Origin of the sequence: Faecalicatena contorta (assembly GCF_022835095.1) — a bacterium.
GTDB lineage: Bacteria > Bacillota > Clostridia > Lachnospirales > Lachnospiraceae > Faecalicatena > Faecalicatena contorta.
The window spans coordinates 3,688,581-3,803,923 of the sequence record NZ_BQNQ01000001.1; the positions used below are offsets into that span (position 1 = coordinate 3,688,581).

At 46.6% G+C, this 115,343-nt stretch carries 94 protein-coding genes, 1 tRNA gene, 4 rRNA genes, 1 pseudogene and 1 other annotated feature (2 of these 101 cut by a window edge); of the genes and pseudogenes, 15 read left to right on the forward strand and 85 right to left on the reverse strand.

Translation table 11 applies throughout. The features are described 5' to 3' along the window. The 4 genes from MWG26_RS16570 to MWG26_RS16585 form a co-directional block, all read right to left on the reverse strand. Positions 1-697, reverse strand: a 16S ribosomal RNA gene (locus MWG26_RS16570); it reaches 931 nt to the left of the window's first position. A gap of 597 nt (positions 698-1,294) precedes the next feature. Continuing rightward, entirely contained in the window at positions 1,295-2,644 is a 1,350-nt protein-coding gene (locus MWG26_RS16575) for a cytochrome c biogenesis protein/redoxin (RefSeq protein ID WP_025656599.1), read from the reverse strand. Positions 2,645-2,718: 74 nt separating this feature from the next. Beyond that, entirely contained in the window at positions 2,719-4,023 is a 1,305-nt protein-coding gene (locus MWG26_RS16580; protein ID WP_240285874.1) for an FAD-dependent oxidoreductase, read from the reverse strand. 219 nt (positions 4,024-4,242) lie between these two features. Beyond that, positions 4,243-5,130 (reverse strand): fructose bisphosphate aldolase, encoded by an 888-nt coding sequence (locus tag MWG26_RS16585; protein WP_025656597.1) that lies wholly within the window; start codon positions 5,128-5,130, stop codon positions 4,243-4,245. A gap of 253 nt (positions 5,131-5,383) precedes the next feature. Between MWG26_RS16585 and MWG26_RS16590 the strand changes: the two genes are divergently transcribed. Continuing rightward, positions 5,384-5,659, forward strand: coding sequence for a GNAT family N-acetyltransferase (locus MWG26_RS16590; protein WP_025656596.1), 276 nt, complete (start codon positions 5,384-5,386; stop codon positions 5,657-5,659). Between the two features lie 155 nt (positions 5,660-5,814). Here MWG26_RS16590 and MWG26_RS16595 read toward each other — a convergent pair whose 3' ends face one another. From MWG26_RS16595 to dapF, 12 genes are all read right to left on the reverse strand, one after another. Beyond that, positions 5,815-7,104 carry a class II aldolase/adducin family protein gene (locus tag MWG26_RS16595; RefSeq protein WP_025656595.1) on the reverse strand — a complete coding sequence of 430 codons (1,290 nt, stop codon included), beginning with the start codon at positions 7,102-7,104 and terminating at the stop codon, positions 5,815-5,817. A 325-nt stretch (positions 7,105-7,429) separates the two neighbouring features. Beyond that, positions 7,430-8,170 carry a peptidylprolyl isomerase gene (locus MWG26_RS16600; RefSeq protein ID WP_025656594.1) on the reverse strand — a complete coding sequence of 247 codons (741 nt, stop codon included), beginning with the start codon at positions 8,168-8,170 and terminating at the stop codon, positions 7,430-7,432. Positions 8,171-8,437: 267 nt separating this feature from the next. Continuing rightward, positions 8,438-11,334 (reverse strand): 23S ribosomal RNA (locus tag MWG26_RS16605). 180 nt (positions 11,335-11,514) lie between these two features. After that, positions 11,515-11,667 (reverse strand): hypothetical protein, encoded by a 153-nt coding sequence (locus tag MWG26_RS16610; protein ID WP_244062677.1) that lies wholly within the window; start codon positions 11,665-11,667, stop codon positions 11,515-11,517. Positions 11,668-11,809: 142 nt separating this feature from the next. After that, a 5S ribosomal RNA gene (gene rrf, locus MWG26_RS16615) occupies positions 11,810-11,927 on the reverse strand. Positions 11,928-12,014: 87 nt separating this feature from the next. Further along, positions 12,015-13,547, reverse strand: a 16S ribosomal RNA gene (locus MWG26_RS16620). The 16S, 23S and 5S rRNA genes sit together here, the layout of an rRNA operon. Before the next feature lie 583 nt (positions 13,548-14,130). Then, positions 14,131-14,718 carry a DUF1349 domain-containing protein gene (locus MWG26_RS16625; RefSeq protein WP_025656593.1) on the reverse strand — a complete coding sequence of 196 codons (588 nt, stop codon included), beginning with the start codon at positions 14,716-14,718 and terminating at the stop codon, positions 14,131-14,133. A 67-nt stretch (positions 14,719-14,785) separates the two neighbouring features. Further along, positions 14,786-16,138 carry a DNA repair protein RadA gene (gene radA / locus MWG26_RS16630; RefSeq protein ID WP_117440854.1) on the reverse strand — a complete coding sequence of 451 codons (1,353 nt, stop codon included), beginning with the start codon at positions 16,136-16,138 and terminating at the stop codon, positions 14,786-14,788. Positions 16,139-16,279: 141 nt separating this feature from the next. Continuing rightward, positions 16,280-16,693, reverse strand: coding sequence for a hypothetical protein (locus MWG26_RS16635; RefSeq protein ID WP_025656591.1), 414 nt, complete (start codon positions 16,691-16,693; stop codon positions 16,280-16,282). A gap of 73 nt (positions 16,694-16,766) precedes the next feature. After that, the gene (locus MWG26_RS16640) at positions 16,767-19,211 is read right to left on the reverse strand and encodes an ATP-dependent Clp protease ATP-binding subunit (RefSeq protein WP_117440855.1); all 2,445 of its coding nucleotides are present in this window, start codon (positions 19,209-19,211) and stop codon (positions 16,767-16,769) included. Between the two features lie 84 nt (positions 19,212-19,295). After that, the gene (locus tag MWG26_RS16645) at positions 19,296-19,673 is read right to left on the reverse strand and encodes a GntR family transcriptional regulator (RefSeq protein ID WP_025656589.1); all 378 of its coding nucleotides are present in this window, start codon (positions 19,671-19,673) and stop codon (positions 19,296-19,298) included. 481 nt (positions 19,674-20,154) lie between these two features. Beyond that, positions 20,155-21,012 (reverse strand): diaminopimelate epimerase, encoded by an 858-nt coding sequence (gene dapF, locus MWG26_RS16650; RefSeq protein WP_117440856.1) that lies wholly within the window; start codon positions 21,010-21,012, stop codon positions 20,155-20,157. A 204-nt stretch (positions 21,013-21,216) separates the two neighbouring features. Here dapF and MWG26_RS16655 point away from each other — a divergent pair, with 204 nt between their 5' ends. Further along, a complete protein-coding gene (locus tag MWG26_RS16655; protein ID WP_025656588.1) occupies positions 21,217-22,056 on the forward strand; it encodes an AraC family transcriptional regulator in 840 nt (279 codons plus the stop codon). Here the strand turns inward: MWG26_RS16655 and MWG26_RS16660 are convergent. From MWG26_RS16660 to MWG26_RS16710, 11 genes are all read right to left on the reverse strand, one after another. Continuing rightward, on the reverse strand, positions 22,008-22,484 hold the full coding sequence (locus tag MWG26_RS16660; RefSeq protein ID WP_025656587.1) for a threonine/serine exporter family protein: 477 nt from the start codon (positions 22,482-22,484) through the stop codon (positions 22,008-22,010). The two genes, MWG26_RS16655 and MWG26_RS16660, sit on opposite strands and share 49 nt — an antisense overlap. Beyond that, entirely contained in the window at positions 22,481-23,413 is a 933-nt protein-coding gene (locus MWG26_RS16665; protein WP_117440857.1) for a threonine/serine exporter family protein, read from the reverse strand. Before MWG26_RS16665 ends, MWG26_RS16660 begins: the two co-directional genes overlap by 4 nt. Positions 23,414-23,622: 209 nt before the next feature. Beyond that, complete coding sequence (locus MWG26_RS16670) at positions 23,623-25,365, reverse strand: carbon starvation CstA family protein (protein ID WP_025656585.1); 1,743 nt, start codon at positions 25,363-25,365, stop codon at positions 23,623-23,625. A 44-nt stretch (positions 25,366-25,409) separates the two neighbouring features. Continuing rightward, on the reverse strand, positions 25,410-25,928 hold the full coding sequence (locus tag MWG26_RS16675) for a DUF8052 family protein (RefSeq protein WP_117440858.1): 519 nt from the start codon (positions 25,926-25,928) through the stop codon (positions 25,410-25,412). Positions 25,929-26,053: 125 nt separating this feature from the next. Further along, on the reverse strand, positions 26,054-27,364 hold the full coding sequence (locus MWG26_RS16680; protein ID WP_025656584.1) for a sensor histidine kinase: 1,311 nt from the start codon (positions 27,362-27,364) through the stop codon (positions 26,054-26,056). Continuing rightward, entirely contained in the window at positions 27,354-28,034 is a 681-nt protein-coding gene (locus tag MWG26_RS16685) for a winged helix-turn-helix domain-containing protein (protein ID WP_025656583.1), read from the reverse strand. The genes MWG26_RS16680 and MWG26_RS16685 overlap by 11 nt, the downstream gene beginning before the upstream one ends. 4 nt (positions 28,035-28,038) lie before the next feature. Further along, complete coding sequence (phoU, locus tag MWG26_RS16690) at positions 28,039-28,716, reverse strand: phosphate signaling complex protein PhoU (RefSeq protein WP_025656582.1); 678 nt, start codon at positions 28,714-28,716, stop codon at positions 28,039-28,041. A gap of 3 nt (positions 28,717-28,719) precedes the next feature. Next, positions 28,720-29,469 (reverse strand): phosphate ABC transporter ATP-binding protein PstB, encoded by a 750-nt coding sequence (gene pstB / locus MWG26_RS16695; protein WP_025656581.1) that lies wholly within the window; start codon positions 29,467-29,469, stop codon positions 28,720-28,722. A gap of 15 nt (positions 29,470-29,484) precedes the next feature. Further along, positions 29,485-30,315, reverse strand: coding sequence for a phosphate ABC transporter permease PstA (gene pstA / locus MWG26_RS16700; protein ID WP_153921342.1), 831 nt, complete (start codon positions 30,313-30,315; stop codon positions 29,485-29,487). Positions 30,316-30,337: 22 nt separating this feature from the next. Further along, the gene (gene pstC, locus MWG26_RS16705) at positions 30,338-31,231 is read right to left on the reverse strand and encodes a phosphate ABC transporter permease subunit PstC (protein ID WP_117440873.1); all 894 of its coding nucleotides are present in this window, start codon (positions 31,229-31,231) and stop codon (positions 30,338-30,340) included. Positions 31,232-31,268: 37 nt separating this feature from the next. Then, positions 31,269-32,201, reverse strand: coding sequence for a substrate-binding domain-containing protein (locus tag MWG26_RS16710; RefSeq protein WP_025656578.1), 933 nt, complete (start codon positions 32,199-32,201; stop codon positions 31,269-31,271). Positions 32,202-32,507: 306 nt separating this feature from the next. Between MWG26_RS16710 and MWG26_RS16715 the strand changes: the two genes are divergently transcribed. Beyond that, on the forward strand, positions 32,508-32,921 hold the full coding sequence (locus tag MWG26_RS16715) for a hypothetical protein (protein ID WP_025656577.1): 414 nt from the start codon (positions 32,508-32,510) through the stop codon (positions 32,919-32,921). Positions 32,922-33,247: 326 nt separating this feature from the next. Here the strand turns inward: MWG26_RS16715 and MWG26_RS16720 are convergent, their stop codons facing one another. Then, a complete protein-coding gene (locus tag MWG26_RS16720; RefSeq protein WP_025656576.1) occupies positions 33,248-34,153 on the reverse strand; it encodes an AraC family transcriptional regulator in 906 nt (301 codons plus the stop codon). Positions 34,154-34,351: 198 nt separating this feature from the next. Between MWG26_RS16720 and MWG26_RS16725 the strand changes: the two genes are divergently transcribed. Next, positions 34,352-35,389, forward strand: a complete 1,038-nt coding sequence (locus MWG26_RS16725) for a uroporphyrinogen decarboxylase family protein (RefSeq protein ID WP_025656575.1) — start codon at positions 34,352-34,354, stop codon at positions 35,387-35,389. Between the two features lie 265 nt (positions 35,390-35,654). Here the strand turns inward: MWG26_RS16725 and MWG26_RS16730 are convergent, their stop codons facing one another. From MWG26_RS16730 to MWG26_RS16740, 3 genes are all read right to left on the reverse strand, one after another. Continuing rightward, positions 35,655-37,295: a Na/Pi cotransporter family protein gene (locus tag MWG26_RS16730; protein ID WP_117440859.1), complete on the reverse strand. Its 1,641-nt coding sequence runs from the start codon at positions 37,293-37,295 to the stop codon at positions 35,655-35,657. A 107-nt stretch (positions 37,296-37,402) separates the two neighbouring features. Then, the gene (spoVAE, locus tag MWG26_RS16735) at positions 37,403-37,759 is read right to left on the reverse strand and encodes a stage V sporulation protein AE (protein ID WP_025656574.1); all 357 of its coding nucleotides are present in this window, start codon (positions 37,757-37,759) and stop codon (positions 37,403-37,405) included. A gap of 54 nt (positions 37,760-37,813) precedes the next feature. Next, the gene (locus MWG26_RS16740) at positions 37,814-38,824 is read right to left on the reverse strand and encodes a stage V sporulation protein AD (protein ID WP_025656573.1); all 1,011 of its coding nucleotides are present in this window, start codon (positions 38,822-38,824) and stop codon (positions 37,814-37,816) included. A gap of 614 nt (positions 38,825-39,438) precedes the next feature. Between MWG26_RS16740 and MWG26_RS16745 the strand changes: the two genes are divergently transcribed. From MWG26_RS16745 to spoVAC, 4 genes are all read left to right on the forward strand, one after another. Next, positions 39,439-39,813, forward strand: a complete 375-nt coding sequence (locus tag MWG26_RS16745; RefSeq protein ID WP_025656572.1) for a GntR family transcriptional regulator — start codon at positions 39,439-39,441, stop codon at positions 39,811-39,813. Between the two features lie 3 nt (positions 39,814-39,816). After that, positions 39,817-40,698 carry an ABC transporter ATP-binding protein gene (locus tag MWG26_RS16750; RefSeq protein WP_025656571.1) on the forward strand — a complete coding sequence of 294 codons (882 nt, stop codon included), beginning with the start codon at positions 39,817-39,819 and terminating at the stop codon, positions 40,696-40,698. Beyond that, the gene (locus tag MWG26_RS16755; RefSeq protein WP_025656570.1) at positions 40,686-41,348 is read left to right on the forward strand and encodes an ABC-2 transporter permease; all 663 of its coding nucleotides are present in this window, start codon (positions 40,686-40,688) and stop codon (positions 41,346-41,348) included. Before MWG26_RS16750 ends, MWG26_RS16755 begins: the two co-directional genes overlap by 13 nt. Before the next feature lie 169 nt (positions 41,349-41,517). Further along, entirely contained in the window at positions 41,518-41,976 is a 459-nt protein-coding gene (gene spoVAC / locus MWG26_RS16760; RefSeq protein ID WP_025656569.1) for a stage V sporulation protein AC, read from the forward strand. A 273-nt stretch (positions 41,977-42,249) separates the two neighbouring features. On the opposite strand, the gene rbsK is transcribed toward spoVAC, so the two are convergent. From rbsK to MWG26_RS16870, 22 genes and pseudogenes are all read right to left on the reverse strand, one after another. Continuing rightward, positions 42,250-43,182 carry a ribokinase gene (gene rbsK, locus MWG26_RS16765; RefSeq protein WP_025656568.1) on the reverse strand — a complete coding sequence of 311 codons (933 nt, stop codon included), beginning with the start codon at positions 43,180-43,182 and terminating at the stop codon, positions 42,250-42,252. Positions 43,183-43,324: 142 nt separating this feature from the next. After that, on the reverse strand, positions 43,325-44,308 hold the full coding sequence (locus MWG26_RS16770; protein ID WP_025656567.1) for a nucleoside hydrolase: 984 nt from the start codon (positions 44,306-44,308) through the stop codon (positions 43,325-43,327). Positions 44,309-44,409: 101 nt separating this feature from the next. Continuing rightward, entirely contained in the window at positions 44,410-45,252 is an 843-nt protein-coding gene (locus MWG26_RS16775) for a carbohydrate ABC transporter permease (protein WP_025656566.1), read from the reverse strand. A gap of 3 nt (positions 45,253-45,255) precedes the next feature. Then, on the reverse strand, positions 45,256-46,119 hold the full coding sequence (locus tag MWG26_RS16780) for a carbohydrate ABC transporter permease (protein ID WP_025656565.1): 864 nt from the start codon (positions 46,117-46,119) through the stop codon (positions 45,256-45,258). Positions 46,120-46,195: 76 nt separating this feature from the next. Next, the gene (locus MWG26_RS16785; RefSeq protein WP_025656564.1) at positions 46,196-47,527 is read right to left on the reverse strand and encodes an ABC transporter substrate-binding protein; all 1,332 of its coding nucleotides are present in this window, start codon (positions 47,525-47,527) and stop codon (positions 46,196-46,198) included. Between the two features lie 74 nt (positions 47,528-47,601). Beyond that, positions 47,602-48,648 (reverse strand): uroporphyrinogen decarboxylase family protein, encoded by a 1,047-nt coding sequence (locus tag MWG26_RS16790; protein WP_025656563.1) that lies wholly within the window; start codon positions 48,646-48,648, stop codon positions 47,602-47,604. A gap of 4 nt (positions 48,649-48,652) precedes the next feature. Continuing rightward, positions 48,653-50,631, reverse strand: a pseudogene (locus MWG26_RS16800) (PfkB family carbohydrate kinase). A gap of 255 nt (positions 50,632-50,886) precedes the next feature. Then, a complete protein-coding gene (locus tag MWG26_RS16805; RefSeq protein ID WP_025656562.1) occupies positions 50,887-51,879 on the reverse strand; it encodes an ABC transporter permease in 993 nt (330 codons plus the stop codon). Further along, positions 51,872-52,969, reverse strand: coding sequence for an ABC transporter permease (locus MWG26_RS16810; RefSeq protein WP_025656561.1), 1,098 nt, complete (start codon positions 52,967-52,969; stop codon positions 51,872-51,874). The genes MWG26_RS16805 and MWG26_RS16810 overlap by 8 nt, the downstream gene beginning before the upstream one ends. Beyond that, a complete protein-coding gene (locus tag MWG26_RS16815; RefSeq protein WP_049915745.1) occupies positions 52,966-54,567 on the reverse strand; it encodes an ABC transporter ATP-binding protein in 1,602 nt (533 codons plus the stop codon). Before MWG26_RS16815 ends, MWG26_RS16810 begins: the two co-directional genes overlap by 4 nt. A 255-nt stretch (positions 54,568-54,822) precedes the next feature. Then, positions 54,823-55,998: a BMP family ABC transporter substrate-binding protein gene (locus tag MWG26_RS16820; RefSeq protein ID WP_025656559.1), complete on the reverse strand. Its 1,176-nt coding sequence runs from the start codon at positions 55,996-55,998 to the stop codon at positions 54,823-54,825. A gap of 184 nt (positions 55,999-56,182) precedes the next feature. Continuing rightward, positions 56,183-56,599 carry a stage V sporulation protein AB gene (locus tag MWG26_RS16825; protein ID WP_025656558.1) on the reverse strand — a complete coding sequence of 139 codons (417 nt, stop codon included), beginning with the start codon at positions 56,597-56,599 and terminating at the stop codon, positions 56,183-56,185. Beyond that, positions 56,559-57,224, reverse strand: a complete 666-nt coding sequence (locus MWG26_RS16830) for a stage V sporulation protein AA (protein ID WP_025656557.1) — start codon at positions 57,222-57,224, stop codon at positions 56,559-56,561. Before MWG26_RS16830 ends, MWG26_RS16825 begins: the two co-directional genes overlap by 41 nt. Next, entirely contained in the window at positions 57,214-57,375 is a 162-nt protein-coding gene (locus MWG26_RS16835; RefSeq protein ID WP_167702493.1) for a hypothetical protein, read from the reverse strand. The genes MWG26_RS16830 and MWG26_RS16835 overlap by 11 nt, the downstream gene beginning before the upstream one ends. An 853-nt stretch (positions 57,376-58,228) precedes the next feature. Further along, positions 58,229-58,945, reverse strand: coding sequence for an RNA polymerase sporulation sigma factor SigF (gene sigF, locus MWG26_RS16840; protein WP_025656556.1), 717 nt, complete (start codon positions 58,943-58,945; stop codon positions 58,229-58,231). Continuing rightward, a complete protein-coding gene (gene spoIIAB / locus MWG26_RS16845; RefSeq protein ID WP_025656555.1) occupies positions 58,924-59,379 on the reverse strand; it encodes an anti-sigma F factor in 456 nt (151 codons plus the stop codon). Before spoIIAB ends, sigF begins: the two co-directional genes overlap by 22 nt. Further along, positions 59,376-59,690 carry an STAS domain-containing protein gene (locus MWG26_RS16850; protein WP_025656554.1) on the reverse strand — a complete coding sequence of 105 codons (315 nt, stop codon included), beginning with the start codon at positions 59,688-59,690 and terminating at the stop codon, positions 59,376-59,378. Before MWG26_RS16850 ends, spoIIAB begins: the two co-directional genes overlap by 4 nt. A gap of 270 nt (positions 59,691-59,960) precedes the next feature. After that, positions 59,961-61,397, reverse strand: coding sequence for a tetratricopeptide repeat protein (locus MWG26_RS16855; RefSeq protein WP_025656553.1), 1,437 nt, complete (start codon positions 61,395-61,397; stop codon positions 59,961-59,963). A gap of 21 nt (positions 61,398-61,418) precedes the next feature. Further along, positions 61,419-61,553 carry a hypothetical protein gene (locus MWG26_RS22745; protein ID WP_255350410.1) on the reverse strand — a complete coding sequence of 45 codons (135 nt, stop codon included), beginning with the start codon at positions 61,551-61,553 and terminating at the stop codon, positions 61,419-61,421. A gap of 17 nt (positions 61,554-61,570) precedes the next feature. Next, entirely contained in the window at positions 61,571-62,890 is a 1,320-nt protein-coding gene (locus MWG26_RS16860) for a bifunctional folylpolyglutamate synthase/dihydrofolate synthase (RefSeq protein WP_025656552.1), read from the reverse strand. After that, the gene (locus MWG26_RS16865; RefSeq protein ID WP_025656551.1) at positions 62,887-65,106 is read right to left on the reverse strand and encodes an LTA synthase family protein; all 2,220 of its coding nucleotides are present in this window, start codon (positions 65,104-65,106) and stop codon (positions 62,887-62,889) included. The genes MWG26_RS16860 and MWG26_RS16865 overlap by 4 nt, the downstream gene beginning before the upstream one ends. Positions 65,107-65,121: 15 nt before the next feature. Continuing rightward, positions 65,122-67,770: a valine--tRNA ligase gene (locus MWG26_RS16870; protein WP_025656550.1), complete on the reverse strand. Its 2,649-nt coding sequence runs from the start codon at positions 67,768-67,770 to the stop codon at positions 65,122-65,124. A 209-nt stretch (positions 67,771-67,979) separates the two neighbouring features. Beyond that, positions 67,980-68,260: a binding site (T-box leader), on the reverse strand. A gap of 167 nt (positions 68,261-68,427) precedes the next feature. On the opposite strand from MWG26_RS16870, the gene MWG26_RS16875 reads away from it, so the two are divergent. Continuing rightward, a tRNA-Ala gene (locus tag MWG26_RS16875) sits at positions 68,428-68,500 on the forward strand. A 222-nt stretch (positions 68,501-68,722) separates the two neighbouring features. Continuing rightward, positions 68,723-68,926 (forward strand): cold-shock protein, encoded by a 204-nt coding sequence (locus MWG26_RS16880; RefSeq protein WP_025656549.1) that lies wholly within the window; start codon positions 68,723-68,725, stop codon positions 68,924-68,926. Between the two features lie 257 nt (positions 68,927-69,183). Here the strand turns inward: MWG26_RS16880 and MWG26_RS16885 are convergent, their stop codons facing one another. The 7 genes from MWG26_RS16885 to MWG26_RS16915 form a co-directional block, all read right to left on the reverse strand. Beyond that, positions 69,184-70,038, reverse strand: a complete 855-nt coding sequence (locus MWG26_RS16885) for a glucosaminidase domain-containing protein (RefSeq protein ID WP_330588103.1) — start codon at positions 70,036-70,038, stop codon at positions 69,184-69,186. Between the two features lie 348 nt (positions 70,039-70,386). After that, on the reverse strand, positions 70,387-71,790 hold the full coding sequence (locus MWG26_RS16890; protein WP_025656547.1) for a glycoside hydrolase family 32 protein: 1,404 nt from the start codon (positions 71,788-71,790) through the stop codon (positions 70,387-70,389). 19 nt (positions 71,791-71,809) lie between these two features. Further along, a complete protein-coding gene (locus MWG26_RS16895) occupies positions 71,810-73,681 on the reverse strand; it encodes a PTS sucrose transporter subunit IIABC (RefSeq protein ID WP_025656546.1) in 1,872 nt (623 codons plus the stop codon). Positions 73,682-74,533: 852 nt separating this feature from the next. Beyond that, positions 74,534-75,529, reverse strand: coding sequence for a LacI family DNA-binding transcriptional regulator (locus MWG26_RS16900; protein ID WP_240285815.1), 996 nt, complete (start codon positions 75,527-75,529; stop codon positions 74,534-74,536). A 524-nt stretch (positions 75,530-76,053) separates the two neighbouring features. Further along, positions 76,054-76,494, reverse strand: a complete 441-nt coding sequence (locus tag MWG26_RS16905; protein WP_025656544.1) for an RbsD/FucU family protein — start codon at positions 76,492-76,494, stop codon at positions 76,054-76,056. Between the two features lie 281 nt (positions 76,495-76,775). Beyond that, positions 76,776-78,581 carry an L-fucose isomerase gene (locus MWG26_RS16910; protein ID WP_025656543.1) on the reverse strand — a complete coding sequence of 602 codons (1,806 nt, stop codon included), beginning with the start codon at positions 78,579-78,581 and terminating at the stop codon, positions 76,776-76,778. Positions 78,582-78,769: 188 nt separating this feature from the next. Further along, positions 78,770-80,257, reverse strand: coding sequence for a rhamnulokinase (locus MWG26_RS16915; protein WP_025656542.1), 1,488 nt, complete (start codon positions 80,255-80,257; stop codon positions 78,770-78,772). 151 nt (positions 80,258-80,408) lie between these two features. Between MWG26_RS16915 and MWG26_RS16920 the strand changes: the two genes are divergently transcribed. Continuing rightward, positions 80,409-81,254, forward strand: coding sequence for an AraC family transcriptional regulator (locus MWG26_RS16920; protein ID WP_025656541.1), 846 nt, complete (start codon positions 80,409-80,411; stop codon positions 81,252-81,254). A gap of 701 nt (positions 81,255-81,955) precedes the next feature. Here MWG26_RS16920 and MWG26_RS16925 read toward each other — a convergent pair. From MWG26_RS16925 to MWG26_RS16945, 5 genes are read right to left on the reverse strand one after another with little or no spacing between them, the layout of a single operon-like run. Beyond that, on the reverse strand, positions 81,956-82,303 hold the full coding sequence (locus MWG26_RS16925; RefSeq protein ID WP_173005721.1) for an L-rhamnose mutarotase: 348 nt from the start codon (positions 82,301-82,303) through the stop codon (positions 81,956-81,958). Positions 82,304-82,316: 13 nt separating this feature from the next. Beyond that, positions 82,317-83,420, reverse strand: coding sequence for a uroporphyrinogen decarboxylase family protein (locus tag MWG26_RS16930; protein WP_025656539.1), 1,104 nt, complete (start codon positions 83,418-83,420; stop codon positions 82,317-82,319). Positions 83,421-83,442: 22 nt separating this feature from the next. Continuing rightward, positions 83,443-84,393, reverse strand: coding sequence for an ABC transporter permease (locus MWG26_RS16935; protein WP_025656538.1), 951 nt, complete (start codon positions 84,391-84,393; stop codon positions 83,443-83,445). Between the two features lie 4 nt (positions 84,394-84,397). Beyond that, positions 84,398-85,891, reverse strand: a complete 1,494-nt coding sequence (locus tag MWG26_RS16940; protein ID WP_025656537.1) for a sugar ABC transporter ATP-binding protein — start codon at positions 85,889-85,891, stop codon at positions 84,398-84,400. A gap of 18 nt (positions 85,892-85,909) precedes the next feature. Beyond that, on the reverse strand, positions 85,910-86,902 hold the full coding sequence (locus MWG26_RS16945) for a sugar ABC transporter substrate-binding protein (RefSeq protein WP_117440862.1): 993 nt from the start codon (positions 86,900-86,902) through the stop codon (positions 85,910-85,912). A 227-nt stretch (positions 86,903-87,129) separates the two neighbouring features. On the opposite strand from MWG26_RS16945, the gene MWG26_RS16950 reads away from it, so the two are divergent. Then, positions 87,130-87,999: an AraC family transcriptional regulator gene (locus MWG26_RS16950; protein WP_025656534.1), complete on the forward strand. Its 870-nt coding sequence runs from the start codon at positions 87,130-87,132 to the stop codon at positions 87,997-87,999. 148 nt (positions 88,000-88,147) lie between these two features. Here MWG26_RS16950 and MWG26_RS16955 read toward each other — a convergent pair whose 3' ends face one another. The 5 genes from MWG26_RS16955 to MWG26_RS16975 all read right to left on the reverse strand — a co-directional run bounded on the left by MWG26_RS16955 (position 88,148) and on the right by MWG26_RS16975 (position 93,579). Continuing rightward, positions 88,148-88,588: a hypothetical protein gene (locus MWG26_RS16955; protein ID WP_025656533.1), complete on the reverse strand. Its 441-nt coding sequence runs from the start codon at positions 88,586-88,588 to the stop codon at positions 88,148-88,150. A 139-nt stretch (positions 88,589-88,727) separates the two neighbouring features. Continuing rightward, on the reverse strand, positions 88,728-89,873 hold the full coding sequence (locus tag MWG26_RS16960; protein WP_025656532.1) for a substrate-binding domain-containing protein: 1,146 nt from the start codon (positions 89,871-89,873) through the stop codon (positions 88,728-88,730). 163 nt (positions 89,874-90,036) lie between these two features. After that, positions 90,037-91,041, reverse strand: coding sequence for an ABC transporter permease (locus MWG26_RS16965; protein ID WP_025656531.1), 1,005 nt, complete (start codon positions 91,039-91,041; stop codon positions 90,037-90,039). 13 nt (positions 91,042-91,054) lie between these two features. Further along, positions 91,055-92,551 carry a sugar ABC transporter ATP-binding protein gene (locus MWG26_RS16970; RefSeq protein WP_025656530.1) on the reverse strand — a complete coding sequence of 499 codons (1,497 nt, stop codon included), beginning with the start codon at positions 92,549-92,551 and terminating at the stop codon, positions 91,055-91,057. A 53-nt stretch (positions 92,552-92,604) separates the two neighbouring features. After that, on the reverse strand, positions 92,605-93,579 hold the full coding sequence (locus MWG26_RS16975; RefSeq protein ID WP_025656529.1) for an ABC transporter permease: 975 nt from the start codon (positions 93,577-93,579) through the stop codon (positions 92,605-92,607). 215 nt (positions 93,580-93,794) lie between these two features. Between MWG26_RS16975 and MWG26_RS16980 the strand changes: the two genes are divergently transcribed. After that, positions 93,795-94,316, forward strand: a complete 522-nt coding sequence (locus MWG26_RS16980) for a hypothetical protein (protein WP_025656528.1) — start codon at positions 93,795-93,797, stop codon at positions 94,314-94,316. A 259-nt stretch (positions 94,317-94,575) separates the two neighbouring features. Here the strand turns inward: MWG26_RS16980 and MWG26_RS16985 are convergent, their stop codons facing one another. The 15 genes from MWG26_RS16985 to MWG26_RS17050 all read right to left on the reverse strand — a co-directional run bounded on the left by MWG26_RS16985 (position 94,576) and on the right by MWG26_RS17050 (position 111,532). Then, complete coding sequence (locus MWG26_RS16985) at positions 94,576-95,574, reverse strand: substrate-binding domain-containing protein (RefSeq protein ID WP_025656527.1); 999 nt, start codon at positions 95,572-95,574, stop codon at positions 94,576-94,578. Further along, positions 95,555-97,360 carry a cache domain-containing sensor histidine kinase gene (locus MWG26_RS16990; RefSeq protein WP_025656526.1) on the reverse strand — a complete coding sequence of 602 codons (1,806 nt, stop codon included), beginning with the start codon at positions 97,358-97,360 and terminating at the stop codon, positions 95,555-95,557. Before MWG26_RS16990 ends, MWG26_RS16985 begins: the two co-directional genes overlap by 20 nt. Before the next feature lie 3 nt (positions 97,361-97,363). Then, the gene (locus tag MWG26_RS16995; protein ID WP_025656525.1) at positions 97,364-98,968 is read right to left on the reverse strand and encodes a response regulator; all 1,605 of its coding nucleotides are present in this window, start codon (positions 98,966-98,968) and stop codon (positions 97,364-97,366) included. A gap of 256 nt (positions 98,969-99,224) precedes the next feature. Continuing rightward, positions 99,225-99,359, reverse strand: a complete 135-nt coding sequence (locus tag MWG26_RS22750; protein WP_276519062.1) for a hypothetical protein — start codon at positions 99,357-99,359, stop codon at positions 99,225-99,227. A gap of 99 nt (positions 99,360-99,458) precedes the next feature. Beyond that, on the reverse strand, positions 99,459-100,469 hold the full coding sequence (locus MWG26_RS17000) for an aldo/keto reductase (protein ID WP_025656524.1): 1,011 nt from the start codon (positions 100,467-100,469) through the stop codon (positions 99,459-99,461). A gap of 57 nt (positions 100,470-100,526) precedes the next feature. Then, on the reverse strand, positions 100,527-101,459 hold the full coding sequence (gene pfkB, locus MWG26_RS17005) for a 1-phosphofructokinase (protein ID WP_025656523.1): 933 nt from the start codon (positions 101,457-101,459) through the stop codon (positions 100,527-100,529). 28 nt (positions 101,460-101,487) lie between these two features. Then, positions 101,488-102,558 (reverse strand): galactitol-1-phosphate 5-dehydrogenase, encoded by a 1,071-nt coding sequence (locus MWG26_RS17010; protein ID WP_025656522.1) that lies wholly within the window; start codon positions 102,556-102,558, stop codon positions 101,488-101,490. 1 nt (position 102,559) lies between these two features. Next, a complete protein-coding gene (gene xylB, locus MWG26_RS17015) occupies positions 102,560-104,080 on the reverse strand; it encodes a xylulokinase (RefSeq protein WP_025656521.1) in 1,521 nt (506 codons plus the stop codon). 93 nt (positions 104,081-104,173) lie between these two features. Further along, positions 104,174-105,172: a LacI family DNA-binding transcriptional regulator gene (locus MWG26_RS17020; RefSeq protein ID WP_025656520.1), complete on the reverse strand. Its 999-nt coding sequence runs from the start codon at positions 105,170-105,172 to the stop codon at positions 104,174-104,176. Positions 105,173-105,272: 100 nt separating this feature from the next. After that, positions 105,273-106,124, reverse strand: a complete 852-nt coding sequence (locus MWG26_RS17025) for a class II fructose-bisphosphate aldolase (protein ID WP_117440863.1) — start codon at positions 106,122-106,124, stop codon at positions 105,273-105,275. A 230-nt stretch (positions 106,125-106,354) separates the two neighbouring features. Next, on the reverse strand, positions 106,355-106,669 hold the full coding sequence (gene rhaM, locus MWG26_RS17030; RefSeq protein WP_025656518.1) for an L-rhamnose mutarotase: 315 nt from the start codon (positions 106,667-106,669) through the stop codon (positions 106,355-106,357). A gap of 172 nt (positions 106,670-106,841) precedes the next feature. After that, entirely contained in the window at positions 106,842-107,927 is a 1,086-nt protein-coding gene (locus MWG26_RS17035) for a rhamnose ABC transporter substrate-binding protein (protein ID WP_025656517.1), read from the reverse strand. A gap of 93 nt (positions 107,928-108,020) precedes the next feature. Beyond that, positions 108,021-109,031, reverse strand: coding sequence for an ABC transporter permease (locus tag MWG26_RS17040; protein WP_025656516.1), 1,011 nt, complete (start codon positions 109,029-109,031; stop codon positions 108,021-108,023). Between the two features lie 2 nt (positions 109,032-109,033). Continuing rightward, complete coding sequence (locus tag MWG26_RS17045; RefSeq protein WP_025656515.1) at positions 109,034-110,026, reverse strand: ABC transporter permease; 993 nt, start codon at positions 110,024-110,026, stop codon at positions 109,034-109,036. A gap of 15 nt (positions 110,027-110,041) precedes the next feature. Next, complete coding sequence (locus MWG26_RS17050) at positions 110,042-111,532, reverse strand: sugar ABC transporter ATP-binding protein (RefSeq protein ID WP_025656514.1); 1,491 nt, start codon at positions 111,530-111,532, stop codon at positions 110,042-110,044. Positions 111,533-111,906: 374 nt separating this feature from the next. Here MWG26_RS17050 and MWG26_RS17055 point away from each other — a divergent pair, with 374 nt between their 5' ends. Both MWG26_RS17055 and MWG26_RS17060 read left to right on the forward strand, forming a co-directional pair. Then, complete coding sequence (locus MWG26_RS17055; RefSeq protein ID WP_244062758.1) at positions 111,907-113,478, forward strand: response regulator transcription factor; 1,572 nt, start codon at positions 111,907-111,909, stop codon at positions 113,476-113,478. Continuing rightward, positions 113,475-115,343: the 5' portion of a histidine kinase gene (locus MWG26_RS17060; protein WP_117440864.1), read on the forward strand. 162 nt of this gene lie beyond the right edge of the window; 1,869 of the gene's 2,031 nt are visible here — the first part of the coding sequence; it begins with the start codon at positions 113,475-113,477; the stop codon falls past the right edge of the window. Before MWG26_RS17055 ends, MWG26_RS17060 begins: the two co-directional genes overlap by 4 nt.

Consider the following 115,343-nt stretch of genomic DNA (forward strand, 5'->3'; position numbering starts at 1 on the left):
TATCTACGCATTTCACCGCTACACTAGGAATTCCACTTACCTCTCCGACACTCTAGTTACATAGTTTCCAATGCAGTCCCGGGGTTGAGCCCCGGGTTTTCACATCAGACTTACATAACCGTCTACGCTCCCTTTACACCCAGTAAATCCGGATAACGCTTGCCCCCTACGTATTACCGCGGCTGCTGGCACGTAGTTAGCCGGGGCTTCTTAGTCAGGTACCGTCATTTTCTTCCCTGCTGATAGAAGTTTACATACCGAAATACTTCATCCTTCACGCGGCGTCGCTGCATCAGGGTTTCCCCCATTGTGCAATATTCCCCACTGCTGCCTCCCGTAGGAGTTTGGGCCGTGTCTCAGTCCCAATGTGGCCGGTCACCCTCTCAGGTCGGCTACTGATCGTCGCCTTGGTAAGCCGTTACCTTACCAACTAGCTAATCAGACGCGGGTCCATCTCATACCACCGGAGTTTTTCCCACTGTACCATGCGGTACTGTGGTCTTATGCGGTATTAGCAGTCATTTCTAACTGTTATCCCCCTGTATGAGGCAGGTTACCCACGCGTTACTCACCCGTCCGCCGCTCAGTCACAAAACCTTTCATTCCGAAGAAATCAAAGTAAAGTGCTTCGCTCGACTTGCATGTGTTAAGCACGCCGCCAGCGTTCATCCTGAGCCAGGATCAAACTCTCGTTAAAAGTGTTTGTATCCGGGTCAGAATTAACTACTAGCTAATTCTATCCCTTTTTACTGTTCTTACCACCGAGATTAATCTCAGTGATGGGTGCATCATTATGATGCTGTTCTTAAAAATTTTCTCTATAAGAAATTTTCAAGGGTTTGTTGTCTATTGTTTAATTATCAAGGTGCTTTGTTGTTTTTGCTGTCGTTCTTTGTCGTCAGCGGCAACTTTTATAGAATATCATATCCATTGTCGTCTGTCAAGAACTATTTTATTTTTCTTTTGCTCTTCAGAACTCATTTCTTTCTGTTTCTTCAAGCGACAGCTTTAATATATTACCACACTGCCTTACTTTTTGTCAACAACTTTTTTCAACTAATTTTCAACTGACTTCATAAATTAGAATTCCCAAATTCATCTCATCTCAATCAACTGTTTTATAGAAAAAGTGGCTGTTTGAAACGACAGCTTAGTTAGATTATCACATTTTTATGTCATTTGTCAACAGCCTTTTTCACTTTCCCCTATTTTCCCCGATAATTTTCATATATTAATTTAAGAATATTCTGAAAACGGTGAGCAAAGGGGTCTGACCCCTCTGCTGCTCCCTCTACTAATTCGTTTCTCTCTTTCCGCTGATTGTCTGAGCGATAATGTTTCTCATAATATCCTCGCTCAATTGTCCGCTCAGATAACCAAATACCTTTCCTTCCTTTGTAAACATAAATGTAGTGGGATAAGACTGAATACCGTATTGGTCGAATATGCTTCCGCCTTCATCCATCAGAACCGGATAGGTATACCCGTTCTCCTCCAGAAATTGCTTCACACCATCTACAGACTGTTCCTGACCATATCCCGGAGCAGCAATTCCCTGTATCACAACCTCAGGATCTTCTTCCTTTTGGTATTCTTCATAGAGCTTTTGTATTTCCGGCATCTCTGCACGGCACGGTGGGCACCATGTCGCCCAGAAATTCAGGAAGACGGTCTTCCCTTTATAGTCAGAAAGCTTATGCACGTTCCCATACTGATCCTTTAATTCAAAATCTATGGCATCCGGAAGTTCCGCCGCCCTGTCCTGTTCTGAATCGTCATTTTTATCTGCACTATCCTTTGTATTACTATCATTATTTTGCGCTTTATCATCTTTCTCTGCAGTATCACCCGCTGATTTTTGTTCATTTTCAGATACCTGCTTTTCTGTCTTCGTATTATCCTGCTGCGCAGTCTGTACTTCTGATAGATATCCCGTAATTGCATTCATTTTTCCAGTGAACATCATAAGACCCATTAATATCATGAGTACTCCGCCCACCTTCACTGTATATTTGACAACATTATTATGTTTTTTAAATAAATCCAGTAAAGTTGTACTGAAGATGCCTACTGCTAAAAACGGAAGTACGAATCCAAGGGTATATACGCCAATCAACGCAAATCCCCACACCTTCGTGCTTGCAGACGCTGACATCAGCAGGACACTGGACAGAGCCGGGCCGACACAGGGTGTCCACGCAAAACTAAAAGTAAATCCCATAATCAGTGCGGTCCAAGGTGACATAGCCAGTTTATCCAAATGGAACGGCAGCCTGTGTTCCTGACTCAAAGTCTTGGACTTTCCGAATACTCCCAGCTGATAGAATCCAAATACAACTATCAGAATGCCTCCGATCCGTGCAAACATACTCTGGCTGCCTTTGAAGAAGCTTCCAAGCACCGAGGCGCCAAATCCCAGCAGGAAGAAAGTGAAACTGACTCCAACCACAAAGAACAACGTATTTACCATAACTTTTTTTCTGCTGAAATATACTCTGCCGTCCTCGCCGACCTTCCGGGTGCCTCCCGCTAGATATCCGATATAAAGCGGAATCAGCGGAAGCACACATGGCGAGAAGAAACTCAATAATCCCTGAACAAATACCGTAAGAATTGGCACGCTTATGTCTAATGAAAATCCCATATCTTAATCTCCCTATTTTAAGTATTTTTTATAGTGCAACATCCAGGATCTGATGACATCGAAATATTACATCTTTAGACACTGAATAAATCATTCAATGCTTCCCCCATCGTCGGATGTGTAAATATCATATTTTTCAGAACCGTATAGTCAAGTCCGGCATCCATAGCCACTTTTATAAGATTTATCAATTCATGTGACTCCTCGCAGAAAAGATGTGCGCCAAGTATTTTATTCGTGTCAGCATCAAGAACGGCTTTCAGCAGTCCGTCCGGCTGTTCCAGTACCTGCGCCTTTGGAATTGCCGCTGCGGGAAGCTTTGCTGTCTTTACATGATAGCCTGCCTCAACAGCTTCCTTTTCACTCATCCCAACTCTTGAGAAAGGCGGGTTTAAAAATACACTGTACGGTACCGCGCCTCGTTTGTCAAGTGTGTAGCTGCCATCCCCAAGAATTTTAGAAGCCACAATCCGATAATCATCAAGTGAGATATAGGTAAACTGCAGTCCGCCGGTTACATCTCCCATTGCAAAAATATTCGGTGCTGTTGTTGTCCTTGAATTGTCAGTTATGATGCCGCCCCTTTCATTGACATGTACGCCCGCAGCTTCCAGATTCAGTTCTTTTGTATTAGGCCTGCGCCCGGTTGCTACAAGAACCGCCTCTGCCGGAAGTATGTCTATGTCGTCTTTAGTTTTGATAACAACTTCTGCAAAACCTTCTTTTTGCTTAATTTCCTGAACCAGAACCTCCGTGAGTACCCTGGCGCCTCTATTTTCTAGATTCTGTTTTACCATATCTGCGATCTCTGTATCTTCTCTCGGCAAAAATACCGGACCATCCTGCAAAATCGTCACATCTACTCCAAAATCCGCATAAATCGAAGCAAATTCAACACCTATGTAACCACCGCCTATGATTACCAGGCGTTCGGGAAGCGTCTCCTTATCCAGAAGATTTTCGCTGATATAGACATACGGATTTCCCTGGATCCCCTGAATAGGTGGAATAAATGGTGAAGATCCTGTATTGATAAAAAATCGCTCGCTTTCCAGTACCAGGACACCATCTACTCTTTGTACCTCCACTTTATGATCAGAAATAAAACGGGCCGTTCCATCAATAATTGTTATATTGGGATTCGTATCCAACTTCTTATAATTCTTCAATCTCAGCCTCTCTACAAGCTGTGTTTTTCTAGCCACAGCATTCACATAAGCAATACTTTTTTCTATGCATCTACTAGCTGCATTCCCAGCACTGTGAACCAGTGACTTCGTAGGTATGCATCCTACATTAATACAGGTTCCCCCGTACATCTTTGCCGACTTTTCGATCAGCGCCACCTTTCTTCCTGATTTCTCTAATGCACCCGCAATCGTTTTTCCACCTTATCCAAATCCAATAATTATATCATCATATTTCGTATTCATAGTTCCCTCCCGGAATCTGTATCTTTTATTGTTTCAGTTATTACTGTAACAATAGCAGATACAGTTAGATCTGTCAATAGATTTCCAAAAAAAATCACAGCCCTTTTTAAGTTTTATAATAAAACTTAAAAAGGGCTGTGAGATTCACTATAAGACCATATTTTGTTATGTTATTGAGGCATCGTATATTTCCTGAATCGATTCCGCAAGCATACTGTCAAATTCTGCCTGTGTCTGGTCGGCCCGCAGTCCCTGTGTCAACGCACGTGAGAAACTCGCCACCACTCCCGGATTATCTGCTAGCAGTGTATTTGCCTCTTTTCTGCTGTATCCTCCGGAAAGAGCAACCACACGCACTACTTTCGGATCTTCCAGAAGATCGCTGTAATAGCCGTTTTGACTTGGAAGCGTCAGTTTAAACATGAGCCTGGTATCTTCCGGTACCCTATCCAGATGACGAAGCAGTTCTCTTTTCAGGATCTTCTCTGCTTGTTCTTTTTCCGGACTGTTGATATCGACTTCCGGCTCCAGAATCGGTACCAGTCCCCTCTTGACAATCAACATGCCGACAGCAAACTGCTGTTCTACAATCTCACGTATACCATCCTCATTCGCGAGCTTGATCACGGAGCGCATCTTGGTCCCAAAGATATGTCTCTCTTTCGCCCTGCTCAGGAGTTCTTTCAGATTCGGAATCTGTTTCATGATCTGAACACCGGCCTCTTCCTTTTCCAGGCCTTTGTCTACCTTCAGAATCGGCAGAATCCCTTTTTCCTCCAGCAGATAATCTGCGGTATACTTTCCTTCCATTTTTCTGTCCATCGTATTCTCAAATAGAATAGCTGCCAGTATGTGTTCAGAAGTAAAGGCATTACTCGTAATAATTCTAGTCCGCATCTTATGTATCAGTTCGAACATCTCATCATCATTGTGATACTGCGACTCATCAATTCCATATAGCCTCAGAGCTTTTGGAGTGCTTCCGCCGCTCTGATCCAACGCCGCAATGAATCCATTACCTTCGTGCATCCTTTTTAATTGTACTTCGTTCATCTTTCATACCTCCCATCTAACGAAGCCTTCACCTGAAACACATTAGTGTGTTTTCATTGTACCACGTTTTCTCACAATTCTCACCTTTTTTTATATATTTCTGAATATTTTGTTTGCAATAGTTACTATTCACGACCGTAAGCCGCACATAGAAACTTGCAATATTACTCATGTTCCGCTAATATTAATTAAGAGCTGCTACAGAAACAGTTCGTATTTCAATCTATAACGACAAATGAGAGGAGAATTCTAGATGGAGTTTGTGCATAATAAAAATCAAATCGCCGTATATACTCCGGATTATCTGGTAGTGGCTGAGGTCACCTTTCCTGAGATCGATGCCGACACGGTTAATGTTAATCACACATATGTGGACGCTGTGCTGCAGGGGCAGGGTGTTGCAGGTAAACTCATGGAGGAACTGGTCTCTGAACTCCGTCAAAGCGGGCAAAAGGCTGTTCTCACCTGCTCTTACGCAGTAAATTGGTTTGATAAACATCCGGAGTATATGGATGTTCTGAAAAAATAACCCGGACTCCCCGCCTGCTTTAAATGTAAAATGTCCGCCGGAGCACATCAATTCTAATCCATGAATCTCCGCCGGACATTTTTACTTTTCTATCTTCAGTTTTTATATTTTGTTATTACCGTTTGTTGAATTCTTTTAAAACTCATTTTATATCTCTATTTTAAATGAAATGCATTTTTGATTTCTTCAATCTGTTCTTCACTGATTGGAACCATTTCTCCCAGATTCTTAGCAAATACAAGCGCCTTTGCACTGTATTCCGCTACCTCCAGACGGTCAAATGCATTGAGCAGGCTATCTCCCGTTACAGCTAAGCAGTCATTGCTAACCATGACAATCGGAGTACTTTCATCAAACTGCTGAGCAGCCTTATCCGGATTCTGATAGAATTCTGAGTATTCCACTTTAGGTATATCCCTCATTAGTATATAACTTTCCGGTATAGATTTTGAATCTAAAGTTTCATCCGTTACGGCGTATGCCATGATATACGGTGGATGCGCAATGATAACGGAATTGATTTCCGGATGCTGCTTATAGATTTCATCATGTATCTTGATGGATCGGCTCGGAACCTTACCCGCTTCCCTCATGTCTCTTTTGATGCAGACAATATCTTCTACATCAATATATTTCCTGTCTACATTATAAGGAGATATCAAAAATCGTTCTTCATCCAGCCTCACAGAAAAAGATCCCTGAGTGGAGTTCACCAGCCCCTGGTCGTATGCACGGTGAATGATGTTGCACATATCCCTTCTTGCGGCCTTCTCGCCGCTTGTGATATTATTTCTCACGAATTCATCCATATTCAAATGATTCTTCGTATACTTAAGCTGAATCTCTTCTGCCATTAAATATCTTGGCGTTCCGATAATAGCTGCGTTGATCTGAAGCCGGGCACAAAAGTCCAGGTTCTCAAATGCTTTAAATGCATTAAATAGGCTGTCACTTCCAACTACTACACCATGGTTTTCTAAAACGGCAATGTCACATCCTTTGGCAAATTCCTTAGCAATCTTATCCCCGAGATCCTGACTTCCTGGCAGTCCATATTCTGCCATAGCGATCCGGCCGCATCCCACAAAGGAGTTCGGACTCAGCAATGTATTCGGTATCCCTCTGACAATGCTGAAGGCAACCAATGCCGGTGGATGTGCATGCAGAACTGATTTTATATCACTTCTTGTTTTATAGATTTGCAAATGAAATGGGTATTCACTGGATGGTTTATGATTTCCTATAATAGTACCGTCATTTTTAATGCATACGATATCATTTCTTGTCAAACTTCCTTTATCCACACTGCCTGGTGTAATCCACACATCTCCATTATCATCCAGAATGGACAGATTACCTCCTGATGTTGTGGTCATCCCATAATGATAGATACGATCCATCATCATGACCAGCTGGTCTGCAGGATGTAATAAATTTATATTCATATAATCACTCCTTCTTCATTGAAATGTTTTTTCTTGACTGTTTATGTATTTATTATATTGGTTTTATGTGGTTTTGTCAATATATTTATGTGGTTTTTATTTGTTTTTATTCAATTCAAATTAGATAACAGTGTAGGCGTGCCAGCTGCACCCCTTCTTTCCCTCATGCTAACGAGGCTGCACACTTTGCGCTCCGCCTGGATACTATTTTTTTACGGCTAGTAGATCGTAAAATAAACATTTCACAAAAAATGGCAGATAGTCCCGCTTGACCATCTGCCATTTACATTCTTTCGTGATTCATCCCCCACCTATAGAGGTCTGATTATTCCTGCATGTATTTTGCTTTTAATTCGTTAACCATTTCTGCATAAGCGCTGCTCTGCATCTGCTGAAGCATACTCGTCTTAATGGACTCCTTCACCTCGCTTAAAGGAGCTATTGACGCATCTTCTTTCCCTTCCACTTTAATCAGATGATAGCCAAACTGACTCTCTACCGGTCCGACTATATGCCCTGCCTCAGCAGCAAACGCTGCATCCTCAAATTCTTTTACCATCTGGCCTCTGCCGAATTTGCCCAGATCTCCGCCGTTCTCTTTTGATGGGCAGATGGAATTCTCTCTGGCCGCATCCTCAAAACTCTTTTCTCCGCTTGTTATAGACTCTAATATAGAGCTACACTTTTCCTCTGAATCTGTGAGGATATGTTTTGCACTTACCATCTCTCCCTTGGTAAACTGCTGCATATTCGCTTCATAATATGCGGACACTTCCTCATCAGATATAGTAATGTCTTTCATAATTTCTTCCATTGCCATCTGCGCAAGGATATCTCTCTTTGCATTCACCAGAAACTTCTCATATTTCTCGGTCTGATCCAGCTTCAGGTCGCCACCCATTTTCGCAAACAAATGCAGTGCAATCAACTGCTCCAAACACTGCTGTCTGAACTGAGGATTAGATATGTAAGCCTGGCGGTCTCTCGGAACGTTAAGCAAAAATGCATCAAACTCTTCCTGTGTGATCTCTTCTCCTGCAACAACTGCTAATACTTCCTGACTCATATGTATATTCTCCTTTTTATATAATATGTCCATTATAGTTTGATTTCATGAAACATGCAAGGGGGTCAGACCCTTTTGCTCATCGTTTTCAGAATATTCTAAAATTAACAAATTTTAAGACAACAACTACTGTCAGCACAAGTTGGGGGTTATGATTTATGTAACTAAAAAAACGATACCTTCCGGTACCGTCTCCTCATTCCATATGTATATACCCTCAAAACTGCATACAAAGAATTAAATCCATCCATTATCCTATCACCCTGCTTGGTTATGCCCTCGACCTATTAGTAACAGTCAGCTCCATGTGTTGCCACACTTCCACCTCTGCCCTATCTACCTCGTCGTCTTCAAGGGGTCTTACTAACTTGACGTTATGGGATATCTCATCTTGAGGGGGGCTTCACGCTTAGATGCCTTCAGCGTTTATCCCTTCCCGGCTTGGCTACTCTGCTATGCTCTTGGCAGAACAACAGATACACCAGCGGCCAGTCCAACCCGGTCCTCTCGTACTAAGGTCAGCTCCTCTCAAATATCCTACGCCCACGCCGGATAGGGACCGAACTGTCTCACGACGTTCTGAACCCAGCTCGCGTACCGCTTTAATGGGCGAACAGCCCAACCCTTGGGACCTACTTCAGCCCCAGGATGCGATGAGCCGACATCGAGGTGCCAAACCACTCCGTCGATGTGAACTCTTGGGAGTGATAAGCCTGTTATCCCCAGGGTAGCTTTTATCCGTTGAGCGATGGCAATCCCACTTTATACCACCGGATCACTAAGTCCTACTTTCGTACCTGCTCCACCCGTCGGTGTCGCAGTCAAGCCTTCTTCTGCCTTTGCACTCTGCGAATGGTTTCCAACCATTCTGAGAAGACCTTTGAGCGCCTCCGATACCCTTTCGGAGGCGACCGCCCCAGTCAAACTCCCCACCTGACATTGTCCCCCAGCCGGATCACGGCTGATGGTTAGAAACCCAATACTGCAAGGGTGGTATCCCAACAGCGGCTCCCTTACGACTGGCGTCATAAGTTCTCAGCCTCCCACCTATCCTGTACATGCAATACCGAATCCCAGTATCAAGCTGGAGTAAAGCTCCATGGGGTCTTTCCGTCCTGGCGCAGGTAACCAGCATCTTCACTGGTACTTCAATTTCACCGGGTGCATTGTTGAGACAGTGCCCAAATCATTACGCCTTTCGTGCGGGTCGGAACTTACCCGACAAGGAATTTCGCTACCTTAGGACCGTTATAGTTACGGCCGCCGTTTACTGGGGCTTAAGTTCAAAGCTTCGCTTGCGCTAACCTCTCCCCTTAACCTTCCAGCACCGGGCAGGCGTCAGCCCATATACCTCACCTTTCGGTTTTGCATAGACCTGTGTTTTTGCTAAACAGTTGCTTGGGCCAATTCTCTGCGGCCTCTCGCGAGGCACCCCTTCTCCCGAAGTTACGGGGTCATTTTGCCGAGTTCCTTAACAATGCTTCTCCCGTCGGCCTTAGGATTCTCTCCTCATCCACCTGTGTCGGTTTACGGTACGGGTTTTAACTGAACAATAGCGGCTTTTCTTGGCAGCTAGCTCACGCACTTCGCTACTTTAGTTCGCTCCGCATCACGTCTTCGGATTGCATACCGGATTTGCCTGATATGCTCCTACCACGCTTGCACCGGATTTTCCACTTCCGGCTTGCGCTTTCTCTCTGCGTCCCCACAGTTCTGTCAGTTAAAAGTACAGGAATTTCAACCTGTTGTCCATCGACTACGTCTTTCGACCTCGCCTTAGGCCCCGACTTACCCAGAGCAGATCAGCTTTACTCTGGAAACCTTAGATATTCGGCCGGAAGGATTCCCACCTTCCTCTCGCTACTCATTCCGGCATTCTCTCTTCTTAACACTCCACTGCTCCTTACGGTACAGCTTCGCCGCAGTTAAGAATGCTCCTCTACCAATTGACATTCATCAATTCCTAAGCTTCGGCAGTGTGTTTCAGCCCCGGACATTTTCGGCGCAGGACCTCTCGACTAGTGAGCTATTACGCACTCTTTCAATGGATGGCTGCTTCTGAGCCAACATCCTAGTTGTCTTCGAAATCCCACATCCTTTTCCACTTAACACACATTTTGGGACCTTAGCTGTAGGTCTGGGCTCTTTCCCTTTTGACCATCCAACTTATCTCGGACAGTCTGACTCCCATACATCATCTACACGGCATTCGGAGTTTGATATTCTTTGGTAAGCTTTGACGCCCCCTAGGAAATTCAGTGCTCTACCTCCGCAAGACTTGAGTATGAGGCTAGCCCTAAAGCTATTTCGAGGAGAACCAGCTATCTCCGGGTTCGATTGGAATTTCTCCCCTATCCACACCTCATCCCCACCCTTTTCAACGGATGTGGGTTCGGTCCTCCATTGCCTTTTACGGCAACTTCAACCTGGACATGGATAGATCACCCGGTTTCGGGTCTACTCCGACTGACTATATTCGCCCTATTCAGACTTGGTTTCCCTTCGGCTCCGGGCCTTCGGCCCTTAACCTCGCCAGCCAGCGTAACTCGCCGGACCGTTCTACAAAAAGTACGCGGTTGCACATATAAAGTGCTCCCACAGTTTGTAAACATATGGTTTCAGGTTCTCTTTCACTCCCCTCCCGGGGTCCTTTTCACCTTTCCTTCACAGTACTATGCGCTATCGGTCACTAAGGAGTATTTAGCCTTACGGGGTGGTCCCCGCTTCTTCCCACAAGGTTTCTCGTGTCTCGTGGTACTCTGGATACCGCCATGTCATGTTGGATTTTGCTTACGGGGCTTTCACCCTCTCTGGCCAGCTTTCCCAAAACTGTTCTGCTATCTTCCATGAATCAATTATGCGGTCCGAACCCCAGGGTGCACGCACCCTGGTTTGGGCTCTTCCGGTTTCGCTCGCCGCTACTTCCGGAATCACATGTTGTTTTCTCTTCCTCCGGCTACTTAGATGTTTCAGTTCACCGGGTTCCCTTCCTTAACTTATGGATTGGGTTAAGGATACTGGAGGTCTGCTCCAGTGGGTTTCCCCATTCAGAAATCTCCGGATCGATGGGTATTTGCCCCTCCCCGAAGCTTATCGCAGCTTATCACGTCTTTCATCGGCTCTTAGTGCCAAGGCATCCACCATACGCTCTTATTAGCATAACCAACTTGCCTTCTCTCACGGGTTGGAGATCGGGCGACACATATCTAGCGTGATATGCGTTGGCAATAGGTTCCTCTTATTGAACTGCTAATGTTCAATAAAATTCAATTTTTTCCGTTCGTTTTTTTCGAACTAGTTAATGTTGTTAACATTACCTCGGATGTCTTGATTAAATAAGATATTTAATCTGTCGTATTATCGCTTATCAGTAATAATACAACTTCTCTTTGTATGCAATTTTCAAGGTACATATCCAGATGTTCCGCTTCCGCTTCCCACCTGCTGACTGCTTTATCAGTCATTACATACACGAATTGTTTCGTATATCTAATCACTGGTAAAACCAGCTATCATAACAGCACTGCCCTGCTGATTGGGTTGGCGTTGATAAGTTGTTGCTTATCCTTGCCGGTATCTATATAATCAACATTTATATAATACTGACGGCGCATCCGTCATCCTGTTATTCTTTTTTAGATTTGGCGGCCACCTACTCTCCCACATCGTCTCCAATGCAGTACCATCGGCCGTCTGGGTCTTAACCATCGTGTTCGGGATGGGAACGGGTGTTTCCCCCAGGCGCATCGCCACCAAAATATTTTGTTATGTGAGCATGCCCTTTCAGGCACTCTCTTGATAACTAAACAATAGACAACATACTCTTTACTTCTTTCTTCCTTAGAAAGGAGGTGATCCAGCCGCACCTTCCGATACGGCTACCTTGTTACGACTTCACCCCAGTTATCGGTCCCACCTTCGGCAGCTCCCTCCTTACGGTTGGGTCACTGACTTCGGGCGTTACCAACTCCCATGGTGTGACGGGCGGTGTGTACAAGACCCGGGAACGTATTCACCGCGACATTCTGATTCGCGATTACTAGCGATTCCAGCTTCATGTAGTCGAGTTGCAGACTACAATCCGAACTGAGACGTTATTTTTGGGATTTGCTCCACCTCGCGGCTTCGCCTCCCTTTGTTTACGCCATTGTAGCACGTGTGTAGCCCTGCTCATAAGGGGCATGATGATTTGACGTCATCCCCACCTTCCTCCAGGTTATCCCTGGCAGTCTCTCTAGAGTGCCCGGCCAAACCGCTGGCTACTAAAGATAAGGGTTGCGCTCGTTGCGGGACTTAACCCAACATCTCACGACACGAGCTGACGACAACCATGCACCACCTGTCTCCCCTGTCCCGAAGGAAAGGCACCATTACGCGCCGGTCAGGGGGATGTCAAGAGCAGGTAAGGTTCTTCGCGTTGCTTCGAATTAAACCACATGCTCCACCGCTTGTGCGGGTCCCCGTCAATTCCTTTGAGTTTCATTCTTGCGAACGTACTCCCCAGGTGGCATACTTATTGCGTTTGCTGCGGCACCGAATGGCTTTGCCACCCGACACCTAGTATGCATCGTTTACGGCGTGGACTACCAGGGTATCTAATCCTGTTTGCTCCCCACGCTTTCGAGCCTCAACGTCAGTCATCGTCCAGTAAGCCGCCTTCGCCACTGGTGTTCCTCCTAATATCTACGCATTTCACCGCTACACTAGGAATTCCACTTACCTCTCCGACACTCTAGTTACATAGTTTCCAATGCAGTCCCGGGGTTGAGCCCCGGGTTTTCACATCAGACTTACATAACCGTCTACGCTCCCTTTACACCCAGTAAATCCGGATAACGCTTGCCCCCTACGTATTACCGCGGCTGCTGGCACGTAGTTAGCCGGGGCTTCTTAGTCAGGTACCGTCATTTTCTTCCCTGCTGATAGAAGTTTACATACCGAAATACTTCATCCTTCACGCGGCGTCGCTGCATCAGGGTTTCCCCCATTGTGCAATATTCCCCACTGCTGCCTCCCGTAGGAGTTTGGGCCGTGTCTCAGTCCCAATGTGGCCGGTCACCCTCTCAGGTCGGCTACTGATCGTCGCCTTGGTAAGCCGTTACCTTACCAACTAGCTAATCAGACGCGGGTCCATCTCATACCACCGGAGTTTTTCCCACTGTACCATGCGGTACTGTGGTCTTATGCGGTATTAGCAGTCATTTCTAACTGTTATCCCCCTGTATGAGGCAGGTTACCCACGCGTTACTCACCCGTCCGCCGCTCAGTCGCAAAACTTTTCAATCCGAAGAAATCTAAGTAAAGCGCTTCGCTCGACTTGCATGTGTTAAGCACGCCGCCAGCGTTCATCCTGAGCCAGGATCAAACTCTCGTTAAAAGTGTTTGTATCCGGGTCAGAATTAACTACTAGCTAATTCTATCCCTTTTTACTGTTCTTACCACCGAGATTAATCTCAGTGATGGGTGCATCATTATGATGCTGTTCTTAAAAATTTTCTCTATAAGAAATTTTCAAGGGTTTGTTGTCTATTGTTTAATTATCAAGGTTCTTAGTTGTTTTTGCTGTCGTTCTTTGTCGTCAGCAGCAACTTTTATAGAATACCATGTTCGTTGCAGTCTGTCAAGAACTTTTTTATTTTTCTTTTCCGCATCGGGCTCCCAGTTATTTCCAGTCACTCATACGACAGCTTTAATAGCTTACCACATCACGCTGCTATTTGTCAAGCATTTTTCGACATTTTTCAACTTGATCTGCCAGTTGATTGAACCTCTGCATAACTCCTGTCTGGCTCAGAAGCTTCCGCTCTGCCAGTCTCGCTTGCAGCAGGTTTGTCATCCGCGATGGAACTTAATATTATCATTCCAGTTCGTAATTGTCAATAATTTTCTTGTTTTTTATTTTATTCATACATTTCAGACAATTTATTGTTAGTTTTGACAGCGCTGTTATGCAATTTTTTTTACTGATGCGGTTCCCAATGACATTCAGAAAATATTGCTTCTGAAAACACCGCTTGGAATGAAGATTTTTCAGGGCTGCATGCGTATACCCCAACATTAACATGCCCTTCCCCTTGGAAAAGATGTGCAATTCTCATCTGCTTAAAATGAATTCCGTCGTAGGAGTTTTCCACAAGATAATCACTCTTACGCCTGCTCAGTCTGTAAAACATGCTCTTCTGATCCGCCGGAATATCCGTAGTCGCCCAGTCTGAATATCCACAATTGGTGACTACGCTTCCCAGGCGCTGAAAATACTCATTCTCGTATTCTATAGATGCTTTCAGCCAGTTATCGCTATCCTGATATACCATAATGCCACACTGATCAAATCTGTGGGTACTGTCAAATTCGGTTTTAATTGTAAATGAAAAGTAGGGCTCGTCAGTTTTTATCAGCAGCGCAGGTGCATTGTCATTGCGGAATCCATAATAGGTACGCTGCCAAAAGTCCGTTTCCGGTTCTGTTATGATAGCTAGCTTCCCCTCTTCAAAGTGATACAGGGTGGGTTCATGTATCCAGAATGTATTATTTTTTGTAAACTCCATTACCATTTCTCCTTTTCTTGGACTGATATCATTACTCTTCTTCCTTCTACACTTAATATACAACGTTTTATAAAAGATTCATTGCATCATTAATCGTTTTAACACCTACTATTTTAATTCCTTTTATATCTTTCACCATATCTCTTGATACAGCTGGCAGTACACAGGTCTCAAACCCCAGTTTTTTTGCTTCTGACACTCTCTGCTCCGGCATATTGACTGCCCGGACCTCACCGCTCAGCCCTACTTCCCCAAATACGATCATTTTCTCATCAATTGGCCGGTTCTTATAGCTGGAAACCAACGCCATAATAATTCCCAAGTCGATTGCAGGCTCATTCATCTTGATCCCTCCTGCTATATTTACATAGGCATCATAATTGGAAAGCGGCAGCCCGATTCTTTTTTCCAGTACAGCCATCAGCAGATTAACTCTGTTATAATCTGTGCCTGCTGCCGTTCTTCTTGGAAGCCCAAAATTACTCTGGCAGACAAGCGCCTGTATTTCAATCAGAATCGGCCTTGTGCCCTCCATCGAACATGCTACTACAGAACCGGACGCATTTTCCGGTTTACCGCTTAGCATATATTCAGAAGGATTTTCCACTTCTGTGAGCCCTGTCTGTCTCATCTCAAACACACCAATCTCATTGGTAGAGCCAAAACGATTCTTTACACCCCTCAAGATCCGGTAGGACGCATGCCTGTCCCCCTCAAAATATAACACAGTATCCACCATATGCTCCAGAACTCTTGGCCCTGCAACTGTTCCTTCTTTTGTCACATGTCCCACGATAAATATAGAAATTCCCAGGCCTTTTGCAAGCTGCATAAAAACATTCGTTGATTCCCTCACCTGGGATACACTGCCCGGTGCAGAAGATACCTCTTCACTGTACATCGTTTGAATAGAATCGATGATCACCAGTTGGGGGTGCCGGCCCTCGATAATATTCTTAATTGTCTCCAGGTTTGTTTCGCACAATAGCTTGAGATTTTCCTTAAATTCCCCCATACGGTTCGCCCGAAGCTTGATTTGTGCCAGAGATTCTTCACCTGATATATATAGAATGTTCTTTTCTTGTGACAGCCGCTGACATACCTGAAGCAGAAGTGTTGATTTTCCGATTCCGGGATCGCCGCCCACCAGTACCAGGGAACCCGGAACAATACCGCCCCCTAGTACCCGGTCCAATTCCTGTATCCCCGTCAGAATCCTTGTGTGATCGTCCGCACTGACCTCCGAGAGCGATACAACCTCCGCCTCCCTTACAGTCTTAACCACTGCTGTCTTCGCGGTACTTACCTTCTCCTCAACAAAAGTATTCCATTCCTTGCAGGCAGGGCACTGCCCCAGCCATTTTGACTCCTCATGCCCGCAGTTCTGGCAGAAAAATACACTTTTTTTTGCCTTCGCCATAATGCTCCTTCCTCCCAGGCACCTCATAGGGGGCTGCTCTTTTGGAAAAAGGATCAGACCCCTATGAGGTACCTATGAAAAAGAGACAGGCTTATGTTTCCCTGTCTCCTTTTTTATTGCTTTATGCAGATAATTCCAGTACTAGCACTTTGATACACTGACAGTCACGCTGTCTCCTTCGCTTACTTCTGTGCTGACGCTTAACTTGCCGCTTAAGTTTGTCATCATCTTGCCAGCTGTTGTACCATTGATAAATACTTCATACTCACTGTCTGGTTCCAGCTCTAATGTGAACTGTACGTCTTCAGGTGCGGATACTGTGAAAGTCACTTCTGCATCAGTAGCCTTGAAGTTCTCTACTGTGCTGCCCGGTACGGATTCGTATACGAACATTCCGTTCTTCTCCAGCTTCGTGATCTCTTTAAATGTCTTCACTTTATAGATATCGCCTTCAAATTCGAAATTGTCCATTTTTGTCTTGGTTGCTAATGTATAGTCTCCAAAACTGAGTGTTCCGTCATCTTCTGCGCGTAGTAGTTCTTTTACTGTTGCCATTTTTATTATCCTCCTAGGTATTTCAGATTGATGGTTATCCTGTTTGTATTATATAATACTTCGTTTTTATTTTCTACTCATTTATGGACTTTGGGTAAAATTTAATTTCTTTTTTAGATACTCCTGCCTCCACACGGTCCCCTTCTTTTACTTCACCGCTTAAGATCGCCTCAGCCAGCTTATCCTCCAGTTCTGTCTGCATGGCTCTCCTGAGGGGACGGGCACCATATTTTGCATCGGTCCCTTTCTCGACAATGAATTTCTTCGCAGATTCCCTGATCGTCAGTTTTATACTCATCTGTTCTTTCACGCGTTTTGTAAATTCTCTGCACATCAGAGTTACAATCTGCTTCATATGGGTATTGTTCAGCGCATGGAATACTATAATTTCATCAATCCGATTCAGAAATTCCGGACGGAAGATCGTTTTCACCTCATCCATCACGTTCTGCTTCATCCGCTTATAATCCCCTGCCGGATCTTCTTTGGCAGCAAATCCCAGTTTCTTAGGCTCTACGATTGCTTTTGCACCCGCATTGGATGTCATAATGATTACCGTATTGCAGAAATCTACTTTCCGCCCCTGGGAATCTGTGATATGGCCGTCATCTAGCACCTGGAGAAGTATATTAAATACATCCGGATGTGCTTTCTCCACTTCATCAAATAAAATAACCGAATAAGGATGCGTACGCACCTGATCACTGAGCTGTCCGCCTTCTTCGTGGCCCACATACCCCGGAGGAGACCCTATCATCTTAGATACAGAGTGCTTCTCCATATACTCTGACATATCGACCCGGATCATAGAATCTTCGTTTCCGAACATCGCCTCCGCAAGCGCTTTTGATAGTTCCGTCTTTCCTACACCCGTGGGGCCAAGGAACAGAAAAGAACCAATCGGACGTTTTGGGTCTTTTAATCCAACACGCCCCCTCTTGACGGCTCTGGCCACCGCACTGACTGCTTCCTCCTGGCCCACGACCCTTTTATGAAGAACCTGTTCCAGCTTTTTCAGTCTGTCCGTATCGCTCTCAGCAAGCTTCTGCACCGGCACTTTTGTCCACGCAGATACCACGTCAGCAATATCGTCTTCTTTCACTTCCGGATGGTGGGATGCCGTCTTTTTCTGAAAACGCTTTTTCAAGTTTTCCAGCTTATCCTCAACCGCTTTCTGTTCAGTGTGAACAAGAGATGCCTTCGTAAAGTCGCCGGATTTAATGCACTCCTCTTTCTGCTTGAGCAGTTCTTTCAGGGAATCTTCCAGACTTTTAAGATTCTCCGGCACTTTATAACCTCGCATACTGACCCTGGAACATGCTTCGTCCAGGACATCAATTGCTTTATCCGGAAGATTTCTGTCTGTAATATATCTTTCCGAAAGCTGTACCGCTGCTTCAAGGGCCTCTTCCCGTACAGACACCTTGTGGTGGGCCTCATATTTACCGCTCAGTCCATGCAGGATCTCAAGACATTGCTCTTTGGTCGGCTCCTCTACTGTAATCGGCTGAAACCGGCGCTCCAGAGCCGCATCTTTTTCGATATATTTTCGATACTCCGCTATCGTCGTTGCACCGATCAGCTGCATCTCACCGCGGGCAAGGGATGGTTTCAGAATACTGGAAGCGTCAATCGCGCCTTCCGCTCCGCCTGCTCCAATCATCGTATGCAGTTCATCCAGAAAGAGAATAATATTGCCGCTGGCCTTCACATCGCCAATCAGCCCTTTCATACGCTCCTCAAACTCCCCGCGGTACTTGGAACCCGCAATCAGCCCCGGCAGATCCAGGGTGTAAATCTTTTTGTCTTTCATATTTTCCGGCACCACACCCATAGCAATCCTGGAAGCAAGCCCCTCTATAATGGCAGTTTTTCCAACACCGGGTTCACCTACCAGACAAGGATTGTTCTTTGTCCTTCTGCTCAGTACCTGCATCAGACGGTAGATCTCCTTTTCCCGTCCTACGACAGGGTCCAGACGGCCCTCTGCCGCCTCGGCAGTCAGATCTGTACAAAACTGCTCCACCACGGCGCTTTTTCCGTGAGTTTCATCCTGCAGTTCCTCCTGATATTCTTTGGGATCAACACCTGCCGCATTCAATACGTCCTGTAAAATCTTCTGCAGACTGATATTAAGCGTAGTCAATATCCTGGTTGCAACACAGTCCACATCGTGGATCATTGCCAGAAGCAGATGCTCTGTACCTATGCTTTTCGTGTGAAGGCACCGTGCCTCCCTGCCGCTATTCTCCAGCAGATACTGCAGCCGCGGGCTCTCCTTCGGATGCTCTACACTCAGCACATCCCCTGCCGGTGTAATCAGCTCATCCATCAGATGGCGGATGCGCTCTTCATCCACGCTGTTTGACGCCAGAATCTGTCCGGCCACCCCTGTAAACTCCTTGCGCAGCCCCAGCAGCAAATGCTCCGTACCAATATACGGATGCTTCAGCTTTTTTGCCATCGATGCCGCATATTTTATGGCGCATTCGGCCTGATTTGTATAATTTATCTGCATATTTTCCTCCTGTCACTAATCAATCCAATTTAAAATTATTTCGCTTTCATACCAGCATAAAGTGAGACTCCGTCTAAGAGTCTCTTAAAAGGCCCCATCATACACATCAAATATTTCATCCACCAGATGATGCACTTCTTCCCTTGAAATATTCTTACAACAGCCCTTTGCCAGTAAAATTGTAAGCTGCTCCCTCATCTCGTCCAGTGCCTTCATCTTATCCACGTCGAGGGCAATGACAGCTCCCCGCCTCCTGTCGAGCTGAATAAACCCTTCCTGCTTCAGAACGCTGTATGCTTTATTTACCGTATGCATATTCACGCCCACTGTGTCCGCAAGCTGACGCACAGATGGAAGCGAGTCCCCTTCATGAATCGTAGAAGTAGCAATTCCCATAATAATCTGATTACGCAGCTGAATATAAATTGCCTCTTCACTGTTAAAATCTATCTCAATCAGCATATCATCACCTGCCTTTTTTTGTTATACCTATGTTAGCACAAACACCCTAGTCCCCGCAAGTGAAAATTGTGGGTGATTATTCATATACCGGAGCTATGCTGTGCCACCAAACATATCAATACGCTGCCTCCGTTAAGAGGCCTCCCCGGTTGACGACCTTACCTACCGATTGGATGCACTTAGCGAAAGGAAGGGATGGCCGCAAGCCGTTCAGGTGCACCTATGCCGCCTCGAAATGCTAAAGCGGGCCTTAGAAATTCTTGGAAGCCGACAGCCGGGAAAGTGGAGGGATTTTGTGATCTCCGAATCACAAAATCGGATGACCCAGCGCGAGAAATCATCAGATTTCTCGTGATGTGTCATCCGTACCCCACTTTCTCGGCTGTCAGATTCCTAGAATTTCTTAGGTTCGCGTCCGCATTTCGAGGCGGCATAGGTGCACTTGGGCGGCTTACGGCCATCCCTTCCTTTTGCGGCCCCGTCAAACCGCCCGCAGTTTCTCCACAAACTCATTAGAAAGAGAAATTTTTGCCACATAGAATACTTCCCCGGTCATGTAAACTTCCCAGTTATCATCGATCTCTACCTGCAGTTTCCCTCCCGGCATGTGTACGATTACTTTATTTCCGGTCAGGCCCAGTTTGTGGGCCACTCCTGCCGCTGCACACGCTCCTGTGCCTGTTGCCATCGTGTAACCGGCCCCTCTTTCATATGTTTCTATGGCAATATTATTGTTGTCGATCACTTTCATAATCTCTGTGTTTATTCTGTCTGGAAAATACCTTGCAACCTCGGAATAATTACCGATCTTGCATACAAGCGGCTGTGAGATCTCACGCATTGGGATAACGCAGTGAGGATTGCCTACGGATACACAGGTTACCGGATACAATGTCCTGCCGAATACCATGTCTTCATTGATGACCTCGCGGCGCTCTCCTGTCACCGGAATCTCATCGCTCCAGAAGGACAGCCGCCCCATGGAAATACGCAGCCTGCTGCCATCCTCGTTCAGATACGTAATTTCCACTAGTCCTCCGTCTGTCACAAGTTTGTAATTTTTCTTCTGTACATAGCCGGCATCCTTCAGGTATTTGGCAAAAATACGCACTCCATTTCCGCTCTTTTCGGCAACGCTTCCATCCGGATTCCATATGCGAAGAGACATGTGCTTTTCCCCGATAAACGGACCTTCCAGTATCCCGTCAGAGCCCAGCCCCATATTGCGGTTGCAGAGCATCTCCACATTTGCTTTATTTAATTCTAATTCATTCTTATTCGGATCATAAACCAGATAATCATTTCCAAGACCATGATAACGTTCCAATGTAATTTTCATAATAACGCACCTCCTGTTTCTATCATTATATCAGGCATTTTTTTCATATAATACTTATTAAATGCTTTTCACATTGCAGATAATGCTCTATACTATATTTGACAGGTATTTACGCGGGGCAGTCTGGCCCTTGCAGGGAATGCCTGGAGGCACACGGATCCATGTGTCTTTATCCCTTGCAATCATAACGGAAAGGAGACGCTTATGCAGCAGTACAATAAAAGAGGATATCTGAACAGCGATTTCCGTATATTCCATCTAAAGGACAGTATCTCCAAAGAGTTTGAATTTCACTACCATGACTTTCATAAAATTACTATATTTATAAAGGGTAAAGTACAATACATCATAGAAGGCAAATCTTATGAACTTGAACCTTACGACATTGTACTGGTGAACCGCAACGATATCCACCGCGTGCAGGTGGACAATTCTCTGCCCTATGAGAGAATCATCGTCTATATTTCTCCCGGTTTTATGGAGGATTATCAGACGCCGGAATATGATCTGAATTACTGCTTCGAGAAAGCAAAAAAGGAACGCTCCAGTGTACTTCGAATCCATTCACTAGAGAAAAGTTCTCTTTTTCGGATTACGAACCGCCTGGAGCGTTCCTTTGAGGATCAGGAGTATGCCAGCTCTCTCTACCGCCAATTGCTGTTTCTGGAATTCATGATACACCTGAACCGCGCCGCCATCAAAAACCGCGTGAAGTTTCTGGACACAGAATTGTATAATTCTAAGATTGTTGATATCATGCATTATATTAACGGACATCTTACGGATCATCTGGACATCGATACTCTTGCGGGCATCTTCTACATCAGTAAATACTATATGATGCGGCTTTTCAAGGCAGAGACCGGATATACCATCGGCAGCTATATTACCTACCGGCGCCTGCTCTTTGCCCGGGAGCTGATCCTGGACGGCACGCCCATTACAGAAGCCTGTTTTGCCAGCGGATTCCGGGATTATTCCACGTTTTCCAGAGCCTACAAATCAGAATTTTCTGAGGCGCCGCGCAGCCTCCTTCGCCAGTAGCTGAGGCTGAACCACTGCTTCGGTATGGTGACAATAAACACAATGCCAAGCACAATCGCAAAAGCAATCTTCAGCGCTTCAATACCTCTGACTGCAGCCTCCCGCAGGCTGCCCTGCACGAGGTTATATACCGTATAGTAGACTCCCGCCCCGGGAATCAACGGAAATATACCCGGTACAAGGAATACTGTAATCGGACATTTCATCCACACAGCAAGCATCCGGGACATCAGCACCACCAGCGCAGTACCCAGAAATGTAGAAGTTGCTATAGAAGCGATATTCTCACTTGCCAGATAGCAGAGCCATCCCGCCATCCCCGTCAGCCCGCAGCAGAAGTAAAATCTCCGCGGCACATTAAATAAAACAGAGAATGCGATTGTCCCGAGAAAAGAGCAGAACATATTTACCAGCACAAACCCTGTCATAGTATCATACCTCCCGTCAGCTTATTGAAGCATCCCAGCACGAACCCGACTCCGATAGCGATATAGACAAAGACGAGAAGGGCATCCACAATCCTTACGATCCCTGAGATAAAATCGCTGTTTGCAATATCCCGGATAGAATTGACAAATGCCAGCCCCGGAACCAACGGCAGTATGGAGCCTATGATCAGCTTGTCTATCCTCACCGGGAAGGGCCACGGCATCTGAAGGGCAAACAGCGCCATAATCGTAATAAGCCCTCCGCCCACAATATGAATAATAATCTTTGACAGCCTGTGGTTCTCCGCAAAAATCACAAATATATACAGAAGGCACCCAATCACGACTGCCAGCATGCTCTCCCATAGGTTGGCCTGCAGCAGATAGCAAAAACAGCCGCTTCCAATGCCTGCGGCAAATACCCGGAACCGTCCCCTCTTGGGCGGCATCGCCTCGATCCGACGCAGCCGCTCCTTTGCCTCCTCCAGCCCCACCTTTCCAGCCGAGATCTCTCTTGACAGATCATTCACCTCGGTAACAATCCCTAAATGGAAGCCGGAAATCGGAATATGCTTCACCTTGGCATACACTTCCTGCGTCTCATCCCTGGCAGTCATAAAAATACCGTTGCTCATGACAAAAGATTCCACATCCTTAATGTGAAATCTCCTGCAGACATGTTCAATGGTCTCCTCCACCCGGAAAATCTCCGCCCCGTTCTTCAGCAGTACCCGTCCCATATTCATGGCCAGATCCAGCACATCCCGCATAGCCTCCTGTTCCCTGCCCGGCATGCCCGCTGGACTGCAGACTGCCCCGTCTCCGCCCATTCTTTCTCCATCATCCCTGTCAGAACCGGAATTCGCTGCGTTTATATTTTTTATCACGATCTGTTCTGCATCTTTTCTCATGCTTACCTTTTCATCCATGCAAAAACCCCCAAAACATCTATGGGATAGTATTTACAAATTGCCGAAACAATTGCAGATATCCCTGTTAAATTACTTTTCGACTCTAAGTAATTTATTTTAGCATGCTTTGAGGGTAAAGTCATCTCACTTTATGTAGTTATTCATTTAGCAAAAAGTCAAAAAGTAACCGTTCAGGAAACCCTGAATTGTTTGCGGAAATCCTTCTGTTATGCCTTTGCTTTTTTCTTCGACTGGCCTGTCAGAGTCTTGATTCCGTCCACGGCTAGCACTGCTGCCAGCACAATCAGAAGTACGCTGATCACGAGCCGGATATAGCACCAGACAACGCCGTCCACACCGGCAAGAATTCCGGCGAAGTTGGACTTGATCGTGAGGCACAGAGAAGTAATGGTTACAATCAGCATAAAGGCCATCGGAATCAGGAACATCTTATTGTTCTTGCCCACCTTGCCAAGCCAGGTCGCAACCGCGAGCAGGCCCAGGGCAGCCAGCAGCTGGTTTGCAGCTCCGAACAGAGGCCATACATTTGCATATCCGGTCATACCAAGCGCAATGCCAAGAACAACGGTAATAATAGTTGCCACGTATGGATTTGTCAGAACCTTCTTATAACCTGTCACCGATTTGACCTCTTCGCCAGGTTCCAGCCAGAATTCCTGGAACATATAGCGCGCAAGGCGTGTAGCCGTATCCAGGGAGGTCAGGCAGAATGCAGAAACTGCCAGCACCAGCATAGAGAATATAACATTTTCAGCTCCCTTTAAAAACGGGATCGTGGACGTCATCTTGGAAATGCCGGTTGCAAATACATTCGTAGGCACTACAAGTTCCCCTGCGGAGTAAAACTTCCATACATATCCGACAGCACATAGAGAAATGATTGCCAGCGCACACTCGATCAGCATACCGCCGTATGCGATCGGGCGGGCATCTTTCTCACTGTTCAGCTGTTTGGCAGTGGTACCGGAACCAACCAGTGAATGAAAACCGGAAATCGCGCCGCAGGCGATGGTGATAAACAATGCGGGAAACATATATCCCAAAGAAGTTCCTGTGGGCATCAGTGTATCTTTAAATCCGGTAAACGCAGGAATATCCAGACTTGCATTTCCCGTTATTCCCGCCCCGATCACGCCTACAACCGCAACTGCCATCATGAAGTAAAGCAGAAAAGAGCTCAGGTAGTCACGCGGCTGCAACAGGATCCAAACCGGTGTTACCGATGCTATTAAAATATAGACTCCCACAATAATCATCCATGTCTTATTATTCAGGTACAGCGGATGCCAGTTCAGTCCGATTACCATACAGATAATAATGGCAATCACCCCAATGACGGTAGAAACGCCCAGTGATGCATTTTTGCGGTAAACCAGGAATCCAAAAATCACAGAGATCACGATAAACAGAATCGAAATCATTGCCGTAGATGAATTTGCTGCGGAAGCGGCGTAATCCACCGCTCCGGACTCCGTATAAGTTGCCATAAATGTATTTGCAACAATAGATGCAAATGCGGCAACAACAAGGAGTAGTGTCAGGTAAGAGAAGATAATGAATATCTTCTTAGCCTTTGTCCCCATAGAGTCAGCAATTACTTCCCCGATGGACTGCCCTCTGTGGCGGATCGATGCAAATAATGCACCGAAATCATGGACTGCACCGAAGAAAATGCCTCCGATCAATACCCATAACAATACCGGCACCCATCCGAAAACGGCCGCCTGTATCGGGCCGTTAATCGGGCCCGCTCCTGCAATTGATGAGAAATGATGCCCCATCAGTACAGGCGCTTTTGCCGGACAATAATCCATCCCGTCTTCAAGCTCATGTGCCGGAGTCTTTCTTCCCGGATCCACACCCCACTGTCCTGCAAGCCATTTGCCGTAAGTAACGTATGCAATGATCAGAATCAAAATACCTGCAAGTAAAATTACTACTGCGTTCATTGTTCACACTCCTTTTTTCATAATAATAGCTTTATATAAAAAGGTCAGAAGACCTTCTCATATCCTTTGATTAGCTCCCTCGCCGCGCGGTTGCCGGACACCCTTCTGTTCTCCATGTCAAACACGAGCAACCTGGCCTCTGCATATCCCCGCAGGCCAAATCGGTAATTCTTAAAAAACTTAAAGTCCCTGACGGCCTTTTCCGCCTCCTTTGTCAAACCTCTCTCACTGATAAACACTGCCGTTATATATGTATACATATGATTCTCGCAGGTACAGGCTTCTCCATTCCTCACCAGTTCAGGCTCAATGAATGAAACAATGTGCCCGCGGAAGCGCTGGATATCCTCTGCTACCAGTCTGTCTATGCACGAAAAAAACGTATGCTCAAAACAATCTGCCCGCCACAATTCGGCCTTCTTCACAAGGACATACTTTGCGCTTGTCACATTAAAAGCCGCATACGCTTCGTATCTGTCCCCTTCTATATCATATGGACGGGTAATATCAAAAGCCGCTTGATAAGACTGCAGCAGTTTTTCTAAAAGTTCATGCCCTTTCATTGTCTATTACTCCTTTAGGCTTTTTTGCTTTGATGCTCTAAAGCGGCAAAAAACCGCATGGTCTAGTTTACACCAGCCCAAGCGGTTTTACAATGATATATTTTATACTTTTTTAATAAATTATATTAAAATTTAATATCTATGCGTGTACCCTTTCCCGGCTCACTGTCCACGGCCACCCTGGCTCCGTGCAGAAGCGCCCCGTGTTTTACAATAGAAAGACCCAGCCCGGTGCCGCCGCTCTCTTTGGAGTGGCTTTTGTCCACACGGTAAAAACGTTCAAATATCCGTTCATGGTGCTCTTTCGGTATACCGATCCCGGTATCCGTAACACATACCTTTGGGCCCTGAAGCGTGTTGCCGGCCCAGACTGACACCTGACCATCCGCTGTATTGTATTTGATTGCATTTTCACAGACATTATAGATCATTTCATCTAAAATCTGGCGGATACCATGATACACCACAGGCTCTCCCTCCACCACGATGTGCACCTTTTTCGCGTTTGCCTGTGGGGAAAGACGGCTTACGATCTCCCGGCAGAGGGCATAGAGGTCCACGTCCTCTTTCTCAAGCTCCACAGACTCCTCATCCAGCTTGGAGAGCTTGATAATATCTTCTACAAGCGTAATCAGGCGCCGTGCCTCTTTGTATATCCTGTCAGAAAATTTGGGGACGTCCTCTGACCTCACCATTCCATTTTTCATGATCTCCGCATACCCCGATATAGAGGTCAGCGGTGTCTTTAGTTCATGGGAGACATTGGCGGAAAACTCCTTGCGCATATTGGAAACGGCATCCTTCTCCTTATTCTGCCGGTCCATCGCCTCCAAAAGAGGGGTCATCTCCTCGTACACAGCATTGTCCAGCGGATGCTCCAGATCCAGTTCATTGATGGGCTTGATCAGCCGGGCGGTCTGCCATTTTGCCATCAGCCAGGCCAGAACCAGCATGACGGCGGCCAGAATGCATATCACCGGCAGCATTCTCAGAGCCGTACTCACCAGTCCGTCCATCAGCTTAGATACGCGCAATACTGTGCCGTCATCCAGAAGAAGAGCGTAATAATACATCTCTTTTCCCAGCGTGCCGGATACCCGGATATCCTCACCGCTGCCGCTCTCCAGGGCGCTTGCCACCTCCTGCCTGGATCCGTGGTTGTCCAACGTGGATTCGTCCCGTCTGGAATCATACGCCACGGTTCCGTCTGTATCAATCCGGGTCACCCGGGTCCTCACATCCACTTCATCCATCTGTTCCAGGTAGGCCGGGCCCGAAATATTAATCGCAGTCTTGATATATCTGGCCTCCTGCCGCACCTCTGTCTTCAATAAAGTCAGGTTCTGCCGGTATATCACAACCGTCAGAACCAAATAAGAGATCAGCAGCGTTATGGATAGCACAAACACCATGCTCCTCTGGATTTTAGCTCTCATTCGCTCCTCCTACGCGGTATCCTACGCCCCTCACAGTCTCGATAATCTCGCCCTTCTCTCCCAGTTTCTGCCGCAGCGTCCGTACATGTACATCTACCGTTCTGGTCTCACCGTCAAAATCATAGCCCCATATATCCTCCAGCAGCTGATCCCTCGTGAGTACAATATTCTGATTCCTCATCAGTCTTTCCAGCAGTTCGAACTCCTTAAGTGTCAGTGTAACGGCTTTTCCGTCCACGGTCACCTCGTGCTTTTTTACATTCACACAGACACCGCCCACGCTCATATCATCTTTGTCCGGCGCCCTACCCGTGCGCCGCATGACGGCTTTTACCCTGGACACGAGTTCCATCATTCCAAATGGCTTTGTCACATAGTCATCCGCCCCTGAATCCAGGCCGATGACCTTATCATACTCCGCACCCTTGGCTGTTACCATAATCACCGGGATATCCTTTGTCTTGGACGAGCTCTTCAGCTTACGGAGCAGGGAAAGCCCGTCTTCTCCCGGCAGCATAATATCAAGCAAAATAAGCTCTGGCGTATCGAACGCCAAAGCCTCCATAAAAGAGCCGCCTTCCGCGAAGCCCTGTGCCTTGAGCCCTGTTGTCTCCAGTGTATAAATCACCAGCTCCCGGATGTTGTCGTCATCTTCTACGCAATATATCATGTTGTCACTCCTTTATCAATTTTTCTCCCAGAGCCGTTCCATTTCTGTGGACCCCTGTGATAGAAAATTCGACCCATTCGGCGATATTGGTGGCATGGTCGCCAATACGCTCCAGATACTTTGTCACCATAATCAGGTCAAAGATTCTCTTTCCATTTTCGCCTCTTTCTTTCCGGATATAGTCCACAAGTTCGTCACGGATCGTGTCAAACAAATGGTCTACGGCATCGTCGGCCTCCACAACGTTCTTGGCCAGTTCCAGATCCTTTGTTACATAAGCCGTTACGCTGTCCCGCACCATCTTGCTCGCTGCCGCCGCCATAATGCCAATTTCCTCGATATCGGCCGCGGTATTATGCCTGGAGGATATCACAATCTCCGCAATATCTGCCGTTTGGTCGCCGATGCGCTCCATATCCGTGATCATCTTCAGCGCCGCCGAGATCCTGCGCAGATCCTTTGCCACAGGCTGCTGCTGTAAAAGAAGTTTCAGACACAGTCTTTCAATATCCTTCTCCATCTGGTCGATCTCTTCATCGGCCTCCATGATCGCTCTGGCCTGTTCCATATCGCATTCCTCCAGCGCTTTTGTCGCCTTTGCAATGGCAGTCTCGCACAGCTCTCCCATATGAGTGAGCTGCTCATCCAGTAACTGTAGCTGCATGTCAAATCTATTCCGCATTTTTTAACCAAACCTCCCTGTAATATAGTCTTCTGTCCGCTTATCCGCGGGTATGGAGAACAATCTCTCCGTATCATTGTATTCTACCACCTCGCCAAGAAGGAAAAATGCCGTATTGTCCGACACACGCACCGCCTGCTGCATGTTATGCGTTACCATGACAATAGTATAATCTTTTTTCAGTTCCATCGCAAGGTCTTCTATTTTTGATGTGGAAATCGGATCCAGCGCGGATGTGGGTTCATCCATCAGAAGAACCTCCGGCTCCACCGCCAGCGCCCTGGCTATACATAGACGCTGCTGCTGCCCGCCGGACATCCCCAGTGCACTTTTCTTCAGCCGGTCTTTGCATTCTTCCCAGATCGCCGCGCTGCGCAGGGATTTTTCCACGATATCATCCAGCCGGGACTTGGAATGAATCCCGTGGGTCCTCGGCCCAAATGCAATGTTGTCGTAAATGCTCATCGGAAACGGATTTGGCTTCTGGAACACCATTCCCACACGTTTGCGAAGCAGGTTCACATCCATTCCCCGGAATATATTTTCACCGTCCAGCAGGATCTCCCCTTCGATACGGCAGCCCTCCACCAGATCGTTCATCCGGTTAATGGACTTTAACAAAGTCGATTTACCGCAGCCGCTGGGCCCGATAAATGCTGTGATTTTATTTGCTTCTATCTCCAGATTTACATCCTTCAGGGCTTTGAAATCTTCGTAATACAAATCCAGATTTTTGATACTAATTTTTCCCATGTCTGATTCCTCTCTTTATGCTTTTGTTAAACGCCTGGCTATCACACTGGATAATGCATTGATTCCCACGACGAGAATCAACAGAACCACTGCTGTGGCGTAAGCCTGATCCATATAAAGCCCCTCGCTTGCCAGGTTATACATATGCACGGCCAGAGTCCTTCCGGAGCCCATCACGCTGGATGGTATATTTGCCACGGTTCCTGCCGTATACATCAGCGCCGCTGTCTCTCCGACGATTCTGCCGATTGCAAGAATCACACCTGCAAGGATGCCCGGTACGGCGGACGGAAGCACGATACGGAACACGGTCCTGAGCTTCCCTGCCCCAAGGCCGAAGCTCCCTTCCCGGAAAGTATCCGGCACCGCTTTCAGGGCTTCTTCCGTCGTGCGCATGATCAGCGGGAGAATCATAATAGCCAGTGTAAATGCGCCTGCCAACAGGGAGAATCCCCAGTCCAGTGTATTTACAAAGAACAGCATTCCGAACAGTCCGTATACGATTGACGGTATGCCGGATAAAGTCTCTGTTGTGAGGCGGATGATCCCCATAAATCTGTTGCCTCTTTTCGCATACTCTACCAGGAAGATTGCAGCGAAAATCCCCAGGGGCACGGCAACGACCAGCGACAGCAGCGTCATGGTCACCGTATTCACCAGCGCCGGCATCAAAGATGCATTGTCTGAAGTGTAGGTAAAAGAGAATAAAGAAGGCTTAATATAGGGGACACCGTGCACCAATATATAAATAATCAGAAAAATAAGTACTGTAAAAGTAACGACAGCGCCCAGCAGAACCAGAAGCATCATGAGAAAGGAACCCGGATGATGCAGATAAGTTTTCATTTTTTGACGGAATGTTGTTTGATTACTCACGGCCGGACCTCCTATTTAATAGTGCCACACTGAAGTTGATAATCAGGATAAATACAAACAGAACCACACCCGTTGCAATCAGCGCTTCTCTGTGTAACTCTGCGGCATACCCCATCTCAATCACGATATTAGCTGTCAGAGTCCTGACACCCTTCAGGAGGCCTGCAGGCATTCTGGCCTGATTACCGGCCACCATGATAACGGCCATCGTCTCTCCGATTGCACGGCCAACTCCCAGGACAATCCCTGCAATTACCCCGGATTTTGCCGCCGGCATGATCACCCGGAATATGCTTCTTTCATGGGTGGCCCCCAGCGCCAGCGCGCCTTCATAATACTGCTGCGGCACTGAACGGATGGCAGACTCTGTCACACCGATAATCGTAGGCAGAATCATCATTCCCAGAAGGATAGAAGCTGTTAAAATACCGCTGCCGTTTCCGCTGCTTTTTGTCAGTCCCATTTCCCGCCATGTTCTTCCAAGTTCTCTTACCCAGGGAACCAGGACAACCAGTCCGAAAAATCCATATACAACAGAAGGGATGCCGGCCAGAAGTTCTGTGGCCGCCTTCAGCGGCCGGTAAATCTTTTTCGGACAGTACATTGCCATAAATACGGAGGTCAGAATCCCTATGGGCACGCCCACAATGATTGCTCCTGCCGTCACATAAATACTCCCCACGATCATGGGAAGGATGCCGTATATATCATTATTCGGCTTCCACATTTCCCCGGTGATAAATTTTACAAATCCGATCTCTTTCATTGCAGGGACTCCATTTGCAAATAAAAAGACACAAATGAGAGCTACCGCCAGCACCGAAGCACAGGCGGCAATGAAGAATACTCCCTGCATGAATTTCTCATTCCATGCTTTTGATTTCATCGATTCAATTCCCTCTTCCTGGTCAGGTTTCTGAGCTTTATTCAATCACTTCATCCCAGGTGGCTGCCTCGCCGGTATAGATTGCTTTTACCTGGTCACTGCTCAGCTCATCTACTGTGCTGTTTTTGTTTACAATCACTGCAATTCCGTCTGTTGCAATCACAGTCGCCTGAAGCCCCTCTGCCAGTTCCGTATCTTTCAGCTCTCTGGATGCCATTCCGATATCATAGCTTCCGTCAATCGCAGACGTCATACCTGTCGTAGAATCCGTTGTCTGAAGTTCGATCTCCGCATTTGCATTGACAGCCTTGTATGCCTCGATCAGCTTTTCCATTACCGGAGAGATGGAAGATGAACCGCCGACTACCGCTTTTCCTGACGGACTTGTACCCTCAAAAGGTTTCACATCATCCACTGCAATATAGTGATTTTCTTCTACAACGGCCTGCCCTTCCTCGCTCATAATGAAGTTCATAAAGTCTTTTGCCACTTCATTGTCCAGGTTTTCCTTGGTTGCAATGTTAAACGGTCTGGATACCTTATATGTACCGGATTTTACATTTTCAGCGGTTGCCTCTGCACCGTCGATTTTTAAGGCCTTCACACTGTCGTCCAGTGATCCGAGTGAAATATATCCGATCGCGTACTCGTCGCCTGCTACTGTCGTCATCATAACGGAAGTGCTGTTTGTAATCTGCGCCTCCTCCGTTGTCATATCAACCTTTTCATCGCCATTTTTTTCCTCGATTCCGAACAGCTCGATAAACGCACCCCTTGTACCAGAACCATCCTCACGGGATACAATTGTAATATCATAGGAGCTGTCCCAGGAAGCACTTTCCTGCTCTGTTTTTGTATCTGCATTTGCATCGGCAGTATCTCCCGCCTTACTGTCGCTGCCGCATCCTGTTGCCGCAACTGCCAGCATACTAACCATAGATAAAACTGCAATAAACTTTTTCATTCTCATTTCACAATTCTCCTTTACATTTTAAAATAATCTTCGGGCAAATACCCGACATTTACTTGAACCATTTTCTTCACAATGCAATCATATAAAATCAATGTAAAGTTTGAAATCATCATAATGTTAAATCCTTGTTAAGTGCATGACAGCAAAAAATATTTATTCAGTGAACGAATTTCGCTGACATTTAGCGCGTTGTATTATATAATAAAGGATAGTAATAAACAAAACATCTGAGAAATAACAATTGAAGATACTCAAATAACAGACAGCAGTCTTTCTCAATTTAACTTTAAGGAGAAAAGTATTATGGGATTATTCAGCAGCAGCAATAAAGATCCAGAGGCAGATCTTATTATGTTAGATGGAATACCGTCCGTCAGCAGGGGAACAACAGTGACACTGGGTATATCCGGACAAGTTCTGACAGTAAAAGACAGGGGCAGTGATACATCATTATATACTCTGCCAGCGAGCAGAATTAAAAATATCTACATGGGTTCGGAAAACCAGATTGTAAATAAAAAAATAAATGTTCACGGTGAAATAGTGGTTCATGGGATAGTAATAGAAGCTCTCCGGGATCTGATTGGTGATGGTGATAAACACCGTTACTTTATGATAATCTTTTACGATTTCAAACAGACACTTCTTTTCGAGATTACAAACGAAGCCAAGACCTTAAGGCTGTATAACAAATTAAATCCCATGATATCCAAATAAGCCATACAATAGCAAAATATAACAAACAGCCTTGTCTTCAAAGGGATTAATAGTAAAATAAAAGAAGTGTGCGGACATGCAACTTCTGTCTTCTCCCCCTTTGTCAGCTGGGCAGAGCACTGGAAAACACGGAGTTGTTAATCCGATGTTTTTAATCACTCCCAGCTGAATATAAAGGGACAATATTTTAGAGTTTAACAAATATTTTATCCACTGCGCCATAGTCTTTCGATTTATGGGAACAATACACAATAAAAAAGATACTTATCCCCACTCCTGCGAATCCTCTCACTGAAGAGCCTTCCCGGTTCTCATCGTCCACGATACTACAGCCCCTGTTCAATCCGATAAGCACCCCTGTACTGCGCCGGAGTCATTTTTTCTTTTTCTCTGAAGCGGCGTATGAAATGGCTTGTATTGCAAAAGCCCAGCATTTCCGAGATTTCGTCGACCGGCAGTCCTGTCTGCATCAGCATCTGCCTGCCTTTCCTCAGTCTTCTGTTCATTACGAATTCCTGGGGCGTCATCCGGTAAATGGCCTTGAACTGTTTGATAAAATAGGGAAGGCTGATCCCGCAGACGTCAGCCAGCTGGCTGTTTGTAATCCTATCCCTTAGATGGGCATCTATGTAGGCCTCTACGCGGGAAAAATTTGCTTTTACATCCTGGGAAATCTCGGCCATTGCGTAACGCCTCTCATTTTTTAAAATCTCCAGAAGCAGGCGGTAGATCTCCAGGGAGACATTCTGGCGCTCATCAATCATTAGTTTCTGCTGTAATATTCCCAATGCTGCAGATGCATCTGAAAATATCATTCCTTCGATCACAGGGCCCTGTGTGTCTACAATGTGGCGCGTCAGCCTTCTGCTGTCACCCCCGTAGAATTCTACCCACGACATTCCCAATGGCTCCGCCTCATCGCTTCCATATGAATGTTCTTCCCCTGCAGGAAGTACAATTACTTGGTTTTTACCCAGCTCGTAAGTATTGCCCCTGAAAGTCAGCCTTCCCTTTCCCGAAAAAATGCAGAACACCTCGCAGTAGCTCATAGTACTGTCCCGTTCTACAAAGAACAGGCTGGGTACTCGGGATTCAATTCCCGTTCTGTTGACACAATAATAAATACTGTCCTCGATCTCCTTGAACGGCGATATATAATAATAGTCATGAAAATCTATATCGCCGTTACATACAAATATATTTGCAAAAGGGGCGTCTTTTATATATTCCACAGCCTCATCTCCTGTCTTTGGCTCATTTTAATTTTTGTACTATCTTATTATAAATAATAATGAAAATCACGTCAATTTTTTACTGAGAAATAATACTCTCATACTATTTCAATATTTTCCGGTGCCTTGTATACCGCCTGGATTTTTTTTAATATTAGTTTAAAGGAGTTCCGTACTCTAACGAAAGGAGATTTAAAAATGACAGGAAAAGAACGTTTTCTTGCTGCCGCAGCAAGGCAGCCTTTAGACAGACCACCCATATGGATGAGTGCGCCAATCGGAGAGGAAATGAATATCCTCTGCCGGTATTTCGGCGTATCCAACTGGCACGAACTGCAGGTCAAAGCAGGCGATGATGTGTATGCTTTTGACATTCCTTATGATTCCGGCTATGCCACCAGCATAGCAGCCGCATTCGACTGGTATAGAAATGGCTCGAATGTAGATCCGGACCACCGGACCCTGACGGCCGACGGCTGTTTTAAAGCTGCGCAGGAGATATCGGATCTGGATTTTTTCGACTGGCCGGACCCAAGAAAGTATATTGATGCGGAGGAAGTAAAGCGCCGCTGTGCAATGGCGCCGGAAGGACGCGCCACCCTTGCACAGGTATGGAGCGCACATTTCCAGGATACATGCGCCGCATTCGGCATGGAGACCGCGCTGATGAATATGGTCTGCAATCCGGAGATTTATATGGCTGTAGACGATAAAATTGTGGATTTCTACTTGAAAGCCAATGAAGTGGTTTATGAGTCCACAAAGGGAATGCTGGATGCCATTATAATTGCCAATGACTTTGGGAGCCAGCAAGGGCTTATGCTGTCCCGGGAAATGATTCATGATTTTGTTATGCCGGGAGCGAAAAAGATTATTGAGCAGGCTCACAGCTATGGAGTCAAGGTCATCTATCACTCCTGCGGAGCCATATTCGACGCTATGCCGGAACTCATTGAAGCGGGAGCCGATTTTATCCATCCGCTTCAGGCTACGGCCGTCGGAATGGATCCGCGCCGGATTAAAGATGCCTATGGGGAAAGCGTCTCTTTCTGCGGTGGAATAGATATACAGGAATTGCTTCCAAACGGCACCCCTGAGGAAGTAAGGGCTAAGGTACGACAACTTCGTGAAATCTTTCCAACCGGACTGGTTCTCTCACCGAGCCAGGGAACGATTCTCGATGATGTTCCGCCGGAAAATATAGCGGCAATGCTGGACGAAGCACTGAAACCTTAAACATAGATAACAGAAGGCCCGGCGTAGTTTTACCGGGCCTTTTTGAGGAAAAAAGCGGGCAAGCCCACATGGGCTTCCCACCCCCTCACTCATGAGGGGCTTGCACACACCGCTTTGCGGCTATATACCTTATCGCGGCGTGTGCATCCTCCCAGAGGAATTTCCTATATCATAAAAAGAGTAACAGGTCAGACATGCCTGAACTGTTACTTTAAAGGACTGCCGGCTCACCGCATTCAGCGGTTCGCGCAGCAGTCCCTGTGGATTAATTAGCTACTGTAAGTACTTCTTCTGCAATATTTCTGGAATGGTCAGAGATACGTTCCAGACACACAAGTGCGTCCAGATATACAATTCCCGCATCCGTATTGCACTGGTTCGTGGCAAGACGTTTCATATGCTCGCTGCGCAGGCGGATCTCCAGATCATCTGCCTGACTCTCCTTCTCTATCACCTTCATTGCCTTCTCTTTGCTGTTTTCCTCAAATGCCTCAATTGCATATACATAGCTATCGATACAGACATTGATCATCTCTCTGAGCTCAGCAGTGCCGATTTCGGAAAATTCTGCCTTTCTTTCCTGCAGTGTCTCAGCAAATTCTGAAATATTTTCGCAGTAATCACTGATACGCTCAATATCTGACAGGGTCTGCAGGATACTCGCAATGTGCTGGTGCTCTTTCTCATTAATGGACAGCGCGCTGATCTTGATGACATAATCCGTGATGCCGCTGCACAGCCTGTCCACCACATTTTCTTCCTCTTTAATATCCAGAATCTCCTGGTAGTCTTTTGTAAACATAACATTCCTGGACTTTTCCAATGTCCCCTTTACGATGGTTCCCATACGGACAACCTCGCTGACTGCTGACTGCAGTGCAATCCCTGGTGTCTCCAGGATTCTGTCGTCCAAAAGTACACGGCTCTCGTCCACCTCTCTGTCGTCTTCCTTTTCCATCTTCTTGGCCAGTTTAATGATCCAGTCCGAAACCGGGAAGAGAAGGACAGTTGTTCCAATATTAAAGATGGTATGCACCGTACTGATCTCTGTCTGTGTAATAATGCCGCCTCCCGCATTCGGGTAGATCACCTTGAAAAATATGATCGCAACAACACTGAAGAGCACGGTTCCTATAATATTAAATAAAAGGTGCATAACCGCCGCTGTCTTCGCCGTCTTTTTGGCACCGATACTGGACATGATAGCTGTGACACAGGTACCGATGTTCTGTCCCATGATAATGTAAACCGCAGCATTGAACGGAACCAGCCCCGCCGCCGCGAGACTCTGCAGAATACCAACAGAGGCGGAAGAACTTTGGATAATCGCCGTAACCACCGCTCCTGCAATAATTCCAAGAAACGGATTATGTCCAAGCGTTACAAAGATATTACGGAATCCCTCTGATTCCTGAAGCGGAGATACTGCCGATGACATCGTCGTGATGCCGACAAACAACAGACCAAATCCTATGATAATGCTGGAGACATCTTTTGTCGAACGCCTTGTCCCTGTCAGCATCACGATCACACCAAGCATGATTGCGATCGGCGCCAGATTTCCCGGACTTAAAAACTTCGCCCACTCCACACTGGATACAAGCCAGCCGGTAACGGTCGTACCGATATTGGCACCCATAATCACTCCCATTGCCTGGGTCAGATTCATAATCCCCGCATTCACAAAACCGACAACCATGACCGTTGTCGCTGAAGAGCTCTGAATAACGGCCGTAATAAAAGCACCGAGCAGAACACCAAAAAACTTATTCTTTGTCAGTGCTTCCAATAATGTCTTCATCTTACTGCCGGCGGCATTCTCAAGCCCCTGGGCCATAATCTGCATTCCATATATAAACATGCCAAGGCCCCCGACAAAAGGGATAATAATGCTTACGTAATTCATACGTTTCCTCCTAAAAATATACTGCTATTCTAAATTTTCCCGCATTATTACGATAACATTATCATTTACAAAAAACAACATAATTTTACATATATTTTATATGGATTTTATTTTTTCATCCGCGGCTCAAAAATAAAGGATGCAATATACCCAAAAATCAAAGCTGCAGAGATTCCAACGGCGCTTGCCTTGAAACCTCCCATAAATACTCCCAGAAACCCATTTTTATCTACCGCTTCTTTCACACCCTGCCAGAGAACGTTTCCAAAACCAAGCAGCGGAACGCTTGCCCCTGCCCCCGCAAACTTCTGGAACGGCTCATAAATGTTTAAGAAGCCCAGAACAGCACCGGTACAGACGAGAAGAACCATAATCCTTCCGGGCATAAGTTTTGTGCGGTCCAGCAGAATCTGCACCACTGCACAAATAATACCGCCTATTAAAAATGCTTTTAAATAATCCATAAGAACCTCCTTTGAGGGCGAAATTTCTTATGTTACGCCCCTGCTACTTTTAAACTAACAGTGTTCCAGCACAATGGCATGGGCAATGCCGGGCACGCTGGCTCCCTCGTTAAAACTGACGGTGGACATCAGAGCTCCCGTAGGAACAAACAGAATCCTCTTCCACTCTCCTTTTTTCACCTTTGGCAGTATATAGGCCGCCAGAGTGACTGCCGCACAGCCGCAGCCGCTTCCCCCCGCATGGGTGTCCTGGGCCTGCTGGTCATAGATTGTCATGCCGCAGTCCATATGTTTTGTCTTAATATCATAACCTTTTCCCTGCATCAGGTCGAACAGAATATCCTGCCCCACGTAACCCAGATCTCCGGTTATGATTCTGTCGTAATCTTCCACTTTTCTGCCAAAATCCTGCAGGTTCTGTGCAATGGTGTCTGCCGCAGCCGGCGCCATACATGCACCCATATTCTGGGAATCCTTTAGCCCATAATCCACAATTTTACCTACGGTTACCCCGCTGATGCGGATATGGCTTTTTTCGGTGCCCACCAGAAATGCGCCGCTCCCTGTCACAGTCCAATGCGCGGATAATGGCCGTTGGTTCGCATACCCCAGAGGAAAACGGAATTCCTTTTCCGCGCTCCCGAAATGGCTGGATGTGACAGCCAGCATATAGTCCCCATACCCTGCTGCGACGCTCATCGCGCTGAGTGCCAGCGCTTCTCCTGAAGTGGAACAAGCTCCGTACAGTCCGAACATGGGAATCTGTAGCGCCTCAACCCCCATAGAAGTCGCAATTCCCTGTCGCAGAAGGTCGCCTCCAAACAGATAGCGCACATTTTCCGGCGGTACATGTGCTTTACCCAACGCAAGTACGCACGCCTCTTTCTGCATATTGCTCTCTGCTTCTTCCCAGGTCTTTGCTCCGAAAAGATCATCCTGGTTTGTCATATCAAATAATTTTGCAAGCGGCCCTTCCGCTTCCTTACTTCCGACTACGGAGCCGCTGCTGATAAGATAAGGAGATTCTCCAAAGCCGATGCTCTGGCTGCCTTTTACCTGATTCATCTCTTTCCCTCGTTTCCATTTATAATTTGCTTGGATTTTTATGATTAGTATGCCAGGGTTTTTCCATATTATTCATTCGGACGCTTACCATGAGCCGGGAGATGCTGCGGGAAGTGCCTGTCCTGTTGGAAATGCATATGAGCGAGCTAAGCAGCAGTAAGAGGAAATCCGCAGAATCAGCCGGAACCAAACACATTCACCGCTTAATCTGATGATTAAGCGCCTCAGGTGTTTTAAAAAGCTGCTTTGAAAGCAGCTTTTTTCCGGCTGATTCTGCGGATTTCCTCTAACTGCTGCTAAGCTCGCTCATATGCATTTCCAACAGGACAGGCACTTCCCGCAGCATCTCCCGGCTCACGGTAAGCTGGTGCATCCGGTCGGAAGGGATGGGCTCGGATTTTGGCGGCACTGACCGGAGCTGCGGATGGGATAGGAATGGGGGCTTTTCTAGCTGCGGTTAGTTTTTTAAATATTTTATTGACAAAAGTATACTTTTTGTATATAGTGTACTTATACAATAAGTACAGTTAAGTACGTGTTTGGCTGCACTGTAATTCTAAACTAAATAAGTGGTTAATGATTAGATAATGTTCTATGGGAAGGAGGGATTACATTTGGATATTATTCTCAGCAGCAGCGGGGGGAAGCCTATCTATGAGCAGATTACATCCCAGATTAAAGGGATGATTATGAGCGGCCAGCTGAAGGCCGGGGATGCCCTGCCTTCTATGCGTATGCTTGCTAAGAGCCTGCACATCAGCGTTATCACCGCACAGCATGCTTACGAAGATCTCCAGAGGGATGGATTTATAGAAACTATCCCCGGGAAAGGCACTTTCGTCTCTGCCCGGAACAAAGACTTTATTAGAGAAGAACAGCTGCGGATTGCGGAAGAAAAGCTCAAAGAAGCTGCCGGGATAGCAAGGTGCAACGGTATCCCGCTGTCACAGCTCATTAATATTCTTGAATTATTTTACAAGGAGGACTGATTTATGGAATATTTTACGGATCATATATTAAGCGTAAGCCATTTAACGAAAACATATAAGGATTTCAAACTGGATGATGTGTCTTTTACGATTCCCAGAGGGATGATCGTCGGTCTGATCGGGGAGAACGGTGCCGGCAAATCAACTACAATCTCCGCCGTCCTGAATATGATCTCCATTGACAGCGGTGATATACGTGTATTAGATATGGATTTTAGAAAACAGGAGCGTGAGATCAAGCAGAAAGTCGGAGCCGTTCTGGATGAACTGCACCAGGTTCCGCACCTATACTGCCGCGATATTGACTCCATTATGAAACGTTCTTATACACACTGGGACAGCAGTCTTTTTAAAGAATATTTGGATAGATTCCACCTTCCCGCAGACAAACAAATAAAGGAATTATCAAAGGGTATGAACGTTAAGCTGAACTTCGCAATTGCTTTATCACACAATCCCGAGTTTTTGATTCTGGATGAGGCAACATCCGGACTGGATCCGGTGATGAGAGATGAAATCCTGGATCTTCTTCAGGACTTTGTGCTGGATGAAAATCATTCCGTCCTGATCTCATCACATATCACGAGTGACCTGGATAAAATAGCGGATTACATCATCTTCATGCATGAAGGCAGAATTCGATTCATGAAGTCAAAAGAAGAAATTGACAACCAATACGGGGTGTTGAACTGCAGCAGCAGCTTTTTCGAAGCGCTTTCGCCGGATGATTATCAGGCTTATATAAAAGGCGATTATTCCGTACAGGTTCTGGTCCGCAGCAAGCAGGAGCTGCTGTCCCATTTTTCGGATCTGGTCATCGAACGCGCAACCGTTGAAGATATTATGCTTTTTTATATTAAGGGGGTTATCACATGTCAGGATTAGTTTACAGAGATCTGCTTACGTTTTATAGAAAGAATACAAAAGTAACCTATATTATGGAAGCCGTATACTTTTTATTTTTCCTGCTCGTGCTGAGAAATATTTACGGTGCCATTACTTTCCTGGTGATTGCCTCTCCAATCAGCATGTCAGGGTTACCGGCAACGATGAAGGATCTGGATACCAATTACAAGGGAATGATGTCTGCAAGGCTCATGCCTTATACACAGAGGGATATCGTTACAGCGCGGTTTCAGGCCGCATTTTCCTGCCATCTCCTGTACCTGGCCGAAATGCTCCTGTTCTGTATCCTGCATCACGCTATCACAGGCAGCATCTCCTGGAAGACTTACGCTCTTTTATTTTTAGGCGGCTGGCTGAGCGCCGTATTTATCACCAGTGTCAATCTATTATCCAGCTTCATCACTGGCCTGAACGCAGCCTCCATCATTTATCTGCTCACGGTAATTCTGCCCGTCGGACTTTTTCTGCTCATCATGCTGACCGATCTGTATGATATTATAATACCGTTTTTTACAGGACAGCATCCATTAATCTTCTGGATTCTTGCCGTTTTGCTGGATATCATTATGGTTACTGTAAGTTATCTGGTTTCCGTAAAAAGATTTACAAAACAAAGAGAAAAACTATAAAAAATAGTAAGGCGCGAAATAACCTTGCCAACTATTTTTTATGCATCGCACGTAAGCGGCCGAAATACGGCCACTTACGTGCTCGCAGCTACAAAAACCATTTTGCTGGTATATTCTATCTTATTTTCCAAATACTAATCCCAATCTAGTGTTTAAAGGAGAAACAGATATGGATAAAGTAGAAAAAATGAAGCAGGAAAAGCAGTACCAGGATTATGTTAAACAAAAAACTCCTGTTCATAATGTTTATGTTAATATGGCAAAAGCCTTTGTCACGGGAGGAATCATCTGCACGGTCGGGCAGTTCATCTACAATTACTGTGAACTTCAGAGCTTATCCAAGGACGAGTGCGGCAGCTGGACTTCCCTGCTGCTGGTTCTGCTCAGCGTTATACTTACCGGAATCAATATCTATCCCAAAATCGCAAAATGGGGCGGAGCCGGAGCCCTGGTTCCTATCACAGGATTCGCCAACTCTGTTGCATCACCTGCTATTGAATATAAAAAAGAAGGGCAGGTCTTTGGGATTGGGTGTAAGATCTTTACCATCGCGGGGCCAGTGATACTTTATGGGATATTCACGAGCTGGGCTTTGGGGATTATTTATTGGCTGTTTAAGGTTATTTAGAGTGTTGGACGCCTGTGCGGAGGGTAGAGAGACGGGGCAGGGGCGGGAAACTTATGGGGGAGTTCCGGAGACGGGCCGTTTGCCTAGTCTCACTAGATAAAAACCACATCGGATTGGGAGGCACCAGCGGCATTCACCGCGCAATTCTGATGAATTGCACGGCTCAGGCTGCTTTAAACTCTGCTTCGGAAGCAGAGTTTAGCCTCCCAATTCGATGTGGTTTTTATCTAGTGAGCCTACGGTACACTCAACAGAGGATGTGTTTAAAATCCGTTAATTACTGGCGATTGCTTGTGTTTCTTGCTTCGAAAGTGAACTGGTCAGTAATATTTTTTCTACTTCTGTTATGTCTGGCATTCCGATCTGGGCTCCGCATTTTTGTACGGAGAGGCCTGCCGCTATGTTGGCGAATTCTAATGCCTGGAGTTCTTGCATTTTTTTGGACAGGCCTACGCAGAAGGCTCCGTTTAAGGTGTCTCCCGCTCCAGTTGTGTCTTTTACTTCTACTTTTATGGCGGGGAGGGTTATGATTCCTTTTTCATTTGTGTTGATGCTGACTCCTTTTTCTCCCCGGGTGATGATCAGTTTGCCGGGATAACGGGGCAGCAGGTTTGCCATGTCTGCCGCTTCTTCCCCCCATATTACTTGCGCTTCGTGCTCGTTTGGGGTCAGGTATGTGGCCATTTCCAGGAGTTCCGGGTTTAGTTTTCTGGCCGGGGCTGGATTCCAGACTATGGTTTTGTTGTGCTTGTGGCATAGGCGTATTACATAATCTATGGTTTCTTCGGGTATTTCGTTTTGAAGGACGATAATGTCTGCTTTTAGTATTTCCCTGTGGTTGTTTTTGGCATACTCTTTGCTGACATAATTGTTCGCCCCGGCTATGATGATGATTGTGTTGTCTTTTTCTCCGACCGTTATGAATGCCTGGCCTGTGGGGATTTCTTCTAATATATTTATGTGTTCTGTGTTTACGCCATATTGAGCCATGTTTTTGATGAGTTTTTTCCCGGCCGTATCATTTCCCACGCAACCGAACATGGTGACGCGCGCTCCCAGCTTCGCCATTGCAACAGCCTGGTTTGCGCCTTTTCCTCCCGGCTGGTATTCGATGCTGCTGCCGGGAATCGTTTCTCCTTTCAGTGGGATCCGGTCCGCATGTATAATCATATCCATATTCATGGTTCCAACTACAGCTATTTCCATATTTTTATCTTCTCCCGTTTCGTTATATTCATGGTTCTGCTTTAACTTTTTTTGCGCCTCAATCTTTTTAAGTTCTGTGCCTAAGTATTTTAAAATAGGTTCCTTACTTTGTCACAGTTTTGGCTAATCTGAACTGTTACTTTTATTTTGTCAGTTTTTCCACTAAATCCGCTAACAGCTTGTCGCGGTTGATATGGTATACGTATTTGTAAAAATGCCCTTCTCTGCAAATGGAATATCTGTGGTCATATTCGGGAATGGGCGCGTATTCGAGCCTGTCGTACATCAATTCTTTTCCAAGCAGCCATCCTACGGCTGTCACATCCCATATCGGGCGGCTCCATACCGCCCCGGCTCCGCATGCTGCGGCTTCCTTCGCCGTATAGTCTGCCAAGTAGTTGCACAGCCCGTTTTTTCCTTTGATATATGCTTCCAGTTCCGGTCCGCTGACGGTAAAAGCGGAGACGACTCCCATGCAGGGGAGCTGTACCAGGGGAACCCCGCAACCAAATACAAGCCTTGCCCCCGCGATGTCCTGATATAGATTAAATTCCTTGTTATCCGGCCACTCCAGGGCATTGCCCCCCAGCCATACGATGACAATGCGGTTGACAATTTCCGGGTTCATCAAAATGGCGGAGGCGATATTGGTTATGGCGGCTATGGCGATCACATACAGCGGATTGTCTTCCGAATATTCCATGGCGCGCTTTGCCAGGTCTTTCGCCGCATCTGAGATAACCGGCGTTTTCTCATCCGGCAGATAGGCTTCTGAACCTTTGTAAATGCTGCCGAACATCTTTTCTTGTCCCATCAGTTGCAAAATATGCCGGATCTCCTCATAGCTTTTCTCCATACCATCTTTTGGGCTCTTCGATTTGCTATTGGTAAATGGGGCCGAATAGATTGCCTTTACACGAATCTTATCATCCGATTTCAGCATGTAAGCCAGTGCGTACTGGTCGTCGATTTCATTATAGGTATCCGTATCCAGCACTGTATCAACTATTCCGTCCGGTCTTTCCAGCCTTTTTATGATTCGGATCTTCTGTGCGCTCTGATCCTCACTTTTTTTCGAATGCCCCACAAATTCCAGCCATTCTTCTCTCAATTTTTCATCAGTCATTTCTTATCCTCCAATTTATGGTTGTACGCAGCCCAACATAATAACGCTGCTGCTTTCCGGCATTAACGCATTTCTCCTTATTCTTTATGCCACATTTCTCCTTATCCCTTAATACCGCCGGAGGTGATCCCCTGGACATAGTATTTCTGGAAAGGCAGGAACAATACAAGCGGAATCAAAGCTGATACGACGGATGCCGCGTACAGGCAGGACCACAGCGTGACGTGTTCCGCAGTGAAGTCGGAGAGTGCAACCTGTATCAAACGGATTTCTTTTCTGTGCGCGACCAGCAGCGGCCACAAAAATGAATTCCACTGGTTAATAAAAGCCATAAGCGCCGCTGTTACAAGAACAGGCTTAGACAGCGGAAGTATAATCCGCGCATAAATCTGCATCCAGCTTGCGCCATCTATTCTGGCAGCCTCAAGAAATCCGGCTGAAATATTCTTAAAAAACTGTACAAATAAAAATAATACGAATCCGTCAATTACCGTGGGAATGATCAGGCCCTTATATGTATCAACCCAATGAAACTGATCTACTACTTTGTAAAGCGGAATTGCAATCGACTCAAAAGGTATCATAAAGGAAAGCAGTACAAGCCCATAAAACAATTTTTTCCCTTTAAACTGAAAGAAGGCAAATCCATATGCCGCCAGAGAGTTCAGCAGGCAGCCCAGGAACATGATTGCACCGGAAACAATTAAAGTATTTAAAATAGGACGCCAAAATTGAAATTGTGTGAAAATTTCTTTATACGCATCTAATGTAAATTCAACCGGCACGAATGTATGCCATTGAAATGGAAATGCATACTGGTAGATTTCCGTATCAGAACGAAATGAGGATGAAAATGTCCAGACTAGCGGAAAAACTGCCACAAAAGCCAATAGTATTAATAAAATAATACTCACCGCCCGGCCTGCCCTGTGCTTATTCTTCATAGATCATTCCTCCTTGTTTAAGAATTTGAACTGCACCGCTACAATGATTCCCACGATCAACAGCAGTACGGACATGGATGCCGCCGCCCTCGCCGAATCCCCGTAAATAAATGCAGATTTATAGACTTCATACATAAGCACATTGGTCGAATTCTGCGGGCCGCCCTTTGTAATCATGTACATAGGAGCAAACAGCAATAAGTTGGAGGTTGTATCATTGATCACAACAAATGCCATTGTGCGCTTCAGCATTGGAAGCATAATGTGAAATACAGATTGCCAGTAGGACGCCCCGTCGATCTTCGCGGATTCATATACAGTCTCGTCAATGTCTTTGATCCCGGCCAGAAGAAACATCATCAGGTATCCGCAGCCTTTCCAGATACACAGCATCATAATGCTGGCAAGGGCCTGCTTATTACTTGTAAAAAACTGCTGCGGCTCCATCCCCAATTTCATCAGTATGCTGTTTACAACGCCATTTGTGGGATTCAGCATCATATTCCACATAATACAGGCCACTGTGATTGAAACTGTAACAGGCAGATAATAGATTGTCCGAAAGGCCCCTATCCCCCGAAGTCTCTGGCTGACCAGCAGCGCCATGCCGAAGGAAATCACGATCTGCACAGGGATGAGGATGATGCAGAATTTAAAGGTAGTCAGAATGGAATTCCAGAAATTCCGGTCTCCGAAAATCCGCGCATAATTCCCGGTAGAGAAACCGTCATTGCCCTGAAAGCTAGACCATATATTCAGAACAATAGGGTATAGTTTAAATATGAGAATCAGAATAATTGCGGGTGCAATGACCAGGTAAGGAAAGATCATGGTTCTCTTCCTTGGTAGATGTCTTTTTGGATGCATAGTTCCTCCTTCTTCTCAGCCAGGCCTGTCCGGTTCCGACCGTCCAGGCCCGGCATGAATGTCTGATCCGTAAGTCCTATTTATAAGCCTCCATCAGGTAATTCGCCTGTTCAATACAGCTTCCCAGGGCTTCCACCGGATCCGCGCCATTTTCAATATCGACCAGTGTCGCGTTTAATACGGAATTATACTCGGAGTATGCAGGAGTGATCGGACGCGCAACCGCCGTATTAGCTGCCTCGTATGCCGCAATACGCTGAACGCTCTTCGGAAATTCTTCATACTTGGGATCGCTGATCACCTGATCCACAGCAGCAGTCCGGGCAGGAACATCCCCGTTTGCCTCCAGCCACATATCGTTTCCCTCTCCAAGGCTCATATACTTGATAAATTCCGCTGCCGCTTCCGTCTGTTTACTATAAGCAGATACGCCAAAGTGCCAGGAGCCCGTAGGCGTCGCTACCTTATCCTCATATCCCTCAAATGCCGGACAGTATGTATACCCCCACTCAAATCCATCCGCAAATTCACTGTTTGCAACCCAGCTTCCGCCAATCAGGAAGATCGTTTTCCCGGAAGTAAACGTAGACTGGTTTTCTGTAGATGTAAGACCTCGTGGAGCCAGGCCGCTCTCGTATAAATCATGGACAAAAGTCATTGCTTTAATCCAGCCCTCCGTATTGATGATGCCGTCAACGGAAAGCCCGTCGTCGCCAATCGCTTTTTCGCCGAGACTGTTGGGCAGCGCCAGCATCTGATAGCCCTCATTCGCCTGCTCAAAGACAATGCCGTTAATCCCCTTTGCGCCGTCCGGATCGACTTTCCCGACCACTGACTCCGCTGTTTTTACGAGTTCTTCCCATGTCAAACGGTTATTGGGATCCATTTCAGGTATTGCGATCCCCGCTTCCTCAAGAAATGTTTTATTATAGTATAGAATCTGTGAAGAAGTATTCATCGGCGGGCTGTAAAACTTGCCGTCCCAGGAACCGGAGTTGACTGACGCCGGAACAAATTCGTTTATTTCTTCTTCTGAGAAATAATCATTCAGAGGCACAATGTAGCCTTTTGCCGCATATGCGGCTGTCATAGGATCATCCACGCCGATAATATCTACGGTATCGCTCTTGGCATTCATCTTCGCTTCCATTGCTGGAAAATAGTTATTATGCTCATAGCACTCAAATTCAACTTTGACTCCGGTCTCTTCGTAATACTTGTCTACAATGGGCTGTAATTTGTCCTCCCATTGTCCTCCGCCGGTAAGCATCATATTGAGTACAACGCCTCCTTCTTTTTCTCCTTCGGCTTTGGAACTACTGTCCCCGTCCCCCTCTCTTTTAGAAGAACAAGCCGTTAAGGTACATACCATAACAAGTGCAATAATTGACATGATTCGTTTTTTCATTCTAATTCCTCCTCTAATTTACTGCTTTTTGGTTGATTCTGCGCTGCCAGGCTAAATCTCAATGCGGCGGTATGCTAACGCAGCGATACATCATACAGGGCCATGATATTTTCTATGGGCGTGTCATTCTGAAGATAATGTGCGGAAGCCATAATATACCCACCATTTTTTCCCAAAACTGAATTTACGCGCCTGATTTCTTCTTTCACCTCCTCCACACTTCCTGCCGGCAATATCTTCTGCGTATCTATCGCTCCGTGAAAACATAAGGTATCTCCCCATTTCTCTTTTATGAGCTGAAGATCCATTCCTTTGGCGCTGGTTTGAATCGGATTGAGTATGTCAATCGGAAGCCTGCTCAGACTGCCGATCTGCGTAATCACCGAACCGCATGAATGATATAATATTTTTTTCCCATAACCTTTGATTAACGCATTGAGCTTGCGATGGTAAGGGTATATAAATTCTTCCAGCATTTCCGATGATACAATCAGGGAATCCTGCGCGGCAATATCGTCATAAGTATAGACAATATCAATTTTGTCCCCTGCATATTCCATAGCATATTTGATATAGTCACACCAATAGCAGCAGAAGCGGTCCATGATATAATGGACAATTTCGGGGGTGAGTATCATGTCCATCAGAAGCTGCTCAAATCCGCGCAACGCCCAGACATATTCAAAAATCCCCCCTGCATGCAGTTTTATCACCCGTTTTTCATGCAGATCTCCAATCTTTTCTGAAAATCCGCGCCAGTCAAAGGCCCCGGGATCCGGCCATTTATCATATCTCTCCAAATCTTCTGCGGATGCTGCAAGGCCTAATGGGCTGGATGCGTACTCTTCGTACGAACAATAATCGTTTTTTACCACACGGCGGTGAACCCCCATATGGTCATACCAGCTTCCGTCAGCCAGGATTTTTGGCTTAGGGAGCGTGGAATCCGGAAATACAAACTGCAGATCCACCTGAAGCAGATCGTAGAGTTCCTGCTCCCTGGCTGCACCAAAATACCGGAGCAGCTTTTGCAACGTATCCGGCTCAGCCCAGAAATCCACAGGACATCTGTCGGGCTGTTGGTGTGCCAGAGCGGCAAATACACGTTCTCTGCTTGTCAAACTATCACCTCCTCATATATTTCGAATAGATTTCATCTTCATAGATGTCCACGGACTTACGGTCAGGAAGCGCCGGCTGGACTCCGTATCTGGTTACGCTCAGTCCCGATGCATAAACGGCGCATCCTATGGACTGAATGATATTTTTCCCCTCGCTTAGATAAACCGCCAGTGCGCTGATAAAAGAATCTGCTCCTCCTGTCGTATCCACCGCTTCAAACCCGGTTCCCTCAAAATACATGGAGTACTCCAAATTCCTGAAATAACATCCTCTGGTCCCAATGTGACGATTACATTACCAACGCCTTTTCTCAGTAAAATCTCCGCCTTCTCCTCCAGGCTCTCTCCTCGGGGCACAAAAACATTTAACTCATGTTCGTTCGGAACAAAATAGGAAATATCCGGGAGCAGCTCGTCCTTAATTTTCTCCACGGCAGAAGGCTTTAAAATAACCTGTGTGTCATTTCGTCTGCAGAATTTGATCGTGTATTCCGCTATGTCTCCGGGAATTTCAAGAGACAACAGACAGTACGCAGCGCTATCGAACAGGTATTTAAACCGGTTGATATGGAGGATGCTCAGATTTCTGTTGGCTCCCGGATATACCACGATCGTACTTTCGCCGCTGCGCTCCACATTGATGTATGCCTTACCGCTGGGAAGGGAATGATCGAAAAGCACGCCATCCATGTGCACATGGTTTTCCGTAAGGCTCGTGTAGAGCTGTTTCCCGTCCATATCATTTCCCAGGCAGCCGATCATATAGGCCTGTCCGCCCAGCTTTCCGACTCCCACAGCCTGATTGCCTCCTTTCCCCCCGGGAAATACATACACCCTCTCCGCAATCTGCGTTTCACCATTCACGGGAATTCTGGAGACTTCAATCGTAACATCCATATTCATGCTTCCCACTACCACAATCTTTTCTCCCAGCTTAGCCTGTGCGGGCTCCGCAATGCTCCCGCGCTCTGTTATGGCGGGCGGAAATCTTTTCATCACCTCAATCTGCTTTTCACTCTGAATCATTTCTATCAGACACGCGGCAGCTTCCCCCGCCACATTGTTACTCGGAAGCTTCACCGCTGTTATTCCATATCCAAGCATCTCTAGCATCCTTCCATCCCCGATGGAGATTATTGATAATTCTTCCGGAATCGCAGTTCTGCCCCGCTCTAATACTTTACAGACAGAGAAAGTGATCTCCTGGGAGCCGCAGATAATCGCAGTCACATTCTCACTCAGGCATTGGCTTACTCCATACTTTTCGATGTCCTCAATCGTATCGCTTTCATAAGACCAGATCGGCTGCACGGGAAAATTGTTATTCTGCATAGCCAGCTTATAACCATCCCATATGCTTTTGTCTTGTTTTAACACAATACAGGCTATTTTCTGGTGTCCGGCTTTTATAAGCCTGTCTGCCGCAATTCTTCCTGCCTCCGAGAGCCGGTAATAGAATGTCGCTTTCTGCCTTTCATCAAACCCCTTTGTCTGGCAGATATACACGGAAGCATTCTCAAATTTTGTTTCTGTAAAACACTGATTCGTATCCAGCAGAATTCCCGCTATTTTTCTCCGGGCCATCTCAGCTATCCTCTGTTTCATCTCCTTTGATTCATCTACATAGCTGACAACCAGACTATAGCCCATATCGCGCGCCGTCTTTTCTGCGCTCATGATCAGTTCTTCCCGTTCCCGATTATTCTTTCTGACCAGAAAACCAATCAGATGATTTTTCAGCCCTTCCTTTTCCCGATATTTTGAATACGGGATATAATTTTCTTCTTCAATTACCTTTAACACTTTCTTCTTCGTCTCTTCACCGATATCTTTGTCCTTGCCATTCATCACTTTCGATACTGTAGATGCTGAAACCCCGGCAAGTTTTGCAATATCATTTATATTCATTTCCCTCCCTCCTCTATTTCGTTTACTTTCAAGAAATTTTTTTACTAAAATGTTTTTGTTACTTAACTTTAACATTTTGTTCTTTTTATTTCAATATTCCATCTTTACGAAAGTATTTTCCGACATTTTCAACAAAATGTATAGGTTTCGAAAATTCTTTCGTACAATAGTTTCTGGTAAAATTGACATGAAAAAAGGAGGGAAAACCAGGCCGCCCTGGTTTCTCTCCTTTTTTCTGTTCCGGCTTACTGCCGTTTACTTTTTTATCCCCCTGTATCAGTTTCCTGCTATCGCTTCTCCCGTTATCTCATTTACGCGCACCGCCCGCCGCTACCGCTCCTCGCGGAAATAGTTTAGGCCGCAGCTCTTTGGCTGTGCATGCTCTTTGCTCTGGCGCATGCTTGTGACTACCAGAACCACGATTGTTGCCACATATGGCAGCATGTCATAAATCTGTGCCGGGAGTCCCGGGATGTTTACATACATACGCATGATTGTCAGGCCTCCGAATATCAGTGCAACTAATATTCCTTTTGCAGGTCTCCATGTTGCGAAAATTACAAGAGCAACAGCGAGCCAGCCGTAGCCGCTGACACATCCGTGTACCCAGACGCCGGATGTGGTGACCATACTCATGTACATACCGCCGATCCCACATATTCCACCGCCCACTACGGTTGCAATATACTTGTATTTTGTAATATTGATTCCCGCCGCATCGGCAGTAGCCGGATCTTCCCCGATTGCCCTAAGGTTCAAGCCCACACGGGATTTGTTAAAGAACCATGCCATAAATATGGCGAGGATCACTGCAAAATATACCAGCCAGTTATATTCGAATAACAGCTTGCCTATAATCGGGATATCAGACAGCACCGGTATATGCAGCCTTGAAAAAGCTGCTTTTGTGGTACCGCTTACCGCTACATATCCACCGGCCTTTTGTCCGATATATTCCCCGAAAAAGTTGCCGAAACCTGTCCCGAAGATGGTCAGCGTCAGACCGGTTACGTTCTGGTTCGCACGCAGAGAAATGGTGAGGAACGCGTAGATCAGCGCTCCAAAGGCTCCCGCTACAAATGACACCAGAAGCGCAATCAATGCAGATACCGTCCCGCTGACACTGCCGCCGGATTTTGCCACGGCCTGTTCGTAATAATAAGAGCCTGCCAGACCCGTGATCGCCCCCATGAACATCATGCCTTCCACACCAAGGTTCATATTTCCTGATTTTTCAGTCAGGATTTCCCCCAGCGCCCCCAGCAGCAGCGGTGTACCTGCCAGTACTGCCGCAATGAATAAACTGTTTAATGTACTAAGCATGCTGTTCCTCCTTTCCTCTGAAAATCAGACGGTATGTAATAAAGAACTCGCAACCAAGCATGAAGAAAAGGATGATTCCAATCAACAGGTCTGAAGCCGAAGCCGGTATCTTAAAATTCGTCTGAATGGTATTGGATCCCCTCTCAAGCATGGCGATAAATACGGAAACCACCAGCATTCCAAAGGGGTTCATCTTTGCCAGCCATGCTACCGTGATCGCAGTAAAGCCGACACCGCCTGCAGTTCCTTCCGTTATCGTATAATCTGCGCCCGCAAACTGGAGCATTCCTACGAGGCCGCACATTGCACCGGATAAAAACATGGTGCGGATAAAAACTTTGCTGACGTTGATTCCCGCATATCTCGCCGTGTTATTGCTCTGTCCCACAACAGCAATCTCATAGCCCTGCTTCGTCTTATTGAAATAGATGAATGCAAGTACAACCAGAACCAGCGCCAGAATCCAGCCCCAGTGGACGCCCAGTACCTTTTTCAGCCTTGCGCCCTGTACCAGCATGGCAATCTTCGGGAAACTGCTTCCCGGCGCTTTCCACGGACCATTCATCAGATATTTGATAAATGCAAGTGCGATATAGTTCAGCATCAGGGTAAACAGTGTCTCATTGGTTCCCCATTTTGCCTTACAGACTGCCGGAAGCAGACCATACAGGCCGCCAGCCGCCATACCTGCCAAAAGCATCAGGATTACAAGCGGAATCTTTGGGAAGATATGCGCGGTGAATAATCCAAACGCACCCGCTGCAACTGCCCCCACAAGGATCTGCCCCTCTGCCCCGATATTCCAGAACTTCATTTTAAACGCAAAGGAGATACCGATCGCCGTGATCAAAAGCGGAACCGCGAGTTTTACGGTCTCATGGATTACGGTTCTGGAACCCCAGGATCCGATTACCATAGCCTTATATACAGCCAGCGGGTTATGTCCGAGAACTAGGATTAAAAGCCCCCCGGTCACAAGCGACAGAAGAAAAGCGGCCGCACGGATTCCCCAGGCCTTCTGCTGTGAAATAGAACCTCTTTTCACCATACGGATCAGTGGTTCTTTTACCTGTGTCTGCTTACTGCTCATACCCCTGCCTCCTCTTTTGTAGTCTCATCCTTATTTTCACCGGCGGCATGTCCGACGGCATTTTCCTGGTCACTGCTCTTCGGGCCGTTTTTCTCATCCCCCACATGGATCATCATCAGGCCGATATCTTCCTTCGTCACCGTGCGCGGATCTACAATACCGCTCACCTTTCCTCCGCAGAGAACCATGATGCGGTCGGAGAGTTCCATCAGCACATCCAGGTCTTCTCCGATAAATATAACAGCCACCCCCTTTTTCTTCTGTTCGTTCAGCAGGTCATAGATCCGATAGGAAGAGTTGATGTCCAGCCCCCGCACCGGATATGCCACAATCAATACGGACGGGCTCAGGGCAATCTCCCTGCCCAGCAGTACCTTCTGGACGTTTCCTCCCGAAAGCCTTCCCACAGGCGTCTCTACTCCGGGCGTTACAATCTCCAGCTCCTCAATGAGCTGTTCAGCCACTGCCTTTGGTGTTTTCCGATCCACAAAAAGGCCTTTTTTATCTTTGTAGCTTCGAAGCATTACGTTGTCTGTCATATCCATACCCGCAACCAGCCCCATACCGAGCCTGTCTTCAGGAACGAAGGCCATCGAAATGCCTTTTTTTACAATCTCGTCGGGCTTGAGTCCCAGAATCCGCTCTTTGATCGGCTCTCCGTTATGTTCGCCTGCGTAGAGCACCGAGCCGCCGATGGCAGGATACAGGCCTGCGATCGCCTCACAGAGTTCTTTTTGGCCGCTTCCTGCAATCCCGGCAACCCCCAGTATCTCACCTCCATACGCCGAGAAAGAGACATTGTCCAGCGCCTTGACACCCTCACCATTCAGGCAGGTCAGGTCAATGACCTGAAGACGCTCAATGCTCCGCTCCTGCTTTGGCCTGTCAATCTCCAGACTGACCGGCCGCCCCACCATCATCTCCGTCAGCTCTGCCTGGTTTGTCTTTGCTGTCTCAACAGCACCTATGTATTCCCCCTTGCGAAGTATCGCCACACGGTCGGATATCGCCAGTACCTCATGCAGCTTATGCGTAATAATGATGATGGATTTGCCATCCTTTTTCATATTACGCAGCACCGCGAAAAGCTTCTCCGTCTCCTGCGGCGTCAGTACTGCCGTAGGTTCATCCAGAATCAGGATATCTGCCCCTCTGTACAAAACCTTCAGGATTTCAACCGTCTGTTTCTCTGAGACGGCCATGTTGTAAATCTTCTTGCCAGGATCGATCTCAAACCCATATCTGGATGCAATCTCCGCTACCTTTTTATTTACTTCTTTCCGGTTCAGCACCGCCTTCCCGTCAAGTCCCAGCACGATGTTTTCCGCGGCCGTCAGAACATCTACCAGTTTAAAATGCTGGTGGATCATTCCGATTCCCAGTCCAAACGCATCCCTCGGCGAACGGATTGTCACCGGTGTGCCGTGGATGCTGATTTCCCCGTGGTCCGGGAAATAAATGCCCGAAAGCATATTCATCAGCGTCGTCTTACCGCTCCCATTTTCACCAAGGAGCGCCAGTATCTCTCCGTTTTTCAGCTCCAGGTCAACATCCTTGTTGGCAACGACCTTTCCAAATGTTTTGGTGACATGATGCATTTTCACAGCATATTCTGTAGTCTCGCCCAAGTCTTCACCCTCCTTTTACTCTTCCTGTCTTTCTTCTCTTCCTTTTCAGTCTCCTGTTCGGGTACACCGCAATACACGTCCCTGCAATGACATGCATTACGGAATGCCCGAAAAGGCCTCTCTCCAAAAACAGAGCCGTCATACAACGGCTCTGTCAATGAACTTATCCCTGAATGAATCGATAATGCTGCTTTTCACACCATTCGGGTGCTCTTAGTAACTCGATTATTCAACCACATTGCATCCTTCGACGATATAACACCAGGATGGTGCAGAAGCTTCTTCCTGCTCGTGATAGTAATCCCCTTCAGCAACTTCTATTGTTTCACCATCCGGGCTTGTCCCTTTCAGAGGACCATCGAATACATGGATCTCTCCAGCCTCAAGTGCCTTAGTCGCCTTGTCGATTGCTTCCTGAGTTCCCTCTGCTGCAATATCAGTATTCAGTGGTGACAAATAAACTGCGCCATCTTTCAGACCTTTACACCAGTCAACCGGGATCTCCTTGCCGTCGATCACAGCCTGTACTGCATCTGTTACATAGATGCCCCAGTCAATACGTGCGGAAATCAGGGAAGCCTTCGGTGCTGCTTCAATCATATCATTGTTATATCCAACCTGGAATGCACCGTACTCCTCAGCCGTCGTTGCCGGTGCTGTAGAGTCTGAATGCTGGGAAACCACATCGCAGCCTCTCTCAATCAGAGCTTTTGCAACCTGTGATTCTACAGTTGGGTCGTTCCATGAATTTGTGTACATAATATCCATGGTTACATCCGGATTCACGCTCTTAGCCCCAAGGTAGAATGCGGTATATCCGCTGATAACCTCTGCAAATGGGAACGCCGCCACATACCCCAGCTTGTTGGACTCTGTCTTCATACCTGCTGCAATTCCTGCCAGGTAACGCGCTTCATAGATGGATGCAAAATAGTTATGCATGTTACTCAACCCGGAATCCTTTGCCTGGAATCCTGTAGCATGGCAGAACTGAATATCAGGATACTCCGCTGCCACTTCTTTTACATAGTCCTCAAATCCGAAGCTTGTTGCAAAAATAATGTTGCATCCGGCATCAACCAGTTCTCTCAGCGCGGTATCACATTCAGCACCCTCAGGAACATTGAACTTGTTGATAATCTGATCATCGCTTAATCCCAATGCTTCCTGCATCTCCTTGGTTCCCAGATCATGGTTGTATGTATACCCCATATCACTGGCATCAGAAACATGTACAAAGCCGACTTTCAGATCTTCTTTTGCAATGCCTGATGTACTCTCTGTCTTCTTGTCGTCTGAATCTGAAGTGTCTGCCTCTGCAGCCGGTTTGGCACCGCAGCCTGAAACCAGGCCGATAACCAACGTTGCGCACAGCAGTGCGCTCAAGATTTTCTTTTTCATACCTTCTCCTCCTAAATAAAAACTGGCTACCCTAATTAAGAAACATATTCCTTGATTGGATAGCCTTATACTACTTCTAAATTTTACACCGGCATAAGAAATAAGTCAAGTTTTCTGACTCGTTCTTTGAAAACTTCTTAACAAACTTTTAGGCTTACGGCTGTCTCTTCATTTTACCTTCCTGCTACCACCGCTGCAAAAAGAACACAAAAGACCCGATACCTTTTCCAAGCGCCATGCTGATGATAAACGCAGATATATACCGCACGATTTTCAACCTGCGTACAAAAATGGGGAATACATTCAATATCTCAGCCAGAGCCATTGACCAGCAGCCCACAAAGATACCGGCCAGAATCCCAAATACCGGGATCAGCCAGTTTCCGTGAGAGATATGGATCTCAAATACTGAGAAAAGATTACCTGCAATTCCGCCCAGGGCGACACAGTCTTCATAAAGCAGAATTCTGTCGCCGGTATGTGTCCGGTCTGCAAAATCTGCTACCACCCCCAGCTCTATAATAAAAGAAAACAGTCCGCCCGCGACGACAAGCCCGCCACTAAGTCCGATGACTGCTAATATGATTTGATTTACCCACATCCAGCTCCTGCTCCCTTCTTGATGCATCCTCGACCAGCGTTGTCTGGATGTCATTTTCGTAAAGACGCATCTGCACCTCCATAGGCGTCGGATCTACTGTAAAACGCTTCTTCCCGAAGTGATTGAAAAATACCAGGATACCTACCGTAATACCTACGGAATAAGAAACCTCCAGAATCGTAAATCCGTCGGAAACATCTCCCGTAACAAACTCATAAATCTGAGAAAACAATTTTGACGTGGAAACGTCATTATTAAAAGCCATAATTGAAAAAGCAGCGCCACAGAAAGTAATCAGCACTACAATGACCGTTTTTATTACATGCCATACCATCCCGGGCGTCTTCTGTTCTTCATAAGTGATAATTATATCCTGCTCTCCCATATTTTGTACTTCAAGTCCAGGATATTTCTCATGGATGCAGGCAATAATTTTTAAGATAGAGATTACCATACGCTGTTTTTTCTTATCCGGTATCTTCAGGATTTTCAAGGTTTTCAGTTTGGGAATCATCTCCTTATTGCTGCACTCCATAGCAACAATATCACCTAAGGTGACATCTTTTTTCTGTACCTCAACGTTCCTGTCACCCTTGAGATAAACTGTATCATGATTAACAGCCATAGTATTCCACCTTCGGTCCCTGAATCAGAGTTCCCTCACTGGCAGAGGGCTGCCCGCTTCCATTAAAATAATAATAAAAAATACCCACAACCACCGCCGCAAGCACAATGCCAAAGAGGCAGATACGGATTTTCCTTCTTCCATTTTCCATAGAGGCCACCTAACCTTTCCAAAAATATAGTAGTGATAGTATTTGAAAAAAGGGGCGAAAGTATGCGTCCGCGTCGTAAAAGGTGAGGCGGCTTCCGGCGGACGGTGTATGCCATTTCCGGGGCCTCAAAGTGCGCGGGTTAGAATCCGTAAGAGAAAAAACAGGAAATATTGAGGGTGCTTGCCGCAGTTGGCCCGAATGCCGATGCATTCGCGCCGCCGGCGGCAACAGAATTTGTTTTTGTAAAACAAATTCTGCCCTCAATATTTCCTGTTTTTTCTCTAACGGATTCTAACCCGCGCACTTTGAGGCCCCGGAAATGGCATACACCGTCCGCCGGAAACGGCCTCACCTTTTACGACGCTGGGTGCATCTGGGCGGGAGGCTTATTTTCAGGGGGGGGAACTATGGCGGGGGCAGCGGATGGTGGATGCTGCGCCCCATTCTCTCATTCTGCCCCACCAATCCACTCGCCATCCGCTGCCCCCGCTCAGATTCCCCTATAGGAATCTGCTCTACCGGTTTGATGAAGCCCAGCCGGCCTGGAGCGGGACTTCTGCGGCGGGCCGGGAAACTTTCGTGCCCCTTTTATCCCGCATAGAGTGCGCTTTAGTGCCACTTGATAAAAACCACATCGGATTGGAAGGCTGAATGCTGCTTCCGAAGCAGCATTCAAGGCGGCCTGAGCCGTGCAATTCATCAGAATTGCGCGGTGAATGCCGCTGGTGCCTTCCAATCCGATGTGGTTTTTATCTAGTGGCACTTAGCAAACGGACAGCAGAATAAAAGGGGCACGAAAGTTTCCCGGACTGCCGCAGAAGTCCCGCTCCGGGCCGGCGTCCCCCTCCCTCATCTAACTCCCCAACCGCCGCAGATTCTCAATAATCCGCTTCTCCATACGTGAGACCTGTACTTGGGAGATTCCAAGTTTTTTCCCCACCTGGGACTGTGTTTCATCTGCAAAGTACCGCAGATATATAAGCTGTCTTTCTTCTTTATCCAAAGTCTCCAGCAGTTGTGCCAGGAGCATATGGTCCAGGATTTTTTCCTCCTTTCTTTCTTTTTCTTCCAGCTTGTCCACAAGACGGATCTCGTTTCCTTCCTTCTGGTGGATCGGTTTATACAGTGACTCTACTTCTCCGCCGGCTTCCATGGCCTGTACTATTTCTTCTTTGTCTACATCCATTGTAACAGCCAGCTCCTCGAGCGTCGGCTCGCGGCCCAGGCTTGCGGTCAGTGCTTCCCTTGCCTGAAAGATCTTGTAAGACAGCTCTTTTAAGGAACGGCTTACCTTTATCATACCGTCATCCCGCAGGAAACGTTTTATTTCTCCGGATATCATTGGGACTGCATAGGTAGAGAATTTTACTTCATAGGACAGGTCGAATTTGTCAATGGCTTTTAATAGCCCGATACTGCCGATCTGGAACAGATCCTCCGCATCCGTCCCCCGTCCATAGAAGCGCTTTACTACACACCATACCAGCCCCACATTTTCTTCGACTAATCGTTCTCTCGCTTCTTTATCTCCATCGTGTGATTTTTTGATTAAAGCGATTGTGTGGTCCATAGCTCCCTTCCTTTTCCGATGGTTTTCTTCATCCGAACCGTAGTTCCTTCACCTGGCTCGGATTCCACTTCTACATGATCCATAAAGGCTTCCATGAAAGCAAATCCCATCCCGGAACGTTCCAGCTCTGGTTTGCTGGTATACAGAGGAGTCATGGCCTGTTCTATATTTTCAATCCCGACTCCATGATCTCTTACTTCCACGGTCATCTGCTGCCCTTCAATCCTGCAGCGGATGGAAACTTTATGTATCTCGTTCTCATATCCATGGATAATGGCGTTGGTTACCGCCTCAGATATAGCTGTCTTCACATCCGAGACTTCTTCTACTGTCGGGTTCAGCTGCGTCAGAAATGATGCCACCGCCACTCTCGCAAATCCCTCGTTCGATGAATGGCTGTCAAAAATTATCTCCATTTCATTTGTGTTTTTCATGCCTCGTCCTCCTCATATATCTGCATTATTTTTGTCATTCCCGACATCGTCAGGATCTTTTTTATTCTCGCATTGGCGTGTACCGCCCAGACTTCGCCTCCCACCAGGCGGATAATCTTATACCTTCCCATTATAACTCCAATTCCTGAACTGTCCATAAAATCCGTCATCTCAAAGTCGAAAATAACAAACTTAATATGGTTCCTCTCAATCAATGCATCTGCATTTTTCCGCATTTCCTCCGCATTGTGATGATCCACCTCGCTGGGCAGGTAAATTGTCAGGCAGTTCTCCTGCACCTGATACTTCATAGTACTCCTCCTCTATGCTATTCATATTCTTCCGGACTTTTTTATGCGCTCCCCGCAGTCCTGTTCTCTCTTTCATGTATCCTGCGCTTCTTTTCTTTCCCGCTGCCGTTTTTTCGTTACTGTGCACGCCCCAAAGGTGTGGGCAGCAACGTTTTTCCCATCAGAAAAAGGATATGCAGCTTTCTACATATCCTTATCTTTCGTGTATCAGAACCGCCTGAGCCGCGTATCGCCGCGCTGCAGTCCTCTTATGTATCTCTTCTTCTGCCTCTATTGTCCGTCTGTATTCTGTCCGTCGTTGTCTGCACTGCCGGTCTGATCCGCATTACCTTCCTGCTGGTCCGTACTCTGCTGATCGGCATCCTGCCCGCCGTCAGACTGTGTATCTCCGCCCTGTGAAATACTGTCTAGGCTGTTCTTGGCCTCCTGGGCACGTTCCGTATCCGGATACAGCTCGGTCACGCGCTTCAGATACTTCACCGCGTTATCGTTATCGCCGTTGCGCATATAGGCAACTCCCAGATTCAGAAGTGCTCCTCCACTGTCATAGCCCTCGTCCATTCGCACTACCTTGCTGAGGGAATCAATCGCCGTATCGTAGTTGGCCACTTCGAGGGATGCTGTCCCTCCGGAATACAAAGACTGGCAGGCAGACGGGAAAATGCTTTGCGCCAGTTCATCATACATTGCCTTACCGCCTTCTCCCAGTGCATCCTTATTAACATTCAGCAGTGTCTCCGCCATGGCATCATCTGTATAACTGTTGGAGTAGAATTGGTTGGACACTGTCATCAGATTTTCATAACTCTCCGCCGTGCTGGCCGCATTCTGCGCAGCCTGCTCGGAATTCTCGTCGTTTTCCCGGTATTGGTTCAGCGTCCTTGTCTGGGCGCTGATCTGTGCTTCCATTGCATTGATACGCTCGCTGTACTCGATAATCTGCTTATTGACGCTGTCGGCTTTCGCCTCATTCACTGCCGGTACGATCAGAAACCACACAATGGCTGCCCCGATCACCGCCCCTACGACAATATTCATCACCGTAAACTTACTGGCCAGCACCTTGAGTCCGGCGTGCCTTGGCTGGATGATCGTCTCATTCCCCAGGCTGTATTCTACCGTTTCCTCTTTGCCTTTTTTACCATCTTTTACCTTCTTGCCGCGCAGATTAGCCATCTCATGCATATAGCGCAAAGTCATGTCATTCGTCGTATCCAGCTTTCTGGCAATACGAAGAATCTGCCTCGCCTTGGCATACTGCTCGGTTCGCAGGTATAAGAGCGCCAGGAGCTGATAGGCCTTCAAAAATGTGGGATGAGACGCAACCACCTTCTTCAGCTGGATGATTGCCAGATCCTCGCCATTCTGGCTGCAATACACAAGACACTGATTGTAGCGCTTCACGGCCTGGTTGATTATTTCCAGCTCACTGGCCGATTCCTGCACTTCACTGATAAAATAATCAGCCACATTATCCCTGGGCTTCAGATTCTTACTGATAATCCATTCGACCAGGCCTTCTGCCACTTCTCCGCGGCCATAGTATACAAGGCCTAAAAGATTTCTGGCGGCAATATTTTCTCTATTATATTGTAAACTCCGCCGAAGTGAGGTAACCGCACCGGACATGTCACGTATCTGCGCTTTCCTCAGGCCATCATTATACCAATAATTGGACTGGTATAAGATTTTCTTCGTATAGTCCATCTATGCTCACCATTATCTTTCTTATTTCGTCTGATCCATTACTTCTCTCAGAAGGTCCGTCATATCTGACAAATCTTCCTGATATACTGCATCTTCAATGTCTTCTACTTCCAAGCTAGGTTTAAACTTCTTCAGTTCTTCTTCAAAATCCAGCATTACACGGCCTCCTTTTCTCAGGTATTCTTGTCACCTTGTTTTCTCACAGCATTCTCCCCTCTGTCCGGAATGAGCGCTTTTATCATTCCTGTCAGATAAAGAGACCCCAGACAGTATATCGTCCTGTCCTGCTGATGTCCCATCACATAACGGAGCGCTTCTTCTAAAGACTCCCGCGCAAAAACAGGTTTCTCCGTATATTTTTCAAAAATACGCTGCAGCTCTTCTATACGTGCTGCACGCCCGTCATCAATCAAGGTGATCATGTAGAAATCCGTATCCAGATTTCTGCACAGACAGGCAATCATCTCTTCATAATCTTTATCCCGTACCGCAGAGAACAGAATAATATTCCCTTTTTCCTTATCCTGAACGCTCTGTACAAAGCTCTCAACTGCACTGACATTATGTGCACCGTCTACATAGACATCCGGAAGTATCTCTTCCATACGGCCTTCCCATCTTACACCAGCAAGGGCTTCCCGCCACCGGCTGATCTTCCCTTCATTTCCAAAGATATGCCTCATAGCCTCCAGGGCCAGAATGGCATTGCCCGGCTGATAAAGCCCAATGTTATCAAGAGTCCATGTAGTATCTCCATAATACGCATTTACGCAGGAAAATGCAATATGTTTGTCCCGGATTCCCAGAATTTCGTACGCGTCTTTCCCTATTTTTTTACAGGGCGCCCCAATTTCTGCGGCTCTCTTCTCGATTACGCGGCTGCTGGCCTCTTGGGCGTCTGCATAGAGCACCGGCACTCCCTTTTTGATAATCCCCGCTTTCTCAAATGCAATTTTTTCCAGAGTGTCCCCAAGAATCGCCGTATGGTCCAGTCCGATAGAAGTAATTACGGATATCAGCGGCCTCCCGATCGCATTCGTGGCGTCCAGACGTCCCCCCAGTCCGGTTTCAAGTACAATGTACTCCACACCGGCTCTGTCAAAGGCTGTCATCGCCATCCCGAAGAGAAATTCAAAAAAGGTCGGATGAGGCAGATTCTCTGCCTCCATCTCCTCTACTTTTTCCATAACGTACCCGAAGATATCCAGAAAATCATCGTCTGTAATCTGACTGCCGTTAATCACAATGCGTTCATTCATCTTTACCAGATGGGGGGAAACAAACATCCCTGCCGTCTTTCCCTGGGCAAGCAGCATGGCATTCAAATATGCACACACCGAACCTTTTCCGTTCGTACCTGCCACGTGGATCACCCTGCGGCCCTCCTGGGGATTTCCCAGAAACTGAAGAAACCGGATCGTATGCCCCGTCTTATTTTTTGCCGTAAACTTCGGAATATTTAAAATATACTCTGCTGCCTCTGTGTACGTCACTTCTCTTCACCTGTTTCCTGCTCTGCAAATGCTTCGCGGCCCGGTTCCACACCGCCGATGGTCAGCGGCAGCTCCGTCAGCTTTCCGCCTTCATACTTATATTCCCTGGATGAGCGGAATATGGTATTGCTGGAACCTACCTGGCACACTTGCAGGATATCCCCGTCCTCAAGCGACGCTTCTTTTAAATCGATTCTGGTATTATTCAGGAATGTACTGCTCTGTTTTTCACCATTTATATAGACTTTACTCTGTTTGGTAAAATTTTCTCCATAGATACTATAGGTTCCGTCCAACTGGGAAACCAGTTCGGTTACCGCAGCATCATTCACTCCCATCACCATATGGCCTTCTGTAATCGGCAGTCCGCTGTCTTTGTAAACATACTGCTTCCCATATAAAATGTCGTACTGCAGAAGTTCCAGGTCCGCCAGGTAATTCTTAGTCTGCCGCCTCTGCTGATGGTAATTGAATATCGTGCCGGAATGGATATCCAGACGCTCAAATACATCCGCCATAATCTGGTATGCCGGGATATTTCTATCCTCTTTCTCAAGCCCAATGTTATCCCAGATTACATAATTCGTATTATACAGGTATCTGCTCTTGAGATCCTTTGCTTCCAGTCCCATCGTAGGCAGATGGTCTCCGTAAAATACAATAACCGACGGCTCGTTCCGCTGTTCCACCGCTTTCACAAGATCACCGGCAAACTTATCCATTTCATACACTTCGTTCACATAATACTCCCAGGAATTGCGTTTTCCCTCGTCTTCCACTCCGCTCACCACAATCTCCGGGTTCTCAATCATCTTCTCCGTCGGATAATCCCCATGGCCCTGCACACTGATGGTAAACACAAAGTCCTGCTGTTCTGTCGTATCCATGGAATCCATGATATTCGGGATCAGGATATCGTCCGTAGCCCATCCCTTGGGCGTAGTCTGGAGAATATTCATAAACTCTTTGCTCGTATAATGGTCAAACCCCATGTGGTTGAACACCTGGGCGCGGCTGTAGAAGTTACCGCCGTTATTGTGCAGCGCCTCTGCACCATATCCAAACTTACCCAGCGCGGTAGCTGCGCTTTCCAGTACTTTGGTCTTTGCGTATGTTTTATAGGGATATTCCCCCGGGCCGAAGAAACGCATGCTCATCCCCGTCAGCACCTCAAACTCTGTATTCGCCGTTCCTGCGCCAACGGAAGGAACCTTAAAGTAACCGGTCGAATGCTCCTGATACATCTTTCTCAGATTCGGGATCGGATCTTCCGAAAATTGGAGCCACTCTACCTCTGTAGGGTCAAAGTAGGATTCCAGCTGCACAAATATAATATTAGGAAGCGATTCTTCATTCCTCCCGGTGGTACTCTTTGTAATACTGCCGTTGTTGCTTATCTTAGCCATGGTCTCTTCGCTGTAGCCTGCAGGCTCTGAGATACCGGTGTTAAATATACTTGCCGTAAAACAGTACGGGAAACCATAGTCCTCATAGGCAAATGCAATGTTTCCAAAATAGTTGGAGACAACCCGCTTGTCAATCGCCACATCCGTCAGAAAAACATAGGCTCCAAGCCAGAATACAACTCCTGCAAGCGCAAGAATGCGATGCATTTTCCCCGCGTACTGTCCGCCCCTGCGCCACATGGAGATCACCCAGAGAATCACTGCGGCGATACCTACAATCAGCAGGATCAGTTCAAATGTATTGAAATAATTGCCTGTCAGGGCCAGCGCGTCAGAAAGCACCTTCAGGTCCTGGGCATTAAAAGGCGTTACCCTTTTCAGAAGCAGATACCCGTTGCAGGTTCCCAGAAACAGCCAGAATACACTGAGCAGTATTCTTGCAAAAAGTCTCCGCCTGACAAGATAGACAACGGAAAATGTGGCAAATATCAGGAAAGCATTGAACAAAAATACTTTTGGCGATCCCACCATATAGTCCCATGCCTCAAACAGAGAATGCCGGGAGATCACCTCAATCAGCAGGTTCAGCACACATGCCAGCAGGAAATGCAGAATCAGTGAGATCCTGTCCATAAACCTGTATACCGGCTGCATCTTCTTCGCAAACTTACTGTTGCGGCGCTGTTCCAGAATCTGCTGCCGCCGCTCCCTTCTCTCTTTCCAGTGTGCTTTGACATCTTCCTTTTTTAAGTTTTTTATTTTATGAAAAAAGCCTTTTATATCAGGTTTCCTGATTTGAATGTGTTTCATTTATGACCTCTCTTACTATTTCTTCAAGCCTTCCATTCTCTCCTGTACCTGTTTTAACATCTGCGTGTATTTCTCCAACTTTTCACGCTCTTCCTGAACCTTTGCCTCCGGAGCTTTGCTGATAAACTTTTCGTTTGACAGCATCCCTTTGGCTCTCGCGATCTCTTTTGTCAGTTTCTGTTCTTCCTTCATCAGGCGCTCCATCTCCTGTTCAAAATCAACCAGATCTTCCAATGGAAGATAAACAGATGCGCCGGGTACTACAATGGATACTGCATCTTCCCCAACACCCTGCTTTTTTGCACTGATATGGATCTCTGCGGCATTCATCAGTGGCTTTACAGAATCGGACAAAGCGGTGAAACCATCGCACAGTGCTTTATCCCCGCTTACGATAAAGACCTTTGTTTTTCGGCTGTTCTCCACGTTCATCTCCGCACGGATATTGCGGATTCCCCGGATTACCTCTTTCATATGGTCCAGAACATTCTCGGATGCATCAAAACTCCACTCTTCCTTATAAACAGGCCAGTCAGACATCATCAGAGATTCCTCTTCCGGCACAAGTGCTTTATAGATCTCCTCCGTCACGAACGGCATAAAAGGATGCAGCATCTTAAGTGCCTGCCCGAGAACGGTCTTTAACGTCCACAGTGCACAATTGGCAGCCTGCGGATTCTCCTCCTTGTGGTAAATGCGGAATTTTGCCATCTCGATATACCAGTCACAGAATTCATCCCATACAAAATCATAAACTTTCTGTACGGCAATTCCAAGCTCGAATTTATCCATATTTTCTGTCACATCTTTTGCCAGGGTGTTGACTTTGGACAAGATCCATTTGTCCTCCTCTGCCAATTCCGCAGTCTTCGGCTGTGTCAGCGTTTCATTTTCAATGTTCATCAGAATAAAGCGGGAAGCGTTCCATACCTTATTGGCAAAGTTTCTGCTTGCCTCCACTCTTTCATTATAAAATCTCATGTCATTCCCAGGCGCATTACCGGTTACCAGTGTCAGGCGGAGTGCGTCCGCGCCGTACTGGTCGATGATCTCCAGCGGGTCAATCCCATTGCCCAGTGATTTACTCATCTTACGCCCCTGAGAATCTCTCACAAGACCGTGGATCAGCACTGTATGGAAGGGGGACCGGCCTGTATGCTCGAATCCGGAAAATACCATACGTATTACCCAGAAGAATATGATGTCGTATCCTGTTACCAGTACGTCTGTCGGATAAAAGTAGTCCAGATCCTCTGTCTTCTCGGGCCACCCCAGTGTGGAGAACGGCCACAGCGCTGAACTGAACCATGTATCCAGGGTATCTTCATCCTGCGTAAAATGGCTGCAGCCGCAATGCGGACAGGTCTGCGGAACTTCTTTTGCAACAACGAACTCTCCGCATTGATCACAGTAATAAGCCGGAATTCTATGGCCCCACCATATCTGTCTGGAGATACACCAGTCCTTGATGTTCTCAAGCCAATGCAGGTAGATCTTATCAAAACGTTCCGGTACAAACTTCAGCTCGCCCGTCTTCAAGGCATTGATCGCCGGTTTTGCCAGTTCTTCCATCTTAACGAACCACTGCTGTTTGATCAGCGGTTCTACCGTTGTACTGCATCTGTCATGGGTTCCTACATTATGGGAGTGAGGCTCAATCTTTACAAGATACCCCTGTGCTTCCAGATCAGCAACGATGGCCTTTCTCGCCTCATAGCGCTCCATCCCCGCGTATTTTCCGCCTTTTTCATTGATCGTGGCATCATCATTCATGATATTAATTTCTTCCAGATTATGACGCTTCCCTACCTCAAAGTCATTCGGGTCATGAGCCGGTGTAATCTTTACCGCACCGGTACCAAATTCCTTGTCAACGTAGTAGTCGGCCACTATTGGTATCTCCCGGTTTACAAGCGGAAGCACTGCCGTCTTTCCGACAATATCGCTGTACCGCTCATCATCCGGATGTACCGCAATCGCAGTATCTCCAAGCATAGTCTCAGGGCGTGTCGTCGCGATCTCCAGAAATCTGTCCGTTCCTGCAATGGGATACTTGATATGCCAGAAGAAACCGTCCTGCTCCTCATGCTCTACTTCCGCATCAGACAGAGAAGTCTTGCATACCGGACACCAGTTGATGATCCTGGATCCTTTATAGATATATCCCTTTTCATACAGCTTGATAAAGACGTCCTCAACAGCCCTGGAACAACCTTCATCCATGGTGAAACGCTCTCTGTCCCAGTCACAGGAAATCCCCAGCTTTTTCAGCTGGTTTTCGATCGTTCCGGCATACTCTTCCTTCCACTGCCAGGTTCTCTCAAGAAAGCCTTCCCTTCCCAGCTCTTTCTTGTCGATTCCCTCTTCTTTCAGCTGATTCGTTACCTTGACTTCCGTAGAGATCGCCGCATGGTCTGTTCCCGGAATCCACAAGGCATTGTAGCCCTCCATCCTTTTATAGCGGATCAGGATATCCTGCAGCGTATTATCCAGTGCGTGTCCCATGTGGAGTTTTCCGGTAATATTCGGAGGCGGCATCACCGTAGTAAACGGCTTTCTGCTCCTGTCAATTTCAGCATGAAAATACTTGTTTTCGCACCATTTTTCGTAAGTCTTGTCTTCAATTTCTTTCGGATTATAAGTCTTTGCCAATTCCTTGCTCATAGTTTCCTCCTTGTTCTCCCTCATAAATATCGTACTCTTATCTCTGTACCAGCCAAAAGTCTTATGTACAGCTTTCTCTGATCAGGTGTCCGCCCCATCACTTTAGTGGCTCGGATGCCATGCAGCGTGGTGCACGGCCCCGTGAGTAGCAACCCGCTTTTTCACGGATTTTTCACAGTTTTTTGAATTTAAAACGCCCTTTACTTATAGTAAAGGGCGTTATATACGCGGTACCACCTTAATTTTATGTCCTTTTTGTTCTGCGGACCTGCTTCTTCTGCCTGCAGTCTGTCACTGGCAAAACAGTATAAGGACATCTCTAAAGTCCTGTAACGCGGACAACTCCGGGATACCCTACTGAATGTGCTCTTGTTCAGATATCCGGTTCAGAAGCTACCTTCCACGATCCTCACCTGAAACCACCTTACAGCCAACGGATGATTCTCTCTGCCAGAAGCGATCATGTACTCCTCTTCTTCAACACCTTTGTATATTGCTACCGGACGTCTGTTACGGCCGATAAGATATTAATAAAATGTTAACTTTATATTAACTACAAACTATCATATCTTTCGGACGTTGATTTGTCAAGGTTGTTTAAAGAATATTAAGAATTCTGTATTGCCATTTCTTCAGAAAGTGCTATAATTCTCATATGGGGTATTAGCGCAGTTGGGAGCGCGCAACATTCGCATTGTTGAGGCCACGGGTTCGAATCCCGTATACTCCATATCATAAGGCATAACTTCTATAATTCTTAATATTCATTAAACACAGAAAATATAAAACTTTTCGCTTGACTTTTGAGATTTTTAATGTTATGATACAAAAAGTATTTTAAATAAAGTCTTGATTTCGCATATATTCGGTAGTCATTTTTTTATTGATGATTACGTATATATGCTTTTTTAGTTTTATAGAAAATGCATAAAAAAATTAGGAGGTACCTACTATGAATAACGGTACAGTAAAATGGTTTAACGCACAAAAAGGATTTGGATTTATCACAAACAACGAAAACGGAGAGGACGTATTCGTACATTTCTCAGGGCTGGCTATGGACGGCTTTAAGTCTTTAGAAGACGGACAGAACGTTACATTTGACATTGCTCAGGGCAATCGCGGCCTTCAGGCTGTCAATGTCTGTGTTGCATAACCCAGGTTTAACCGAACGGACGCATTACAGATCAGGCCTGCCTGAACTGTTACACGGAATTATAATTTCCGGCTAAAATGCCAGGAGAGCTGAGTTGCTGACCGCACCTCGCTTTCCTGGCATTTTTTGTTGATTGATCCGATTCAGGATCATTAACATACGCAAAGGGGATCACGTATGCAGGGCCCTGAATGGCAGCACGGTAATATAACTTCAGAACAACGTATCGGATTCCAAAAAGTCAATTGCCGGGGAGATTACTCTCCCAGCTGTTTCAATTTAGAAATCATATCCACAATGGAATAGCCATAGTTATCTGCCGTGGCCCAGCCATACCCTTCCGGGTTCTCCTGCTGCCCCAGCCATTCCACATAAGGCGCTGATCCCTTAGTCACATATTCATAACGTTCATCTACGCACTCCTGAGTCAGGGCATCTGCGGTGGCATAAGCTTTCAGGTGCTGGATCTGCGCACGTATTCCGGTCCGTACATCGGGATAAGAATTTCCTGCAACACCGCCTCCGGTAGTACCCAGCCCTGCAAAATTAAACTGTTCAATGGACGCATCCCCTCCATACTGCAGCCACCCGGTTTCTTTCATGGTCTGCACAAAAGGCACCTCCGGCCTGATTCCTTCAGCGACCGCCTCATCGTAATACATCTGGCAGAATGTCTCTATGCTGTCTGCGCCGCCCTTACTCAACTCCTCCGCCGGATACTTTTCCTGGCTGGATTTAAAATATTCTACCATCTGCTCCACGGTAACCGTACTCTTTCCCATAATTGGATACTGCCCCTCGGCAATAACCTCCTCCGTCTCCTTGCTTTCTTCCTTATTCTGCTCGGGCTGATCCTGCGCTGTTTTGTTCGTATCCTTTTTTTCGTCTGCCTCTGAGGCGCCGCCATTCTTCCCGGACTTAGCCGCCTCATTTTCCTTCACTGCCTTATTCAGCGTTTCTTCCTTCGTACTCTTTTCCTGCCCTGCCTTTGCCTCTTTCTTAGTAAATGCCCCATTGTGCCCGGCTACCCCAATCACAATAACAAGCAAAAGCGCCAATCCTGCTTCAAGCCAGATTTTTATCTTATTCTTATTCAAGCCTTTCCAATCCATTATCATCACCCTTGTCCCAAAACTGTGTTGCTTATACTTTACAATATATGCACAGTAAAATGCAATATGCAAAAACAATTATATGAATATACCTGTAACCGTTCAGACAGATCTGCACATTTATGCGAAGACCGCAAGAAAACATGGTGGCTGCAGACATACCGCCGCAGGCGAATTTAAATGTTCTGGATGCGGAACAGTTCAGGCATGCCTGAACTGTTACATATATCTATCAACACTTATCAAGGCGGGAGTCTTATCTGCTTCCGTGAGAAAACAACTGGCCAGAAGACGTCCATGCACCATAGCCGTCTTCTGGCCAGCGTCTCATCACTCGCTGTACCGCCTTCACAATTTAACCTTCATTGGTTCCATCACCCAATATTTTATCTCCATGTCTCCCTTTTCTGCCCGGAAACTGCTCATACCATCTTCCGTATAAAATCTTGTGGTAAATACTTCTTCTCCCCCATTTAAATATACCTCCAGACAGGTTGTATCCGCCAGGATCCGGACAGACCGGCACTCATCCAGATACACGGCCCTGCTTTTTCTTCCATACCCCAGATTCTGTTCCTGAAGAAAAGTAATGGTAAACATTTTGTCACTTCTGCTATAGCATAAAGTAATTCCATCACTAATTACAAGGGTCAGGTCCGTGTCTTCAAGCATTGTAATTTCTATATCATAATACTGCATCTTGTCTGAGGTCTTGCCAGGCTCCAGAATCTGCTCCTCTTTCCGAAGTGACAGCAGTTCCTCTGCCGGATACTGCATCACCTTTTCATCCTTCAGAAACACCTCTCTGGGAACAGTAAGTGCATTCTGCCAACCGTCGTTTACTGTCGGGTTGCACTGTTCCTGGTCATCCGGCATACCGATCCATCCGATCAGGAGCCGCCTGCCCTGTTCATCCAGAAATGTCTGCGGGGCATAAAAATCAAAACCTCTGTCCCATTCCCGGAAGTTCTTCAACCGATACTCTCCGTCAAAGCTTCCATCCAGTTCAAAATATCCGGACTGATAGACATTCTGATAGTCAATTCCTCTCGTTTCTACCCCCTGGGGAGAAACACTCAGTATCTTTTTCTCCCCCAGCATAAATGCATCAGGACACTCCCACATGTATCCGAATCTTTTTTCTCCTGTCAGTATATTCGTATGCTCCCAGCTTTCCAGATCAGGGCTTTTATACACAAGAACCTCTCCCCTGTCATCCTTGGTCCTTGCTCCCAGAAACATATAATAGTTGTCATCCTCTATTCCAATGCTTTTTCCCGTTACAACTTTCGGATCCCGTATATGGCAGGTCAGATGATCCGGATAGTCGTCATTTGTCATCAGGCATTTCTTTCCGTCAAAGTTAAGGCCGTCCTCACTGCTGGAGAGAACCGTATTGCTCTGCCGCCCATCCGTAATATAGTTATAGTCCCCCTCAAGCTTTACATTACCTGTGTAAAATAGATGCATTACTCCTTCCGAAGCAAGGGCAGAACCCGAATAGACACCATTACGATCGAATTCGGCCTCCGGTGACAGTGCAATCCCTGCATACTGCCACTCCAGAAGGTCCGTGCTGGTATAATGCCCCCAGCACTTGCTCCCCCCCTCCGGATTATCCGGAGAATACTGAAAAAACACATGATATACTCCCTGAAACTGACACAGCCCGTTAGGATCATTGAGCCAGCCCGTGGGCGGCATCAGGTGCAGCCCCAGCCGCCATTTGTCGCTCCAATTCATTTCTAACATATACATCCCCCTTTGTCATTTATGATTGTCTGCCGGTGATTTTGATGCTCTTATACTTCCCTGGATTTGTAACGATAACCGGTGTTACCGTATCAAGTCCTGCAGCTTTGATCTTATCCATATCAAATGCCGCAAGGAGTCCGCCGGCCTTTACCGTCTCTCCAGCCTCCACATATACCGTAAATGGTTCCCCGTTCAGCTTAACAGTATCCATACCAATATGGATAAGCAGTTCCACTCCATCCGGTGTTTCCAATCCGATCGCATGCTTCGTGTCAAACACTGCCGCCACGGTACAGTCAAACGGCGCATATACTTTACCTTCTGCCGGCTGTATACCGACACCGTCCCCAAGCACGCCGGACGCAAATGTCTCATCAGGCACCTCAGAAAGAGGGATAACCCGGCCTTTTAAAGGGCTGACCAATATCAATTCCCCGTTATTTCCGTCTTCCGTTTCCTGCTCTTCTTTAATAACAGCTTCCACTTGACCGCTTGTTACAGACGCCGTTTCCTCTTTGAAGCCCAGAACTCCTGTCAATACAAATGCAACACCAAATGCAATTGCCATCGCTATGACATAGTGCAGCGGACTGTGCAGATGCAGAAGGATTCCAAAGATTCCTGTCACGCCTGTACCTGTTGCCCCCAAATGGACAAGGGACGCATACAAAGCCCCGCACGCACCACCAATAGATGCCGCGATAAATGGCTTTCCGAGGCGTAGGTTTACACCAAAAATCGCCGGTTCCGTGATTCCCATACAGGCGCTCAGTGCCGAAGGCAGTGCCACAGATTTCATTTTCTTATTTTTACTCTTTAATGCTACTGCAAATGCAGCCCCGCCCTGTGCCACGTTTGCGGCTGATGCCAAAGGCAGCCAGAATGTTAGCCCGTACTGTGCCAGCTGGCCGATATCAATCACCGTGTACATATGATGTATTCCCGATACTACCGTTGTCGCGTATGCCCCGCCCATGATAAAGCTTCCGATTCCAAAGGGAAGGGTCAGAAGACTCTGAATCCCATTCAGCAGCCCATTTTCAACAAATACAAAGACCGGGCCGATCGCCGCCAGTGTCAGATAGCCCGTCACAAAGACGCTGACAAGAGGTGTTACAAATAAATCAAACATCGGTGGAACGATCTTATGAAGTCTCTTTTCTATTATGCTGAGAACAAAAACAGCTATAATAACTGGAATGACATGCCCCTGATATCCCACCATATCTATCCGCCATAGTCCAAAGAACACCTCCTGCGTTTTCTGTACACCTTCTGTTGCAACCGTCCACGCATTCTGCAGATCGGGATGGATCATGATCATACCGATCACCGCACCCAGAAATGGATTGGCCCCAAACACCTTTGCCGCGCTAAACGCAATTAGAATAGGCAGGAAAACATATGCAACATTGCTAAACAGCACCGCAAACTGATAAATTGAGCCATCCGTATTAATATTCACGTACCCGTTATTTACCATAAAGTTCAGGGCTTCCATGATTCCCATCAGAAATCCGCTTGCCACGATAGCCGGGATAATCGGTACAAAAATATCACCGATCGTCTTAATCAGCCGTTTAAATGGATTCTGCCTCTTTGCAGCTTCTCTTTTCACATCGTCTTTGCTGGCCTCGCTGATTCCCGCAATCTTAATAAATTCATCATAGACCTTATTAACAGTTCCTGTCCCCAGGATAATCTGCATCTGCCCTGATGCGAAGAATACCCCCTTTACAGCATCCACATTCTCAACAGCCGCACTGTCACACTTATCATTATCCGCAATCACAAGCCGAAGCCTGGTTGCACAGTGTGCAGCAGAGATCAGGTTTTCTTTTTCCCCGGTATACTTCAGTATCTGTTCCGCTATCGCATGATAATCCATAACGCCCTCCTTCATGATATCGTTATCACTTTTTTTGTTTGATATCACGTTAATCCTCATATTTTATGTGATTTTTAATATGATATCGTTTTCATATTTAATATATATTTTATCACCTTTTCAAGATCTGTAAATAGGTAGATAGAACAAAAATGCATGCCATTTTTTGTCTATATTTCACAATTCTAGTATAAGACAATTTAAATGCCTTGCTGGTTCGGTGAGAATGATTTTCCGAAAGTGCAGACGAAAAACGCAGGCGTAGCGGGGATACACTGAGGCTTTTGCGTCTGTGCTATCGGAAAATCAGGCCGGCGAAACAGTAAGGTATTTAGATTTTCTTATACTAGTACGCCTTGGCGTACTTGCGGCGAGGTGCGTCATGTTCCTCCTGACATTATACCTCTGCGAGCCTCTGTCATCCGCTGCCAGCTTTATCCCGGAAAAAGATTTGTGTTACTGTGCACGGCACGGTCTGAACAGTAACAGATTTGTCTCCCATTAAGACGAACTTGTTACTTATTTACACTTATAGGGTAGGTGTCTTATCTGCTTTCAAGATAAACATTATTCCCTGAAAATACCACAATTATGTAAAAACACATAATGAGCGCCCGTTCTTAAAAAATTGCGCATTGACACAAAAATGACCGGAGTTTATGGATGACTTTTGATTCACAATATCAAATGTCATGAAAGGATGTGCTGCGTTGCCGTCGGACAACACAGCGAATCCTTCTTTTACCATACAATCCGGTCATTTATTATTTAACTGCACTTAGGAATGGACAACCAGCACAGCCATAAACACTTTCCACTCCAGCTCCTTACTCCAGAATTCTTCTCTCACTCTTATACACTCTCTGCCTTAACCACCTCATACCCGAGCTTTGTCTGCCTGTATATGTTCGCTTCATTCTCGATCAGCTCAAGCAGCATATTTGCGGCCTCTATTCCGCTGGTTCTATAGAACAGATGAGCTGTTGTTATTCTGGGTGTCACCACCCTGGACAAGCGATTATGCCCGATCCCCGCCACAGCTGTTTCCTCAGGTATCTTTCTGCCCATATCCTTGAGACATGTTACAGCTCCTACTGCCAGTGTATCTGTGGCACAAAATACAGCATCCAGTTCCGGGCATCTGTTCACCAGTCTTTTCATACTTTCATAACCCGCCTCCATGTTGAAGCCTGCCGTTATTATCATCTTTTCCGGTACTTCCAGTCCATACTCTTTCATTGCGTCTTTATAACCTTCGGTCCGGCTCTTCCCCGCGGCCTCATCCTTCTGTGACACAGCTATATGTGCAACCTTCTTTTTCCCGCTCTCCAAAAGCAGCTCTGTCATCGCTCTGGCAGCGCCGTAATCGTCATGATAGACACAGGCGCAATCGTCAAACCTCTGACTGATAATAACAATTGGGATCCCCAGTTTCTTCAATGCTTCCTGATGCGCCCGGTCATAAACAGAAGCCGAAAACAAGATTCCGTCGACCGGGTTATTCTTCAACAGATTGAGATATTCAATTTCCTTTTTGGGATTATTCTCTGTACTGGCCAGCAGCATCTGATAACCTTTTTCCGAAAGAACAGAACTGATACCGTCAGCCACCCTTGCTATAGATTCCGAACTGATCTTAGGCAGTATCACCCCAATCACCTTTGACCTCTTTGTCCTGAGAATCTGCGCCTGCTTGGACGGTCTGTAGCCGGTTTTATCAATGACAGCCTTAATCTTCCGCCTCTTCTCCTCGCTGATATATCCATCATTCAAATATCTCGAAACAGCAGATACCGAGACCCCTGCCATCTTCGCGATTTCTGTAATCGTCATTGTCGTTCCTCTCAATCCATGCCCCCCTGAAACGGAGCAATTTATACTCATAAAATTATGCAGTCCTCGCTTCCTCAAAAGGAAGCAGCTATACCCATAGAATAATTGTAGCATCCTACTTAGGGCAATTCAAGCTGGATTTTAGCAATTATGTATTTAAGCAATTCAGTGTATTGGCAATTTCATTTCCTATCCCCGCCCCCAATCCCATCCGCCTCTCTCCAAAGTCTTCCCAGAGTATTGCGTCTCCCGCCCTATAGCGCCAGCCGCAGGAACCGGACATAGAGGCCGCCGGAAGGGTCAGCACGGCTGTTAGCCGGAGTTAAGGAAAAAAGAAGGAAAGCAGGGGTAAAAATTGTAATAACCAAATTACAATTTTTCCTGCCCCCAGCGCGTGAAGTCATCAAGACCTCACGTGATGTGGGCAGGCTGCCCCTGCTTTCCTTCTTTTTTGCTTTACTCCGGCTTACAGCCGTAACCCGTTTCCGGCGGCCTCTATGTCCGGTTCCTGCGGCGTCCCCATACCAGGTCCAACAGCTTTACTCCACAACGACCCCTTTTTGAAGCATAATATTCGCATAAAGCGCCTTCTCACTTGTAGCGATGATTGCATAAGCTGTCTTTGCCTCATCATAAAATGCGAAACGCTCAATATTCCCCACTGCGTCCCCGCCTCTTTCATCATGTTTTGCAATGATTTCTTTATATGTATCCCAGATCGGTGTCTCTACATCGTCACCATCCATAACCTGCATCAGGTTTACCGGCTTTTCTACATATGTATCCAGAGGGAATACCTGAAGGATAGCATCCAGGATCTCCGGAACCCCGTGTCCGTCACAGCGGATCACGATTGCGTCCTTTCCCATGGATTCTGCCGGAAAGTTACCGTCAGAGATAACCAGTCTGTCGCTGTGTCCCATTTCACATAATACTTTTAATAATTCTGGTGATAAAATCTGTGGAATTCCTTTTAACATTGTTCATGTCCTCCTGAGTCTTAGTCGGGCCGGTGCCTCCTGGTATTACATTTCGTATGATTCGGTGCAGACAGCAGGTACTGTCAGCACTGAAACTTATATCATGAAATACGCAGGCATATGCGCCCATAAATGCCAATACAAAGAGCACCTGGTTGGCACAGGCACTCTTTGTTTGGTTAGTTAGGTATTGGTTTTCGGTGTTTCACAATAGTACAGACAATTCTGAACTATCGCGGTATTTCCGCAAAATATATTTGGTTATAATCACTTGGCGGCAATTATCGAATGGACTTGTACATTGGTCCATAAGCCTGGCATGCTCTGAAATCCTGGCCCTCTTTGTCCTGTCCGAATGCATTCCATGATGCAGGTCTGAAGATCTTCTCTTCAGGAACGTTGTGCATTGCTACCGGAATTCTCAGGATTGAGCAGAGTGTGATCAGGTCAGCACCAATGTGTCCATAGCTGATTGCGCCGTGGTTAGCTCCCCAGTTGTTCATTACATCGTATGCGGATGTGAATGCGCCTTCTCCTGTTACTCTTGGTGCAAACCATGTACATGGCCATGTATAGTCTGTTCTCTTCCACAGCACGTCTGTTACTTCATCCGGAAGTTTTACTGTCCATCCCTCAGCGATCTGAAGCATTGGCCCTAAATTCTTCACAAGGTTCAGACGGATCATGGTTACAGGCATCTCTGCTTCTGTTACGAATCTGGATGAGAATCCGCCGCCTCTGAAGTATCCGAAGTCAGCATAGTTCCAGGTCGTTGCATTGAGCATTGCTTCCTGGTCTTCCTCTGTTACATCATACCATGGCTTCATACATCCGTTTCCATCAGCGTCTTTAGACTGTCCGTTCGCATCCAGGCATGCTGCACCTGAGTTAATCAGATGGATAAATCCGCCTGCTTCTTTTGCATGTCCTTCCAGTTCATATCCGTCCGTAGCTCTCTTAACAGCCTCAGGGCTCCAATAGGTACGTACATCTGCAAAAATCTGTGCTGAGTTTGTAAGCAATTTGCTGAACAGCATTCCAAGTCCGTTCAGTACGTCGTTTTCTGTTGCAAGGATGTATGGTTCTCTTGCTCCGTTCCAGTCGAAGGAGGAATTCAGCATAGCTTCCGGGAAGTCACAGTTCGGATAGAAGTCTGTCCACTGTCTCTGTCCCTGGAATCCAGCTGCCAGAGCGTTGTGTCCAACCATCTCTTCTTCTCTTCCTTCCGGCAGATTTTCGTTGCCGTTCATCAGGTCTTTGATGATGCACATCATTTTTACAACGAATTCCCAATCAGCTTCCTTTTCCTCGCTGTTTCTCTGGAGGTCTTCACGGTTCTTATCAAAACCTTCTTTGCATTTCTCCTTTGTCCATGCAAGAGCTTTCTGGAATTCAGCTTCATCATAGATACCCTCTGTCATGCGGCGGATGATTTCCACCTCATCCACAGATTCAACACGCATGCCAAGGTATTCCTCGATAAATGCCGGATCAATGATTGATCCGCCGATTCCCATACAGATAGAACCGATCTGAAGATAAGATTTGCCTCTCATGGTTGCTGCAGCAACGGAAGCGCGTCCGAATCTCAGTAATTTTTCTTTTACATCGCATGGAATCTCAGTATCATCAGCTTCCTGAACATCATGTCCATAGATTCCGAATGCCGGAAGACCTTTCTGCGCATGTGTAGCCAGTACAGATGCAAGATAAACAGCTCCTGGTCTCTCTGTTCCGTTAAATCCCCATACAGCCTTGATTGTCTGTGGATCCATATCCATTGTCTCTGCACCGTAGCACCAGCAAGGTGTTACCGTCAGTGTAATGTCAACGCCTTCTTTTTTGAATTTATCTGCACATGCAGCAGCCTCTGCCACACGTCCGATTGTGGTGTCAGCGATTACAACCTTAACCGGCTCGCCGTTTGAATACTTCAGATTCTCTGTGAACAGTTTAGCTGCTGATTTCGCCATATTCATTGTCTGTTCTTCCAGAGATTCACGTACCTTCAGAACCCCTCTTCTTCCATCGATCGTAGGTCTGATACCAATTACTGGGTAGTCTCCGATAAGTCTTGATTTTGCCATGATTTGTTTCCTCCTTATTCTTGTTTCAATCCATGCTCGGTAATTTCACAGAGTACGACTACATCTTGTACAGATGCACAGCTTGACCTCATGTCAGTGTGGGATACCGAGTCCTCTCTGCCCGACACTGCCATTAATCTTGCTTTTATTGATTTATCGCTCCACCTATACAGGCGGGAAAATCCTTCTTAATCTTGTTGAATTAAAGTTTTAAATTTCTCATATGCCGCATTCCACTTTTCTTCATCCTGCGGAATGTACTCATATGTTTCTTCTGAATCTGCAATAATCTGTCTTGCCTCATTCACGTCTTTGATCTCGCCAAGGGACATAAACTGTACGGCAATGTTACCAAGCGCCGTAGCCTCTACCGGTCCCGCAATCACCTTGCGGCCGTTCGCCCCGGCAGTCATCTGGCAGAGCAGTTTGCTCTGGATCCCACCGCCGATCATATGGATGGTCGGATAGTGCTTTCCTGTACATGATTCAATCTGCTCCAGAGCATATCTGTATTTCAGCGCAAGGCTCTGGTTAATGCAGCACATGATCTCACCGATTGTCTCCGGCACCTTCTGTCCCGTCTTACGGCAGAACTCACGGATACGTTCCGGGATGTTGCCGGCCGGAACAAATTCCGGCGCATCGGGATCAATGAAGCTCTGGAACGGCTCTGCTTCCCTGGCCATCTGTTCCAGCTCCCCGAAGGAGTATTCCTGGCCTTCGCGGATCCACTGTCTTCTGCTCTCCTGAGCAAGCCACAGTCCGATAATATTCTTCAGCAGTGTGGTGGTATCGCCGTAACCACCCTCATTACTTACATTGCATGCACGGGATTTTTCTCCGATAACCGGAGCTTTCAGTTCGGTTCCAAACAGGCTCCAGGTTCCACAGCTGATAAACATGAAGTCCTCTTCCTGTGTCGGTACAGCTACCACGGCGCTCTGTGTATCATGGCTGGCAACCGCGATTACCTTTGCCGGCTGGATTCCAAGCTCTTCGCAGATGTCACCGCTCAGAGTCCCTACGACCGTCCCGCTTGGCACAATCTCCGGGAAAATATCCTTCGGAATACGGAGTGCATCCATAATCTTATCCGACCACGCCTTGTTCCTTGCATCCATGAGCTGTGTAGTTGTAGCCATCGTATACTCCGCTTTTGTCTCCCCGGTCAGGAAGTAGTTAAAAAGATCCGGAGTCAGTAACAGCTTGTCTGCCCTTTCCAGAATCCAGGGCCTCTTTTCCACTAAGGAATAGAGCTGGAATACAGTATTAAAGTTTTCAAACTGATTACCTGTCATATCATAAAGTTCGTCTTTTGGAATTGCCTTAAACACTTCCTCCTGCATGCCAAGTGTCCTGTCATCTCTGTAATGCACAGCACTCTCAAGCAGTACCCCATGCTCGTCCAGAAGGCCAAAATCAACCCCCCACGTATCAATTCCGATACTGTCAAAGCCGCCTTTTTGTTTTGCTTTGATAATACCCTGTTTTATCTCGAAAAATTGTCTCAATGTGTCCCAGTACATTGTCTTGCCTATGATAACGGGATCATTGGAAAAACGGTATACTTCTTCCATATGTATCTTCCCGTCCTCCAGGGTCCCAAGGATTGCACGTCCGCTGGACGCCCCGAAGTCAAACGCAAGAACCTGCTTCTTTTCACTGCTCACACACATTCCTCCTTTCAAAGATCATTAACCGTAACAGTTTCGACAAGTCTGAACTGTCACCATGAACCTGTCATTAGCTACATTTTAACATTGTCCATGACAAGATACTTGTGCTATAATGGTAAAAAATATAACAATATTCACATAAAGGAGTATCATGCAGTATATCAATTACCGTGAAAGCTGGCAGAGGGGTACTGTCGACTTTCCCGTAGAATACCACCATATTACCCCCGCGCATCCCCAATATATCATGTCGCTCCACTGGCATGTGGAATTTGAAATTATGCGTATAATAAAAGGCACTTTCCTGTTGTCCATCGATGAAGAGGAATTCACAGTCCACGCGGGTTCTTCCATCATCGTCCCGGCAGGCGCCCTGCACGCTGGAACTCCCCAGAATTGCACCTATGAGTGTATTGTTTTTGACATGAACATGCTGATGAATAAAAACGATTCCTGCCGCAAACTCATCAGAAAGATCATTGATCATGAGGTGGAGCTTACTTATGTATATCCGGATTCCTGTAACGATATCCACCAGATCGTCTGGTCCATGTTCGACGCAATGGCTTCCAAAAAAGAAGGTTATCAGCTGATCGTTCTGGGAGCCCTTTATCAGCTGACAGGCTCTGTTTTCTCTGAAAAATATTATAACCCTACGCCCGCGCAGCCTCCCAGAAACCATCGGCGTATCGTTCAGCTCAAGACGGCACTGGAGTTTATGGAATCGGCCTACAATACCCCGCTCACTCTGGAGGAGATGTCCAGCAGTGTCAATATGTCGCCCAAATATTTCTGCCGCTTTTTCCAGGAGATGACACACCGCACGCCAGTCGATTATCTCAACTACTACCGTATAGAACGCGCCTGCTATCAGCTGCTTACCACCGATCAGTCCATCACCGAGGTTGCTTATAATTCGGGCTTCAATGATCTGAGCTACTTTATCAAAACTTTTAAAAAATATAAGGGAACTACACCGAAAAAGTATCTCTGCTAATGGGGTCGAATGGGGGGACACGGATGTGGGCTGGCTATGAATTGCGGTTTAGTCGGCTAGCTTTAGCCTAGTCGACGGACGGGGACGCTTCATGACAGGGAGGCCGGGGAGGTGCTGGGGCTGTATATGCCGTTGCACCTCCCCGGCCTCCCTGTCATAAAGCTGGCTCATCCAATCGGCAGGAAAGCTCGCCAACCGGGTGGGATCCCGGACCAGGGCAGCGGATGTGGATTGGCTATGCGTATCTTTTCATCTTCAAAATGTGTATTGAATTATTTTGATACTGGAACCGTATCCCATCGCTTATGTACACCTACTGGGGACATAGAAGTCCCGCCAATTCAATACCATACGCTGCTCCCGCTTGAGGCATCTCCTTAGAAACGAGCTTTTTCCTGCCGGTTGGATGCGCCAGCTCCATGAAGGGATAGCTGAAAGCCTCCCGGAGAACATCCATGTCCTTTCAAAAACGCTCAAAGCGGACCTTAGAAATTCTTGGTGGGAAACAGCCCGGAAAATGGAGAGATTTTTGGATTCCGAATCCAAAAATCAGCTGACCCAGCGCGAGAAATCATCGGATTTCTCGTGATGTGTCAGTGGTGCTCCATTTTCAGGGCTGTTTCCCGCCTAGAATTTCTTAGATCCGCGGCCGCGTTTTTGAAAGGACATGGATGTTCTCCGGGAGGTTTTCGGCTATCCCTTTATGGAGCGCCCCCATCCGCGCCGGGACTAAAGCCCGTTGCTAAATCCCGATTTAATTCAAAGATCTTCTCAGGCATTACCCCCTCAGCTGCAAACCACGGCCCTACCGTCAGATCCCACTTTTTACACACTTCCGTAGCCCTCAGCCTCTCATTTGCCGCCTCATAATCTCCGTCCTCACATTCAAAGTAGATAATCGACTGATCCTCAAAATACCAGATCAGTTCATTGATAAATCCTGCAGCCCTGATTGCCTCCAGCATTTCAGGCCATGGATTTTGGTGGATTGCAATATATTCATTTCGCATCTCAGGTTTCACCTTTATAACCATCAGCAGCCGTTCCATACTTTGTTCCTCCTTATTCATATCTGCCATATTGTTTTGCTTTTTCTATAAAAAACTTCACCCGCTCAGGCGTGACATCGACCTGTATAATATGGGCCGGCGAGATGACATAACCTCCGTTTCGTCCCAACACTTCACACTTTTCTTTGATATCTGCCTCAACCTCTTCATCTGTACCGTTTGGCAATAGATACTGCTGGTCAATTGCCCCCCAGAAGCAGAGTAGATCTTCAAATTCATCTTTCAGCTCTTTCGGGGAATGTCCCGGTACTCCGGGCTGTACCGGATTAAATACATCGAATCCAATTTCCTTGATATCATGCAGAAGCAGTTTTACAGCACCGTCACAGTGAAGTATGCAGAGGATATCTTCTCTCTCTTTTTTCAATTCTTTTATCATCTGCACATAATATGGTTTCAGCATCTTTCTGAACATATCCGGGGAAAACAGAAGACTGGTCTGGGAACCAAAGTCATCTCCCACCCAGATAGCATCGACTCCACGGCGTATCAGTTCTTTTCCTATTTCGGTCTGGAACTCTGCACATTTTCCAAACAGGTATTCCACATATTCCTCTTCCATGGCCATATCCACAAGAAGCTTCTCCATGCCGACTAACTGCTGTGCCAGGGACAGGATTGTGACCTCAATATCCCCGATCACCAAATACTCGTCTTTATATCTCTTCACATAGTATTCCGCATCAATATATCTGCTTGGGTCGTGTGGATCAGGCCACTCAAATGCGTCGATGTCCTCTCTTGTCTCGGCTTCCGCAAGGGGAAATTCTACCGTTTCTACGTAAAGAGGGCCCTGCTTCAACTTTTGGTGGTATTCATTGTACCAGGTTCCGTCTGCTTCAATTACTTTTGTGAACTCTGCGGCCTCACTCGCTCCGACAATCACCAGGTCGCTTCCCATGGCCAGCCGCACTTCATTGCCGCTGATCCGATAGGTCACGTCTTCAAATATGTTGTCCGTATACCTGGACTCCACCCCCAGCTCCTGTGCAAAATGATCCTGAAGGCTCCTGCATAAATCAAATTGTATCGGAATCCTGTCCGGCATTCCTTCCTTCAGCTTCCATGCGCGCATTACTCTTTCTCTTGAATTCATATTTTTTCCTCACCTTCTTCTATTAGTCTTTCTTCCGTTCCTTCATCATGTCAAAAATCACTGCCATAATCAGTACAACACCTCTGATTACCTCCTGGTAGAAGGATGGCACGGAGAGCAGGTTCAGGCCATTTGATAATATGGCCAGTATTAATACTCCCATCACGGTTCCGATCAGTTTGCCTTTTCCTCCCGACAGGCTGGTCCCCCCCAGTATGACGGCTGATATGGTCTCCATGTTGATCTCTGCCGCGGCGCTGGGAATTCCTGCGCCCGACTGTGCAGACAGCATTATTCCTGATATACCTGCACAAAATCCCATGATAATATAGATCCACAGGTAGGTAGGAACTACTTTAATTCCGGACAGATATGCCGATTTTTCATTTCCACCTATGGAATAGACCTGACGGCCGAACTTTGTATATTTCAGAATAAACCAAAACAGCATAAATACCACAATCATAATCAATACGGGCAGCGGCAGAATTCCCAATATATACTTTCTGCCAATTGCATTGTACGCAGTATTCTGGATCAGGATTGTCTTTCCTCCCGAAAATATCTGTGCCAGACCGCGTATGATTGTCATCGTGCCCAATGTCGTTATAAACGCATTCACATGTCCTTTTGTGATAATCATCCCGTTCGCCAGCCCGCAGACACCTCCCGCAAGAATCCCGGCTGCCACTGCAAGGAACGTATTGCCTCCCGACTGCATAATGAGGCCCGCTATGATTCCGACCAGCGCCATCACCGACCCTACGGATACGTCGATCCCGCCTGAGAGCAGAACCAGCGTCATCCCTCCTGCCATAACTCCCATCTGGGCCGTATAAAGACCTACCTTCATGAAGTTGGACAGAGAAAAGAAATAGGGGGACAATATACTGAACACAATAAGCATAATTACCAGGACAATTAAGAGGGCTACCTCTGTCGTCAATTTCTTTTTAACTTTCGTCTGTTTCAACACCCTATTTCCCTCCTACTACTAATTCCATTAATTTTTCCTGTGTTACTTCCTGCCTGGACAGCTCCCCGCAGATTCTTCCTTCCGACATAGCCGCCACCCGGTCTGACATGGACAGTAATTCCGACATGTCCGAAGAGATCATAATGATTGCGGTTCCTGCCCTGCACAGCTCGTCAATGATTTTATAAATCTCGGATTTGGCTCCCACATCTACGCCCCGTGTGGGGTCATTCAGAATCAGAAGCCGGGGGTTAATTTCCATCCACCGCCCCATGACCACCTTCTGCTGGTTGCCTCCGCTTAAGTTTTCTATGACGGTCTCCCCTGTAGGCGTCTTGATCCCAAACTTTTCAATCCATTTCTTTGTAATCCGGCTTTCTTCTGACCGGCTGATGATTCCATTTTTCGTAATCTTGTCCAGTGATGCCATTGTCGTATTCTCACGAACCGTCTGTATCAGAATCAGAGAGCCGCTCTTTCTTTCTGCCGGCACATAGGCGATTCCATGCGCAATTGCTTCTCTGGGATGATCCACTTTAATTTGGTTTCCTTTCATAAACAGGCTCCCTGATGTAATATGGTGCAGGCCGAAAAATTTTTCCGCCATCTCTTCTCTTCCCGCGCCCATCAGTCCATAGATTCCAAGGATTTCTCCTGATTTCACCTGCAGGGTAATATCTGTGACTGCTTTTGTTGTAATTCCCTTCGCCTCAAAGACAATTTCTCCCGGTTTGGCCGCTTCCTTTACAAACATATCCTTCATTTCCCGGCCCACCATCATCCGGATCAGCTGCTCTCTTGAAACACTTTTCATATCCTCTGTGCCTATGTACTGGCCGTCTCTCATAATGGTGATCCTGTCCGCCACCAGATACAGTTCTTCCAGTCTGTGGGATATAAAGATTACGCCGATCCCTTTTGCCGCAATCTCCCTGACCAGCTTCACAAGACTGGTTACTTCCTTTTCATTCAGAGAAGAAGTAGGTTCGTCCATGATCAGAATTTTCATTTCCGTACTGAGTGCCTTTGCCACTTCGATCAACTGCTTTTCCATAACCGACAGCTCCCCGATGGGGCGGGTCACATCGATATGCAGCCCCACTTTTTCCAGTAGTTTCCCGGCCTCTGCATTTGTTTTCTTCCAATCCACTAAATGGAACTTATTATAATAAAGATTTCCCTGGAAAATGTTCTCTGCCACGGAAAGGTCCGGAATATAGTTTAATTCCTGATAAATAATCCGGATTCCCAGGTTGTACGCATCCGAAGGGTTGTCTATGGTGCACTTCCGCCCCTCAATGTAGATCTCTCCTTCGTCTTTTTGGTAGGCGCCGGACAATATCTTCAGGAGGGTGGACTTCCCTGCTCCGTTTTCACCGAGCAGGGCCAGTACCTCACCTTTTTTTACTTCCAGATCCACGTTATCCAATGCTTTCACGCCGGGGAATACCTTTGTAATGCCTTTCATCTCTAATAAGGTCTGCTCCTTATCCATATTCCCACCTCCCCGGGCTTAATAATACTCGTCAATGTTGGATTTATCGATAAATACATGGTCCGGAAAACTCTCTTCTGGAATCTCTTTGCCATGAAGCAGATCATCCATCAGAGGTACAAGATATTCGCCGTAACGTTCCGGGAAATATGCAACACTTCCAATCCAGCAGTTCTCTTCTTTGTTTTTCAGGTTTTCAATCGCCGGAGCGTCACACCCATGGCTTCCTATGTATACATCAGATTCCCGTCCCGCCGCTTCGACTGCATTATATGCGCCAAGTGCACTCTGGTCATTCAGGCATCCAATCAGGATATGTTTCTTATCCGGATTGGCTGTCAGCACATCCGCTATAACCTTCTGGGATGTCTCAATCTCGCTCTTTCCATCCAGTTCAAGAACTTCAATATCTTCGTTTTTTAATGTTTCCTTGATTCCCGTGGCAATTCCCTGCATCCTAAGATCTACCACTTCCCCGGAACCCGGAGCGCCGCATAGTACAATCAGATCGGTCTTGCCTTCCCATGTATCCACCGCTTTTTCGCCCAGTGCATTTCCGACGATCAGCCCTGCTTCCTTATTGTTCGCTCCGAAAAACGGGATACCGGGATGCGGGCAGTCCACGGTAATCATTGGAAGTTCTGCCTCTGTCGCCATATCGGCGATTGTCTGTGCAACCCCTGCGTCAACCTGGAAATTGACAAAACCATCGCACTCCTGGGTCAGTACCGTATCCATATTCTGAATTGCCGTAGCTCCGTCATAATTGTTATTCAGAATTACAAGCTCCCACCCCATTGCCTCCGCTTCTTTTACAAAGCTCTCTTTTGATGAGATTCCAAAGTCATTGTCCTCGCACAGACTGGCAAATGCCACCTTAAACTTTTCTTTTTCCCCATCGGTCTCTTTTCCCTTATCTTCTGTTCCCGGATCTTTTGCCCCACAAGCAGCCAACCCGGCCACCATCACGATACTGCAAATGACTGAAATCCACTTTTTTCTGTTTTTCATAAAATTTCCTCCTGTAATTTTTTTGAAAACCGTTTACAATCGATTGTGTGTTTTCGTTTTCATGGCAAGATATTATCACACTTCTTCATGTAAATCATTGCTATATTTTGACTTTAAGGACTCATTTTTTGACCTATTGCATAGTTCGATTAGCTTTTTTTCTGCTTTTTATGGCATTCTGCACATAAACGTGCTAGACTCAAAAAAAGAGAACAGGAGGATGTACCATGAATGTAAAAGAAGCAAACAGAGAATATAACCTGGACATCAGTGAGGATTCCTACAGCACCATTTTTTATTTTTCTGAAAAAACGGACAGCATGCCTTTTTTCTCTTACTGCTCCGGACATTTTTTCTGTAATCAGAACTATTACACTGTAAACCGTGTGTTAGAAGGTTATCTGATTATCTATACAATCAGGGGGTGCGGTCTTTTAGATATTTATAATAAAACTTATACCCTGGATGCCAATTCTGTGGTGCTGATCGACTGTGATATCCCACATTCCTACCGGACAAAGGATGATACATGGGAGCTTTATTATCTAAGGTTTGCTGGAAAAGCGGCGGAAACCTACTATACGATGATATCCGCACCTGAATTCCGCGTACTGCATTTTAAAAGTACGGATAATATCCGCACCTGTATAGAGCATAACATCAATATTTCTTTTATCGCCGGCATACGCTCCAGTTTTATCCAAAACAAGATTATAACCGATCTTTTAACTGACATCTTGTTAAATTGTAATGCATCGGAAAAGAGGATTGATGATTCCACGAAAGAAACCCTTAAGGCTGTGGATCAATTTATTTTTAAGAATTATCAGAGTGCGATATCACTAGATGATATCGCAGAACATGTTCATCTGAATGTAAATTACCTTTCCAGGCTTTACAAGACGAATACCGGGACGACCATTCATGAGACGCTCCTTACATATCGGATTAATAAGGCAAAGGACCTGCTGATCAATACAGATTTGAAAATTGCAGATATTGCGGAACAGGTCGGCTTTCAGTCTGCCAGTACCTTTATACGCTGCTTTAAAAAACAGGTACAGATGAATCCGCTGGCTTACAGGCAGTGTATGTAAACGCCATCCAGTTAAAACTTCCTGCAAAGAGAAAAGGAACGCTGCATCCACGCGCGTTCCAAACTCTGTCTTTCTTCCATATATTACGATCCGCAGTAACCTTCTCTGCCGCATACCAGGCTTCTCAATGCCATAAGCCAATAGATATTTAGAAAATACCAAAAATCTTTTCCCGGAATGACTGATATAATGAGTCATAATCCGTATACTTAATTTTACTCTCTTTAAAACTCTTTCCCCATACCTGGCAGATCCCCTCTGCAATCAGGTTTGAGTCATCCCCTTCCAGCCCCAGAACTGACGGAAAAACATAGTAGATCATAAAGAAATTCAAATCTACCTGCGTACGGGAGTCAATCTTTCCCTTCTTATTAGAAAAGTGATCATTCACTGCCTTCACCAGGCATTCCCCAATTTCCCTGGCGGCAGCTTCTTTGTCCTCAGCCCGAGCGACATACTCTGCCATTTCCTGAAAATAATGGCCGTTCCTTTCAAGAAATTCAGCCGTATTCTTTTCATAGGACTTCTTTTTCAGATGTCCCAGCATCTTTTCCTTATTATCAAAGACAGTTTCTATACCCTGAAGCATATATTTCCTCCTGCGCTTTTTCTTTCTGATCTCAATCTACTTACCTTTCCTTATGCGGGATGCGTTTTAGAAAAAAGGAACCGGGACACTCCCGGTTCCTCCTGAATCACTATAGTTTATTCAACTATATCTTTATGAATTAGTCATACAGGTTTGGAGCGATGTCTGCTTCTTCCATGTTTGTGGAATCATACCAGTAACCATCTGTCTCGATATCTTCAACTGTTTCGCCTTCGCAGATCTTGTACAGTGTTTCGATTGATAATTTACCCTGCATCAGAGGAGACTGTGTAACAGCGCCAAGTAATGTTCCGTCTTTAACAGCCGCTTTGATCGTAGAACCAGCATCGAATCCAGCTGCGATAATGTTTTTCTCAGGATCGCTTCCTAATACGCTCAGGTTCTGGTTTGCTGTCAGAACACCCTCTGCAGATACCTGGTTTGAACCGAACATAGCGATTGTGTCGTCTTTGTTCATGATGTTAGAAGCCTCTGTAGCACACAGTTCAACTGTTGTCTGAGCCGGTACTGCAACTTCAATGATAACATCTGCTGATTTCTCATCGCCATTGTTTTCTACTTTACCTACAAAGTAGTCATTTCCTACAACTGCAACTTTCTTTCCGTCTTTTTCAGCCAGTTCTTTGAATCTGTTGATGAATCCAAGACCACGCTCTGTGATGTTGGCAGATGTTGCATCCTGATTAACTTCTCCGACTCTGACTGGTTTTTTAGCATTTGCAATTTTGTCTTTTACTGCTTCATAAATCTTATCAGCTGCAATAGCTCCTGCTGCGCCGTTGTTTGTTACAACTGTAGCGTATACAGATCCTTCCGGAGCATCCGGCACACCTGAATCGAAGCAAACTACCGGGATCTTTTTATCAAGTGCTGTCTGCAGAGCGTCCAGAACTGAATTCTGGTCACAAGCTGCAAGAGCGATACCATCTGGGTTTTTATTGATTGCACTGGTCAGCATGTTTACCTGGTCAGCGATATCAGACTCCGCGTTTGGTCCTGTTGTATTCGTCTTAACACCCAGTTCTTCTTCTGCCTGTTTGATTCCCTGTACGGCTGCCTGCCAGTATGATGACTGGAAGCTCTTAACGATAACTTCGAAGCTGTAATCTCCGCCGCCTTTGTCGGAACCTTCGCTTGTATCCTCAGTCTTTGTGTCGGTGCCAGCTGCTTTGTCGCTTGCTTCCTCTTTCTTTCCGCCGCAGCCTGCAAGCAGTCCTGCTACCATGCATCCACTAAGTAATACTGCTAAAACTTTCTTTTTCATATTTTTGTCCTCCTGACATAAAATGGTTTTTTATAGTAACAGCCCCTCTGCCGTCTCCAGTCCCCAACCGGAACCGGCACTGGCTGCTATCTATCACTAATAGGTTTACTACTGAAAATTTGATTACTGAAACTTTTTATTTCTGTTACTTCCGCTCCTTCGGTTATGCCTGGTCTTTTTTCCTCTTGAGCATATCTACAAGTACAGCCGCAATCAGAACAAGACCTGTAATAATCTGCTGCCAGTTTGCTGTCAGCCCGATGAACGGAAGACCTGTCTTCAAGAGACAGATAACAAATACACCAGCCAGCGTTCCTGTGATGCTTCCTGCACCGCCAGACATGGATACTCCGCCGATGATCGCTCCGCCGATAGCCTCCAGCTCAAATCCGGCGCCTGTTCCCGGCTGAACCGTTGCAAAAATAGCGGAATAGGAAATCGCTGCAAGTCCTGCGAAGAATCCGGAAATCACATAGGTAAGTATATGATAGAATTTAACATTAACCCCTGATAATCTGGTTGCTTCTTTGTTGCTTCCGATTGCCAGTGTATAGCGTCCGATCTTTGTATGATTCAGGACAAAAGTCATGATGATTACGATGATGATAATCCACAGGAAACCAATCGGAATGTTCATATCGTTCACCTGTATCTTGAAGATGCTTCTGAACCATCCTCCCTCAGCAGCTGCTGCCGGCCAGGAGATTCCGACTCTTCCAACGATAATGGAACCAAGTCCCCTTGTAATCATACAGGTACAGAGCGTCGCCAGAAACGGCGGTAAATCCATTAATGCTACGAGGCATCCGTTCAGAACGCCGATTGCCATACCGAATACGATACTTGCAAGGATTCCTGCCCAAGTCGGCCAGCCCTGGAATGTAATCAGGTATCCGCCAACCAGTGAGTAACAGATAAGCCCGGTACCAATGGAAAGGTCAACACCTGCCGTCATCAGCGGGAACGCAACCCCTATTGCCATCAAAGTGATATAATATGAATAATCCAGTATACTAAGAAAAGTGGTATACTTTCTAAAATTCGGGCTGAGTGCGCAGAAGAAGATGAATAAAGCAATTACAACCAGAAGAACGATGAATTTCTGCCCTCCCAATCTGTCAATTACCGACCTGTTTCTGCCAGCCGTTTTTGTTGTATTATTAGCCATTTTATTATCCTCCCTACTCTATCTCTCGTGTAGCCAGATTCATGATGTTTTCCTGAGTTGCCTCGGAAATATCCAGCTCACCTGTCTTCCTGCCTTCACACATTACGACGATTCTGTCACTCATTCGTAATATTTCCGTCATCTCAGAAGAAATCATTATAATGGCTTTTCCATCTGCTGCCAGCTTATTCATCAGCTTATAAATCTCATTCTTGGCACCAACGTCGATCCCTCTGGTAGGCTCATCAAATATCAGGATATCACAGTTTCTTGTCAGCCATTTTGCAATAACGACTTTCTGCTGATTACCACCTGACAGGTTCACTACAAGCTGATCTACATCCGGTGTCTTGGTTGCCAGTGACTCTACGTACTTTTCCGCAACCTCTTTCTCTTTCTTCTTATCTATAAAGATACCGCTCATGTAGTTTTCCAGTGTCGCCATTGTCGTATTCTCGGCAACAGTCTTCTGTACTACGATTCCGTATCTCTTTCTGTCCTCTGACAGATAACCGATACCATTTTTAACCGCATCCTGCGGAGTGTTGATTGTTACTTTCTTGCCGTTAATATAGATGTTGCCGCTGTCGATCGGGTCCGCACCGAACAGCGCACGCGCCGTCTCTGTACGTCCGGCTCCCATAAGCCCTGAGAATCCAAGGATTTCTCCCTTATGGAGTTCGAAGCTCACATCCTGTACCATCTTTCCGGCATTCAGATTTTCTACCTTCAGCACTACCGGTGCATCCTTCGGCACCATGCTCTGGGTCTTTGGATCTTCGTAAATAACACGGCCGACCATCATGTTGATGATATCGTCTTTTGTACTGTCCTTTGTGATCAGAGTTCCTACATAGGCACCATCTCTCATGACGGTAACTCTGTCCGTGATCACTTTGATCTCATCCATACGATGAGAGATATACACAATACCCATGTTCTTTTCTCTCAGGTCACGGATAATCTTGAACAGTTCCTGAATCTCAGTCTCTGTCAGCGCTGCGGATGGCTCATCGAATACGATCACCTTCGCATCATGGGAAATTGCCTTTGCAATCTCACACATCTGCTGCTTTCCTACGGTCAGCCTGCTCATGGTCTCTCTTGGATCAATATCTATATTCAGTCTTTGGAAAAGCTTTCTGGCCTCATCATTCATCCTCTTGTCATCGATGCGGATGCCCTTTTTGAACTCCCTCCCGATGAAGATGTTCTGTGCAACCGTCAGATGGCCCAGCATATTCAATTCCTGATGCACAATAACAATCCCTGCATCCTGTGCCTCTTTTGTACTTGAAAATTCTACTTCTTTTCCTTCATATGTAATTGTACCGGAATCTTTTTTGTAGATACCTGTCAACACCTTCATCAGTGTAGACTTACCGGCACCGTTCTCTCCCATCAGCGCAAGGACTTCACCTTTTCTGACTTCCAGGTCTACGTGATCCAGCGCATGAACACCTGGGAAAGATTTATCAATATCTTTCATCGTTAATATAACTTCGCCCATTCTTTTACCCTTGCCTTTCTATTTCTTCATTCTCAGATTTCCATGTATCATTATTAGTTCTTTCTGCGTCTTGCGACAACATCACTGAATACTGCGACAATAACAATAATACCTGTAATAATAAGCTGATAATCTTTTGAAAAGCCAAGAGCCAGAATACCTTCCTGCAGCAGAGCGATGATGAACACACCGATTACTGTTCCGCTGATAGAAGCAAGCCCGCCTGCCATGGAAGTTCCTCCCATTACGCATCCTGCAATTGCTTCGTTGTTGTACTGATCGCCATATCCCGGCTGAACTGTTGTGTAAGCAGATACATAGAAGAGTGCTCCGATTCCAACCAAAATTCCACAGATTACGTATGCTGTCATTTCCCATTTCTTAACGTTAACGCCGGAAAGCCTTACTGCTTCTTTATTGCTTCCCAGTGATAAGATATAACGTCCCATTTTAGTCTTATTCAGAATAATCGCACAGATAATTGCCACTATAAGGAAGATAATCAGGCCTGTCGGGATGTCCCCCATCTTAACCAGATATCTGTACCATCCGCCCTCTGCGGAAGACTGCGGCCAGCTTACAGACTGTGTCTTTGTAAATACAGATGCGAGGCCTTTTGCGATATTCATACTCGCCATGGATGTAATGAATGACGGTACGGACCAGTATGCTACCAAGTAACCGTTGAAGATACCGAAGAGAAGGCCGACCAGAATACTGATCACCATAACTAACGGCATCGGGACTCCATATGTAATGAGGCTGAATCCGGAAACGAGCGCACAGCAGAACATAACCGGCCCGATGGAGAAATCAATTCCCCCTGTTGCAATTACAAAAGTAACCCCCAATGATAAAAATCCAAGAAAATATGCATAGTTAAGGGCACTCAGAATACGGCTGATTCCTGCAAAATCTCCCTGCGTCATCGCGCAGAAGAATCCGTACAGAAGAATCAAAACAAAGCATAACACAACCCTGTTAAACCCCACCTTTTTTACAAAAGGATTTTGTTTAATCTTTTCCACTTTTCTTCCTCCTACTTCTTTAATCTTGCTGCTTTCAGAGATGCTGCATCAATTCTCTCATCCTGTTTCAAATGCTGTCTCGTACGTATCTGCATATTCCCGCTTCTCCCCGTCTTATATATCATTTCGTGAAAGCTACACTTGCAATTCCGGAAAAACATGATTATAATACGTTTATCTTGCCGCTCAGGATGAGCAACAAAAAGGAGGTTCACATGAAACACTTACGTACATTTTTTTCTGTATCACTGATTATCGTTCTTGCCATAACCGCTCTTACAGGATGTAAGAAACAGCCGCAGGCTGTCAAATCTCCATTTACGGAGATGACCTGGGAGAACTCTGTTGAAGATGTGATCGCCGAGGAAGGCGATGACTATACAACCTATGAATCCATATATAACGGAACCACTTATGAGTTCGCCAAGAACTATCTTGATCAGGACGGAACCGTAAAATACATGTTCGACGACAACGACAAACTAATGTGTGTTGCCTGGGCCTTCGGTACAGACGATGAAGAAACACTGAAGGACACCTATAATAAAATCCATCAGGATGTGGAAGATACCTACGGCGAAAGCGGTTATGACTCGGAGAATCCCACCAACTACGGCGATGTCTGGTATCTTGAAAACGGTAATATCCTTTTAATGGTTGTTACTACCGACACCCAGCAGGCTCTTCAGTATTCTTATCTCAATCCGGAAGTATCCACCAAAGAAACAGAAAACTGAGTCAACAAACATTTACAATCAAGATTTATTCATAGTATAGTATTTATGAACTTTTTATTAAATTGAAAATTTTACTGAAAAAGGTTAAAAAATTACAGTCTGTAAAATACCGACCGTAAATTTTTAACCTTTTCTTCTTTATTTTTATATCATTATTTTTCGGCTTCACTGAAGACCTGACCTCAGGGCATGTGCCGCAAAACGTCCCCGGGTATCCATTATTGATCCACTGCAAGATACTTTATACAGGCCGCAGATTTCACTGCTGGCCGGTAAATGGATAGAGCAGGCGCTGGTTTTCTTCCTCATACATATTTTCTTTAGTAATCATCTTACAGCCCGAATCCACATTTTTCTCGTACTTTTTACCATCCAGGATATGGACCGCCTGTTCAACGCCCAAATACCCCATATTAAACGGCTTTTGTATAATAATCCCCTGGAATACGCCTTCCTCCAGCAGCTGAATCTCCTCAATAGAGTTATCGAAGCCGACTACTTTAACTTTTCCTTTAAGTCCCAAATCTTTTACCGCTCTCGCTGCCCCTACTGCCGAGTATTCATTCGTGCCCATTATAACCTCCATCTTCGGATACTTTTCCAGCATATCCACAGTCAGCTTATACGCTCTGTCATAGGAAGAACCGCAAAACACGACGTCCATAATCTGATTTTCATATTCACCCAGGCCTTCTCTCATGCCGTTTTCCCGCTCTATAGCGGTCGATGAGCCCTTTACATGGGCCACTATCCCAATCTGTGATTGGTCTGTCACCATTCCCCGGGTAAACTCTCCCAGTTCCCGGCCTGCCAGATAATTATCCGTGGCAACAATTCCCTGTGCAATATCCCTGTCTATCACAGAATCAATCAGCACCAGTTTAATCCCATGATCCACAACCTTCTGAAGAGCCTCCGACATCTCGGAATAGCTGCAGGGAGAGACAAGTATTGCGTCCGGTTGTTTTTCAATCCCCTCTTGGATACACTTGATCTGCCCCTCTACATCGGTCTCTGACTTTCCCCCTACGATTTCTATGTCCGCCTTAAACTCTTCGGCCCCCAGCTCCGCTCCGGCGATCAGAGATGTCCAGAAGCCATTCTTCTCATCGATGGTTTTGGGAATTAAGATCATCTTATATACTTTCTGATCCTGGCTCTGCATACTCAGCAGGTTGAAAATAATCAGAAAAAGTGCAGTGAGGATACAACATAAAAACATTCCTGTTACAAGCGTTTTACCTGTGAGTTTCTTCATCATCTTCCTGCTCTTCCAGCGGCACCGTTACGGTTGCCACTGTTCCAACCCCCTTCCTGCTGATATAAGAAATCCCGTATTCCTGTCCATAGTAGAGCTTCAGCCTCTTCTGAACATTGGGGACTCCCACACCGTTTGATTTATGTTCTTTTTTTGTTTCATCAAAAATATGCTCCAGGGCAGCTTCCTCCATCCCTACTCCGTCATCCGCAATCGTGATATAGGCCTTCTTTCCCCGCACATATCCCCGTATGCTCAGATTTCCCTTTGTGTCTTTATACTTCAGCCCATGGTAGATCGCGTTCTCTACAATCGGCTGCAGGGCAAACTTAATAATCATGACATGATTGATCTCGGGAGAAACATCAATGGAATATTCCAGCTTATCTTTGTAGCGCATCTTCTGAATGGTCAGATAGCTGCGCACATACTCAATCTCCTCGGCAACCGTAACCTGCTCCTTGTCATTACTGATACTCTGTCTGAAAAGACGGGCCAGCGCTGAAGTCATCAGTACCACCTCGTCATTTCTTCCCGCTTCAGACATCCAGATGATAGAATCCAGCGTATTATAAAGAAAGTGCGGGTTGATCTGCGCCTGCAGCGCCTTCAGTTCGTTTTTCCGTTTCTGTTTCTGCTCGTACACATTCTGTTCCATCAGCGTATGGATGCGTTCTGTCATCACATTAAAGGATTTGCTCAGGCTTCCCACCTCATTTGATGCGGTGACCGGTACATTTGCCTTATCGAACCGCCCTTCTTCCACCATGCTCATGGAATCTCTGAGCTGGCGGATCGGCTTAGTAATCTCTCTGGATATAATGCTGGATATCGCAATAACCCCCAGCAGAAGCACTCCCGCCACCAGAAGGTACATCATCTGCGCCTGCTTGTTATTTTTTAACAGCTCCGAAGTGTAGGCTGCCCCTACAACGGTCCATCCTGTCATATCAGATTTGGATATTGTATAAAGCTTATCGCCCTCTTCCGACTGAAAATGGTCTTTTGTACTGGACATGATCTCATCGATATTTTCCGTCTTCAGACCGCCGTACATCAACTGCTGCTGGGGATGGTAAATAATATTTCCATTCTCATCCAGGATAAAGATGTAGCCGCTGCCTCCGATATTATTGTTACTGCACAGTGAGCTGATGGCATTATAATTAAGGTCTATAAAAAACACCCCGCCGTTTTCACCTGTCTTGTAGTTTACGAGCGGTCTGCTCAGAGTAATCACCCATTTATAACTGCTCTGAATGGCATTCTGCACATGGGAAGAAGAAATTGCGATCAGATTCTTCGTCGACAATGCCGCCTGGTACCAGCTCTGCTCCCGGACGTCAATATATTCGGTAAACTGATCCTCTCCCTCATTTAAAATACTGCGCCCATTGTCGGCTACCACCGCGATATTGTAAATATCATTCCGGCTGTTGCGAATGGTTTTAAACTGGCTTATAATACGTTCCTTTTCTTCCTGCAATTCCTCTTCCGGCTGCTGCGTATTATACAGATAGTAGGAAACATCACTGTTTGCCGCAATGATCGATGATATATTCAGCATGTAATCCATGTAAGAATCGATATCATAATTCACCTGTTTGATAATCTGGGAGGTATAATTGATTGAATTTTCATAGATCGTATTCTTTGTAAAGTTTAATGCAATGAAAAGGAAAATCAGCACCGCAATCACCATTAACACGGAAAATGAAACCATAATCGTGCTTTGGATGCTCTTGAATCTGCCGAATATCGTCCTGAATTCTTGTTCTTTCTTCATTTGCTAACGCTCCCTGGCATACTCCTTCGGAGTTTTCCCTGTCATTTTCTTAAATGCAATGCTGAAATAATGAGGATCACTGAAGCCCACTTTTTCTGCGATCTCATAATTCTTGAGGCATGTCTGCCGGAGGAGCTGCTTTGCACGCTCCATACGGACTCCGGTAAGCACTTCCGTGAAGGTTCTGCCTGTGGCCTCTTTGAAAAGACTGCTGAAACGGCTGGTACTGATGTTCAGATAGTCACAGATATCGTTTAGTCCCAGATCCTGATTACTGTAATTTTCTCTGATATAGTCCATCGCCTGAGCCGCCAGGCGCTCCGCACTCGTCTGCCCGGCAGCGTTAACCGCTTCCATCCCCCTGGCCGCATATTCCCGGATCAGCGTTATCGCCTTGTCCAGGTTCCTTGCATCCGTTATACCGGATATATCTGAATCCTTCAGCAAAAACTCCTCATCTGTCTCCTGCACCGTCTGACAGATGATCCTGAGCACCTGATGGAGATAAGCCACAGCCTTATTTCTGCTCACATAGCCAGACCGCATCCAGTCCTCAACGTGATCCAGGATCTCATAAAGTACCGTCCCCTCTTTTCCTTTCACGGCAGCGGCAATATCTTTAAAATCCTGTTCCAGCTCCATGGGATTCCCCGAGGGCAATGCCTCCTCACAGTCAAAAATAACCCCTGTCCCCTTGGTATAACGGAACTTGAGGATCGCTGTGGCAGAATCGTAGGACTTGTAAAGCTCCTCCAGAGAGGCGACATAGCTGCCGATCCCCATGGAAACACTCAGTTTCATCGCGTCATAAATGGTAGACTGAATCTCCCTGCAGATGGCATTCACCTGCCCTGCATGCTCTTTGGGCTTATTTGTCCGAAACAAAATACAGACCCTGTTGTCGGAATCCCTGTATGCCAGCCCTGCATTATGATTGTTCACAATCTCATTGCTGATGTTCTCCACAACGAAGGACATCAGTGCGCTTTCCTTCTTCAGGTCGTCGTCAATCTCATACAGATCGGAATACACATCAATATCGACGGCCGCCACCCGGTAAGATCCCCCTTTGATCGTGATGCCGAACTCCTCCAGCTCACGCAGGCTTGTCTCCACGTCCTGCGTCCCCCTGACCAGACGCGACAGCGCCCTGGATATGATCAAGGCTTCATTCTTCGTATAGCTCTGATATACCTTCGTCAGCTCATCCATCTTCTGCTCCTGCTGTCTCTCGCCGTCCAGCTTCTCCCTGATTCTGTTCAGCACCTCGGACAATTCCTTGGCAGTAACCGGCTTCAGAATATATTCGGCCACTTTATACTGGATCGCCTGCTTTGCATATTCAAAATCGCTGTATCCGCTGAAAATAATGGTCGTAGTCTGAGGCAGATTCTCATGGATATATTTACTCAGCCCCATGCCGTCTATGTATGGCATGCAGATATCCGTAAGCACAACGTCGGCCGGCGTCTCCTTTAAAAATTCGATCGCATCCTTGCCGTTTTCGCAGTCGCCGACCAGCTCAAACCCCAGCTGTCCCCATTCAATCTTTGCGCCAATCGCCTCGCGCACAAGGATTTCATCATCTACCAGTAAAACTTTATACACTGTTTTATCCTCCCGTATGAGCATATTTTTCCTCCACATACTTAGGATTAGTATACAACAAGTTTCTTCCCAGGGGAAGAGGGGCGGCACTGGAAAATTGCAGTATCTGAAAATAAAGGTGACAGTTCATGCCTGCCTGAACTGTTACAAATAAAGTTTATGCTCCCCTCCCGGTGGATGCAGCCCAGCCTGCCGTGAGACTGACGGGGAGGGAGCGCAGGACACATCCGGGCATTTCGGATGCGTAGAATGCGCGTTAGAACCACGTATAGCAAAACGGCGCCATCACATGGATTGGATCTGCTTCCGAAGCAGATTCAAAGCCGGCCTGAGCCACGGAATTCATCAGAATTCCACGGTGAATGCCGGTGGTTCCATGTGATGGCGCCATTTTGCTATTAGTGGTTCTTCGCAAATGGGCCGCATCTGAAATACCCGGATGTATCCTGCGCTTCCTCCCCCGTCAGTCTCACGGCAGGCGGACTATCCCCTACAAAGTCACAATAACCCCATCCTCATCCCAAAGATCATGCCAGTCTTTTGCGCCTTCCCACAAGAACACCTGCCCCTTTACAAGGCGGTTGTTTCTCTCAAGAGTTGCAATTTTGGCCATCTCCTCGTCAGTAAGCGGATCATCTAACATACTCTTTAAGTTGCTTACATACTCAACCTCATGTACAGAGAACGGAATCGGAATCTGCCCTCTCTGATGCGCCCATTTCAGTGCAATCAACGCCGGATGCACGCCGTGGGCTTTTGCAATCTCCTGCATTTCCGGTGTCTGCAGGTCAGCTACGTCTTCCGGACACATATCTCTCTCTGGTCTCTGCGGGGAGCCTAACGGCATGAAACCAATCGGCTGAATATTGTGAGCCACGAGATAATCGAATAATTCCTGCTGCTGGAAGCATACATGAAGCTCGAGTTCGCATGCCGCCGGCATAATTTTCATAAGAGGCAGTACAGCTTCCAGTTTCGGGATTGTCATATTAGAGATTCCAATATGGCGGACCAGCCCCTTTTCTACCAATGCCTCGCACTGTCTGTAAGTACTCATAAACTCTTCCACGCTGAATGGTTTGGAGTCCGGATTTCTGGAGTCCACATCGCATCCTGGTGCATGATAGTTCGGGAACGGCCAGTGGATAAAGAACATGTCGATATAATCACACTGCAGGTCTGTAATGCTCTTTCTGCAGGATTCTTCTACTCTTTCGTGCATATCGTTCCAAACTTTTGTCATAATATAAAGCTCTTTACGCTCTACCACGCCTTCATCAAATGCAGCTTTAAAGACCTCCCCGATCTGGTCTTCATTTCCATAGCATGCCGCACAGTCGAACATACGGTAGCCACATCGGATTGCGCCTGCCACCGCGTCTGACACCTGCTGTGCTGTAAATCTGTCGGAACCAAATGTTCCCATTCCTACACATGGTACTTCTTCACCTGTATAAAGTCTCACTTTTGGCACATCTGCCGGATTAATAAATTCTCCCATCTTTTTGTCTCCTTCTTTCTCTTTTTATTTTCACCGTATAAATACATACGGGGATTTTTATTTCATTTTTACGATCCGGATTTCCGGAAAAATACGCTCCATATCTTCTTTTACATAGAAACCGGTCTCTTCTCTCAGGGCTGCCGCCGCAGAAATCGCACTCGCTTTTCTCAATACCCCTTCCATGGAAAGCCCTTCGCTCAGCCCCAGAGCAAAACCGGCTATCATGGAATCGCCGCATCCAACAGTATTCACTGCATCAATTTTCGGTACCTCTGCACGGTATATCCCTTCACTGCACACAACAAATGATCCTTCTCCACCAAGTGAAACGGCTACAATCTCCACGCCATCATTATGGATTCTCTTCGCAGCCTCTATCATATCGCTGATACTCTCGCATTCTTGCCCGGTCAGCATCCTGATCTCATCTAGATTTGGCTTAATCATCGTCGGTTTTGCTTCTATTCCCATCTCCAACAGCCTGCCGCTTGTATCCAGAATCACTTTTTTCCCTGCATCCCTGCAGACCTTGACCAGCCTCTGGTATGCAGTTCCGTCCAGGCCTTTGGGTACGCTTCCCGACATTGCCACGACATCGGCCTTAGCCGCCAGCCCCTGGAATTTTTCCAGAAATCCGCTGAAATCCTCCTCGGATACGGTAAAACCAGGTTCCAGAAATTCTGTCTGCACATGGTTCACCTCATCCCATATGTTAATACAGGATCTGCTCTCCGCCTCCATATGATAAAATGCACTTTTAATTCCGAATGGTTTCAGGGAATCCTCTATATAAGCGCCTGCATGCCCGCCGACAAATCCTGTGGCAACCACTTCAGCCCCCGCAATTGCTGCAGGCTTGGAAACATTGAGCCCTTTTCCTCCCGGTGTGTAAGCGCATTCTCTGACCCGGTTCACTTCTCCGGTTTGAAAGCCCTCCACTACATATCTCTTGTCAATCGCCGCATTTAACGTGACTGTAAGTATCATGAATTCAGCCCTCCCAAGCTTTACTTAATCATTTCTGTTCACAACCAGACACGCTCTCGTTTATCAACAGAACCTTTCCTTTTACAAGCCCCGGTGTCTTAAACATCTGGAATGCTTCCTGGGCCTGGCTCATGGGCATCTTTTTATAGATGAATCCGGGATCAAATTTGAGCTGTCCTGTTGCAAAATAATGCGCCGTCAGTTCCCACTCTTTTCCGGGGAACGGAGAGCTGTAGGACATCCAGGAACCTGTCAGTTTGAACTCTTTGCGGTTCATGTTCTCCCACATGGCCGGTGTAAATGTAAGGTCTGCATGGGGAGTCCCAATGAAACATACATGCGCTTTATTTGCCGCCAGCTCGAAGGCCATATACATCGTAGGCGCCTGTCCCGCGGTCTCGTATACGTATGCATACCCCTTGCCGCCCGTGACAGCCATAGCTTCCTCCATGTAGTTTTCTTTTGTTGTATTGATCACTTCATCTGCTCCGAGACGCTTTGCAAGCTCCAGCCTTTCATCGCTGATATCAAAGACAACCACTTTTTTGGAACCGAAGATCTTCGCCCATTGCATCGTAAACATCCCAATGGTTCCGCCGCCCAGAATCGCAACATACTGTCCGCTCTGGTAGTCGTTCTGCAGGAGGCCGTGCAGTGCGACCGTAGAAGGTTCGAACATAGCTCCCTGCTCATAGGAAATACTCGGGTCAAATGCAACCGCATTCTGTTCCGGTACGACAACATATTCCGCGTTGCTGCCCTGCTGTCTGGATCCGATAAAACTGTAATGCTTACAGAGGGAGAAATTGCCGTTCTGGCAGTCGTCACATTTCATACAGGGAAGAAGCGGCGCACCGGATACCCGGTCCCCAACCTTAACTTTCGTAACGCCTTCTCCCACTTCCACGACATCGCCCGAGAACTCGTGTCCCAGTACGATGGGATAGAAATGTACGCCGTTATGAAGCACCCTGGGAATATCAGAGCCGCAGATTCCAGAAGCTTTCACTTTCACCTTGACTTCGCCCGGCCCTGCCTGGGGCTCCTCGTAATCCAGATACTGTACATCCTCATTTGCGCATACTACTGCTGCTTTCATTTTACCTGCCTCCTGTTTTTTTCATAGTTTCTTTTAAATTATGATATAGTTCCAGATATATCTGATAGTTCTTTTCATAAACGGCTGCATTGTCCGGGTTCGGTTCATGGGACCGTCTGTTCTCCACCGTCAGGGCAACTGCCTCCTCAAAACTCTCATACATGCCCACACCCACACCTGCAAGTATTACAGCGCCCAGTGTTGTAGCCGTATCAGAGGAAGGGACGAGGATCGGTTTTCCCGTAATATCGGACTTGATCTGTGTCCAAAGCAGTGAATTGGCAGAACCGCCCATGGCACGCAATACGCTGACCTTTGCGCCTGCCTCTTCCGCCACATCGAGATTATGTTTCAGTGCATATGCCACGCCTTCCATGGCAGACCGGATAAAGTGCGCCTTTGTCTTGCTGAAATCCAGGCCGTAAAATACGCCCTTTGCATCCGGATCCCAAATGGGAGAACGCTCGCCGGACATATAGGGCAAAAATACGGTTCCGCCGCTTCCCGGAGATACCTTTTCCGCCATCTCATTAAACAATTCCAGGGAGCTTTTTCCCTGTCTCTTCCCTTCTTCCCTCTCGTAGTCTCCAAACTGCTGTTCCAGCCACCTCATAACACCCCCGCCGCCGGTAGTGCCGCCCTGAAGCAGCCATTGGCCCGGAACCACATGGAATCCCAGAATTAATCTCGGATCCGCCTGATATGTATCTGTGCAGATGCTCATGCCGCCCGCCTGACCGCCCTGTTCCTGAGTCTCTCCCGGATGGATAACCCCCGCGCCTAAGGTTCCGCACGCCGCGTCCAGACCGCCTGCCACCACCGGTGTTCCAACGGCCAGACCGCTTTCTGCGGCAGCCTTCTCCGTAACTTTACCGATCACCTCATGGCAGGGATGGATTTCCGGCAGAAACTCCGCCGGGATACCAAGCCTCTCACACATTTTCATATCCCACGTTCCCGTGTGCATGTCAAAGCAGTGCAGCCCATATCCCTGCGAAAGATCCTGGGACATCTCCCCCGTCAGTTTATAGGCAATGTAACTGTTGGACTGCAGTATCTTACAGGTTCGTGCATATACCTCCGGCAGATTTCTCTGGTACCAGATAATCTTAGCCGTTGTGTAAGAGGGCTGCAGAGAATTACCGGAAAGTTTGAATATCTCGTCTGCCCCGATCTTCTCATTAAGTTCATCGCAGATATCCGCAGCCCTTGTATCCATCCAAATCGGTGTATTCGTAAGCACGCTGCCCTCCCGGTCAACCGCAATTGCTGACCAGCTCTGCCCGTCAATTCCAATGCCGGCAATCTGCTCCGGCAGGATACTGCCATGGGACAGTACTTCTTTTACCGCAGAGCATATAGCATCCCACCATTCTTCCGGATTCTGTTCTGCCCATCCCAGATGAGGATAATACACCGGATAACTGCCATTTGCCGCAGCTATTGCCTTACCGCCCCGGTCAAATACGGCAATCTTACAGGCACTGGTCCCTATATCAATTCCCAGTAAATATTGTTCCATCTCTACCTCCCATACCATCCGCTATTTTTATAAACGGAAATATCATATCGCTCTCTATCGAAACGTTTCGGTATTCCTCAAAAGAAAATTCTGTCATCTGACAGATTTTCCTTCCACGAAGGTCGTCTTTAACTTCACCGTCTCCTTCTCTTCCTGCGCTCCGGAAGCGTCCAGCCTCCTAAGCATCAGTTCCGACACACAGCTGCCAATCTCCTTTGTGGGCTGTGCCACTATACTAAGCCTGGGGATGCTTGCCTTGGCAAACTCCACATTATCAAATCCAATAAAAGAAAGCTGCCCGGGGATCTCAATCCCCAGCTCGTTAACCTCTATAATCGCACCCATGGTCATCTCGTAATTGGAAACGAATACTGCCGTCATATGCGGATTTTTTCTGAACAGTTCCTTCATGGCTGCCGCGCCGCCCTTAATCGTGTAATCGCCGCGGACCACCAGCCCTTCGCCAAAGGCAACGCCGGCCTTCTCCATAGCCATACAATAGCCCCGGTACCGCTCTTCTGCGGTATAGATTTCTTCCGGTCCGGCAATCATGCCGATCTTCCTGTGGCCTGCCTTGAGCAGCCGTTCCACAGCATCCCTGGCCGCACCTTCATTGTCTACCAGAACACAGTCGCATTCCATGTCTTTGAGTTTTCGGTCTACCAACACCACCGGTTTTCCGGCCCGAAGGAACTTCTGCAGATATACACCCCTTTTTCCTGAGGGCATAATGATCAATCCATCCACTCGCCTGTGAAGCAAAAACTCGACAGCCTCCTCTTCACGATTTTCGTCCGTACGGCAGTCGCAGATCATGGTTGCATATCCATGGCTTCTAAGCTGATCCTCTACTTCCGTGATAATCTCAGCACAGAAAATATTGTTCAGCTCCGGTATGATAATTCCGATTGTTTTCGTCTTATTTGTCTTCAGGCCTCTTGCCACCTCGTTGACTTCAAAGTGAAGCTCCTCTATCGCTTCCTCTATCTTGATCCGGTTCTTCTCCCTTACATTGCCTCCATTTAAATAGGAAGAAATTGTCGCCAGGCCAAGTCCGGTTTTCTTCGCAATATCCTTGATCGTAGCTGCCATGGTTATCCCTGCCTTATCTGCCCCTGTGCCGTGCACAGAAAGACTATTTTACGTTCCTGTTCAAACCGTGCCGTGTACGCCCAAAGGGTGTGAACAGGAACTATTTCACTTTATGGTCACATCCGCATACCTTCATGCGCTCCATTACCAGATTCTTCACTGCTTCCATACTCACAATGCCGAGTTTCTTAGGATCAAAGGTATCCGGTTTCTCCTCCAGAAGCTTTTTGCCTGCGTCTGTATAAGCTACCCTCAGCTCTGTGGCAAAGTTCACTTTGCACATCCCGCGCTCCACACACTCTTTGACATCATCATCGCTGAGGCCTGACGCCCCGTGGAGAACAAGCGGTACAGAGACTACCTTTCTGATCTCGGAAACTCTTTCTTTATCCAGTACCGGAGTACCTGCATAGAATCCGTGAGCCGTCCCGATTGCAATTGCCAGGGAGGAAACCCCGGTTCTTTCCACAAATTCCTTTGCTTCTGCAGGATCTGTATTGGTATCCGCATCTGCTTCCAGATCGTCTTCCTTACCGCCGACCTTCCCCAGTTCTGCTTCCACCGGTATGCCACATGCTTTGGCTGCATCTACCACCTTTTTGCTGACAGCGACATTATCTTCAAAGCTTTCGTGTGAGCCATCGATCATGACCGATGTATACCCCGCCTTGATTGCCTGTACCGCCAGATCAAAGCTGCTGCCATGGTCCAGGTGTAAACATACAGGAACCGCAGCCTTTTTTGCTTCCGCAGCAACGATCCCAAAATAGGTGTCCAGAGAACCGTACTTCACTGTGGAAGGGGTCGTCTGCAGCATAACAGGCGCATGCAGTTCTTCCGCAGCCGCAATCACGGCCTTCACCATCTCCATATTCTCCACATTAAAGGCACCTACAGCATAACCGCCCTTCTGCGCATCCAATAACATTTGTTCTGATGTAACTAATGGCATATGTATTATCCTCCTTAGGGTTAACCGAAACGTTTCGGTTTATTTATATTTATATAATAATCCGGTTTTATCAGAATGTCAATCCCCAGTTTTCAAAACATTGTAATAGAAAAAATTTAAAACTTTTACACGGATAAGGGCGTATGTGATTCTTAAGATAGAGAAAGGGGACCGTCTGTTTCCCGACTGTCCCCTTATTACAGATCCAATACATAGGTATGATGTTTAACTCAGTCCAAATGAAATACAGGATAAAGATCGGTAGATACAGGACTATTATCCGGATTGGTCTCCATGATATCCGCCATATAGTCCCACCATTTACGGCAGATCTCTGTGTCCGCGCTCTTGTCCCATCTTTCTGCGTCTTCGAGTTCTATATAGCCATACAGAATATCCGTGTCCTTATCGAGGAAGATCGAATAATTCGATCCGCCGTATTCATGGATCATATCTCTCATCTCCGGCCACAGTTGGTTATGGCGCTTTTCATACTCTTTTTCCATTCCCGGGTATAATTTCATTTTAAAACTTTTTCTGATCATGTTGTCTCCTTTCTTGTCTCGGCATTCTTATGTACATGCCCTTTGTGCTGCTTCCAGAATATCACTTACCACGGCTCCTGTCTAGTTCAAAGAGCAGCTTTTGAAAGCCATAAGAAATATAAGCGGGCAAAAACCGCCCGCTTATATTTCTTATCTATGGAGTTGTAAAATTCTAGTAAACATCTTTCCACTCGTCGATGTTAGAAGGATCAAATTTGAACGGTGCGCCAAGGATGACTTCTGTTCCGCCGTCGGACGCTTCTACTACTGTGTAGTCGCCCATATCGCCGGCTGTGAATGTGTCATCTACTGCTCCTGTAATTGTTCCGTCAACTAATGCGATTGATGTGTAAGCCCCAAGGCGTCCAACATCGATCGGATTCCACAGATACATATACGGGCATGAATGGGCGTCGTCATCACCGATGTATTCAGCCATTTCTGAAGGCAGTCCAAGTCCTGTCAGTTTTACAGATGATTTCTCGTCCTGAAGTACCTTAGCTGCTGCATTGATACCAACAGTTGTAGGTGCGCAGATAACTTTCAGATCCGGATATTTGGATAACAGAGCCTGTGTCTGGTCTGTTGATTTCTGTGGCTCGTCATCTCCGTATGCAACTTCTACAAGTTCCAGTTTGGAGTATTTGTCTTCTTTCATGATCTCTTTCATAGCGTCGATCCATGCATTCTGGTTTGTTGCCTGTGATGTAGCTGAAAGAATTGCCCACTGTCCTTCTCCGCCTGTGATGTCCAGAACAGCGTCCATCAGAGCCTGGCCGATCTCTGTTGTTCCAGCCTGGTTTACAAATGTCTGACGGCTGTCAGGGTTCGCTTTAGAGTCAAGGCAGGATACTTTGATTCCTGCGTCCATTGCTTCTTCCAGTGCTGCCTGAAGTGCATTCTCATCGTTTGCAGCGATACAGATAGAATCTACTCCCTGAGAAATCAGTGACTGGATTACGGATACCTGTGCATCCGCTGTAGCAGCCTCAGGATGTTTTACGATGCATTCTCCGCCTTCTGCCTCGATTACTTCCTGGAAACCTTCCGCCTCTTTTTCATTGTAAGGATTTCCTGCTGATTTTGTAACAATTGCATACGTCTTCTTTCCGGAATCACTGCCGTCATCTTTTGCAGTATCCTCTGTCTTTGCATCAGAGCCGCCGTCTGCAGCGCCCTCATCCTTTGAGCCGCATCCTACAGCCAGTGTTGCCGCCATTGCTACACATAACAGTACGCTTAAAACTTTTTTCTTCATGCTTTCTTTCCTCCCTATGGAATTTTATTGTATACAAAGCGCCTTTCCCGACGCCCGGTATCAGATTAATAAAAACAAGTTATTAGAAACAAACTACTTAACTGCTGCTGTTTTTTTCTTTAACTTTAACTCGCCTCCGATATTTGGCAGTAATACGGCCAGAATCAGCAGAGCGCCTAATATAATCAGAATTAACTGCGGGTTCATGTTGATCTGTCCAAGACCAATTCTCAGGCAGATGATTATGAATGCGGAAATGATTCCTCCCTGTAACTTACCCTTGCCCCCGGCGGTTGATATTCCGCCGAATACCGCCATTGCGATGGCATCAAGCTCAAATCCGTTTCCCGTCGTGGTGTTGGCTCCGTAAAGCACGGAAGTGAGGAAGAGCGCTGCAAGCCCGGCCATGAAACCCATCACCATATAGATGATCAGGCGGATCTTCTGTACATGGATTCCTGAATAGTAGGCTGCCAGCCGGTTGGATCCGATAGCATATACACTCCTTCCGAATGTCGTCTTGCTGAGTACAACGGTAAAAATGACTGCAAATATCACCACTACGAAGAGGATATATGGGATCATCCCCACTTTTCCGGCGATCATGCGGAACCCGTCTGCGTTGCTTAATGATATGGACCCGCCGCTTCCAAGAGCGATCTCTGCAATTCCTCTGAATACGATCTGCGTTCCCAGCGTTACAATCATAGGAGGCAATTCTGTAAACTTTGTAAGGATCAGGCCGTTCACCAGTCCGCAGACCGTGCCGACCACAAGCGCGGTCAGAACTACTAAGATAAACGGCATATCTTTGTTGCATACCATGCATGTCATCGTGGCTGACAGGCAGACGGTAGCGCCTACGGATATATCAATTTCGCCAAGTATCAGGATGTATGCCATTGGAAGCATCAGAAACACTTCTGTCAGATATTTGGGCATCTCTCTGAGGACATTGGATACCTGATAGCTCTGGGAGATACTTGAACAAAAAATGTTGATTACGATAAACAATACTACCAGCATGCCTTCCCAACTGAGAACTGTCTTTTTCCATGACTTCTCTGGCACATTGGCTATAGTTCTTCCGGATTTTCCTGCCATGATTACATCTCCCTTCCCTTCAGATTATTTTTATCCATTACACGCTGTGTTACGACGTTCAGGATTACGACGACTAATATGATAACACCCTTTACTGTATTCTGTGCAATCGAGTCGATTCCTACGAGAGGAAGTGCTTTTGCGATAATCGCCAGGATCAGGGAACCAAGGAATGCTCCTACAACACTTCCGCGCCCGCCTGTCATGCTGACACCGCCGATGACACAGGCGGCGATAACATCCATCTCTTTTCCGTACAGCATGTTGGGCTGTGCGGAAGAGTAAACCGCTACGGCCAGGGCACCGCACAGTCCTGCGAGAATTCCCATTACCGTATAAACCATCAGTTCCACATTGGACGTATTGATACCGGATATTGCAGCCGCCTCACGGTTGCTCCCTACCGCATATACTTTTCTTCCCACCTTCGTCCATTTCATAACAATAAAGAATATAATATAACATGCAAACATGATTAATACAACATTATTAATTCCCAGTACCTTACCCAGGGCAAAGTTTTTAAACTCACCCAGGTTTTCTGCACTTGCCCACTGGCTGTTTCCGATCATATAGGCCATGCCCCGGTATATGTACATGAATCCCATTGTTGCAATGATCGGAAGCACCTTTCCTTTTGCGATAACAAGACCGATTACCAGCCCGCACAGCGCTCCGATTCCGATCGCAATCAGAAAGAGCAGGAAAGCATTTTCTACGATGTTATATTTCAGCAGCATCCCGACCGTCATCCCGGAAAATGCAAGCGTGGATGCGATTGAGATATCGATACCGCCGAGCAGCAGCACTCCCAGCATTCCCAGGGTCATGATCATGATAACCGCGTTATTTTTCAGCATATCTGATATAGATTTCAGCGTCATGAAGGAAGGGCTTCTGAATGAAATGACCACACAGAGGATAATCAAAACGATCAGAAGACTTGCTTCACGGGAGCCGGTGATTTTTTTCCAGATAGATTTATTTTCTTTCATCTTTCCCATTTCCTCCTACTTTGATTTTTCCATCGCCAGCTCAAGAATGCCTTCCTGAGTCGCCTCATCACGGTTCAGTTCACCAGTTACTTTTCCGCCGCACATTACGACGATTCTGTCGCTCATGCCCAGGATCTCTGGCATTTCGGAGGAGATCAGGATAATCGCGTATCCCAGTTTTGCCAAATCGCCCATGATCTGATAGATCTCCGCCTTGGCTCCAACGTCCACACCTTTTGTCGGCTCATCCATGATGACAACCTTCATCTCCTGGCCGAGCGCCTTTGCTACTACGACCTTCTGCTGATTACCTCCTGAGAGTGATGTCGCAGGATCGAATATCGTAACTGCTTTTGTATCCACATCTTCGAGAAGCTTCTTCGCAATTTCGCGTTCTTTCTTCTCGTTATTAAAACCATGCTTTGCATATTTGCCCATGGTCGGAAGTGTGACGTTCCTGCCCAGGCCCCAGCTCATGATCAGTCCTTCTTTCTGACGGTCTTCGGGAAGAAGGATGATCCCCTGCTTCATCGCATCGGACGGCTGTTTGATATGTGTTTCCTTGCCCTCCAGAAATACCTTCCCGGCATCCGGCTTTGTGATACCGCAGACACTTTCCACAACCTCGGTCCGCCCTGCGCCAACCAGCCCTGTCAGACCTACGATCTCACCTGCATGCACGCTGAAGGAAACATTCTTGAAATATCCAAGTCTGGAGAGTCCCTCCACCCGCAGTACTTCAGGTCCGATCTGCACTTCCGGTTTTGGGAACAGATCCTTGATCTCACGTCCAACCATTGCTTTAATCAAATCCGCATTGGTGATTCCGTCTACATCATAAGTGCCGATATACTGTGAATCCCGGAACACGGTAACCGTGCTTGCCAGGCGGTACATATCCTCAAAACGGTGGGAGATGAAGATGACAGAAACACCGCTGTCTTTCAGCTTATCAACGATTCGGTATAGTTCCTCAGACTCATTCTTGGTCAGCGCTGCGGTAGGCTCATCCAGAATAATGATTCTGGCATTTGTAGAAAGTGCCTTTGCAATCTCCACCATCTGCTGCTGTGCCACGCTCAAAGCTCCCATCTCATCGGTAGGCTTAAAGTCGGCGTTCAGCTGCGACAGCAGCTTGCCCGCTTCCTCATTCATCTTCTTCCACTGAATCATGCCTCTGCTGATGATCTCGTGGCCCATGAAGATATTTTCTGCTACTGTCAGGTCCGGATAAGATGTCGGATGCTGGTAAACTGCCGCAATACCGGCTGCCTGTGCATCTCTGGGGCCTTTGAAGTCAACCTTCCTGCCGTCCAGGAACATCTCGCCTTCTTCTGCTTTATGTACTCCGGTTATGACTTTTATGAATGTAGACTTACCGGCTCCGTTCTCGCCCATCAATGCATGGACTTCACCCTTTTTGAGCTGGAAATGCACATTGTCCAAAGCCTTAACGCCAGGAAATATTTTTGTGATACCTTTTAATTCCAAAACATATTCAGACACCGTGTTTCCCTCCTTTTCCTTTCTAAACTAAGTGTAACAGTTCTAAACTTCTACCAAAACAGCAAAATTTTTCGATTAAGGGTAAATTTTTTTTGTATTAGTCTTCAGGCAAATTTTCTGCTCAAGCAGAACATTAGGGTATACCCAAAGGGCACCCCGTAACTCATGCCCTAACGGGCGGGTCTGCAGCAAGCTGCAGAATAAAGTATAGATTTCACAGATGGATTTTGTTAGAATGATAGCATATAGTATGAATATGATGAAACTTCTATTTTCGAGGGAGTCCGTTCAGGAGCCCCTGCCAGCATGCGGATTCCCCCCTGCCCAGAACATCAGGGCATAGGACGATCTGATTACGAAGGAGAACCGATACGATGAGATTATTGATTGTGGACGATGAAGAGTTAACCCGTGAAGGATTGATTGCGTCTCTTGACTGGAACGCACTGGGGATTGAGCAGATCTTTCAGGCCGATGACGGAGTGAACGCGCTGGATATTGCCCGCGCGCAGAAACCGGATATTATTCTATGTGATGTCCGCATGCCGCGCATGAACGGGATTCAGCTGGTCGAACGTCTGGAAGAGTTTCTTCCGGATACCAGCGTCATTTTTATGAGCGGTTATTCGGACAAGGAGTATCTGAAGGCGGCCATCAAACTGAAAGCGATCGATTATGTAGAAAAGCCTCTAAACCCGGAGGAAATCAAAGAGGCAGTGTTGGAAGCCATTGAGCGCCGTGCAAAGAATCTGCGCACCAGGCAGAACGAAAACCTGTATTCTATGGAGACCGCCTCCCATCTTGCACTGCTGCTGACCAAACCCTATAAGGAGAATACCGGGCAGATCACCAGCCTTGTCGAAGAGCTTTCTCTCCGCCTGATGCCGGGAAGCAGTTTTACAACCTATATCGTCAGGCTGAAACCCACGGAACCTGACGGCACACTTCTGCGCAACATCCGGGATGACCTGACCGATTATCTTACACATTATCACCTGCATGTATTTTACATCCAGATCCACGCCGTATATCATGTGTTTCATATTATGGGAGACAGCGCGCCCTCCCCAATTGCCCTGTCTGCTGTTGAGAATTTTCTGAAAGAGCAGTTTCTTCCCCTGGGTGATTTTTTTATCGGGCGGGGAGACACGGTGAGCGGAATCAGTCGGGTCTATCACTCTTATACGACCGCGGTGGTTATGCTCCAAAGCAGTTTCTTTTTCAGCCCGGGTACGCTTCTTGCTGCATCAGACATGGAAAACGCACCGGGAATGGAACCAGGCGCACAGGAACAGACGGAAAAGATTGCGGCGGACTTTAAAGATGCGCTTCTTGCCAAAGATCAGGCTGCCTGCATCGGACTGCTGAGCCGGCTGTATCGGTGTTATTCTGAAAACAGGGTGTTTCTTCCCAACCAGGTAAAGGATATTTACTATAAACTTTTTATCAGTATCAATGACTGCCGCCAGACGCTGAAACTGAGCCATGATCCTTCGGAGACCAGTACAGAGGAAAGTATCATTGACCATCTGGAACGCTGTTTTACTTACCAGGAGCTTCACGAGCTGCTGGTCTCCAGAACTGAGCAGTTTTTTGCAGGCATCAGCGACCATGTTCCGGAAGATTCCACGATTTTTCTGATCAAGGACTATATCAGCCGGAATTATGCCAGCGATGCGCTCTCCATCAAGGAGATCAGCGACCATGTATATCTCTCTGCTTCTTATGTCTGTACCTATTTTAAGAGCCAGACAGGACAGACTCTCAATCAGTATCTGACTGAGTACCGCATGGAAAAGGCGATGCAGCTGCTAAGTGACGCCCGCTATCAGATCACAGATATATCCTCCAGGGTCGGCTACAGCAATGGCAATTATTTTAGCAAAAGCTTTAAAAAATTCACGGGGCTGACCCCGTCCAAATACAGGGAGAAGATGCTGGGATGAAATTACATACAAAGAAAAACGGCAGTTTATATAAGAATCTGAAGCTTCAGACCAAGTTTACGATTACACATTTGGTGATCGCAACGATCCCCATGATCGTGCTTGCCATCTTTTTCTATACGAAACTTTATGACATGATCATTGCAGACACCATCCGTACGGAGCAGAATGCATCCACGCAGACAGCCCCGCTGATTGAGGATGCCGTTTCCCGCATACTCCGGCTTCATGACCAGATTACAGGGGAAGAGTTCTACCATCAGATTGTCAGCTCCGCCCGGACAGAAACACTGAGCGGCCTTGCAGATGGTGATTCTGCAGACATCTTTTTGGAGACAATCAAAGAAGCCACGGATGGCTCTCTGATCACAGATGTAAAACTGTATATAGATATTCCACGGACAGATCGTATCTTTTCAAATTATCCGATGTGCAATACCATCCTTCCGATCAATAATGCCTGGGGAACCTACTGGTATGGGATATTTAACGGGGCTCCGTCGCTGCGCACGCTTTTCTGTCCGTCTTTCTATCTTGGCTCTTATGAGATCAGGCATAACGGGGAAATGGCATACATAACAAAATCGAGTATTATTTATGAGGGCAAACGGGTTCCCTGCTACCTGGCGATCTATTTTTCCCAGGACTATTTCGACAGCCTGTTAAAAGACAACCTGTCTTCCAGCAGCAACGTGGCTTACATCATCAATGACAGGGACAGTCTTGTGGCCACATCGGATCCGGCATTATCCGGCGCCTATCATTTCGGATATGATGAGGTGCAGGAACATTTTATGTCCTCCAATAACTTTATTTTAAAGCGGGTTCTGGGGGAGGACGTATACGCCGGCTTTTACAGCATAAAAAATACGGACTGGTACATGGTCGTGGCCATGCCGTCCCAGCCCATGATTACGAAAAGTATTACGATTATGGCAGGCTTTATCCTGGTTTATGTGGCGTGTATCCTGATCGCATTCCTCATTGCCACGCTGCTCTCCCATTCCATTACGAACAGGCTGTCAGCCGTCATCAATCAGATGGCAAAGTCGCGGATCGGGCCGCCCGTGGCACTGCCTGACGCAGACACTTACGATGAGATCGGGGATCTGATCTCCACCTATAATTATATGACCCGCGTGATTAATCAGCTTATGGATGAGCAAGCCAAGGCCGCCGAGGATCTGCGGGTAGCGGAATTTAATTCTCTGCAGGCCCAGATCAATCCACATTTTCTCTATAATACCATGGATATGATCAACTGGCTGTCCCAGCAGGGCCGCTCCCAGGATGTAACCTCCGCGGTCCAGAAGCTATCCCGTTTTTATAAGCTGACGCTGAGCAGAAAGCAGAGCCTCAGCACCATAGCAGATGAGCTGGAGCATGTTTCTATCTATGTCCAGCTGCAGAATATGCGTTTCCATGACACCATTGATTTTCTGATCGATATCCCAGATAATCTACTCGAGTACTCAATCCCAAAGCTGACCTTCCAGCCGGTCATTGAGAACTGTGTCCTGCACGGCATTCTGGAAAAGGAGTCCAAGCAGGGAACCATCGTACTTACCGGATGGCTGGAGGAGGAGGATATTGTGATTCTAATTTCCGATGACGGAGTAGGCATCTCCGAAGAAAAGCTGGAAGACATACTGACCGGACACGGCTCCTCCGGTGGAAAAGGTTCGAAGATTGCGGTCTATAACACACACCGCCGGCTGCAGCTGATGTACGGTCCGGGGTATGGGCTGACCTATTCCAGTACCCGCGGCAGCGGCACCGAGGTGGAGATACGTCTGCCTGCACGCTATCCCCAGGATGGAATCGCAGATGCCAAAGAAGAAAGCAGTCCGGAGGATCTGCTGAAA

Excerpts from the sequence above, each read along its gene's own strand:
- MWG26_RS16600 (WP_025656594.1), bottom strand. The coding sequence starts at position 8,170 with ATGAGTCAGGAAGTATTAGCAGTTGTTGCAGGAGAAGAGATCACACAG.
- MWG26_RS16965 (WP_025656531.1), bottom strand. The coding sequence starts at position 91,041 with ATGGCTAATAATACAACAAAAACGGCTGGCAGAAACAGGTCGGTAATT.
- spoIIAB (WP_025656555.1), bottom strand. The coding sequence starts at position 59,379 with ATGAAAAACACAAATGAAATGGAGATAATTTTTGACAGCCATTCATCG.
- MWG26_RS16750 (WP_025656571.1), top strand. The coding sequence starts at position 39,817 with ATGGAATATTTTACGGATCATATATTAAGCGTAAGCCATTTAACGAAA.
- MWG26_RS16835 (WP_167702493.1), bottom strand. The coding sequence starts at position 57,375 with ATGGAAAATGGAAGAAGGAAAATCCGTATCTGCCTCTTTGGCATTGTG.
- MWG26_RS17020 (WP_025656520.1), bottom strand. The coding sequence starts at position 105,172 with ATGGCAGCTACGATCAAGGATATTGCGAAGAAAACCGGACTTGGCCTG.
- MWG26_RS17010 (WP_025656522.1), bottom strand. The coding sequence starts at position 102,558 with ATGAAAGCAGCAGTAGTATGCGCAAATGAGGATGTACAGTATCTGGAT.
- radA (WP_117440854.1), bottom strand. The coding sequence starts at position 16,138 with ATGGCGAAGGCAAAAAAAAGTGTATTTTTCTGCCAGAACTGCGGGCAT.
- MWG26_RS16990 (WP_025656526.1), bottom strand. The coding sequence starts at position 97,360 with ATGAAGAAAGAACAAGAATTCAGGACGATATTCGGCAGATTCAAGAGC.
- MWG26_RS16780 (WP_025656565.1), bottom strand. The coding sequence starts at position 46,119 with ATGCATCCAAAAAGACATCTACCAAGGAAGAGAACCATGATCTTTCCT.
- MWG26_RS16755 (WP_025656570.1), top strand. The coding sequence starts at position 40,686 with ATGTCAGGATTAGTTTACAGAGATCTGCTTACGTTTTATAGAAAGAAT.
- xylB (WP_025656521.1), bottom strand. The coding sequence starts at position 104,080 with ATGGAACAATATTTACTGGGAATTGATATAGGGACCAGTGCCTGTAAG.
- MWG26_RS16855 (WP_025656553.1), bottom strand. The coding sequence starts at position 61,397 with ATGGACTATACGAAGAAAATCTTATACCAGTCCAATTATTGGTATAAT.
- MWG26_RS16575 (WP_025656599.1), bottom strand. The coding sequence starts at position 2,644 with ATGGGATTTTCATTAGACATAAGCGTGCCAATTCTTACGGTATTTGTT.
- rbsK (WP_025656568.1), bottom strand. The coding sequence starts at position 43,182 with ATGGAAATAGCTGTAGTTGGAACCATGAATATGGATATGATTATACAT.
- MWG26_RS16740 (WP_025656573.1), bottom strand. The coding sequence starts at position 38,824 with ATGAATCAGGTAAAAGGCAGCCAGAGCATCGGCTTTGGAGAATCTCCT.
- MWG26_RS17040 (WP_025656516.1), bottom strand. The coding sequence starts at position 109,031 with ATGGCAGGAAAATCCGGAAGAACTATAGCCAATGTGCCAGAGAAGTCA.
- MWG26_RS17000 (WP_025656524.1), bottom strand. The coding sequence starts at position 100,469 with ATGGGAGAATTTATTAATCCGGCAGATGTGCCAAAAGTGAGACTTTAT.
- MWG26_RS16950 (WP_025656534.1), top strand. The coding sequence starts at position 87,130 with ATGAATGTAAAAGAAGCAAACAGAGAATATAACCTGGACATCAGTGAG.
- MWG26_RS16970 (WP_025656530.1), bottom strand. The coding sequence starts at position 92,551 with ATGGGCGAAGTTATATTAACGATGAAAGATATTGATAAATCTTTCCCA.
- pstC (WP_117440873.1), bottom strand. The coding sequence starts at position 31,231 with ATGAAATCAAAAGCATGGAATGAGAAATTCATGCAGGGAGTATTCTTC.
- sigF (WP_025656556.1), bottom strand. The coding sequence starts at position 58,945 with ATGGACCACACAATCGCTTTAATCAAAAAATCACACGATGGAGATAAA.
- MWG26_RS16590 (WP_025656596.1), top strand. The coding sequence starts at position 5,384 with ATGGAGTTTGTGCATAATAAAAATCAAATCGCCGTATATACTCCGGAT.
- MWG26_RS16905 (WP_025656544.1), bottom strand. The coding sequence starts at position 76,494 with ATGTTAAAAGGAATTCCACAGATTTTATCACCAGAATTATTAAAAGTA.
- MWG26_RS16775 (WP_025656566.1), bottom strand. The coding sequence starts at position 45,252 with ATGAAGAATAAGCACAGGGCAGGCCGGGCGGTGAGTATTATTTTATTA.
- MWG26_RS16660 (WP_025656587.1), bottom strand. The coding sequence starts at position 22,484 with ATGACAGGGTTTGTGCTGGTAAATATGTTCTGCTCTTTTCTCGGGACA.
- MWG26_RS16675 (WP_117440858.1), bottom strand. The coding sequence starts at position 25,928 with ATGAAAGGGCATGAACTTTTAGAAAAACTGCTGCAGTCTTATCAAGCG.
- MWG26_RS16920 (WP_025656541.1), top strand. The coding sequence starts at position 80,409 with ATGCAGTATATCAATTACCGTGAAAGCTGGCAGAGGGGTACTGTCGAC.
- phoU (WP_025656582.1), bottom strand. The coding sequence starts at position 28,716 with ATGCGGAATAGATTTGACATGCAGCTACAGTTACTGGATGAGCAGCTC.
- MWG26_RS22745 (WP_255350410.1), bottom strand. The coding sequence starts at position 61,553 with ATGCTGGATTTTGAAGAAGAACTGAAGAAGTTTAAACCTAGCTTGGAA.
- MWG26_RS16850 (WP_025656554.1), bottom strand. The coding sequence starts at position 59,690 with ATGAAGTATCAGGTGCAGGAGAACTGCCTGACAATTTACCTGCCCAGC.
- MWG26_RS16895 (WP_025656546.1), bottom strand. The coding sequence starts at position 73,681 with ATGGATTATCATGCGATAGCGGAACAGATACTGAAGTATACCGGGGAA.
- MWG26_RS16820 (WP_025656559.1), bottom strand. The coding sequence starts at position 55,998 with ATGAAAAAGAAAATCTTGAGCGCACTGCTGTGCGCAACGTTGGTTATC.
- MWG26_RS16635 (WP_025656591.1), bottom strand. The coding sequence starts at position 16,693 with ATGGCAACAGTAAAAGAACTACTACGCGCAGAAGATGACGGAACACTC.
- MWG26_RS16985 (WP_025656527.1), bottom strand. The coding sequence starts at position 95,574 with ATGAAGAAACTCACAGGTAAAACGCTTGTAACAGGAATGTTTTTATGT.
- MWG26_RS16830 (WP_025656557.1), bottom strand. The coding sequence starts at position 57,224 with ATGGCTGTTAATCATGATACAGTTTATCTCAAGGGTGACAGGAACGTT.
- MWG26_RS17055 (WP_244062758.1), top strand. The coding sequence starts at position 111,907 with ATGAGATTATTGATTGTGGACGATGAAGAGTTAACCCGTGAAGGATTG.
- MWG26_RS16670 (WP_025656585.1), bottom strand. The coding sequence starts at position 25,365 with ATGAACGCAGTAGTAATTTTACTTGCAGGTATTTTGATTCTGATCATT.
- MWG26_RS16810 (WP_025656561.1), bottom strand. The coding sequence starts at position 52,969 with ATGAGCAGTAAGCAGACACAGGTAAAAGAACCACTGATCCGTATGGTG.
- MWG26_RS16665 (WP_117440857.1), bottom strand. The coding sequence starts at position 23,413 with ATGGATGAAAAGGTAAGCATGAGAAAAGATGCAGAACAGATCGTGATA.
- rhaM (WP_025656518.1), bottom strand. The coding sequence starts at position 106,669 with ATGATCAGAAAAAGTTTTAAAATGAAATTATACCCGGGAATGGAAAAA.
- MWG26_RS16680 (WP_025656584.1), bottom strand. The coding sequence starts at position 27,364 with ATGAGAGCTAAAATCCAGAGGAGCATGGTGTTTGTGCTATCCATAACG.
- MWG26_RS16915 (WP_025656542.1), bottom strand. The coding sequence starts at position 80,257 with ATGTGTGTGAGCAGTGAAAAGAAGCAGGTTCTTGCGTTTGACTTCGGG.
- MWG26_RS16715 (WP_025656577.1), top strand. The coding sequence starts at position 32,508 with ATGGGATTATTCAGCAGCAGCAATAAAGATCCAGAGGCAGATCTTATT.
- MWG26_RS16880 (WP_025656549.1), top strand. The coding sequence starts at position 68,723 with ATGAATAACGGTACAGTAAAATGGTTTAACGCACAAAAAGGATTTGGA.
- MWG26_RS16645 (WP_025656589.1), bottom strand. The coding sequence starts at position 19,673 with ATGCTGATTGAGATAGATTTTAACAGTGAAGAGGCAATTTATATTCAG.
- MWG26_RS17045 (WP_025656515.1), bottom strand. The coding sequence starts at position 110,026 with ATGAAAGAAAATAAATCTATCTGGAAAAAAATCACCGGCTCCCGTGAA.
- MWG26_RS16865 (WP_025656551.1), bottom strand. The coding sequence starts at position 65,106 with ATGAAACACATTCAAATCAGGAAACCTGATATAAAAGGCTTTTTTCAT.
- MWG26_RS16930 (WP_025656539.1), bottom strand. The coding sequence starts at position 83,420 with ATGAATTCAAGAGAAAGAGTAATGCGCGCATGGAAGCTGAAGGAAGGA.
- MWG26_RS16725 (WP_025656575.1), top strand. The coding sequence starts at position 34,352 with ATGACAGGAAAAGAACGTTTTCTTGCTGCCGCAGCAAGGCAGCCTTTA.
- MWG26_RS16655 (WP_025656588.1), top strand. The coding sequence starts at position 21,217 with ATGCAGCAGTACAATAAAAGAGGATATCTGAACAGCGATTTCCGTATA.
- pstA (WP_153921342.1), bottom strand. The coding sequence starts at position 30,315 with ATGAAAACTTATCTGCATCATCCGGGTTCCTTTCTCATGATGCTTCTG.
- MWG26_RS16585 (WP_025656597.1), bottom strand. The coding sequence starts at position 5,130 with ATGAACGAAGTACAATTAAAAAGGATGCACGAAGGTAATGGATTCATT.
- MWG26_RS16640 (WP_117440855.1), bottom strand. The coding sequence starts at position 19,211 with ATGCAGATAAATTATACAAATCAGGCCGAATGCGCCATAAAATATGCG.
- MWG26_RS17025 (WP_117440863.1), bottom strand. The coding sequence starts at position 106,124 with ATGCCATTAGTTACATCAGAACAAATGTTATTGGATGCGCAGAAGGGC.
- MWG26_RS16885 (WP_330588103.1), bottom strand. The coding sequence starts at position 70,038 with ATGGATTGGAAAGGCTTGAATAAGAATAAGATAAAAATCTGGCTTGAA.
- dapF (WP_117440856.1), bottom strand. The coding sequence starts at position 21,012 with ATGAAAATTACATTGGAACGTTATCATGGTCTTGGAAATGATTATCTG.
- MWG26_RS22750 (WP_276519062.1), bottom strand. The coding sequence starts at position 99,359 with ATGGCGCCATCACATGGAACCACCGGCATTCACCGTGGAATTCTGATG.
- MWG26_RS16910 (WP_025656543.1), bottom strand. The coding sequence starts at position 78,581 with ATGGCAAAATCAAGACTTATCGGAGACTACCCAGTAATTGGTATCAGA.
- MWG26_RS16960 (WP_025656532.1), bottom strand. The coding sequence starts at position 89,873 with ATGAAAAAGAAAGTTTTAGCAGTATTACTTAGTGGATGCATGGTAGCA.
- spoVAC (WP_025656569.1), top strand. The coding sequence starts at position 41,518 with ATGGATAAAGTAGAAAAAATGAAGCAGGAAAAGCAGTACCAGGATTAT.
- MWG26_RS16925 (WP_173005721.1), bottom strand. The coding sequence starts at position 82,303 with ATGGAACGGCTGCTGATGGTTATAAAGGTGAAACCTGAGATGCGAAAT.
- MWG26_RS17035 (WP_025656517.1), bottom strand. The coding sequence starts at position 107,927 with ATGAAGAAAAAAGTTTTAAGCGTACTGTTATGTGTAGCAATGGCGGCA.
- MWG26_RS16940 (WP_025656537.1), bottom strand. The coding sequence starts at position 85,891 with ATGGATAAGGAGCAGACCTTATTAGAGATGAAAGGCATTACAAAGGTA.
- MWG26_RS16595 (WP_025656595.1), bottom strand. The coding sequence starts at position 7,104 with ATGAATATAAATTTATTACATCCTGCAGACCAGCTGGTCATGATGATG.
- MWG26_RS16890 (WP_025656547.1), bottom strand. The coding sequence starts at position 71,790 with ATGTTAGAAATGAATTGGAGCGACAAATGGCGGCTGGGGCTGCACCTG.
- MWG26_RS16710 (WP_025656578.1), bottom strand. The coding sequence starts at position 32,201 with ATGAGAATGAAAAAGTTTATTGCAGTTTTATCTATGGTTAGTATGCTG.
- MWG26_RS16945 (WP_117440862.1), bottom strand. The coding sequence starts at position 86,902 with ATGAAAAACAGAAAAAAGTGGATTTCAGTCATTTGCAGTATCGTGATG.
- MWG26_RS16805 (WP_025656562.1), bottom strand. The coding sequence starts at position 51,879 with ATGCTTAGTACATTAAACAGTTTATTCATTGCGGCAGTACTGGCAGGT.
- MWG26_RS16870 (WP_025656550.1), bottom strand. The coding sequence starts at position 67,770 with ATGAGCAAGGAATTGGCAAAGACTTATAATCCGAAAGAAATTGAAGAC.
- MWG26_RS16685 (WP_025656583.1), bottom strand. The coding sequence starts at position 28,034 with ATGATATATTGCGTAGAAGATGACGACAACATCCGGGAGCTGGTGATT.
- MWG26_RS16955 (WP_025656533.1), bottom strand. The coding sequence starts at position 88,588 with ATGCTTCAGGGTATAGAAACTGTCTTTGATAATAAGGAAAAGATGCTG.
- MWG26_RS16625 (WP_025656593.1), bottom strand. The coding sequence starts at position 14,718 with ATGGAGTTTACAAAAAATAATACATTCTGGATACATGAACCCACCCTG.
- pfkB (WP_025656523.1), bottom strand. The coding sequence starts at position 101,459 with ATGATACTTACAGTCACGTTAAATGCGGCGATTGACAAGAGATATGTA.
- MWG26_RS16815 (WP_049915745.1), bottom strand. The coding sequence starts at position 54,567 with ATGCATCATGTCACCAAAACATTTGGAAAGGTCGTTGCCAACAAGGAT.
- pstB (WP_025656581.1), bottom strand. The coding sequence starts at position 29,469 with ATGGGAAAAATTAGTATCAAAAATCTGGATTTGTATTACGAAGATTTC.
- MWG26_RS16785 (WP_025656564.1), bottom strand. The coding sequence starts at position 47,527 with ATGAAAAAACGAATCATGTCAATTATTGCACTTGTTATGGTATGTACC.
- spoVAE (WP_025656574.1), bottom strand. The coding sequence starts at position 37,759 with ATGGATTATTTAAAAGCATTTTTAATAGGCGGTATTATTTGTGCAGTG.
- MWG26_RS16770 (WP_025656567.1), bottom strand. The coding sequence starts at position 44,308 with ATGACTGATGAAAAATTGAGAGAAGAATGGCTGGAATTTGTGGGGCAT.
- MWG26_RS16980 (WP_025656528.1), top strand. The coding sequence starts at position 93,795 with ATGAAACACTTACGTACATTTTTTTCTGTATCACTGATTATCGTTCTT.
- MWG26_RS16825 (WP_025656558.1), bottom strand. The coding sequence starts at position 56,599 with ATGTGGGTAAATCAAATCATATTAGCAGTCATCGGACTTAGTGGCGGG.
- MWG26_RS16730 (WP_117440859.1), bottom strand. The coding sequence starts at position 37,295 with ATGAATTACGTAAGCATTATTATCCCTTTTGTCGGGGGCCTTGGCATG.